The 115,343-nt window shown below is 49.6% G+C and carries 104 protein-coding genes and 1 riboswitch (1 of these 105 cut by a window edge); of the genes, 66 read left to right on the top strand and 38 right to left on the bottom strand.

Translation table 11 applies throughout. The annotated features are described in order from the left end of the window. On the top strand, window positions 1-1,233 hold the 3' portion of the coding sequence (locus PIL01S_RS09940; protein ID WP_164764205.1) for a glycosyltransferase. It extends 708 nt beyond the left edge of the window; only the last 1,233 of its 1,941 coding nucleotides appear in the window; the start codon falls outside the window, past its left edge; it ends in the stop codon at window positions 1,231-1,233. 26 nt (window positions 1,234-1,259) lie between these two features. Then, a complete protein-coding gene (locus PIL01S_RS29725; RefSeq protein ID WP_176587458.1) occupies window positions 1,260-3,317 on the top strand; it encodes a glycosyltransferase in 2,058 nt (685 codons plus the stop codon). A gap of 78 nt (window positions 3,318-3,395) precedes the next feature. Here the strand turns inward: PIL01S_RS29725 and PIL01S_RS09930 are convergent, their stop codons facing one another. From PIL01S_RS09930 to PIL01S_RS09915, 4 genes are read right to left on the bottom strand one after another with little or no spacing between them, the layout of a single operon-like run. After that, on the bottom strand, window positions 3,396-4,067 hold the full coding sequence (locus tag PIL01S_RS09930) for a class I SAM-dependent methyltransferase (protein WP_127537402.1): 672 nt from the start codon (window positions 4,065-4,067) through the stop codon (window positions 3,396-3,398). Continuing rightward, entirely contained in the window at window positions 4,064-5,404 is a 1,341-nt protein-coding gene (locus tag PIL01S_RS09925) for a glycosyltransferase family 4 protein (protein ID WP_127537401.1), read from the bottom strand. Before PIL01S_RS09925 ends, PIL01S_RS09930 begins: the two co-directional genes overlap by 4 nt. Before the next feature lies 1 nt (window position 5,405). Continuing rightward, window positions 5,406-6,296: a glycosyltransferase gene (locus PIL01S_RS09920; protein WP_246058156.1), complete on the bottom strand. Its 891-nt coding sequence runs from the start codon at window positions 6,294-6,296 to the stop codon at window positions 5,406-5,408. Further along, window positions 6,296-7,588 (bottom strand): hypothetical protein, encoded by a 1,293-nt coding sequence (locus PIL01S_RS09915; protein WP_127537400.1) that lies wholly within the window; start codon window positions 7,586-7,588, stop codon window positions 6,296-6,298. The genes PIL01S_RS09920 and PIL01S_RS09915 overlap by 1 nt, the downstream gene beginning before the upstream one ends. Window positions 7,589-7,973: 385 nt before the next feature. On the opposite strand from PIL01S_RS09915, the gene PIL01S_RS09910 reads away from it, so the two are divergent. From PIL01S_RS09910 to cydC, 4 genes are read left to right on the top strand one after another with little or no spacing between them, the layout of a single operon-like run. Then, window positions 7,974-9,389 (top strand): cytochrome ubiquinol oxidase subunit I, encoded by a 1,416-nt coding sequence (locus PIL01S_RS09910; protein ID WP_127537399.1) that lies wholly within the window; start codon window positions 7,974-7,976, stop codon window positions 9,387-9,389. Next, a complete protein-coding gene (cydB, locus tag PIL01S_RS09905) occupies window positions 9,334-10,389 on the top strand; it encodes a cytochrome d ubiquinol oxidase subunit II (RefSeq protein WP_246058155.1) in 1,056 nt (351 codons plus the stop codon). The genes PIL01S_RS09910 and cydB overlap by 56 nt, the downstream gene beginning before the upstream one ends. Before the next feature lies 1 nt (window position 10,390). Continuing rightward, on the top strand, window positions 10,391-12,259 hold the full coding sequence (cydD, locus tag PIL01S_RS09900; RefSeq protein WP_127537398.1) for a thiol reductant ABC exporter subunit CydD: 1,869 nt from the start codon (window positions 10,391-10,393) through the stop codon (window positions 12,257-12,259). A gap of 1 nt (window position 12,260) precedes the next feature. After that, window positions 12,261-14,162, top strand: coding sequence for a thiol reductant ABC exporter subunit CydC (gene cydC / locus PIL01S_RS09895; protein ID WP_127537397.1), 1,902 nt, complete (start codon window positions 12,261-12,263; stop codon window positions 14,160-14,162). Window positions 14,163-14,329: 167 nt separating this feature from the next. Here the strand turns inward: cydC and PIL01S_RS09890 are convergent, their stop codons facing one another. The 3 genes from PIL01S_RS09890 to PIL01S_RS09880 all read right to left on the bottom strand — a co-directional run bounded on the left by PIL01S_RS09890 (window position 14,330) and on the right by PIL01S_RS09880 (window position 16,577). Next, the gene (locus tag PIL01S_RS09890) at window positions 14,330-15,289 is read right to left on the bottom strand and encodes an MraY family glycosyltransferase (RefSeq protein ID WP_095360332.1); all 960 of its coding nucleotides are present in this window, start codon (window positions 15,287-15,289) and stop codon (window positions 14,330-14,332) included. 128 nt (window positions 15,290-15,417) lie between these two features. Next, entirely contained in the window at window positions 15,418-16,224 is an 807-nt protein-coding gene (locus PIL01S_RS09885) for a hypothetical protein (RefSeq protein WP_127537638.1), read from the bottom strand. A gap of 8 nt (window positions 16,225-16,232) precedes the next feature. Then, window positions 16,233-16,577, bottom strand: a complete 345-nt coding sequence (locus PIL01S_RS09880; protein ID WP_371859943.1) for an ArsR/SmtB family transcription factor — start codon at window positions 16,575-16,577, stop codon at window positions 16,233-16,235. Window positions 16,578-16,700: 123 nt separating this feature from the next. Here PIL01S_RS09880 and PIL01S_RS09875 point away from each other — a divergent pair, with 123 nt between their 5' ends. Continuing rightward, window positions 16,701-17,072 carry a nuclear transport factor 2 family protein gene (locus tag PIL01S_RS09875; protein ID WP_127537396.1) on the top strand — a complete coding sequence of 124 codons (372 nt, stop codon included), beginning with the start codon at window positions 16,701-16,703 and terminating at the stop codon, window positions 17,070-17,072. A 157-nt stretch (window positions 17,073-17,229) separates the two neighbouring features. Next, the gene (locus PIL01S_RS09870; RefSeq protein WP_127537395.1) at window positions 17,230-17,514 is read left to right on the top strand and encodes a hypothetical protein; all 285 of its coding nucleotides are present in this window, start codon (window positions 17,230-17,232) and stop codon (window positions 17,512-17,514) included. A gap of 84 nt (window positions 17,515-17,598) precedes the next feature. Here PIL01S_RS09870 and gntK read toward each other — a convergent pair whose 3' ends face one another. The 4 genes from gntK to PIL01S_RS09850 form a co-directional block, all read right to left on the bottom strand. Next, window positions 17,599-19,152 carry a gluconokinase gene (gene gntK, locus PIL01S_RS09865; RefSeq protein ID WP_127537394.1) on the bottom strand — a complete coding sequence of 518 codons (1,554 nt, stop codon included), beginning with the start codon at window positions 19,150-19,152 and terminating at the stop codon, window positions 17,599-17,601. A gap of 87 nt (window positions 19,153-19,239) precedes the next feature. Further along, window positions 19,240-20,067 carry a carbohydrate ABC transporter permease gene (locus PIL01S_RS09860; protein ID WP_095290931.1) on the bottom strand — a complete coding sequence of 276 codons (828 nt, stop codon included), beginning with the start codon at window positions 20,065-20,067 and terminating at the stop codon, window positions 19,240-19,242. A gap of 21 nt (window positions 20,068-20,088) precedes the next feature. Continuing rightward, on the bottom strand, window positions 20,089-21,039 hold the full coding sequence (locus PIL01S_RS09855) for a carbohydrate ABC transporter permease (protein ID WP_227779678.1): 951 nt from the start codon (window positions 21,037-21,039) through the stop codon (window positions 20,089-20,091). A gap of 45 nt (window positions 21,040-21,084) precedes the next feature. Next, window positions 21,085-22,359 (bottom strand): ABC transporter substrate-binding protein, encoded by a 1,275-nt coding sequence (locus tag PIL01S_RS09850; RefSeq protein WP_127537393.1) that lies wholly within the window; start codon window positions 22,357-22,359, stop codon window positions 21,085-21,087. A gap of 324 nt (window positions 22,360-22,683) precedes the next feature. Between PIL01S_RS09850 and PIL01S_RS09840 the strand changes: the two genes are divergently transcribed. The 5 genes from PIL01S_RS09840 to PIL01S_RS09820 all read left to right on the top strand — a co-directional run bounded on the left by PIL01S_RS09840 (window position 22,684) and on the right by PIL01S_RS09820 (window position 28,971). Beyond that, window positions 22,684-23,451 (top strand): GTP cyclohydrolase II, encoded by a 768-nt coding sequence (locus PIL01S_RS09840; protein WP_127537636.1) that lies wholly within the window; start codon window positions 22,684-22,686, stop codon window positions 23,449-23,451. Window positions 23,452-23,687: 236 nt separating this feature from the next. After that, on the top strand, window positions 23,688-24,266 hold the full coding sequence (locus PIL01S_RS09835) for a glycerol-3-phosphate responsive antiterminator (protein ID WP_127537392.1): 579 nt from the start codon (window positions 23,688-23,690) through the stop codon (window positions 24,264-24,266). Between the two features lie 83 nt (window positions 24,267-24,349). After that, complete coding sequence (gene glpK / locus PIL01S_RS09830) at window positions 24,350-25,837, top strand: glycerol kinase GlpK (protein WP_127537391.1); 1,488 nt, start codon at window positions 24,350-24,352, stop codon at window positions 25,835-25,837. Window positions 25,838-26,239: 402 nt separating this feature from the next. Beyond that, window positions 26,240-27,898: a glycerol-3-phosphate dehydrogenase/oxidase gene (locus tag PIL01S_RS09825; protein ID WP_127537390.1), complete on the top strand. Its 1,659-nt coding sequence runs from the start codon at window positions 26,240-26,242 to the stop codon at window positions 27,896-27,898. A gap of 68 nt (window positions 27,899-27,966) precedes the next feature. Then, a complete protein-coding gene (locus tag PIL01S_RS09820; protein ID WP_127537389.1) occupies window positions 27,967-28,971 on the top strand; it encodes a Gfo/Idh/MocA family protein in 1,005 nt (334 codons plus the stop codon). A 116-nt stretch (window positions 28,972-29,087) separates the two neighbouring features. Here PIL01S_RS09820 and PIL01S_RS09815 read toward each other — a convergent pair whose 3' ends face one another. After that, a complete protein-coding gene (locus PIL01S_RS09815; protein ID WP_236146850.1) occupies window positions 29,088-29,360 on the bottom strand; it encodes a winged helix-turn-helix transcriptional regulator in 273 nt (90 codons plus the stop codon). Window positions 29,361-29,843: 483 nt separating this feature from the next. Here PIL01S_RS09815 and PIL01S_RS09810 point away from each other — a divergent pair, with 483 nt between their 5' ends. Then, complete coding sequence (locus tag PIL01S_RS09810) at window positions 29,844-30,215, top strand: DoxX family protein (RefSeq protein WP_164764204.1); 372 nt, start codon at window positions 29,844-29,846, stop codon at window positions 30,213-30,215. 206 nt (window positions 30,216-30,421) lie between these two features. Here PIL01S_RS09810 and PIL01S_RS09805 read toward each other — a convergent pair whose 3' ends face one another. From PIL01S_RS09805 to PIL01S_RS09795, 3 genes are all read right to left on the bottom strand, one after another. Then, on the bottom strand, window positions 30,422-30,940 hold the full coding sequence (locus PIL01S_RS09805; protein ID WP_127537386.1) for an AbrB/MazE/SpoVT family DNA-binding domain-containing protein: 519 nt from the start codon (window positions 30,938-30,940) through the stop codon (window positions 30,422-30,424). Window positions 30,941-31,045: 105 nt separating this feature from the next. After that, window positions 31,046-31,726 carry a CidB/LrgB family autolysis modulator gene (locus PIL01S_RS09800; RefSeq protein ID WP_127537385.1) on the bottom strand — a complete coding sequence of 227 codons (681 nt, stop codon included), beginning with the start codon at window positions 31,724-31,726 and terminating at the stop codon, window positions 31,046-31,048. Beyond that, on the bottom strand, window positions 31,723-32,094 hold the full coding sequence (locus PIL01S_RS09795) for a CidA/LrgA family protein (protein WP_095290946.1): 372 nt from the start codon (window positions 32,092-32,094) through the stop codon (window positions 31,723-31,725). The genes PIL01S_RS09800 and PIL01S_RS09795 overlap by 4 nt, the downstream gene beginning before the upstream one ends. A gap of 164 nt (window positions 32,095-32,258) precedes the next feature. Here PIL01S_RS09795 and cidR point away from each other — a divergent pair, with 164 nt between their 5' ends. From cidR to PIL01S_RS09775, 4 genes are read left to right on the top strand one after another with little or no spacing between them, the layout of a single operon-like run. Beyond that, window positions 32,259-33,152: a cidABC operon transcriptional activator CidR gene (cidR, locus tag PIL01S_RS09790; RefSeq protein ID WP_127537384.1), complete on the top strand. Its 894-nt coding sequence runs from the start codon at window positions 32,259-32,261 to the stop codon at window positions 33,150-33,152. Between the two features lie 57 nt (window positions 33,153-33,209). Continuing rightward, window positions 33,210-34,067, top strand: a complete 858-nt coding sequence (locus PIL01S_RS09785) for a carbon-nitrogen hydrolase family protein (RefSeq protein WP_127537383.1) — start codon at window positions 33,210-33,212, stop codon at window positions 34,065-34,067. Between the two features lie 51 nt (window positions 34,068-34,118). After that, window positions 34,119-34,796 (top strand): GNAT family N-acetyltransferase, encoded by a 678-nt coding sequence (locus PIL01S_RS09780; RefSeq protein ID WP_127537382.1) that lies wholly within the window; start codon window positions 34,119-34,121, stop codon window positions 34,794-34,796. Between the two features lie 31 nt (window positions 34,797-34,827). Further along, a complete protein-coding gene (locus PIL01S_RS09775; RefSeq protein ID WP_127537381.1) occupies window positions 34,828-35,499 on the top strand; it encodes a GNAT family protein in 672 nt (223 codons plus the stop codon). 123 nt (window positions 35,500-35,622) lie between these two features. On the opposite strand, the gene PIL01S_RS09770 is transcribed toward PIL01S_RS09775, so the two are convergent. Next, the gene (locus PIL01S_RS09770; protein ID WP_371859953.1) at window positions 35,623-37,605 is read right to left on the bottom strand and encodes an LTA synthase family protein; all 1,983 of its coding nucleotides are present in this window, start codon (window positions 37,603-37,605) and stop codon (window positions 35,623-35,625) included. Window positions 37,606-37,768: 163 nt separating this feature from the next. Beyond that, on the bottom strand, window positions 37,769-38,266 hold the full coding sequence (locus tag PIL01S_RS30025) for an antibiotic biosynthesis monooxygenase family protein (RefSeq protein WP_127537380.1): 498 nt from the start codon (window positions 38,264-38,266) through the stop codon (window positions 37,769-37,771). A 135-nt stretch (window positions 38,267-38,401) separates the two neighbouring features. Here PIL01S_RS30025 and PIL01S_RS09760 point away from each other — a divergent pair, with 135 nt between their 5' ends. Beyond that, complete coding sequence (locus PIL01S_RS09760; RefSeq protein WP_127537379.1) at window positions 38,402-40,747, top strand: helicase C-terminal domain-containing protein; 2,346 nt, start codon at window positions 38,402-38,404, stop codon at window positions 40,745-40,747. A 107-nt stretch (window positions 40,748-40,854) separates the two neighbouring features. Beyond that, window positions 40,855-42,327: an alpha-amylase gene (locus PIL01S_RS09755; protein ID WP_127537378.1), complete on the top strand. Its 1,473-nt coding sequence runs from the start codon at window positions 40,855-40,857 to the stop codon at window positions 42,325-42,327. Between the two features lie 208 nt (window positions 42,328-42,535). Here the strand turns inward: PIL01S_RS09755 and PIL01S_RS09750 are convergent, their stop codons facing one another. Further along, window positions 42,536-43,285, bottom strand: coding sequence for an MBL fold metallo-hydrolase (locus tag PIL01S_RS09750; RefSeq protein ID WP_127537377.1), 750 nt, complete (start codon window positions 43,283-43,285; stop codon window positions 42,536-42,538). 203 nt (window positions 43,286-43,488) lie between these two features. On the opposite strand from PIL01S_RS09750, the gene uxaC reads away from it, so the two are divergent. The 4 genes from uxaC to PIL01S_RS09730 all read left to right on the top strand — a co-directional run bounded on the left by uxaC (window position 43,489) and on the right by PIL01S_RS09730 (window position 49,260). Next, window positions 43,489-44,931, top strand: a complete 1,443-nt coding sequence (gene uxaC, locus PIL01S_RS09745) for a glucuronate isomerase (RefSeq protein ID WP_127537376.1) — start codon at window positions 43,489-43,491, stop codon at window positions 44,929-44,931. Between the two features lie 182 nt (window positions 44,932-45,113). Beyond that, window positions 45,114-45,656: a MarR family winged helix-turn-helix transcriptional regulator gene (locus PIL01S_RS09740; protein ID WP_127537375.1), complete on the top strand. Its 543-nt coding sequence runs from the start codon at window positions 45,114-45,116 to the stop codon at window positions 45,654-45,656. Continuing rightward, the gene (locus tag PIL01S_RS09735; RefSeq protein WP_127537374.1) at window positions 45,653-47,380 is read left to right on the top strand and encodes an ABC transporter ATP-binding protein; all 1,728 of its coding nucleotides are present in this window, start codon (window positions 45,653-45,655) and stop codon (window positions 47,378-47,380) included. Before PIL01S_RS09740 ends, PIL01S_RS09735 begins: the two co-directional genes overlap by 4 nt. Beyond that, the gene (locus tag PIL01S_RS09730) at window positions 47,377-49,260 is read left to right on the top strand and encodes an ABC transporter ATP-binding protein (protein ID WP_127537373.1); all 1,884 of its coding nucleotides are present in this window, start codon (window positions 47,377-47,379) and stop codon (window positions 49,258-49,260) included. The genes PIL01S_RS09735 and PIL01S_RS09730 overlap by 4 nt, the downstream gene beginning before the upstream one ends. 118 nt (window positions 49,261-49,378) lie before the next feature. Here PIL01S_RS09730 and PIL01S_RS09725 read toward each other — a convergent pair whose 3' ends face one another. Beyond that, on the bottom strand, window positions 49,379-49,972 hold the full coding sequence (locus PIL01S_RS09725; RefSeq protein ID WP_127537372.1) for a hypothetical protein: 594 nt from the start codon (window positions 49,970-49,972) through the stop codon (window positions 49,379-49,381). A gap of 279 nt (window positions 49,973-50,251) precedes the next feature. On the opposite strand from PIL01S_RS09725, the gene PIL01S_RS09720 reads away from it, so the two are divergent. Then, window positions 50,252-51,463, top strand: a complete 1,212-nt coding sequence (locus tag PIL01S_RS09720; RefSeq protein WP_164764203.1) for a serpin family protein — start codon at window positions 50,252-50,254, stop codon at window positions 51,461-51,463. 92 nt (window positions 51,464-51,555) lie between these two features. Beyond that, window positions 51,556-52,452: a diacylglycerol/lipid kinase family protein gene (locus PIL01S_RS09715; protein ID WP_127537370.1), complete on the top strand. Its 897-nt coding sequence runs from the start codon at window positions 51,556-51,558 to the stop codon at window positions 52,450-52,452. 29 nt (window positions 52,453-52,481) lie between these two features. Here the strand turns inward: PIL01S_RS09715 and PIL01S_RS09710 are convergent, their stop codons facing one another. Together PIL01S_RS09710 and PIL01S_RS09705 are read right to left on the bottom strand one after the other, a co-directional pair. After that, entirely contained in the window at window positions 52,482-53,084 is a 603-nt protein-coding gene (locus PIL01S_RS09710) for a GNAT family N-acetyltransferase (protein WP_127537369.1), read from the bottom strand. 118 nt (window positions 53,085-53,202) lie between these two features. Continuing rightward, window positions 53,203-53,826, bottom strand: a complete 624-nt coding sequence (locus PIL01S_RS09705; RefSeq protein ID WP_127537368.1) for a TetR/AcrR family transcriptional regulator — start codon at window positions 53,824-53,826, stop codon at window positions 53,203-53,205. A 176-nt stretch (window positions 53,827-54,002) separates the two neighbouring features. Here PIL01S_RS09705 and PIL01S_RS09700 point away from each other — a divergent pair, with 176 nt between their 5' ends. Both PIL01S_RS09700 and PIL01S_RS09695 read left to right on the top strand, forming a co-directional pair. Then, the gene (locus tag PIL01S_RS09700) at window positions 54,003-56,234 is read left to right on the top strand and encodes an MMPL family transporter (protein ID WP_127537367.1); all 2,232 of its coding nucleotides are present in this window, start codon (window positions 54,003-54,005) and stop codon (window positions 56,232-56,234) included. Window positions 56,235-56,465: 231 nt separating this feature from the next. Next, on the top strand, window positions 56,466-57,419 hold the full coding sequence (locus PIL01S_RS09695; RefSeq protein ID WP_095290977.1) for a nucleoside hydrolase: 954 nt from the start codon (window positions 56,466-56,468) through the stop codon (window positions 57,417-57,419). Window positions 57,420-57,604: 185 nt separating this feature from the next. Here the strand turns inward: PIL01S_RS09695 and PIL01S_RS09690 are convergent, their stop codons facing one another. Next, window positions 57,605-58,348: a DUF3105 domain-containing protein gene (locus PIL01S_RS09690; RefSeq protein ID WP_127537366.1), complete on the bottom strand. Its 744-nt coding sequence runs from the start codon at window positions 58,346-58,348 to the stop codon at window positions 57,605-57,607. A gap of 260 nt (window positions 58,349-58,608) precedes the next feature. Next, the gene (locus PIL01S_RS09685; RefSeq protein WP_127537365.1) at window positions 58,609-59,517 is read right to left on the bottom strand and encodes a hypothetical protein; all 909 of its coding nucleotides are present in this window, start codon (window positions 59,515-59,517) and stop codon (window positions 58,609-58,611) included. 359 nt (window positions 59,518-59,876) lie between these two features. Here PIL01S_RS09685 and PIL01S_RS09680 point away from each other — a divergent pair, with 359 nt between their 5' ends. The 10 genes from PIL01S_RS09680 (at window position 59,877) to PIL01S_RS09635 (ending at window position 70,783) form a co-directional block, all read left to right on the top strand. Further along, a complete protein-coding gene (locus PIL01S_RS09680) occupies window positions 59,877-60,221 on the top strand; it encodes a Na-translocating system protein MpsC family protein (protein WP_095290982.1) in 345 nt (114 codons plus the stop codon). 237 nt (window positions 60,222-60,458) lie between these two features. Beyond that, window positions 60,459-61,529 (top strand): ABC transporter substrate-binding protein, encoded by a 1,071-nt coding sequence (locus PIL01S_RS09675; RefSeq protein WP_095360327.1) that lies wholly within the window; start codon window positions 60,459-60,461, stop codon window positions 61,527-61,529. Window positions 61,530-61,628: 99 nt separating this feature from the next. Further along, window positions 61,629-62,567, top strand: a complete 939-nt coding sequence (locus tag PIL01S_RS09670; protein WP_127537364.1) for a nucleoside hydrolase — start codon at window positions 61,629-61,631, stop codon at window positions 62,565-62,567. Between the two features lie 279 nt (window positions 62,568-62,846). After that, complete coding sequence (locus PIL01S_RS09665; RefSeq protein ID WP_127537363.1) at window positions 62,847-63,668, top strand: ABC transporter permease; 822 nt, start codon at window positions 62,847-62,849, stop codon at window positions 63,666-63,668. Between the two features lie 6 nt (window positions 63,669-63,674). Further along, window positions 63,675-64,466, top strand: a complete 792-nt coding sequence (locus PIL01S_RS09660; RefSeq protein ID WP_127537362.1) for an ABC transporter permease — start codon at window positions 63,675-63,677, stop codon at window positions 64,464-64,466. An 18-nt stretch (window positions 64,467-64,484) separates the two neighbouring features. After that, the gene (locus PIL01S_RS09655; RefSeq protein WP_095290989.1) at window positions 64,485-65,543 is read left to right on the top strand and encodes an ABC transporter ATP-binding protein; all 1,059 of its coding nucleotides are present in this window, start codon (window positions 64,485-64,487) and stop codon (window positions 65,541-65,543) included. Window positions 65,544-65,642: 99 nt separating this feature from the next. Further along, the gene (locus tag PIL01S_RS09650; RefSeq protein WP_127537361.1) at window positions 65,643-67,382 is read left to right on the top strand and encodes an adenine deaminase C-terminal domain-containing protein; all 1,740 of its coding nucleotides are present in this window, start codon (window positions 65,643-65,645) and stop codon (window positions 67,380-67,382) included. 501 nt (window positions 67,383-67,883) lie between these two features. Then, window positions 67,884-68,624, top strand: coding sequence for an HAD family hydrolase (locus PIL01S_RS09645; RefSeq protein ID WP_127537360.1), 741 nt, complete (start codon window positions 67,884-67,886; stop codon window positions 68,622-68,624). A 346-nt stretch (window positions 68,625-68,970) separates the two neighbouring features. Continuing rightward, window positions 68,971-69,447 carry a Dps family protein gene (locus tag PIL01S_RS09640; protein ID WP_127537359.1) on the top strand — a complete coding sequence of 159 codons (477 nt, stop codon included), beginning with the start codon at window positions 68,971-68,973 and terminating at the stop codon, window positions 69,445-69,447. 127 nt (window positions 69,448-69,574) lie between these two features. Then, the gene (locus PIL01S_RS09635) at window positions 69,575-70,783 is read left to right on the top strand and encodes a nitric oxide synthase oxygenase (protein ID WP_127537634.1); all 1,209 of its coding nucleotides are present in this window, start codon (window positions 69,575-69,577) and stop codon (window positions 70,781-70,783) included. A 360-nt stretch (window positions 70,784-71,143) separates the two neighbouring features. Here PIL01S_RS09635 and PIL01S_RS09630 read toward each other — a convergent pair whose 3' ends face one another. Further along, a complete protein-coding gene (locus tag PIL01S_RS09630) occupies window positions 71,144-72,484 on the bottom strand; it encodes an MFS transporter (protein ID WP_127537358.1) in 1,341 nt (446 codons plus the stop codon). Between the two features lie 255 nt (window positions 72,485-72,739). Between PIL01S_RS09630 and PIL01S_RS09625 the strand changes: the two genes are divergently transcribed. The 4 genes from PIL01S_RS09625 to PIL01S_RS09610 are packed head-to-tail and all read left to right on the top strand — an operon-like array spanning window position 72,740 to window position 76,523. After that, window positions 72,740-73,849, top strand: a complete 1,110-nt coding sequence (locus PIL01S_RS09625) for an ABC transporter ATP-binding protein (RefSeq protein WP_127537357.1) — start codon at window positions 72,740-72,742, stop codon at window positions 73,847-73,849. Continuing rightward, window positions 73,839-74,672, top strand: coding sequence for an ABC transporter permease (locus PIL01S_RS09620; RefSeq protein ID WP_127537356.1), 834 nt, complete (start codon window positions 73,839-73,841; stop codon window positions 74,670-74,672). Before PIL01S_RS09625 ends, PIL01S_RS09620 begins: the two co-directional genes overlap by 11 nt. After that, on the top strand, window positions 74,647-75,453 hold the full coding sequence (locus tag PIL01S_RS09615; protein WP_095360086.1) for an ABC transporter permease: 807 nt from the start codon (window positions 74,647-74,649) through the stop codon (window positions 75,451-75,453). The genes PIL01S_RS09620 and PIL01S_RS09615 overlap by 26 nt, the downstream gene beginning before the upstream one ends. Beyond that, the gene (locus PIL01S_RS09610) at window positions 75,450-76,523 is read left to right on the top strand and encodes an ABC transporter substrate-binding protein (protein ID WP_127537355.1); all 1,074 of its coding nucleotides are present in this window, start codon (window positions 75,450-75,452) and stop codon (window positions 76,521-76,523) included. Before PIL01S_RS09615 ends, PIL01S_RS09610 begins: the two co-directional genes overlap by 4 nt. Before the next feature lie 361 nt (window positions 76,524-76,884). Here the strand turns inward: PIL01S_RS09610 and PIL01S_RS09605 are convergent, their stop codons facing one another. Beyond that, complete coding sequence (locus PIL01S_RS09605) at window positions 76,885-77,385, bottom strand: hypothetical protein (protein WP_127537354.1); 501 nt, start codon at window positions 77,383-77,385, stop codon at window positions 76,885-76,887. Between the two features lie 213 nt (window positions 77,386-77,598). Continuing rightward, window positions 77,599-78,618 (bottom strand): AraC family transcriptional regulator, encoded by a 1,020-nt coding sequence (locus tag PIL01S_RS09600; RefSeq protein WP_127537353.1) that lies wholly within the window; start codon window positions 78,616-78,618, stop codon window positions 77,599-77,601. 129 nt (window positions 78,619-78,747) lie between these two features. On the opposite strand from PIL01S_RS09600, the gene PIL01S_RS09595 reads away from it, so the two are divergent. Next, a complete protein-coding gene (locus PIL01S_RS09595) occupies window positions 78,748-79,338 on the top strand; it encodes an NAD(P)H-dependent oxidoreductase (RefSeq protein WP_127537352.1) in 591 nt (196 codons plus the stop codon). 151 nt (window positions 79,339-79,489) lie between these two features. Here PIL01S_RS09595 and PIL01S_RS09590 read toward each other — a convergent pair whose 3' ends face one another. The 3 genes from PIL01S_RS09590 to PIL01S_RS09580 all read right to left on the bottom strand — a co-directional run bounded on the left by PIL01S_RS09590 (window position 79,490) and on the right by PIL01S_RS09580 (window position 82,208). Further along, entirely contained in the window at window positions 79,490-80,461 is a 972-nt protein-coding gene (locus PIL01S_RS09590; protein WP_127537633.1) for a cation diffusion facilitator family transporter, read from the bottom strand. A 302-nt stretch (window positions 80,462-80,763) separates the two neighbouring features. Continuing rightward, window positions 80,764-81,534 carry a DODA-type extradiol aromatic ring-opening family dioxygenase gene (locus PIL01S_RS09585; protein ID WP_127537351.1) on the bottom strand — a complete coding sequence of 257 codons (771 nt, stop codon included), beginning with the start codon at window positions 81,532-81,534 and terminating at the stop codon, window positions 80,764-80,766. After that, window positions 81,534-82,208 carry an alpha/beta hydrolase gene (locus PIL01S_RS09580; RefSeq protein WP_127537350.1) on the bottom strand — a complete coding sequence of 225 codons (675 nt, stop codon included), beginning with the start codon at window positions 82,206-82,208 and terminating at the stop codon, window positions 81,534-81,536. The genes PIL01S_RS09585 and PIL01S_RS09580 overlap by 1 nt, the downstream gene beginning before the upstream one ends. A gap of 211 nt (window positions 82,209-82,419) precedes the next feature. On the opposite strand from PIL01S_RS09580, the gene PIL01S_RS09575 reads away from it, so the two are divergent. Both PIL01S_RS09575 and PIL01S_RS09570 read left to right on the top strand, forming a co-directional pair. After that, window positions 82,420-82,812, top strand: coding sequence for a glyoxalase superfamily protein (locus PIL01S_RS09575; protein WP_127537349.1), 393 nt, complete (start codon window positions 82,420-82,422; stop codon window positions 82,810-82,812). 10 nt (window positions 82,813-82,822) lie between these two features. Next, window positions 82,823-83,371: a helix-turn-helix domain-containing protein gene (locus PIL01S_RS09570; protein WP_127537348.1), complete on the top strand. Its 549-nt coding sequence runs from the start codon at window positions 82,823-82,825 to the stop codon at window positions 83,369-83,371. A gap of 83 nt (window positions 83,372-83,454) precedes the next feature. Here PIL01S_RS09570 and PIL01S_RS09565 read toward each other — a convergent pair whose 3' ends face one another. The 5 genes from PIL01S_RS09565 to PIL01S_RS09545 form a co-directional block, all read right to left on the bottom strand. Then, window positions 83,455-84,174, bottom strand: a complete 720-nt coding sequence (locus PIL01S_RS09565; RefSeq protein ID WP_127537347.1) for a 3-ketoacyl-ACP reductase — start codon at window positions 84,172-84,174, stop codon at window positions 83,455-83,457. 78 nt (window positions 84,175-84,252) lie between these two features. Next, window positions 84,253-85,152, bottom strand: coding sequence for a DUF4097 family beta strand repeat-containing protein (locus tag PIL01S_RS09560; protein WP_164764202.1), 900 nt, complete (start codon window positions 85,150-85,152; stop codon window positions 84,253-84,255). Beyond that, window positions 85,149-85,742, bottom strand: coding sequence for an HAAS signaling domain-containing protein (locus PIL01S_RS09555; protein WP_127537345.1), 594 nt, complete (start codon window positions 85,740-85,742; stop codon window positions 85,149-85,151). Before PIL01S_RS09555 ends, PIL01S_RS09560 begins: the two co-directional genes overlap by 4 nt. After that, window positions 85,735-86,064 (bottom strand): PadR family transcriptional regulator, encoded by a 330-nt coding sequence (locus tag PIL01S_RS09550; protein ID WP_127537344.1) that lies wholly within the window; start codon window positions 86,062-86,064, stop codon window positions 85,735-85,737. The genes PIL01S_RS09555 and PIL01S_RS09550 overlap by 8 nt, the downstream gene beginning before the upstream one ends. 259 nt (window positions 86,065-86,323) lie before the next feature. Next, the gene (locus tag PIL01S_RS09545; protein ID WP_127537343.1) at window positions 86,324-87,868 is read right to left on the bottom strand and encodes an FAD-dependent oxidoreductase; all 1,545 of its coding nucleotides are present in this window, start codon (window positions 87,866-87,868) and stop codon (window positions 86,324-86,326) included. Here PIL01S_RS09545 and PIL01S_RS29445 point away from each other — a divergent pair. Beyond that, complete coding sequence (locus PIL01S_RS29445) at window positions 87,858-88,004, top strand: hypothetical protein (RefSeq protein ID WP_164764201.1); 147 nt, start codon at window positions 87,858-87,860, stop codon at window positions 88,002-88,004. The genes PIL01S_RS09545 and PIL01S_RS29445 overlap by 11 nt on opposite strands. 250 nt (window positions 88,005-88,254) lie before the next feature. Continuing rightward, complete coding sequence (locus PIL01S_RS09540; protein WP_127537342.1) at window positions 88,255-91,074, top strand: glycoside hydrolase family 3 C-terminal domain-containing protein; 2,820 nt, start codon at window positions 88,255-88,257, stop codon at window positions 91,072-91,074. Between the two features lie 101 nt (window positions 91,075-91,175). On the opposite strand, the gene PIL01S_RS09535 is transcribed toward PIL01S_RS09540, so the two are convergent. The 3 genes from PIL01S_RS09535 to PIL01S_RS09525 all read right to left on the bottom strand — a co-directional run bounded on the left by PIL01S_RS09535 (window position 91,176) and on the right by PIL01S_RS09525 (window position 94,667). After that, a complete protein-coding gene (locus PIL01S_RS09535; RefSeq protein WP_127537341.1) occupies window positions 91,176-92,015 on the bottom strand; it encodes a methyl-accepting chemotaxis protein in 840 nt (279 codons plus the stop codon). 184 nt (window positions 92,016-92,199) lie between these two features. Continuing rightward, a complete protein-coding gene (gene nrdG / locus PIL01S_RS09530) occupies window positions 92,200-92,709 on the bottom strand; it encodes an anaerobic ribonucleoside-triphosphate reductase activating protein (protein ID WP_127537340.1) in 510 nt (169 codons plus the stop codon). Beyond that, window positions 92,706-94,667 carry an anaerobic ribonucleoside triphosphate reductase gene (locus tag PIL01S_RS09525; RefSeq protein WP_127537339.1) on the bottom strand — a complete coding sequence of 654 codons (1,962 nt, stop codon included), beginning with the start codon at window positions 94,665-94,667 and terminating at the stop codon, window positions 92,706-92,708. Before PIL01S_RS09525 ends, nrdG begins: the two co-directional genes overlap by 4 nt. Before the next feature lie 382 nt (window positions 94,668-95,049). Here PIL01S_RS09525 and PIL01S_RS09520 point away from each other — a divergent pair, with 382 nt between their 5' ends. After that, window positions 95,050-96,693: a GAF domain-containing sensor histidine kinase gene (locus PIL01S_RS09520; RefSeq protein ID WP_127537338.1), complete on the top strand. Its 1,644-nt coding sequence runs from the start codon at window positions 95,050-95,052 to the stop codon at window positions 96,691-96,693. Window positions 96,694-96,876: 183 nt separating this feature from the next. Continuing rightward, on the top strand, window positions 96,877-97,815 hold the full coding sequence (locus PIL01S_RS09515; protein ID WP_095360067.1) for an aldo/keto reductase family protein: 939 nt from the start codon (window positions 96,877-96,879) through the stop codon (window positions 97,813-97,815). 104 nt (window positions 97,816-97,919) lie between these two features. On the opposite strand, the gene PIL01S_RS09510 is transcribed toward PIL01S_RS09515, so the two are convergent. Then, window positions 97,920-99,044, bottom strand: a complete 1,125-nt coding sequence (locus PIL01S_RS09510; RefSeq protein ID WP_127537337.1) for a GGDEF domain-containing protein — start codon at window positions 99,042-99,044, stop codon at window positions 97,920-97,922. A gap of 274 nt (window positions 99,045-99,318) precedes the next feature. On the opposite strand from PIL01S_RS09510, the gene PIL01S_RS09505 reads away from it, so the two are divergent. From PIL01S_RS09505 to PIL01S_RS09425, 17 genes are all read left to right on the top strand, one after another. Then, on the top strand, window positions 99,319-99,714 hold the full coding sequence (locus PIL01S_RS09505; protein WP_127537336.1) for a Fur family transcriptional regulator: 396 nt from the start codon (window positions 99,319-99,321) through the stop codon (window positions 99,712-99,714). Next, window positions 99,690-100,496 (top strand): winged helix-turn-helix domain-containing protein, encoded by an 807-nt coding sequence (locus PIL01S_RS09500; RefSeq protein WP_095291041.1) that lies wholly within the window; start codon window positions 99,690-99,692, stop codon window positions 100,494-100,496. Before PIL01S_RS09505 ends, PIL01S_RS09500 begins: the two co-directional genes overlap by 25 nt. 235 nt (window positions 100,497-100,731) lie before the next feature. Then, the gene (locus PIL01S_RS09495) at window positions 100,732-102,195 is read left to right on the top strand and encodes a catalase (RefSeq protein WP_127537335.1); all 1,464 of its coding nucleotides are present in this window, start codon (window positions 100,732-100,734) and stop codon (window positions 102,193-102,195) included. Window positions 102,196-102,448: 253 nt separating this feature from the next. Next, window positions 102,449-102,865 carry a BlaI/MecI/CopY family transcriptional regulator gene (locus tag PIL01S_RS09490; protein WP_095291044.1) on the top strand — a complete coding sequence of 139 codons (417 nt, stop codon included), beginning with the start codon at window positions 102,449-102,451 and terminating at the stop codon, window positions 102,863-102,865. A gap of 1 nt (window position 102,866) precedes the next feature. Continuing rightward, on the top strand, window positions 102,867-103,727 hold the full coding sequence (locus PIL01S_RS09485) for a M56 family metallopeptidase (RefSeq protein ID WP_127537334.1): 861 nt from the start codon (window positions 102,867-102,869) through the stop codon (window positions 103,725-103,727). Between the two features lie 41 nt (window positions 103,728-103,768). Next, entirely contained in the window at window positions 103,769-104,179 is a 411-nt protein-coding gene (locus PIL01S_RS09480; protein WP_127537333.1) for a DoxX family protein, read from the top strand. Between the two features lie 212 nt (window positions 104,180-104,391). Continuing rightward, the gene (locus tag PIL01S_RS09475; protein WP_127537332.1) at window positions 104,392-105,093 is read left to right on the top strand and encodes a pirin family protein; all 702 of its coding nucleotides are present in this window, start codon (window positions 104,392-104,394) and stop codon (window positions 105,091-105,093) included. Between the two features lie 54 nt (window positions 105,094-105,147). Beyond that, window positions 105,148-105,483 carry a hypothetical protein gene (locus PIL01S_RS09470; protein ID WP_127537331.1) on the top strand — a complete coding sequence of 112 codons (336 nt, stop codon included), beginning with the start codon at window positions 105,148-105,150 and terminating at the stop codon, window positions 105,481-105,483. A gap of 244 nt (window positions 105,484-105,727) precedes the next feature. Continuing rightward, a complete protein-coding gene (locus PIL01S_RS09465) occupies window positions 105,728-106,681 on the top strand; it encodes an ABC transporter permease (protein WP_095291052.1) in 954 nt (317 codons plus the stop codon). A 2-nt stretch (window positions 106,682-106,683) separates the two neighbouring features. Then, window positions 106,684-107,646, top strand: coding sequence for an iron chelate uptake ABC transporter family permease subunit (locus PIL01S_RS09460; protein WP_127537330.1), 963 nt, complete (start codon window positions 106,684-106,686; stop codon window positions 107,644-107,646). After that, on the top strand, window positions 107,640-108,398 hold the full coding sequence (locus PIL01S_RS09455; protein ID WP_127537329.1) for an iron ABC transporter ATP-binding protein: 759 nt from the start codon (window positions 107,640-107,642) through the stop codon (window positions 108,396-108,398). Before PIL01S_RS09460 ends, PIL01S_RS09455 begins: the two co-directional genes overlap by 7 nt. A gap of 39 nt (window positions 108,399-108,437) precedes the next feature. After that, a complete protein-coding gene (locus PIL01S_RS09450) occupies window positions 108,438-109,424 on the top strand; it encodes a siderophore ABC transporter substrate-binding protein (RefSeq protein WP_127537328.1) in 987 nt (328 codons plus the stop codon). Between the two features lie 174 nt (window positions 109,425-109,598). After that, window positions 109,599-111,182: a spore germination protein gene (locus PIL01S_RS09445; protein ID WP_127537327.1), complete on the top strand. Its 1,584-nt coding sequence runs from the start codon at window positions 109,599-109,601 to the stop codon at window positions 111,180-111,182. A 4-nt stretch (window positions 111,183-111,186) separates the two neighbouring features. After that, a complete protein-coding gene (locus tag PIL01S_RS09440; protein ID WP_164764200.1) occupies window positions 111,187-112,386 on the top strand; it encodes a Ger(x)C family spore germination protein in 1,200 nt (399 codons plus the stop codon). After that, window positions 112,379-112,600, top strand: a complete 222-nt coding sequence (locus tag PIL01S_RS09435) for a hypothetical protein (RefSeq protein WP_110758540.1) — start codon at window positions 112,379-112,381, stop codon at window positions 112,598-112,600. Before PIL01S_RS09440 ends, PIL01S_RS09435 begins: the two co-directional genes overlap by 8 nt. Window positions 112,601-112,653: 53 nt before the next feature. Next, window positions 112,654-113,856: an endospore germination permease gene (locus tag PIL01S_RS09430; protein ID WP_127537325.1), complete on the top strand. Its 1,203-nt coding sequence runs from the start codon at window positions 112,654-112,656 to the stop codon at window positions 113,854-113,856. Window positions 113,857-113,987: 131 nt separating this feature from the next. Next, entirely contained in the window at window positions 113,988-114,812 is an 825-nt protein-coding gene (locus tag PIL01S_RS09425) for a uroporphyrinogen-III synthase (RefSeq protein ID WP_127537324.1), read from the top strand. A 195-nt stretch (window positions 114,813-115,007) separates the two neighbouring features. After that, a riboswitch (cobalamin riboswitch) is annotated at window positions 115,008-115,196 on the top strand. The last annotated feature ends 147 nt before the right edge of the window (window positions 115,197-115,343 follow it).

Genomic DNA, 115,343 nt, shown 5'->3' with positions numbered 1-115,343 from the left:
GTGACTAGCTATGCCCACTTATTATTCAAGTATGAGGTACGATGCCTTCAACACTTGAGTCGCTGGCAGGAAGCATTGGACCACATTGAGGAAGCACTTGTGTTATTCCCGGATTATACGGATCTGCTGCATAACCGGGGAGTGTGTCAGGAAGCATTGGGTCACACGGAGCAGGCGGAGCATTCATTGCGTGGAGCCATTCAGTTGGGACCGCCGCCTCCTGTGTACCATACGGAAGAAGGAATGGGCACCTATCAGACTTGGTACGCCCTCGGGCGGCTGCTGGAAGGGCGGGCAGACCTTGAGGGTGCAGTCGATGCTTACGTGGAAGCGGTACGTGCCAAATCCAGCCTACTGCCACCGCTATATCGAATATTTCGTATTATGCGGGTTTCGGGGCAGCAATCGGTTATACCCTCACTGATTACCCATCGTTTCGCCCTGAATTCCGAAGAAGCCACTCACAAGATCATTGGCATTCTGGAGCAGAGTCGTTGTTATGATGCAGCGCTGGAGATGCTGCCAGGCGCAGCTTCGACACCTTCGAAGGAGATGAGAGAACGGCTGTCATTTGCTGAGGCGCTGCTTCATATCGGGCAGGGGAGATGGAACAAGGCGAGGCTCAAGCTGGACACCGTTCGGCGTAAAAAAGGTGAATATGCGCTCCAATCAGCCAGTTGGCTGGAGCGTGTGAACTGGCTGGAAGGGCGGGAGACAGCAGTATCGGATCCGTTAACGATGTGGCTGAATCACTGTGTGCAATCGGGGCCAGAACGGTCCCCAGGACGAGAGAAGGCCGTCTTGCATACGATTGCCAGCACCAATGCCAATGGAAGGCCTGGTGGTACTGGAGCAAAGACTGAAGGAGCAGCTTACGAGGGATGGCAGGCCTTGGGTCTGCTCATGGAGGGATGCGTACACTCCGGTAAATGGGCCGAGCTGCTTGGACTCGTTCAGATCTGCCAGCAGTTTTTGGGTGCGGAGGTCCGCTCGTCGGAAGAGCTCCATCAGGGGCAAGCGCTGAACTGGAATCCGAAATATGCGCAGGAACCTTTTGCCGGGGCTTTCGATACCGCTGCAGGATCGGTCTGGTTGGCGAAGAGTCTTGTAGATGCAGCAGATCATCATTTACAGGAGTTGGCCGGAGAACCAAATGGTGAACGTCACCGCTGCTGGCCAGTGATTCAACAGCTTCGGCTGGAATTGCCGGGACCGGATGGTTTTGAGATCTGAATCATTGACAGTATGGAGGGATGAGCTTGGAGCCTGGAATCAGCCTGTGCATGATTGTGAAGGACGAGGAGGATGGTCTTAGGCGCTGCTTAGAATCTGTCAGGGGAATCGTGGATGAGATAATCATTGTCGATACCGGTTCAGCAGATGATACGCTTCGAATTGCCGCCCTCTATGGTGCCAAGATCATTCGTGCAGAATGGAACGGGGATTTTGCTGCTGCTCGCAATCAGTCTCTTACCGCTGCAACCCAGCCCTGGATTCTGGTATTGGATGCAGATGAAGTATGGGGGCAGACGGAGCAAATGAAGACAGGGCTTACGCACTTATTATCCGGGAGTCCTGATCATGTCTGGGGATACTGGATCAAGGTGACAAGTCTCTTGGGACGGTCTGGTGAAGAACGGGTGACGGATGCGGTGTGCCGCTTATTCAGAAACGATCGCCGGATCACATTCAAGGGTAAAATTCACGAAGAAGTCGCATCATCCATTCTGGCTTTTGTTCCCGAAGGCTTGGTGCATTCGGAGCTGGAAGTCCTGCATTATGGCTATCTGGAAGAGGCGATCGTTCGCAAAAATAAAACAGAGCGGAATATGCGTCTGATTCGTTCCGCTCTGAATGATGGGGCAGATGAGCAGCCGGAGCTGCTGTATGCGCTGGCAGCGGAATGGTTTCAGCAAGGGAAGTACAATGAGGCACTGCGGCTGCTGGAACCGCTGCTTGCCCGGCTTGGGCCATCCTGCGGTTATCATTCGGACCTGGTACTCAAAACAGCATATGCCTTAAGGGAAAGTGGGCGACCGGAACGGGCGCTGGATGTCGTACAGGCGTGGACTACCGTATATGCTGACTTCGCGGATGTGCTGGAGCTTGGCGCGGTACTGGAGTTGGACCTCGGCAGAGAGGAAGCAGCGCTGGATTGGTTGAAGAAGGCACGATCCGCAGCGAAAACAACGGGGCAGTACACTTCCGTTTCAGGTGCCGGAACGTATCGAAGTCTAACGCTGGAAGGCATCGCACTTGAACGTCTGGGCCGCTGGGAAGAGGCTGAGGCAGCCTATATTGCTGCACTGGCAGCGCAGCCCGGAAACATGGCTGCGTGGCAGCGCCTGCTGCTGCTGGCCGCAGCCACCGGGCGGCCGAACGCCATTGCGGATGCGGCATCGCGTGCACCGCTGCCGTCTGCTGTATGGCAGGCGCTTGTTCCGGCCGCGCTGGATGCGCACCGGCCGCAATGGCTGCTGCGCCATGCGGCACCACTGGCGGCTGTGCTGCGGCAGCAGCCGCTCGCCGCCGGGCTGGCGCTGGCCCAGCTGGGCGAAGATGCGGCAGCGCGGGTATCGCTGCAGCCCTGGGCAGCGCATGCGCAGCTCGGGCCCGAGGCGTCGCTGGCGCTGTGGGCGCTCGGCTGCAAGCGCAGCGCTGGGCGCGCACTTGCACGCGCAGGCGCCCACCAGCCGCTGCACAGCCGCACAGCATGCGCGCTGCCTGCAGCGGCACTTGCCGCCGGTGCGCTGCTGAGCGGCTCCGCCCCGGGCAATTCAGCGCCAGGCACAGCTCCGTGCAGCGCAGCGCCTGTGCCACGCGCTGAAGCAGCTGCGCCGCCGCCGGGCGTGCACGCCGCAGCGGAGGCGCTCGCGCGCGTGGGCGCATGGGCTGCATGGCTGCGCCTGCTGCGGGCCCTGCCGCAAGGTGCCGCCCCGTCGCTGCTCGCGGCGCTTCCGCCTGCGGCACGCTGTGGGCTGCTGCGTGCGCCCGCAAGCGTCCGTGAAGGGCTGCTGGAGCTATTCGGCTTGCCGCCGGCAATGCAGCAGCCCTTCACGGACGAAATGCCCGCCACGGCTCGTGCCACAGAGGCACTGCTGGCAGGCACGCTCGCGCTGCTCGCCGGGCGGCAGACTGCAGCGCAGGAATGGGCCATGAGGGCCCGGCATATCGCGCTTCAGCCTTCCGCCTCTGGCCGCCCGGCGACGACTCTAGGTTCGCCGGGGCTGCACACGCTGCTGCGCCTGACATCTCCCGGCGCAGCGGCAACCGAAGGCTTTGCATCTCGCTGTAACATGCTATTCGTCCATCTCTGACATACGGGGCTTTCACCCACATAACAGCTAACCCCATTACTGGTGTTTGCCAGCTTCATCCTTGCTAACGGAGATCGACTATCCTTTCCGAATCACTGCCCGGAAGCAGCGAATTGGCGTCCCATACATGTCGGACCAGATGGCATCATCGGGCTCTTCCACGATGAGCTTCCCATCAATGGTGAGACCGGTAACGGCCATGATGGTCTCGAGTAAATCGGGCCGCATCTCCGGCACATCAAAGGTTGCAATTAATTGTCCATCCGGCTTCATGACCCGGGCGAATTCGCGAAAGGCACGCAGCATGGTGCCTGTATCCAGATGCTCCAGAACCGAAATGCAGAATATACGGTCAAACATGCCAGAGGCATAAGGCAGCTGCGCCAGGTTCGCCTGAGCGCGATGCAGCCTGGTCAAGTAGTGCTCCGGTAAATGACGTGCAGCCTCTTCGCCGAAGTCGGCAGCAATATCCTGCCGGATTGCTTCCTCCGACAAGATGCGTTCATCCCAATCACAGGCGTGAGCTTCCCGGCAGTGTTCGGCCAGCCAAAACTTGAACGGATGGGAAATGCCGCAGGCTGCATCCAGTACCACGTCGTCTTGTTGGGCGAACTGGCGGGCCCATTCATATTCGTAAGGTCTGCTCCACCATGCCGGATGCAGTGGAAATACCAGCGTATCTGTTTTGGGATCGTTTTGCCGAACATATCTGGTTACTAATGCTTCATTCTGATTAGGTGTGTCCATCATCCCCGTATCCCCTCTCTCAATCCTGCATCTGCCAAGAACGTCTCCAATACCGAACTCCACTTGCGCCGCCATCCGGACAGATCGTAGGCGACAGCTGTCTCCCTGGCGTATATGCCGAGGCGCTCCCGCTCCGCCCTGTCCTCCAGCAGGCGTACCAGAGCAGCGGTGAGTGCGTCATCGCCCGGGGGCACAAGCAGCCCGTTGAACCCGTCCTGTATGAGATCGTTTAACCCGCCCACGTTGGAGGCAACGACCGGGATGCCGCAGCTCATGGCTTCCAGGCAGGCATAAGAGGTCCCCTCCGAGAACACTGTGGGAATCACGGCAATATCAGCCTGATGGTAGGCCTCGCGGATATCCCTGAAGTCGTACGTACGCTGCAAGATGCGATCCTGATGCGGATGAGTGCGGTGCCAATAACGAAATGCCCTGCCCACCGTGCTACCTTCGACCAGTTCTCCGGCAAATTCAATCTCCAGATCCGGGTAGGCACCCAGCAGCCGATCTGCCGCAAGCATCATGGGTATGATGCCTCGTTCCATACTGATCCGGCGCGGATACAGAATTCTCAGAGGACGTGCAATCTGTGATGGCAGAGCAATACTGTGGATGCTGACAGCAGAATCAGCGATCTCGTTTGCCTGATCGGAATTGTCAGCGTTATCAAGCAGAACAGCTTCTTTTGCATTCCATCCCGAGATGGAGACCCCGGCTTCTTCTTCCTGGCTGGCGAGGTCCTCCTTCCATGCAGACAGCCATTCCGCTTCCTGTTCCTGTCCGAACCTCGGTCTGGGGGGAGCGGGAGTGAAATAGGAGGTATCCACAGCATTGGGAATAAGGACGACCTTTCGGGGATCATCAAACGTGCATGCTGCCCGGCAAAAGGTCTGAAAATGGGAGTCCACCGATACGATACGTACCAGTCCATCCAGTGCCAATTGGATGTGCTCAGCCACCTGCTGCTTGGTCTCCAGCGGCAATCCGGGACGATCCCAGTTAATGCCGTGGCAGATGCCCAGACTGCCGGGCTTGTAGCTGATGGGCTGCCAGAGACAGCTGGCATAGATGACAGGGCCGCGGGCTGCCGCCGCCATCCTCTCGAAGGCTTCAGGCACATCATCCATATCGTAGGCGTATCCGAATACATCTATCTGCTCCGTACGTGTCTGAAATGCTTCATAATATGACAACTGATGCACCTCGGGATTATGCCCCAATTCGCGGATCACACTGCACAGATCCAGAATATAACGTTCAAGCCCCCCTCCGAATACCCGTCCGAACTCCCGGTTGTATCCATCCGTGAAGCTGTGTGTCAAAATGCTGACCACACCCATCTCAATGCTCCTCCTTCCAGGGAACCAGCCGAGGTTCCGGGTCCAGGATGGATTCGTAATGTTCCAGACTGCCCCACTCGCCGCTGGGATCAATGCGTTTGTAACGCAGATACTTGCGAACCCGGTCTTCGAGGCTGCCCGCCCACCCAAGATGCTGTACTTTTAATTCCGTGCGAATGCCAGGCAATACCGAACAGGACAAGGGGAGACGGGGAACGTGATGGTTCTGCTGTGGGTAAAAGTAAGGATACTCGGGCATATAGCGGACAAGTGATGCCGTATGCCGTCTGTGCAGGCCCCAAAGTTCGTCATCCCGGTAGTGGGTCCGTCCACCCCACATATCGTAGAATCGGAATGCCACCCAGTCTGCATGGTCCTGGTTGATCAGATCACGTATTGCTTCCTTGGCCTCCGTACTGTACAGTTCATCCGCATCAACGGACAGCAGCCAGTCCGGTGAAGTACTTACAGCTGCTTGCCATAACGTATTGCGGAGCCGCCATTCCTCAGCAAATAGAGGCTTCTCCAGTTTCTCAAGCCGAATAACTTTTGGATAGGACCTGCATATATCTGGTGTTCCATCGGTACTCGCATCATCCACGATAACGATCTCATCCACGAATTCACTCAGATCACGGAGGACTTCCTCGAGGTATCGTCCGCGTTCATTACGGACCTGCAGCATGGCGGTCAGTTTGTTCCCCTGACTTTTGCGGACACGGCGGATAGAAGAAGGTGTGGGTCGTGAACCCTCGCTTTCCACTTCATTGCTCTTCGAGTCCATCTGCTGGTCCGCCAATGCTTCGGAAGAGGAGGGGTGAACTTCAATACGAATATCAGGCTGCATGCCCAGCCCCTGATTATGCTGCGTGCGCTTCTTCGGGTCCAGCATCACGGCACCTCCCCAAGCAGCTGCTGTACAGCGTGGTCCAGCAGTTCCATCTCCACAATCCGGGCAAGAGCTTCCTCATTCTCCATCGCGGCTTCGAGAAACTGTCGTACTGCCCCGTGACGATCTCCCCGCAAGGCCATGGCAGTCCCTGATAACTCCTGATAATCCCTGCGGCTGGAACGATCCTGAATATCTGCCGCATGGACCAGAGCCAGAGCATCCTCCACACATTCGGTCTCCTGATATATCCGGAACTTCCAATGCCGGGCGGTTTCTCCTCCAAGCGCGTCCAATATCCCCAGCGCAGCTCCGTAATCATCGTTTAACCGCAGCAGCTCTGCCTGCACAAGCTGATTCTCTCCTGCCTCGAGCCAGCGGCACAGCTGTTCATAGTGATGCCGTTCCTGTTCGCTGCCTGCACTGATTCCGTAGACTTGCAGCGCAGATTCAACTTCTCCAGCTTTGGCATGAATGGCGGATAGAAACCGATAGTGTGATTGCACACAATCACTTCGTCCGTTCATGATCGCATGTGTAAAGGCCTCCTTCAGGGACGCTGCTGCACGGGAGTCGTCCAGCAAATATTCATAGGCTGCCAGCAAAAAGGAGATCGTCTCATGCGGCCCTGTTTTGGAACGGAGCTGGCGGTAATAGTCTGCACGGATGCTGCACTGGAGCGGAGTGATGGTGTCCGGTGCTTTGGTAACGGTTTGTCTGAGGGCATGAAGAAAAAGCAGCTCATAATCTCTTAGCGGAATTTCGAGATCATCCTTGTGTATGGAGCCAGCCGGAGCCTTGTCTTCACCGCCCAGCCAGACCGCTCGGACGCCCTGAAAGGCCAGCTTCATGTACCGTGTTTCCGAAGACGTGCCGATCAGATCGGCAGTACCAACCAGTCTGGATATACAACCCTCCCACAGCGGAGAGTTTGCTTCATCGCCTGCCGGTTCGGGAAGCAGCACAATGCTGATCTTCGGATGCAGCGATTGAACTGCTGTAAGCCAGTAGGGGTGTGCAATGACGGCTGCGGTGTGATTTTGCTGGAGCAGAATCTCAGCTTCTGGCAGGGTGATTACTGAAATGGCCGGGGGCATCTCTTCCGATCGTTCCTGACTGCTTACATATAAGACTTCTCCCTCGGCCGAGAGCAGGGCAGCGATGTCCGGATAAGGAAACGTGGACCATCCCCCTTTGCGGGGAAAAAGAATGTACCGATTGGTAGGACATTTCCTTCCATCCTCATTTGACGCTGTCTTCCCATTGATCTCCGGTATCCATTCGGGCTTATCCATAGGTCATCACCTCACTTTGACTGCATTCTAACGTTCCGCCTCCGCTTCCGGAGGTGTTCCATCTCTCCACATCATATGTACAGCCCTTAAGGCACTTCGCATGATATGTCTGACTCTAGCATATGGGCATGTTGTGCCAAACATGAGCAACTTCCCTGAATAGACGAAGCAGATAAGCCGCATATTAGACTGAATTTTATCCAATGTGTGACCATCGTCACATTTTTTTCGCAATTCTAACGTAGATTGTGATAATTGTCACATGTACAAAATAGGCAATCTGGCACAATACGTTCATCACGTATTTGGCGGACAGACAGCGAAGGTGCAGCTTCCATGCCAAATGCAAATCACTGCGATGTAAACAGAAAGAAGGGGTAACGGTATGGATCCGATTATGTTATCGCGTATCCAATATGCACTCACAACGATCTTCCATTTCTTTTTTGTACCGCTGTCCATCGGTCTTGTACTGCTGGTAGCCATTATGGAGACGTTGTACGTAGTCAAGGGCAAGGAGATCTACAAAACGATGGCCAAGTTCTGGGGCAAGCTGTTCCTGATTAACTTTGCCGTCGGGGTCGTGACAGGTATTCTGCAAGAGTTCCAGTTCGGCATGAACTGGTCCGAGTATTCACGCTTTGTCGGGGATGTGTTCGGGGCGCCACTGGCGGTTGAAGCCTTACTGGCGTTTTTTATGGAGTCTACATTTATCGGGCTCTGGATTTTCGGGTGGGACCGGTTATCCAAAAAGGTGCATCTGGCCTGTATCTGGCTCGTATTTGTCGGCACATTCCTGTCCGCATTGTGGATTCTGGCAGCCAATTCATTCATGCAGCATCCGGTCGGTTTCGAGATTAAGAACGGCCGTGCCGAGATGAATGATTTCCTCGCGCTGCTTACCAATGGTCAGCTGCTGGTTGAATTCCCGCATACGATCTTTGGCGCATTAATGACAGGGGCCTTCGTGGTAACCGGCATCAGTGCGTACAAATTGATGAAAAAGCAGGATGTGGAGATTTTCCGAAAATCGTTCAATATTGCCATCATCATTGGTCTTGTTTCCTCATTCGGTGTGGCGTTCTCCGGGCACTTCCAGGCGCAATATCTGGTGGAGACGCAGCCGATGAAAATGGCAGCCAGTGAAGGAACTTGGACAACAACGGAAGATCCTGCGCCGTGGACGGTCATCGCGGCAATAGATCCTGACAAACAGGAGAACTCCGGTGAGATCAAGATTCCCGGATTGCTCAGTTATCTGTCCTACAGCAAATTCTCCGGCAGTGTTCAAGGTATGAAGGAACTCAATGCCGAGTATCAGCAGACATATGGGCCAGGGAACTACATCCCGCCAGTACGGACAACGTTCTGGAGCTTCCGTATCATGATTGCTGCAGGCGGTTTAATGATTGTACTCGCCCTGTACGGTACATTTCTGGCGCTGCGCAAGAAGCTGGAGGTAGCTGGAACATGGTTCATGCGCCTGATGGTTTTTGCCATCTCCCTGCCTTTCATCGCCAATACGTCGGGCTGGATTATGACGGAGGTGGGACGGCAGCCTTGGACGGTATTCGGATATATGACGACCGAAGCCAGTGTATCGCCTAACGTGAGCGCAGGCCAGATTCTGTTCTCTACCATTGCGTTTACGGCGGCTTACACGGTTCTGGGCATTGTCATGGTCTATCTGTTCGTTCGTGAGATCAAGGCAGGTCCGCACGCAGTAGATAAGCCGGAGGAACACGATGAATCGGCCGATCCGTTCGGCATGGATGGGGGGTATTCCGTTGTCACTAAGTGAGCTTTGGTTTCTGTTGATCGCTGTATTGTTTGTCGGTTTTTTCTTTTTGGAAGGCTTCGATTTTGGTGTGGGAATGTCCACAGGCCTGATTGCCAAATCAGATCGTGAACGTCGTACCCTGATCAACTCCATCGGTCCGTTCTGGGATGGAAACGAGGTCTGGCTGATCACGGCAGGTGGCGCAATGTTCGCTGCTTTTCCACATTGGTATGCCACCTTGTTCAGCGGTTTTTACCTGCCGCTAGTAGTTGTATTACTCGCATTGATCGGCCGTGGAGTCGCTTTTGAATTCCGGAGCAAGATGAAGCAGCAGCGCTGGCGCAAAACATGGGATATCATCATTGTCGTCTCAAGTAGCCTCCTGCCATTTCTGTTCGGAGTTGTCTTTGCAACGCTCATGAAGGGTCTGCCCATTGATGGGGAGATGCAGATGCGTGCGGGATTCCTGGACATCGTCAACCCGTATACCGTTGTTGGCGGTCTAAGTGTAACCTTGTTGTGTCTCGTTCATGGGCTGCTGTTCGCTTCCTTGCGGACCGTTGGCGATCTCAGGGAACGGGCGTTGAATATGGCAAATAAATTAATGCTGCCGCTGGCCGCCATTCTTGCGGTGTATGCGGTGATGACCTACTTCATGACAGATGTGTTCGCCGTTCGCGGCTGGGCGCTCTGGATCATGGTGGTCCTTGGTGCCGTTTCATTGGGGTTCGCTGCTTACTTCGTGCGGCATAAGCGTGAGGGCTGGGCATTTGGTATGACCGGAGCCGTTATTGCCATCGCTTTTGCCTCTGTATTCATTGGCCTGTTTCCAAGAGTTATGGTCAGTTCCTTCGGCTCAGCGTTCGATCTGACGGTCTATAATGCGGCCTCTGGTGCATATTCACTGAAAGTGATGACGATTGTAGCCTGCACGCTGCTGCCTTTTGTCCTCGGATATCAGATCTGGAGTTATTACATTTTCCGCAAACGTCTGAACGAGCAGCATCACCTGGAGTACTGATATGGGACGGGGACTGCTGAAGCTGCCGGGGATCCGGCCTGTACTGGCGCTGGCTTCAGCGCTGGTATTGCTGCAGGCGATAACGATCATTATGCAGGCCAAATGGCTTGCCGAAGCCATAACGGCACTGTTCGAAGGGTCATCCATCGCAGAGCAGTACCCTGTGCTGCTGCTGTTCCTGGCTGCATTTGCTGCCCGGTATGCCATTTCCTTCTGGCTGCAGCTGGTGGCGATGCGATATGCAGAGAAAACGGGAACAGACCTGCGCAGGCAAATGGTAGAGCAGTGGTTCAGGCTTGGCCCGCGTTTTGCCAAAACAGAAGGAACAGGGCATCTGGTCACGTTGGCACGCGAAGGAACAGCCCAGTACAAGACGTATCTGGAGCTATTTATCCCCCGCATGCTGGGCATGGGATTTACCCCAATCATTATTCTCTTGTATGTGCTCAAGCTGGATATCATGTCCGGTGTTATTTTGACGGTGACCCTTCCCATACTAATTGTGTTTATGATTCTGGTCGGTCTGGCTGCACAGCGTAAGATTGATGGGCAATTCAAGTCATACAAGGCACTGGCCAATCACTTTGTGGATACGCTTCGCGGACTCGAAACGCTGAAAACGCTGGGCCAGAGCGGCAAGCATACAGACACGATTATTCGAGTCAGCCAGCGCTACCGAAAAGCAACGATGTCTACACTGCGCATGGCCTTTTTGTCTTCCTTCGCGCTGGACTTCTTCACTATGCTCTCGGTTGCCTCGGTCGCGGTTGGCCTTGGCTTGCGGCTAACGGAAGGACAAATGCTGCTCGGACCGGCACTGACGGTACTTATTCTGGCACCGGAGTATTTCCTGCCTGTGCGTATGGTGGGTGCAGATTATCATGCCACATTGGACGGCAAGGAAGCTGGAGAAGCAATTGTGCAGATGATTGAGCGGGGGAAGGCAGCCGAGCAGAGACAGCGGGAAGCGTATGCCACTACTGTTCTTCAGACACAGGCAGGGACGGACGGAGTGAGACCCGTACAGCAGTCTTCTTCAGAACGTAAACATGCCTCGACCATACGTGTTGTGTTGGATGATGATCGCACTGCCGGACAAGTGTCTTCAGCTGCATCGAAGGTGCTCTGGAACAAGGGCAGCCGACTGGCGCTTACCGATATCCAAGTACGTCATGAAGAGGACGGAGCCTACTCGCTGGAGGATGTCACCTTTCAGATTTCCGGTATGATCAAGGTTGGCATCATCGGTGCAAGCGGTGCAGGGAAATCAACATTGATTGACGTGCTGGCTGGTTTTCAACTGCCCACATCAGGAAGAGTGTTGGTGAACGGTCAGCCCGTGTCCCCGGAGATGATGGAATCCTGGAGAAAACAAACGGCTGCCATTCCGCAGCATCCCTATATATTCAGTGGGACCCTTGCTGATAACGTCCGCTTTTATATGCCGGAAGCATCGGATGCGGAGGTTGCAGAGGCTGCTAATGCAGCAGGCTTGAACCAGCTGGTCTCTTCCTTGCCAAACGGACTGTATGAGCGAATTGGAGCCGGGGGTAGACAGCTCAGCGGTGGGCAGGAGCAGCGGGTAGCCTTGGCCAGAGCCTTGCTAAGTGCACGGCCGGTACTGCTGCTGGACGAGCCAACCGCACATCTGGATGTAGAGACCGAGTATGAGCTGAAACAGACGATGCTGCCGTGTTTTGAAGACAAACTCGTATTTTTGGCTACGCATCGCCTGCACTGGATGCCGCATATGGATCGCATCATCGTGATGGACAGCGGGACGGTTGCAGAGACAGGAACACATGAAGAGTTGCTTGCAAGACAGGGCGTCTATTACCAGATGATTCGGGCCCAGATGGAGGCGGTATAACATGGAAGCTGAACATGAGCAGGTAGAAACGGTCCGAAACGGGAGTGTGAAAAGCAGCTGGATTTCTCCTTACGTGGTACAGTACCGCTGGAGATTTGCCGGAGTTATTGCACTGGGGACATGTGCTGCATGTTGTGCCGTGCTGCTGCTCTTTACCTCAGGGTTCCTGATCTCCAAGTCTGCGCTCCGCCCTGAAAACATTCTGATGGTATATGTACCGATTGTGGGTGTTCGTGCATTCGGGATTTTCCGTGCGGTGTTTCGATATGCCGAGCGTCTGGCCGGTCATGATGCCGTACTGCGTGTGCTTGCTGATCAACGGGTGAAGCTGTATCGAATATTGGAGCCCCAAGCCCTGTTCCTGCGTTCACGGATGCAAACGGGGGATGTGCTTGGTGCACTTGCCGAGGATGTGGAGCGGCTGCAGGATATTTATCTGCGTACGGTTTTCCCGGCCATCACGGCACTGATCCTGTACGGTGCAGCAGTTATCTCTTTTGGAACCGTGGATCTGGGTTTTGCATTGTGGATGGGTCTTTACTTGTTATTCCTTATTGGGTTGCTGCCAGTCATCACGCTAAAGATTACATGGAAACAGAAAGTACGGTTGAAAAAGGAGAACAGCCACTTATATACGCGGCTTACCGACGGTGTACTTGGCCTAGGAGACTGGCTGGCCAGTGGACGGGCGGCGGAGTTCGTTCGTCTTCAGGAGGAGGGGGAGGAACGGGCAGATTCCGTTCGGCGCAGCCTGCGAAGATGGGCGCGCTGGCGTGATCTGATTGCACAATGTGTCATTGGACTGATGGTGGTGTCCGCGACATTGTGGGCAGGAAGCGAGGTAGCAGCAGGACAGCTGCCAGCCGTTATGATCGGGGCATTTGTATTGGTGCTGTTTCCACTTACGGAAGCCTTACTGCCTGTGTCCGATGCGGTGGAGCGTATCCCCGAGTACCGCGAATCGCTGGATCGATTGCAGCATCTGGAGGGTAAGGGACATGCTCCAGGTGCCACGTCAGGCAGAGATGAAACGGTGCAGGCGGCTGAAGCCCCTTCTGAATCAGCGGAGATGACGAATCGTTCACGGGATCAACGCATACGTCTGCGTATCCCTCCGAAGCTGAGAGCGGATATTCGAATGGATCATGTAAGTTACCGCTATGCTTCGGAAGATTCCCCTGCGGTACAGGGTGTTTCTCTTCATCTGCCCCAGGGCAAACGGCTAGCAATTCTCGGGCGCAGTGGCGGAGGCAAATCCACACTGCTCAAACTGATTCAGGGTGCTCTGCTCCCTTCAGCCGGGGAAGTTCTGATCAACGATCAGCCTGTGCAGACGCTGGGAGAGAATGTATCTGATGTCATTGCAGTGCTAAATCAGAATCCACATCTATTCGATACAACGGTCGCGAACAATCTGAGAATTGGCCGTCCACATGCAACGGATGAGGAGATCAGACGCGTGGCCAGCCAAGTCGGTTTGTCCGGCCTTATCGAATCTCTGCCGCAGGGGTACAATACCCCGATGCTGGAGACGGGCATGCGCTTTTCGGGCGGCGAACGGCAGCGGATTGCTCTGGCCCGGGTGCTGCTGCAGGAGACACCAGTCGTCATCTTCGATGAACCTACAGTGGGACTTGATCCTGTGACGGAACGCGCACTGATGCGCACCATTCTGGACAGCATGCAGGGTAAAACGATGATCTGGGTGACCCATCATCTCATTGGTGCTGAACAGATGGATGAGGTCATTTTTATGGAAAATGGACAGATTGCCATGCAGGGTTCTCACGAACAGCTGCTGGCTCGGGAAGAGCGTTATCGTCGTCTCGTCGAGCTCGACCGACCAGGATGGGCAGACTGGCAGAAGCCGGGGGTTCCCTTGCCGCCGGCAGCTTCTAGGTAAGTGTGATTGGTTTCAAGGATTGAGGGCTGAGATCACGTTGACCGGAAAAAAAAGAGAAGACTTACTCCAAGTTATAAAGCTGATGGAAGGGTCATATCAGCCAAAAGACGAGCCCGTGTATACACGGGCTCGTCTTTTTTACCTCTATGGAGCAAGATTGTCCGTCCCTACATTTCGACCAACATGAGAATGATGGAAGAGAGGCAGAGGCAGGTACTGATGAGATACAAGACGCCAACCACCTGCTTATGGTTCAGTCCCGCACGCAGGAGGCGGTAGTGAGCCTGGCTTGCATCGGCCTGATAGATGGCTTTGCCTTGAATGAAACGTTTGATAACGACAAAGATATTGTCGAAAATCGGTACACCAAGGGCCAGAATAGGGATGAATAGGGACAGCATGGTCGCTTGCTTGAATGCCCCGTCAAGGGCAATGACGGCCAGAATGAAACCGAGAAATGTCGCTCCGGCATCACCCATAAATACCTTGGCCGGAGGTTTGTTGTATTTCAGATACCCAAGCGTTACACCGACAAGCACGATGGACATGAGTGCCGAATCGCTCTGGCCTTTGGCCAGGGCAACGACAAACAGCGTGACTGCCGAGATCGCTGACAATCCGCCAGCAAGCCCGTCCATGCCATCCGAGAAGTTAATGACGGTGGTTACGCCGAAGATCCACAGGATCGTCAGAATGAACTGCAGCCAGAACGGAAGCATGACGTATTCCGAGGTCAGCGGGTTCACAAACCCGGTGAATGCAATACCTGATGCAAATACGAGCACGGCTGCGGAGATCTGAATGATCATTTTGGGCAGGGCGGGAAAGTCTTTGCCTTTTGTTTTGTACCAGTCATCAATGGTGCCGATCGTTAATAGAAGCATACCGCCTGCAACCAGTGCGGCTGTCTCCATGGACAACTGCTTCGTAAAAGCAATGTATGTCAGGAAGAATCCGGTGAATATCGCGTAACTCGCCGTCAGTGGAATGGGCTGCCTGTGCAGCTTGCGTTCTACGTCCTCCCGTGGCTTGTCCACAAAATCAAGGCGGTGGGCCAGTCGGCTAAGCGGAGGAATGAGCAGAAGCACGACAACAAAAGACAGCAAAAAGGCCATTATGTATACCATAAAATTGCTTGATTCACTCCCATCTACCATTTTTCCCCTATTATACGAGCTAGAGCGGAAATCTGTCGATGTCATTATTGTAACCTGCATGATCGCACATGTTGGCAGAAAGCCAAAGTTCAGAACATTTAACGCAAATAAGATCCAAAGAAGTGGTTTGCTGTTTCTGCGTTATAGCCGTCATCTCCTTGCCAGGTAGCTGCAAAGACAAAGTCGCCGGAACCACCCTTGCCTCTTCTCGGCGTATCGCCAGGAACCAGCAGTCCAGCAGCAGCCCAAATCTCAATCAGGGCATCCCGTTCCTGTTTGCTCGAAGGGAGCAGACCTTTCCACAGCTTTTCAAGCGAGCGGGCACTACCCTTGGGATCACCAGTCTGGCAGACTGCGAGAAGCTGTTCAAGGATGGCCTTGTCTTCCGGGGTTACCTCGTAGTTTGAATCGTTATCAAGAAGCAGCAGTTCCAGATCCATCAGACAGTAGAGCAGCCATCCATGACGGACCCCGCCCCATTTGATCCGCTCAAAATTCAGGACGTTCAGATCGACGTTCACATACTGCTTGTCCGACTGTATCCGCAGGTAATTGCAATCCCCGCATGCACTGGTGTTGGCACGAAGCGCAGGCCGTTCCGCATAGGTATGCAGAGGTAAACGTGAGGTGAGTGCCCAGCTTGAGAGCGCACTGCGCAAATATACTTTTTTGGTGGACAGGCTATGCAGAAAAGCCGACACGACTCTATCCTTCAAGCTGATGTCCTGATGCATTTCATGCAGACGCCGAACAATCTCGTCGTGGGTGGTGGTCTGCGGATCGAACATCACATGCTTGCTCTTGGCATATTCAAAATCATCTCCGGAGAACGGTGCACGTTCTGTCTTCCAGCCGCCACCTCCCCAGAATGTGCTCAGCAGTATTTTTGCCGCTTTTTTATCCAACAATGCAATTAACCTCCTGTCGTATTCAATATTAATTCTACAAGACCGGGAAAACGACTGTTTAGATCATCCTTCCGCAAAGAGTAAAAATGCTGTTTGCCTTCAATACGTGGCTGGATCAGGCCTGCTTCACGAAGGATTTTGATGTGATGGGACAATGTTGATTTGGAAATATGGTCTACTTCGAAGGCGGAACAGTTTTTCTCGCCGGAGCTGGCCAGGCAGTGAGCAATCTTCATGCGCACCGGATCACCAAGTGCATTGCAGACCGTGGTAAACTCCATTTCCGAAGCCATGGGTATCGTAGGTGTTTTCATATCTATGACGGTAGCATATTGAAACGTCTCTTTCAATGTTTGATTTTTTTCGAACTGAGGGTTGTAAGGAGACTGGATCGTGTGATACATTGCTATTCAATAGTTCGAAATTATTCGAACTATAATTCACATCGATTGATGACCATCAGGAGGAACATCATGACTACCTTGTTAAACAACTATTTTCGTTTATTTGACGCTTCCCGTACGGATGCACGTGCGATGGAGGATTTACTGTCCCTGTTTACACCAGATGCTGAGATTGTGTTAAACGGAACCAGCAGAAGAGGATTTGAAGGTTTTATGAAAGCATTTTATGAATACAACATGGACATCAAGCATATGTGGGACGGGTGGGTCCTGCAGCCGGATGGCAGCTACCAGACAAACTGGGCTGTGTGTGGACAAGCTGCTGATGGCACGGTATATGCAAAAACAGGGATTGATATCGCCCGCCTGAATGATGAGGGACAGATTGTGTATCTGGAAAATGTGCAGGACGACAAGGATGCATTCAGTAAATATAAATGAGTAGATTCCCACATAGGATTGTATACCCGTAATGTCTGTACTCCCAGTGGAGAACCCTTTTTCTAATCGAATTCCTCCCCTTCATATATTTGTTTGAAATTACCTATAATTGTTTGGAACAGGTTATAGAACGATTGAACAAAAGGAGGTAATTCAGATGAGGAAAAAGGAAAAAATGCTGTCTGTTTGTCTATCATTTCTGTTCTCCGGATTAGGGCTTATATACAATCGTCGCTGGATATCAGGAATTTTGTTCGGTTGTATTCACATTATTTTGTGGTTCTTTCTACTTCGTTATTTCGTTATCTACATTGCATATCATGTGACCATTGCGGATGGTGTGATGGGTAATGCACCTATGGTATTTGGAATTTTAATTACTGCCATACTCCTTAATACAATAGGAAGTACTGTACTTAGCGCCCAAAGCGCGGGAGAATAGATGTTTACATCAATATAGAAGACCTACTGATATGTCAGTAGGTCTTCTTGTCGTTACATGAGTTAAGCTGATGATGTTCTGCAACTACTTCGTATGCATCGTTTTATTTTGAAAAGCAGCGATATCCGCATACTCTTCTTCAAACTTGCGGGAGATCCGAATGAAGATCGGCAGCAATTCCCGGTAGATGCGGACATGATCCGGGTCAGGCTGATGGCGATGTGTGGATCCAATCATGCCGGATACCGCACTCAGGGAATCAATTCGGCCAAGCGCATAGAGTCCCAGCACGGCTGCACCAAGGCAGGAGCTCTCAATGCTTTCGGGAATAATCACATCCTGGTCGAAAATATCGGCCATCATCTGCCGCCATAATTCGGAGCGGGCGAAGCCGCCCGTTGCCTGGATTTTGGTAGGACGGCCGATCTTCTCTTCAATAGCGAGCATGACGGTATACAGATTGAACAATACACCTTCCAGGGCGGCACGGATCATGTGCTCCTTCTTATGATGAAGCGTCAGACCGAAGAACGAGCCGCGGGCATTCGGATTCCAGAGCGGAGCCCGCTCACCTGTCATATACGGATGGAAGAGCAGACCTTCCGACCCTGGCGGTACATTTTCCGCGACACGAGTGAGCACCTCATAAGGATCGATACCCAGCCGCTTCGCTGTTTCTACCTCAGATGCTGCAAACTCGTCCCGAATCCAGCGGAAAATGACCCCGCCATTATTCACGGGCCCACCGATCACCCACGCATCCTCGGTGAGCGCGTAACAGAAGAAACGTCCTTTTGGATCGGTAACCGGTTTGTCCACGACCGTACGAATGGCTCCGCTGGTGCCGATGGTTACTGCCACCACGCCAGGATCAATTGCGTTTACGCCAAGATTGGAGAGCACACCGTCACTTGCCCCGATGACAAATGGCGTCGTGTCTGCAATGCCCATTTCCTTGGCATACTCCGGGTTCAGACCTTGCTTGAGCACATGAGTGGTTGGCACAAGCCGGGATAAATGGTCTGGTGTAATTCCTGCCACATGCAGGGCTTCCTCATCCCAGTCCAGCTTCTCCAGATTCATCATTCCGGTGGCAGACGCCATGGAGTGGTCAATCACGTATTCATGGAATAGCTTGAAGAACACGTACTCCTTCATGGAGATGAATTTATGGGTCTGCTTAAACAGTTCTGGCTGTTCCCGGGTCAGCCACATGATTTTGGTCAGTGGTGACATGGGATGAATGGGCGTTCCTGTTCTCAGATAAATTTCGTGACCGTTCATTTCGGTTTTGAGTGCTTCCGTCCATTCCGCGCTGCGATTATCTGCCCACGTCATGGCGCGCATCAGCGGTTTGCCGTGCTCGTCAACGGGCAGGATGCTGTGCATCGCCGAGCTGAATGATACAAACAGAATCTCATCCGGTTTGACACCTGCCTTGGCTGTCGCCTGCTTAACGGATTCTACAACAGCTTGGAAAATATCGTCCGCATCCTGCTCTGCAATCGCAGGGGTAGGGGTATACAGCGGATAATCGGCACCACCCTGAGCCACGATGGAGCCGTTTTGTTCAAACAATACGGCCTTGGTGGATGTGGTGCCGATATCTACGCCGATCATATAGGGTGAAGAAGCCATTTTGTCATCCCTCTTTCTCTGGAGCATCTGGTATTAATCTATAGATAAGAATATCAGACTTGAGGGATGGATCAAAATGCAGGAATATTAATCCTTCACGGCTCCGGCGGCAATGTCCGAAATGAACTGACGGCTGATGAACAGGAACATGATAATGAGCGGAATAACAGCCAGCAGAGTACCGGCGATAACCATCGCGTAATCCGTATTGTACAGTCCATTTAACTGGGAGAGGGCAATCTGCAGGGTATATTTCCGTTCATCGGTCAGGACAATGAGCGGCCACAGGTAGTCGTTCCATACTCCGATAAAGGTAAATGCGCCGAGAAACGCAAACGCAGGTCGCAGGATGGGCAGCGCCACATTCCAATAGAGACGGAAGAAATTACAGCCGTCGATCCGGCCCGCATCGAGCAGGTCATTCGGGATGGACTCCGTGGCATACTGCCGAATCCAGAAGATGCCGAAGGCATTCACCATGCCCGGGATAATCAGGGCCTTGAAGGAACCGACCCAACCGAACGTCGCCATGAGGACGAAGGAAGGAACGAGCGACAGCTGGGAAGGCACCATCATGGTGGCCAGCAGCAGGACAAAGAGCCACTTTTTGCCCGGAAACTCAAACTTCGCAAACGCAAAACCCGCTAATGAGTCGAAGAACAGCACGAGCACGGTCACCATGCCGGATACAAACAGTGTATTGACAAATGCACCCCAGAAGTCGATCTGCTGCAGCACCCGGCTGATATTATTCCACAGTTCTCCCCCGAACCAGAGCTGGGGCGGAAATGCGTAGATGTCGGACGTTGTCCGGGTGGACATTACAATCAGCCAATAGAACGGGAACATGGAAATGAGCATGCCCCCGATAAGACCGGTATACAATACGAGCGATTTGAGGTATTTGGACGTCATGAGCGCTCCCCCCTTGTCACATCAGGATGACTTGCCTTGAACAAGCTTCCAGTTCACGATGGAGAACAGGGCGATAATGAGGAACATGCCCCAACCCACCGCTGCACCATATCCGAAGTAATTGTTGATGAACGATTCACGGTAAAGGTACAGAACAATGGTCATCCCGGCTGCGCCTGCACCGCCGTCGTTGCCCACGAGGATCTGAGGTTCGGTGAACAGCTGCATGCCGCCAATCGTGGATGTAATCACCGTGAACAGAATTACAGGGCGCAGCATCGGAATCGTAATCCGGAAAAAGGATTGTATCCCGGATGCACCGTCAATTTTGGCTGCTTCATACAAGGTCTGCGGTATACTCTGAAGTCCGGCCAGATAAATGACCGCATTGTACCCTGTCCAGCGCCAGACGACCATGGAGGAGATCGCCACTTTAATACCCCAAGGCGCATTAAGCCATTCCACGACCGGAAGCCCGACCGACTGCAGGAGATAGTTGAGAAAGCCATAGTTGTTGGCAAACAGTGCACCAAAGATGATCGCCACGGCCACGATGGATGTGACGTTTGGCAGGAAGTAACCGACTCGAAACAGTGTACGGAACTTCACGAACGGCGCATGCAGCAGAAAGGCAACAATCAGGGCGAAGAACAACATGGGAATGGTCGAGTATATCCAGATCATGAATGTATTGCCTACAGCCTGCCAGAACTCGGCATCCGTCAGCATGTATTTAAAATTGTTCAACCCATTGTAGGTCATTACGCCAATGCCATCCCACTTATGGAAGGCCAGGTACAATGAAAAGCCGATGGGAAACAGGCCGAACACGGCAAAGAGAATATAAAATGGTGAGATCGCAGCATATAGGGCACGATGTTCCCAAATTTGGGACAGGAGAGATTTCTTCCGATCCAGGTCCGGACGCACGGCTCCGGGTTCGGGAGTGAGATGGGGTTCGGTTACAGCCATATGAATTCCTCCTTATGCAGATATCGAACACACACGTTCTTCAGGTTAACGCTGGAGTTCCCGCTCAACGCGGTGTACGGTATCGGTCCAGACCTGCTGGGGATCGGCATTTTGCTTCGCGACATCATTCAGGCGCCGGGTAATAATGTTGTGTACCGATGGGTAACGTTCACCAAAAAAAGCGTCTGGAACATGCTGTGCCGATTCGGCAAATACAGGCCCCGTCGCCTGTCCGCCGAAGAAGGGCTCCTCTTCTTTCATTGCGGGAGAGTCGAACACACCCGGAGCAGAAGGGAAGAGGTTCAACGTCTGATATTGCTCCAGCTGATTTTCCGGACTCTGCAGCCAGCGCACCAGCTCGAAGGCTTCCTGAGGGTGCTCACTGGACTTCAGAATGGACAGGAACGAACCGCCGTTATTGCCATCTCCGCCAGGAGCACGAGCCACCCGCCACTTACCCGATGTATCTGGAGCGGCTTCCTGCAGCACCTGCTTCATCCAGACCGCACCCACGAAGGATGCAATTTCCCCATTATTCATCGCTGCATTCCAGCCTGGAGTCCAGCCGTCTGCATTCGCCAGCAATCCCTTTTGCTTAAAATCAATGGCGGTATCCCAGCTTGTGCGTACCAGAGGAGAATCCATGCCGATAAATGAACCATCCGGGCGGAAGTAGCGCTCAGCTCCTTGGGACAACACTTGGTTGTAAACGCTTCCAATGTTATCGGTCAGAAATACCTTTCCCCCAAGTTTCTCCTTGATCTGTTCGCCTGCTGCGGCGTATGCTTCCCAGCTATTCAGCTGACGGCTTACATCCTCGGGTTCAGAGGGCAGTCCAGCCTCCTTGAATAGGTCTGCCCGGTAAAAGAGAGCTGTCGGTCCCGTATCCATCGGGAAACCGATCATCTGTCCGCTGGGCGTGACGCCCTGCTTCCATTTCCATTCAAGATACTGGTCTTCGACGTCCCCAGCGCCGAGATCATACAGGTTATAAAAACGGTCTTCACTGGGGAAGAGCTCCATGATCCAGTCGTTTAGGGCCACAATATCGGGCTCGCCTGATTTGGCGGCCAGCGTTGTCTTGAGCTTCGCCTTGAAGTCACCGCCGATCTTCTGGGCAGTCAGTTCAATATTGGGGAACTGTTCCCTGGCCTTGGCAATCAGCTTATCATCAATGGAACGGTTCCAGTACCATAGTGTAAGCGCTACCTTTTTGTTGTTCGCAGAATCGTCTTGTCCTGGCCAGATGGAGCATCCGCTTATAAGCAGGACGCAGACCATCATGATGGCTGTCCAGCAGGTTCTTTTCCGGCGGATCATGTGCACAACCCCCTCATCGTTAAGTTCGAGGCATGAAGTACTTTGGACTACAACATCATTCTATGAGCAGTTTATAAACTCATACCCAATATTCCGAAAATGAAACACAAATTTGTGTCGGTTTCGTATCCTGATTTTATTAGTTACTTTAAAAACAAAAGTTACTTGACACAATATAATTTTTATTTTAAACTTGCTTACATAAAGTAACTAATGATGATGACAATAATATAGATACGTACTATAAACGTCCAGTGATCTTTTTTCGGTCTGGATACGAATCAATCTGTATATCAAATGGCTTAACAGGAGGAACGAAACATGATGATCAATTCACATATTATTCAACTACTTGCCCCCAAAATCCAGACTTTTCCGAGTGGAAAAGAATTTATATATCTGGTTGGACCGATTAAGCTCCCGGTCAATCTGGATGGAGAGACGCGTACATTTCAGTGGTACAGCTGGCTGAAATCGGATAAGGTCATGGAGAGCGGCGAGCTGATTGAATCGCTGGCTAATGCGGAACTGGCAGAACGTCAGCAGTCGAGTGTGCTCGTGTACGGCGATTTTGCCGAAGCGCAGGAAGCACTGATCCGGATGCACAGCATCTGTCATACAGGTGATATTTTTGGCAGCAAGCGCTGTGATTGTGGCTTCCAGCTGGAGCAATCCATGAAAATGATCGCAGCCCATGGAGCGGGAGCCTTGTTCTACCTGGCGAACCATGAAGGTCGCGGGATTGGGCTGTTCAGCAAAGCAATGGCGTACATTCTGCAAGAGGAAGGTCTGGATACCGTAGATGCGAACCTGCAGCTTGGCTTTACGGACGATGCTCGTAACTATGACGATGCCATTGCTGTATTGCGTGCACTGCGTTCTGCACCGGTTACGTTGATCACCAACAATCCGCGGAAACTGGCTGCATTGCAGGAAGCGGGACTGAATGTGGGCGGACGTGTTCCACTGTGGGGCGATCGTTCGGCGTTCAATGAGAAATACCTGCAAACGAAAGTAAGTCGTTCGGGTCACCTGGGTGAGAACGATGGTTGGGCCGGGGCCGATGTGCTGCTTCCGCATGCACAGGCTTAAATCTCACTTTATGTGTTAAATCAGCGTTGATTCCAGTGAAGGTATCTTGCTGTACAATCGACAAAAAGTTTGGCTGTTGTTGTTCACTTCCTTAGGGGTGTATGACAACGGCCTTTTGGTGTTTACGACAGAACGATGAACACTATGGGGATGCTTCCTCGTGCCGGGCCCTGCTTGCCGATCTACTATACGGATTATACAATATAGGCAATCTGAATGATGCAGGAGGAACGATGGTGCCATTTGAGGGACAGAGCATGTTACCCGCTGCCAAGAGCATGAAGCAGTTCGAAGCGATTATTGATGGCCCTTACACCTATGGGGTTTTGCTGGATACCCACATTGCCCAGCTGGAGAGCTTGCTGGATGAGGCAAGGCGGCGAAGCAAAAAAATCCTGCTGCATGCTGATCTAGTCCAAGGGCTGAAGAACGATGAGTACGCGGCAGAATATTTGTGTCAGCATATACGTCCTGCGGGATTGATCTCTACACGGGCAACAGTGATTCAAAAGGCGAAACAAAAGGGGATCACCGCGATTCAGCGGGTGTTTTTGCTGGATACAAATGCGTTGGAGAAAAGTTATCAACTGCTGACGAAGACACAGCCGGATTATATTGAAGTGCTTCCTGGCGTTATTCCGCATATTATTACCGAGGTAGCGGAACGGACGGGGATTCCCATTATTGCCGGAGGACTGATCCGGTCTGCCCAAGAGGTTGAGCTCGCGCTGCATGCCGGTGCAACAGCAGTGACAACGTCCAATTTTGACCTGATCCGACATTTTGGGGAATCGCTTACAGAACCGAAACAATAGCATTAATTTAATCATTATTGCATCTGTCAATCAGGCACCTGTGATATCGAATGATGCAATATGCTTACAGGAGGTTGTCGATATTGGAAAAGTATATTATGGCTCTTGATCAGGGGACCACGAGTTCACGGGCTATTCTGTTTAACCACAATGGGGAGATTGTACATATTGCTCAGCAGGAGTTTCCGCAGTATTTCCCCAAACCGGGCTGGGTCGAGCAGAATGCGAATGAAATCTGGAGCTCCATTCTTGCAGTTATGGCTTCATGCTTGGCAGAGAGTGGAATTAAGCCTGCCCAGATTGCCGGAATCGGGATTACGAACCAGCGCGAGACAGTTGTGGTGTGGGATAAGGAAACAGGTCGCCCCATCTATAATGCCGTAGTATGGCAGTCTAGACAAACTGCTGATATCTGTGATGAGCTGAAGACGAAGGGACTGGCTAACCTTTTTCGTGAGAAAACGGGACTGCTTATTGATCCCTATTTTTCCGGTACGAAAGTCAAGTGGATTCTGGACCATGTGCCAGGAGCACGTGAACGCGCGGAGCAGGGAGAACTGCTATTTGGCACGATCGACAGCTGGCTGATCTGGAAGCTCAGCGGAGGTACCCATGTAACGGACGTATCCAATGCTTCCCGTACATTGATGTACAACATCTATGATCTGCAATGGGATGACGAACTGCTCCGTATTCTCGATATTCCAAAAGCGATGCTGCCGGAAGTGCGGGGCTCCTCTGAAGTGTATGCGCACACGATGGATTATCATTTCTTCGGCCACCGGGTTCCCATTGCTGGCGCAGCGGGGGATCAGCAGGCAGCTTTATTTGGTCAGGGATGTTATCACAAGGGCAGTATGAAAAACACATATGGTACCGGGTGCTTCATGCTCATGAATACCGGGAAAGATCCGGTAAAGTCGGACCATGGATTGATCACAACGATTGCCTGGGGTGTTAATGGCAAGGTAGAGTATGCACTTGAAGGCAGCATTTTTGTGGCGGGTTCTGCCATTCAGTGGCTGCGTGACGGATTACGGATGCTGCGTTCCTCCAAGGATAGTGAGGATTATGCTGCACGGGTATCCTCCACAGATGGTGTGTATATGGTACCGGCCTTCGTCGGGCTAGGTAGTCCGTATTGGGACAGCGAGGTCAAGGGCGCCGTATTCGGTCTGACACGCGGCACCACGAAGGAACATTTTATTCGAGCGACGCTTGAAGCGCTGGCGTATCAAACCAAGGATGTCCTGGCGGCTATGGAGTCCGATTCGGGGATTGCTGTCGATTCGTTACGCGTCGATGGCGGTGCAGCGGCCAATGACTTTCTGATGCAATTCCAGAGCGACATTCTGGGCATTCCGGTTGAGCGCCCAACGGTGAACGAGACAACCGCTCTGGGGGCTGCTTATTTGGCAGGTCTTGCTGTAGGATACTGGGAAAGTGCGGATGAACTGAAGAATCATGAGAACACGGAGCGCGTTTTCAATCCGCTGATGGAAGAGGATACCAGAAGTGATCTATACGCCGGTTGGCAGCGAGCAGTGAAGGCTGCGATGGCCTTCAAATAAGGAAGAATATGAAGATATAGCTATTTGTACTTTTTCATTAAACAAATTCAATAGATGATAATTACTGGTGGAAAATGATGCATAACTTACAGGAGATATTTTCCTGGGGAACGAAATCCATATATCCATGATTAGGAAAATAAAGAGGTTAGTGGATCAGTTTGAAATTACGTCCTTGGGCAGAACAACTTTTTGAAATTTTTTTGAATAATGTGTCATTTCAGGCCTTCACGCCGCTCAAAATGTGTGATAGGATTAAGGCACAAGTTAAAAAATGATGTCTGGAGATCGGGAGAGACCACGTACCGCTCAGCAATTGCTGCAGCGAATGACGTGGTCTTTTTTTGTTCTTTTTTGAAGATGGATTAGCAAAAATAAAGGCAATGAATGGGAGGAACACCGATGACTTCACCTTTCTCGGCAGCAATGCGCGGCGAGTATCTTCAATCCATGGCGAATGCACATTTTGACATATTGGTTATAGGCGGAGGGATCACTGGGGCAGGCATTGCCCTTGATGCTGTGTCCCGCGGACTGAAGACCGCGCTGGTTGAAATGCAGGATTTTGCAGCGGGCACGTCCAGCCGTTCAACCAAACTGGTCCACGGAGGTTTACGATATCTGAAGCAGTTTGAAGTGAAAATGGTAGCTGAGGTAGGACGCGAACGGGCAATTGTCTATGAAAATGGACCTCATGTGACGACACCGGAGCCGATGCTCCTACCCATCTATACGGGAGGTACATTTGGGCGCTTCAGCACATCCATTGGTTTGATGGTGTATGACCGGCTCGCGGGTGTGAAGCGCAGCGAACGCCGTACGATGCTGAACGCTGGAGCTGTCTCGGACAGCGAACCTTTGCTGCGCCGAGAGGGACTGCTGGGTGGCGGGTTATATGTGGAATACCGGACGGATGATGCACGGCTTACCATTGAAGTAATGAAAGAAGCGGTAAAGCGTGGAGCCCAAGCTGTGAATTATGTAAAAGCAGACGGGTTTGTGAAGGAAAACGGAAAGATCATTGGTATTCAGGCCACAGACCAGATCACAGGCCAGCGTGTTCAATTAAGGGCAAGCAAGGTCATCAATGCTTCGGGTCCATGGGTGGATGAGCTCCGCAAGGTAGATGGTTCACGTCAGGGCAAGACGCTGCAAATGACCAAAGGCATTCATTTGGTGTTCGACGGATCAAGGTTTCCTCTTCGGCAAGCTGTATATTTTGATACCCCCGATGGGCGAATGGTTTTCGCAGTTCCACGCGATGGCAAAACATATGTGGGTACCACTGATACTGTTTTCCGAGATGACCCGGCACATCCTCTGATCTCTGAAGCAGATCGAGATTATGTAATTGATGCGGTAAATGGCATGTTTCCAGATATCCAGATTCGTGCCGAAGATGTGGAATCGGGCTGGGCTGGCATACGTCCATTAATCCATGAGGAAGGCAAGAGTCCTTCCGAAATCTCACGCAAGGATGAAGTATGGGTCTCCCCTTCCGGACTGATCACCATTGCGGGGGGCAAGCTGACCGGGTATCGCAAAATGGCTGAAATGGTCGTTGATCTGGCAGCCCGGGAGCTCAAACAGGAAACAGGGAAATCGATTGGGCCATGCATAACGAAAAAGATGCCGATTTCCGGAGGGGACGTTGGTGGCTCAGCAGGATACTCCGTCTATATAGAGCGCAAGATTAAGGATGGGGTAGCACTCGGACTCAATCGGCAAGCTGCAGAGCGGCTGGCTCGTACCTATGGATCCAATGTGGATGCCCTATATGACCGGTTGCCTGATCCACGGGCCAAGGCCGAACTGCATGGCATGTCCCTGGAACTGCTGCTCATGCTGAATTATGCAATTGAGGAAGAAATGGCCGTAACCCCGGCAGACTTCCTGGTGCGACGAACAGGCGATTTATTTTTCCGAATTGACGAGGTGCGTCAGTATAAGTCGGCAGTTATCCAGTACATGAATGATCGGCTGTACTGGACGGATGAGCAGAGAACAGGGTATGAACAAGAGCTGGACCGGCTGATATTGGGGGCATCTGGCAAAATATAATGCAGGATTTTGTATGATGGGGTCGAATGGAACATGTAAGCGCGTAACAAAGAGAGGGGATTACATCCATGACGTTACAGATCGGCATCATTGGAACAGGCTGGTTCAGCAAAGTACATGCAGATATTTTGGCACGAATGGAAGGCGTCCGTGTGGCAAGTGTGCTCGGGACCACCTTGGAGAAAGCTGAGGCGATGGCTTCCGTGTATGACGCAGCTGGCTACAGCGAGCTTGAACACATGCTGGATGGGGAGAAGCTGGATGCAGTTTACATCTGCGTTCCGCCAATGTCACATGGTACGATTGAATCGGAACTGATTCGTCGCGGCATCCCTTTCCTTGTAGAGAAACCATTAAGCACAGGGATGGATATTCCGCGCAACATTTTAGATCAGGTAAGGGATACAGGTTTGCTTACTTCGGTAGGTTATCACTTTCGCTATCAGGAAGCCGCCCAGGTGCTTCGGGAGGCAATGAAGGATCAGACGATCGGCATGGCACTTGGACGCTGGATGGGTGGTATGCCAGGCGTTGCCTGGTGGCGCCGTCAGGAAGGATCCGGAGGACAGTTTATCGAGCAGACAACACATATTGTGGATCTGCTCCGATACTGTGCAGGAGAAGTTACTGAGGTATATGCTGCAGCAGCCCAGCGTGTGATGCATGAGAAGCACGATCATGTTACCGTGGCAGATGTAGCGAATGTTACGCTTAAGCTGGAGAGCGGTGCCATTGCGAGCATTGCCAATACATGCCTGCTGCCGGATGGAGAAGGCGGTGCCGGACTTCAGTTCTACACGGAAGCCGGAGTATGGGACTGGACACCGGACCGTCTGTTGCTGCCGAGTGCTGCTGCTCACGCAATGGCAGGTCAGGAGATTCCGCCAGGACATAACCCGTATGAACGGGAGAACGAGGCGTTCATTCATGCTCTTCGGACGGGTGACCGTACGCGGATTCTGTCTGATTACGCGGATGCCTGCCGTACACAGGAGATTACAACAGCAGCGCTGGCATCTGCCGATTCCGGTCTGCCGGTGCAGCTGAAGCCTATTAAGAACCTTTCACATTAAAAATTATTTAATAGTTAAATAGCAGTTCAAGAAAAAAGCCTGAATGGGAAGCTGATCTGGAGAAGATCAGCACCTATTCAGGCTTTTGGTGTTTTAGATTAGAGGGATCTGCATTGCTATCGTTTCAGCCAGTCGGAGGACCAGCCATAAATTTGGTTGATCACCGGCTCAATAGCCTTGCCTTTGGGAGTCAGCTCGTATTCAACCCGTGGCGGAATTTCAGGATACATATGGCGGGTTACGATGCCTTCCATCTCCATTTCCTTCAAACGCTCGGATAACAGACGGCCGCTAATGGCCATTTCTGCTTCCAGCTCTGTGAAGCGCTTGGGTCCGGAGAGCAGCTGATACATGATCAGCAGAACCCACTTCTTACCAATAATGTCCATGGCCTGTGTGATCAAACAGGGACTTGGTGATTTTGCTTTTCTCAGCTTCAACGTGTTCACCTCACTTCGCATAACAATGTTGGAATAGTCTAATTATCTTGTATATAAAAAAAAGTGCCTGGCTTACCGCCACTCTGACGAAAAATAAGAAGCATTCATTCATAAAGGTTACGGCAAAAATCCATGCAACAACCCTTTTGTATGTATTATACACTATTTATCAAAAAATTACTTGAATAAATAATCTTATTATTATATACTCACTTCATAAAAGTAAGCCAGTATCCAATAATACCTAATAGATAGTTATGGAGCACTTTATTCGTTCACATGTTGGCTTGAAAACCGAGTCGTCGCAAGACGGCTTTGACATAGATTTAGCATCTTGCAGATTTGAAGTGAATGTGGCATGTGCAGCAGGCAAGATGCTCCAGCTTTTCTTTTAATCAACCCTTTAGATCAGTTACAGGAGGAACATACATAATGAGAGTTATTGGATATATTTTTCTGGTCGTGCTTGCAGGTGTATTTGTGATGACAGGACTGAACAAAGTGATGGGTGCAGAGATGATGGTGCAGACCTTCGAGAGCTTCTCGTATCCGAAATGGACGATGTACTTGCTGGGCGCGGTAGAACTGCTAAGTGCAGTGGGTTTATTGATCCCGCGTACCCGCATGGTAGCAGCAGGTGTGCTGACATTTATTCTGATTGGTGCACTTGGAAGTCATCTGATCTACGGACAATACGGGGCTACTGCTCTTCCAGCGATCCTGCTCGTTGCCAATATTGTTGTTCTGGCGATCGGTATGCGCAAGCTGGAGGAAGAAGAGATCCTGGAAGTCATTCAGGCGTAACCTTATTAGAGCAACGTTAGATTGAATAACCAGAGAGTCAAAGAGGGCGGCTGTGATAACAGTTGCCCTCTTTTACGATGCCTTTATTTAATTCATTTTTCTTTAGGATAAAAAAAAGAAGAACCCACACATATACAGGGTTCTCTTGCAGTAGGACTTCCTCATCGGGAAGATCTCCTGATTATAAATAATAAAATGAAATCGTATTATAGCAATTTCTTTAATTGGGAGACGCGTCCTTGGCTGATGCCAAGCTTTTCCGCAATCTGCTGCTGAGCCAAACCAGGATTCTGTTCAACAATTTCTTTCATCTGTTGCAGCATGCGTGCCGTCTTGGGCCGCAGGTCAGGGTATTCAGTGCTGGCAGGTACAGTTCCTTCATCCCAAGTGGGGGAAGAGACTTTAGCGGAATCGGAAGCAGGACGCTCCACGGCTGCAGGAGCCTGTTTGTTCTGAGGAACGAACCATTCGGGAGAGTCATCCGGGTGTTTTAATTGAACAGCACACGTCCGGCAGATGAATTGCTCTTTGAAATACATTTCCGTATCCATATCACCGCAAAACACACACAACGTTGATTTGTACTTTCTCAAAATCAACTCTTTCCCTTCAATGAAAAACTCAAGCGGATCGCCGATATGGATTTCCATCGTATCCCGCATTTCCTTGGGAAGGACAATTCGTCCAAGGCGGTCCAGAGATCTCTTCATTCCGGTTCTTTTCATCGCATCTCCCCCGCAATATTCGCTTATAAAACATGTCCTTATTGTAAGGAAGAAAGGGCTTTAATACAACAATAATATTTCAAATAATAGGGACAATTCTATCTATTATGGGAAAATAAGTTTAGAAAGAATGGGAGCTACCGCCAGAGTGAACAATGCAGCGAGTACCATGGAGATACTGGAGATGGTTCCTGTCAGGGAACTGAGCTCAAAAGCTTTGGAAGTCCCTGTGCCGTGGGCACCCGTTCCGAGCAGGGTTCCGCGGGCAATTTCTCCATCAATGCGGAGCATTTTAACGATAGAAGGACCCATAATCGCACCAAGCAAACCGGTCATGATGACAAAAACAGCAGTAACAGCGGGGATACCCCCAATGGTAGCCGAGACATTCATGGCAATCGGAGTTGTAATGGAACGCGGAATCAGGCTGTGAATCAGCCCGGAGTCCAGCTGAAGCCATTTGGCCAGCAGGGCTGACGAGAGTACGGCCACCACTGATCCGGTCATGACACTGAAGACAATCTCGGATATATGCTTTTTGAGCACATGGAAAAAGGTATACAACGGTACAGCAAAAGCTACCGTAGCCGGTTGCAGCAGAAGACTAAGCCATTTGCCACCGCTGCTGTAATCTGCATAATCCGTCCCTGTCGCAAGCAGCACGCCAACGACAAGCAGGGGCGTGATCAGCAGTGGAGACAGATAAACCTTGGGCAATTGGCGATACATGCGTTTGGTGACCCAATAAATACCGACAGTTAACAACAAGCAGAGAAATCCAATCATCCGGTGTGACGCTCCTTTCGTTTGGCGATTCGTGTGGCAACCAGGCCGGTGCAGACCATAACCAGAAATGTACTCAGCAGGACGATGAACAGAATCTGCAGTCCGTCATGTTCAAGCATGGGCATGTAGTTCATGATGCCAACGGCTGAAGGAATGAAGAACAGCAGCAGTTCTCCGAGCAGCCATGCGGCTCCGACTTCGATCCAGCGCAGCTTCACAACCCGTGTCTGAAGCAAAATAAACAGCACAACCATGCCGAGTATCGAACCTGGCACAGGCAAATGGAGAGCACGGGCCAACTGGTCCATGAGCAGTGAAAAGACCATGAGGAGAGCAACCTGCAATATACCAAGTCCCCATTTTTTCACTTCAATTCCTCCTTATATCATCAACGTGATTGATTTGATTTTTTGTGAAAATGAATGGAAACACACTTTCTTGTTACAAATTTTACATCGCATTCTTTCATGAGTAAAATGCATATTAAGAATGTTTTCTATTCCATTTATCTATGAGAGGCTGGAATCAGACGATGGATATCCGCCATCTGCAATATTTTCTGGAAGTCGCCAGGCAGCAGAGCTTTACCAAGGCAGCAGAGGTGTTATATATCACACAGCCAACCATCAGCAAAACCGTGAAAAGTCTGGAGGATGAGCTGGGGGTTACCCTGCTGGATCGGTACGGCAAGAGAGTTGAATTGACCGATGCAGGGCATGTTTTCTTCCGGCAGGCACTGGAAATTGAAAAATCGTTTCGCAGCTTGTCGTCCGAGCTCGACGATCTGATGAACCTGAAGAAAGGACATCTGCGTATCGGACTGCCGCCCATGGTGGGCTCGAGCTTTTTCCCCATGATCATCGGTGAATTTCATAAGGCCTATCCGCAAGTGAGCATTCAACTGTTTGAGGATGGTGCGAAAAAGGTAGAGGCCGATGTCATCAGTGGTGCACTGGATATTGGTGTGGCTGTGCTGCCGACGGTGGATGAGCTGCTCGATCATTTTGTGTTCGTGGAAGAAAAGCTGAATCTGCTCGTTCATCCTTCGCATCCACTGGCGGGCAAAGAATCGGTTGCCCTACGTGAACTGGAGCATGATGCCTTTGTGCTGTTCAGGGAGGATTTTGCCCTGCATGATCGGATCATTGCGGCCTGTCAGCATGTAGGATTCCAGCCGAGGGTTGTCTATGAGAGCTCCCAGTGGGATTTGCTCAGTGCAATGGTTGCGGCCAATCTGGGGGTGGCATTACTTCCCGAAACCATCTGCCGTGAAGTGGATCATATGCGTGTACGTATTATGCCGGTTGTGGAACCCGTGATCCCTTGGCAGCTCGGCATGATCTGGCGTAAGGACCGATATCTGTCTTTTGCCACAAGGGAATGGATCGGTTTCACCAAGGCGATGTTGAGCGAAGAAAGGAAATAGAAATTACTTCATATCGTTGATACAATGAGAGCAGAATAATGATGGAGGTGGAGAAACATGAAATTGCGGGTATCCGCTGTACAGTACCAATTGCAAACCATCAGCTCCTTTGAGCAGTTTGCTGCTCAAGCCGAGCATTACATACGGACAGCCGACGAATTCGGAACTGAATTTGTGCTGTTCCCTGAATTTTTTACAACTCAGCTCATGTCCATAGGTGACGGTAAGGGCAACGCGCTGACCATTGAGGATCTGCCCGATTTCACGGAGCAGTATGAACAGCTGTTCACATCCCTGGCGGCGAAGTACAACATGCATCTGATCGGGGGAACTCATGTCATCCGTCGTGAAGGGAAATTGTATAATACCGCCCACATGTTCTATCCGGATGGCCGTATTGCACGCCAGGCCAAGATCCATATTACACCGACCGAAGTACAGGAATGGAACATGGCACCGGGTGATGGCCTTGAAGTTTTCGACACGGATAAAGGCAGAATTGCGATGCTGACCTGTTACGATATTGAGTTCCCGGAAATTGTGCGTATGGCAAAAGCCAAAGGAGCTGACGTCATCTTCTGTCCTTCCTGCACGGATGATCGGCATGGATTCTACCGGGTGCGCTATACGAGTCATGCCCGCGCGGTAGAGAACCAGATTTATGTTGTACTGACCGGAACAGTGGGCAATCTGCCGACAGTGGACTTCATGCGTGCCAACTACGGACAGGCTGCCATCATTACGCCGAATGATGTCCCATTCCCGCCGCGCGGCATTCTGGCCGAAGGTGAGATTAACGATGATATGATCGTAACAGCAGATCTGGATCTGGATTTGCTCTATGAAGTACGAGAGCGCGGATCGGTAACGACCTGGCGTGACCGCCGCACCGATCTATATACAGACTGGGAGTAGTCGGAGGCTTGAACTACCCGTATTGTCTGTTGGAAGGAGGAGATGATCAGCATGTATCAAAAAGAGATGTTGATTACCGGTCCGGATCGACATGGTAAGCCCGTAAAAGCTATCGTTCGTACGTATCAGGAGGCTGACTTCGATGAACTGATTCGCATCCAGGCCGAGAGCTTTCCTCCGCCTTATCCGGAAGAGCTGCTCTGGAACCATGAGCAGCTTGCCAGTCACGTAGCCAACTACCCGGATGGGGCCATCTGCATTGAGGTAGATGGTGAGCTAGCGGGATCGATGACCTCGCTGCGCATGCAATGGGACCCTTCACATCCGGCAAGCCACACGTGGGTTGAAGTGACCGATGATGGGTATATTCGCAATCATCAGCCGGATGGCAACACGCTCTACATCGTTGATCTCTGCGTACGTCCGAAATTTCGCAAGTGGGGACTGGCACAGCTCATGATGCAGGCCATGTATCATCTGGTCATTGCACAAGGGCTCGACCGGCTGCTCGGTGCTGGGAGAATGCCCGGATACCATCTGGTGGCAGATGAAATGACGGCTGAATCGTATCTGGAGCAGGTGATATCTGGTGAGAAACGCGATCCGGTGATCTCGTTCCTGCTGCGCTGCGGACGTATGCCAGTGGGCGTGGCGACGGATTATCTGGATGATGAGGAGTCCTGCAACTATGCAGCCCTTATGGAATGGCGTAATCCGTTCAAGACATAATGCACATTTATTATTGGAGGTAGATGAATCCATGGAATTTAAACGAATTACTTCAATAAATGATCCTTTGTTTGCCCAAATGCACAAGCTGATGCAGGAGATTTTCCCGCCTGAGGAAGTGCTGGACTTCCCGCTGTGGCAGGAACCGCTGGAAGACCCCGACATTCGCGTATTTGTGGCTGTGCATGAAGGGACCGTCGTGGGAGCGACAGAATATCGCTACTATGAGGACTGGAATGTGGCCATGACAGATTTTACGATTATCGGCCGCGAAGGGTTGGGCATCGGCAGTTTCCTTGCCAACCATCGCAAGCGTGACCTGCAGCAGCTTGCCGCAGCAAACGGCAAGGAACTGTTCGGCATGTTCGCCGAGATCTATAATCCGTATCTTAGCCAGGATCATGAATTTGGCGGCATCAAGCCCATGGATCCGTATGTACGGCGCGAGGTGCTGTCCCATCTCGGATATCAACGACTGGACTTCTCATATGTTCATCCTTCCTGGCAAGGGGACGGAGAAGCAGTGGGGGGACTTGACCTTTGCTTCATGCCGGGCAATGAGGAGCAGGGAGAGCTGCCAGCCAGCCTAGTGGCCGATTTCCTGAATCGCTATTATGCTGTCCTGCCGAATAAACCGCAGGAATGGCTTGCCATGGTAGATCAGCTGAAAGCTCGCACTTCGGTGCCGCTGCTGCCTTTGTAATTACGAGATTGAATATACAGCATGACACAGCCACGATTGGCTGGAAATGCATAAAGCCCATGAAGCAGGATTCCAATCCTGTTTCATGGGCTTTTTTAATAGATTGAATGAATGCTTCGGGGGCTACTTCTCTGTATTCCGGTCAGGCAGCTGTATTAAATAACTATTGGACAAATGCATAAGATCCAAAGCACGCTCATACTCGTCCTTGGTAATGTAACCTGAGGAAGACGATGAGCCGTCATCCGTTGAGGCCGTTGCCGGAACAACGCTCCCTTCCGATGACTCAGGTTTCGGTTCCGAACGGTTCTCCACCTTCTTGATGTCCTGCCTTCCGGCATCCGCAAGCGAGTAATGGGTTCCGTCACCATAACCGGTTTCCGGAATGAATAATGAGGCATCATTAAGCACTGAACCGGTAGGCAGATAATAGCGTTCCGGCAGCAGATTGCCTGACTCCCGCAGCAGATCCTGCCCGAAGTGCAGTTGATCCTGGAGAGATGCCCCTGTGAGTCCGGCTATCGTTGGCAGAATGTCCACCTGTCCGCCGATCTGACCCAGCTGCTCTGCAGGCGTAACACCGGGAGCAGTAATGATGAGTGGAATGTTAATCATGTCGGCAGATGTATACTCCCTGCCGTAGATTTCCTTCATTAACTCTTTGTCGTCCTTGTCCAGCGAATAGATGGGCAGGCCGAGGTGGTCTCCGTATACCACCAGCAGGCTGTTTTCCCATAGTCCGCGTTGTTTTAAACCATCGATGAATTGTCCCACCGCCTGATCCGCATAATGCTGGGATACCAGATAATCGCCAGGCAGGGTGTCCGTGTACCGCTCCGGCAGCGTCAGGCTAACCTTTCTCTCTGGCAAATGGTACGGGTGATGCGCAGACATGGAGATGATCTGTGCATAGAATGGCGAGCCTTCTGCCTGCATTTCTTCCAATTTATCGAGCGTTTTGGAATACAGCACCTCATCCGATGCCGAGAAGGCAATAGAATCTTCGGTGCCAAAATAATCTATATCGTAATAGTGATCAAAACCAAGCGCTTTATACAGCTGATCGCGATTCCAGAAACGGACATCGTTTGAATGGAATGTAGCGGTCTGATACCCGTTTGACGACAATAGTTTGGGGAGACTTGGCAGGGCTTTATCGGCATAGACCGTAGATGCAGCTCCGTTTGGCGGTGTATAGAATGATGTATTGACAACAAACTCGGCATCCGATGTATTCCCTTGACCTACCTGCTGATAGAAGTTCGGGAAATACAGGCTTTCCTGTGCAAGCTGGTTGAGATGTGGTGTGACTTCCTGGCCATCCACCTTCAGACCAATGAGGAAATTCTGGAACGATTCCAGCTGGAGGACAATCACATTCCGGCCCTTGGCTGCTCCCGAATCCACAATGGCATCGAGCTCTGTCGTTTGTTTGATCTGATCGATGCGATCCTGATCAATCTCATCAAGCGGAACGGGCTTGTCAGGCCGATCCGCCAGAATGGTATAAGCCTCGTATCCGAGGATCCCCATTTGTTCCGCTTGCGTAATTTCGCTCATGCTTGCCCGGTTAGGGTATATATTCAGCATGCAGATTACTAGGGAAATCATCAGAATAACGGAGGCAACTCTGCGTCTGCTTCTGCGGTCCAGAGGTATCTTTCCCGGACGTTCGGTAACGCCGAGCTTGATCCGGCGCCGGATCAATATGCCGCCAATAATCAGAATATCCGCAAAAATAAACAAGTAATATGGGTCGAGCAGGGAGAACATGCTGCTCTTCACCGACGTCACCTGATTCACCTGTGCGAGCGCATGATAATTGACGATGACCCCATAATATTTGTAATACATAATGGCAGCGAAAAAAATGCCTGACAGCACCAGGTTCAGTGCAAGATAGGCCCACATCCGTCTTTTGGCGGCGAACCACTCAATCAGACAAAAGCAGATCCAGATCAACGGCAGCTCCGTAAGCAATGGCTTCCAGACGGGGATATCATCGAAAATGACCATCCAGGCCAGGGAGCTTTTGATAATCATGATCACGGTAAACAATATAAACGGTCCGCTTAGAAACCGGGTGAGTGAACTGCGTGACAACATAACCGCCTTCCCTTCCGAAGTTTCATTTAACAAGTATTATGATACCTCATGGTATGTCGTGTCAAAAGTATGAAATAGAAAAAGCCCCTCCCATTCGGGAAGAGGCCTTTGTGATCTGCTGCTAAGAAAAACTCGATGGGCGCTTGAGTCTATCAGGTTCCCATTATTCTATTGTATATGTCGTGACATAAGAGGCTCTTGGAAACATGGCTGGTTTCTGTGCGGTCAGCCCTTCACTTGTACTGCGATTGCGGTGGGCATGATTATAGGCCTGAGACTGCTGCCAGCTTTTGAAGTGATCCTCTGACTCCCACAGGGTAAGTACAACATACGTATCATCTTTCAGGGGACGAAGCACCCGGATACCGACAAAACCTGGCTCGTCCTCCACTTTGCGTGCACGGTTTTTGAACCGATCCTCGAAGTCACCGCGGCCGTCTTCCGTCACCGGGATATTATTCAAAACCGCAAAGCTGCCGCCTGTCCAGGAGCCTGCGGCATCAAATGCCTCATATGCGGCTACGCTATCATCCGACTCAATATGAAGCAGACGTTCAGACGTTTCGATGGCAAGACGAACCTGCTCTTCGCTCCGCAGGGTCAGATGCGGATATGCAGCGAGCACGTCCGGAATCGGGGAAGGAACCAAATAAATATACATGGAAGCTGCCTCCTTAAATGTACGTTCCTCTTCAACATAGCATATGGGGAGGGACGAGTCCAATCTGCAGAATGGCTGGTTTGGCCAGGTCTTTTCATGATAAAGTAGAAGGACTAAAACAGAACGGGTGATCGTATGACAAATACCATTCGAATATCAGTCAGGCCTTTGGTTGAATATGTATATCGTAGCGGCAGTATTCGTCCCGGATTCCGTTCCAATGCATCCATGCAGGAAGGAACCCGAATTCATCAGCGGGTGCAGAAGGATTATACGGAGGATGATCTGAAAGAAGTTGTGCTTGAAGCTGAAATCCGGCATGGAGACCTGGTTTATGTCGTTGAAGGAAGATGTGATGGTCTGATTCGTCTGGAGGGTCAGCTCACTGTGGATGAGATCAAATCAACAGCCGGCAACCTGGATGATCTGGGCGACGGACTTCCGGTCCACTGGGCGCAGGCTATCATGTATGCATATATGTATGCCGTTCAGCATGATGAGCCAAGAATGCAAGTGCAGCTTACCTATGTGCAGACCGTGAATAGTCAGGAGAGAAGATATCGGCGCATGCTCGAACGTGAGGAGCTTGAGCAATTTGCTGCTGAGGTCATTGCTGGATATGCTCCTTATGCCGAGATGATTGCTGCATATGAAGAGAAGCGCGATGTCACTGTTAAAGAACTACCGTTTCCCTTTCGCAAATATCGGGAAGGGCAGCGCAAGCTGGCAGGCGCAGTATATCAGACCATCCGTGAAGGCAAGGGACTGATGGCCAAGGCACCAACCGGAATTGGGAAAACAATGTCCGTCTTATTTCCCGCAGTGAAGGCGATTGGTGAAGGCGAAGCCAGTCGATTGTTCTACCTTACGGCAAGAACGACGACTCGTGTTGCGGCAGAAGAGGCTTTTGCCAGAATGCAAGCTGAGGGGCTGAACATGCATGTGATCAGCCTGACTGCCAAGGATAAGATTTGCTTCAAGGAAGAAGAAGCTTGTGATACCGGACAGTGCGGCATGTGCGAAGGGTATTATGATCGCATTAATGGGGCAGTGCTGGATATGCTGGAGCATGAAACATTGATGACACGCCCAGTCATTGAACAGTACGCGCGCAAGCACCGGGTGTGTCCGTTCGAATTTTCGCTGGATGCGGCATACGCTGCCGATGCAGTCATCTGTGACTATAACTACATTTTCGACCCGCGTATTTCCCTCAAACGCATGCTGGAGGAGCAGAAACGCAAGACGGTGCTGCTGGTCGATGAGGCGCATAATCTGGTTGATCGCGGACGAATGATGTTCTCCGCTGAGCTGGAGAAGGCTGTTTTTCTGGATGTCAAAAGGGAGTTTAAGACGCTGGGCAGCAGTGTCGCTGCCGCGAAGGCCATTACAGACCATGCGGGAGCCATCGATAAGTATCTGATTACCCTGCGTAAAAACGGAGGAGAAGAGGGCAAGCTGCTGCAGCAGGAAGCGCCGGAGGAACTGATTGAATTGCTGGAGCCCTTTGTCATGGTTGCGGAGCAGAATCTTGTGGAAGGCGGTTCGGGAAATGCCGAGACGGATCAACTGCTGCTGGATGCCTACTTCACAGCCCAGAACTTCCTGCGTATCGCCAAGCTGTATGATGAACGATTCGTCACGTATGCCGAATGTGTGCGAAGCGAAGTGAGAGTGAAGCTGTTCTGTCTTGATCCATCCGTCCTGCTCCGTCAGACAGCGAAGGGGTTCCGTTCCATCATTCATTTCTCGGCAACCTTGTCACCACTGGGTTATTACCGGGACATGCTTGGTGCAGAGGAAGAGGACTACACGTTGCGTATCCCTTCACCCTTTCAGCGGGAACAATTGGATGTAAGGCTGCTTCCCTTGTCCATTCGCTACAAGGACCGGCAGCGTTCCAGGCAGCCGATTGCGAGCATGCTGCATCAGCTCGTATCCGAGTGGCCGCGGAGCAACCTGCTTGTCTTTTTCCCTTCGTATCCGTATATGCGTGAAGTCTATGAGACCTACATGCAGCTTCCTGGTGAGGCCGATACGGTCATGCAGGAACAAGGCATGAATGAGCTGGAAAGGGAGGCATTTCTGAATGCATTCCAGCCGCATCCGGAACGAACCAGGCTCGTATTCGCCGTGATGGGCGGCGTATTTTCAGAAGGGGTGGATCTGCCGGGAGATCGTCTCAATGGGGTCGTTGTGGTGGGTGCAGGGCTTCCCCAGATTGGACTGGAGAACAACGTGCTTCGTGACTATTTCGACCGCTCAGGACGTAACGGCTTCAATTATGCTTATGTTTTTCCAGGGATGAACAAGGTGCTGCAGGCAGGCGGCAGGCTGATTCGGACGGAAGAGGATACGGGCGTACTCGTATTGGTGGATGATCGGTTCACCCAGGAGCCGTATCGTTCCCTTCTGCCCGAGGAATGGCTGGACTACAAGCGCATCTCCCCTTCAACCGGAAACTTCTCTGCGGGTGATTGAAGCATAGGTCAAAAAGGGTATTACTTGGATAGCAAACGAACGAACAAGGGCGAATACATATCCGTTCCAACGTCCGCTTCGAAAGCAATCAAGGAGGTCGGTTTTTAATGAAAAGAAATCATACGATGATGCAGTTTTTTGAATGGCATTTGGCTGCAGACGGTAAGCATTGGAAACGACTGGCCCAAATGGCTCCGGAGCTGAAAGCCAAAGGCATTGATTCGGTATGGGTGCCCCCTGTGACCAAAGCCATTACCCCGGAGGATACCGGATATGGTGTTTATGATCTGTACGATCTCGGGGAGTTCGACCAGAAGGGCAGTGTGCGGACAAAGTACGGTACCAAACAGGAATTGGTGGATGCCATTGCAGAGTGTCAAAAAAACGGTGTTGCCGTCTATGTCGACCTGGTGATGAACCACAAGGCAGGTGCCGACGAGAAGGAAGTGTTCAAAGTCATTGAAGTGGACCCGAATGACCGGACGAAGGAAATATCCAAACCGTTCGAGATTGAAGGCTGGACCAAATTTACGTTTCCGGGCCGTGGCGACCAATACTCTTCTTTCAAGTGGACATCCGAGCATTTTAATGGTACAGACTTTGATGCTAAGACAGAACGCAGCGGCATATTCCGCATTGCAGGAGAGAACAAGAACTGGAGTGAAAATGTCGATGACGAGTTCGGCAACTATGATTATCTGATGTTCGCCAATATCGACTACAATCACCCGGAGGTCCGCAAGGAGATGCTTCAATGGGGAAAATGGCTGATCGATACGCTGCAATGCAGTGGTTTCCGCCTGGATGCGATCAAGCATATCAACCATGAATTCATCAAGGAATTTGCAGCAGAGATGATCCGCAAGCGCGGGCAAGACTTCTACATTGTAGGGGAGTTCTGGAATTCCAATCTTGATGCCTGCCGTCAATTCCTGGATACGGTGGATTATCAGATCGACCTGTTCGATGTGTCCCTTCACTACAAGCTGCATGAGGCATCACTGGCAGGCAGAGACTTCGACCTGTCCAAAATTTTCGATGATACGCTCGTTCAGACACATCCAACGCATGCCGTAACGTTTGTCGATAATCATGATTCCCAGCCGCATGAAGCACTGGAATCATGGATTGGCGACTGGTTTAAACCCAGCGCGTATGCATTGACCCTGCTGCGCCGTGATGGGTATCCGGTCGTCTTTTACGGGGATTATTATGGTATTGGCGGTCCCGAACCGGTGGAGGGTAAAAAGGAGATTCTGGATATCCTGCTGTCTGCCCGTTATAACAAGGCTTATGGCGAGCAGGAGGATTATTTCGATCATCCCAATACCATTGGATGGGTACGCCGCGGCGTGGAAGAAATCGAGGGCTCCGGTTGCGCGGTGGTGGTCTCCAACGGGGATGATGGCGAGAAACGAATGTTTGTCGGCGAACATCGCGCCGGTGAAGTATGGACGGATCTGACAAACAGCTGCGAGGATAGCATCACCATTGAGAAGGACGGCTGGGCTACGTTCCATGTGTGTGGCGGAGGTTTATCCGTATGGGCTTTGCCTGATGAAGAGAGTGCGACAGCGTAAGCTTGAATATAAATATAGACAACTAAACCACCTGAAATGGCGATGGAATGCCTGCAGGTGGTTTTTTTTCTGGGTTCAGATTTTATTATTGTGCTAACGAAGGCAACCTCTATTCGGCTCCATTTGGGAACATGAATGAAGGCCACCTCATCTTCTGGTAAAACGATGCTTCAGCTCCTGAAACTACTCGGAGCATTCCATACTTAGCTTACTTCTCATCCAGCTCAAACGATTCCAGTGTGCCGACCATGCGCAGGTCATGCTCGCGGTTGAACCGTTCCCGGTTACTCGCATCTGCATATTCGTCATGATAATGCATTAAAACGGTCTTTTGCCTTACTTCCGCAGGCAGCTGTTCCAGTTCCTTCAGCGAGGTATGGGATTTGATCACTAGATCATGCATGTGGCATTCATGGAAAATCAGCTGCACATCTGCGGCAGCTCGTTCTACCCGTTCCTGATCCAGCGTGCTATCTGCACTGTAGTAGAAGTAGGGCTTCGCAACAATACCATTGCTGACCATGCCCGGAACGTGCTGTGTACGGAATGTCTCAAATGTCACACCGCCCAGTTCGAATGTGCCTCCATCCGGCAGTGGAACGATATCATAATAATCGCTCATTGTACGCTCGCCATCGGTGGTGTAGCGCATGCCTGGAGATAAGATGCTCCATAGCGGCTCAACCAGTTGTTCGTGGATAAACAGGCGCGGTTTGCGGTCACCTACAATTTGCGAATAGTATCCGAGCATCTGTACACCGTTAATGTGGTCTTCATGCAAATGTGTGATAAATACATTATGGATATCAGTCATGGGGAACCCAACCTCTTTGAGCGCTTTTGCATTCGATTCCGGAAAATCAATGACCAGATGTGTGCCTCCAAATTCGGCGAGCATGCTGTTGTGATACTGCTCTACGCTGAACATGTCCCCTGTGCCCAGAAATGTAATTTTCAACGATTTCATCTCCTTGTATGATCTTCAGATCAGCATATAGTTCATTAAAACCAGTATATCCTGTTCGGGGGTATATGCCTAAACCAACCTTTTTTGAATACGCTATCATTTTTTATTGAACTTTGGGAGGAAACAGTGTAGCGTAAAGATGGGAAGTGTACCCATATGAACGTAAACTCACCCAAAGGGAGCGTGCGAAGCGAATGAAGTCTTTTTTGGATGAACAATTTTTGCTGCACAATGAGACAGCCGTCAAGTTATATGAGGATTACACCAAGGACATGCCGATAATTGACTATCACTGCCATCTCAGTCCACAGGAGATCTACGAGAACAAGACGTTTGGCAATATTACGGAAGCCTGGTTGTACGGGGATCACTACAAGTGGCGGTTAATGCGGGCAAACGGTATCGAAGAGCATTACATCACTGGCGGTGAGGGCGTGACCGATTACGATCGTTTCCTGGCTTATGCCAAAACGGTACCCATGATGATCGGCAACCCGTTATATGCCTGGTCCCACCTGGAGCTGCAGCGGTACTTCGGGGTATATGAAGTATTGAATGAGAGCAGTGCTCCAGGAATCTGGGAAAAAGTAAATGCCAAGCTGAACAGTGAAGGGTTTGGCGCACGTGACCTGATCACGAAATCCAATGTCACAGTTGTGTGCACAACCGATGATCCTTGTGATTCTCTGGAATACCATCTGAAGATTCAGGAAATCGAAGGCTTTGATACAGCGGTGCTGCCTTCTTTCCGTCCGGATAAAGGGCTTGAACTGAACCGGGATACCTTCATCGAATGGGTGGGCAAGCTGTCTCAGGCTTCGGGTACAGCAATCTCTGATTATGATTCATTCCTCTCTGCACTGGAATCCCGGGTGGAGTTTTTCCATTCCGTAGGTGGCAGAGTTTCCGACCATGCACTGGACTATGTGCCATATGGCAAGGCAACACGGGAAGAAGCGGCAGCCATTTTTGCCAAAGCACTCGCAGGTCATCACGTGAGCCGTGAGGAAGAGGATAAATACAAGACCGTTACACTGACATTCCTGGGCAAGCTATATGCGGAGCGGGGCTGGGTAATGCAGTTCCATATGAATGCAGCCCGTAACAATAACAGCAGGATGTTCGCTCAGCTTGGACCGGATACCGGATATGACGCGGTGAATGATACGCCGCTTTCTTCTGCGATGATCGGTCTGCTGGACGCACTGGAGCAGGAGAAGGCACTGCCCAAAACCATTCTATATTCCTTGAATCCACGGGATAATGAAGTGCTGGCTGCGATTGTCGGCAGCTTCCAGGGCGGCGGTATCCCGGGCAAAATTCAGCTTGGCGCAGCATGGTGGTTCAACGATACCAAGGACGGCATGCTCGCCCAGATGAGAGCACTGGCCAACGTCGGTTTGCTGAGCCGCTTTGTGGGAATGCTGACGGACTCTCGCAGCTTCCTCTCCTATACACGACACGAATATTTCCGCCGTCTGGTCTGCAATCTGATCGGGGAATGGGTGGAACAAGGGGAGGCGCCACATGATATGGAATTGCTCGGACAGATGGTTCAAGGCATTGCCTACAACAATGCCAAGGAGTACTTCCCATTTTCGGCTTCCCTCAAAAAAGTATCTGCTTCGCAGTCCTGATTAACATTGAACTTTTCAAAACCGTGGCGATCTGCCGCGGTTTTTTTGTGGTGTCATTTACCTATTTGACTTCCACTGCTGACGAAAATATAATTAGGATACCTAATTAATTGATATACTATTTAATAGTAATCCTATGTTAATTGAGAATTCATTGAGAATGTAAAAAGGAGGAACCCTATATGACAGGTCTGGATCCAGTGGCCCAGAAGCTGCTGTATTCCATCATGCAGTTTAATAAAGGCAAATGGAGACAGCATAAGCCCCACGGGCGCAACCATAATGAAATTATGGTATTGGCCTGTTTGCTCCACGGTTCACATCCGGGAGAACGTCTGGATTGGAGAGATAATCCCCCCGATTTTCACAGCGAATTGAATGAAGATCATCCAGGACTGAAAGTATCGGAGATCAGTGCATTGCTGCGAGTAAAATCACCGACGATTACCCCAGTCATCCGTGGACTTGAGGATGAGGGACTGGTCAAGCGAACCATGGACCCTGATGATCGCCGTGCCGTGCGTATTACGATTACGGAAGCAGGCCGTGATATTATTCGGGCTGCTCATGACGAGCGCATGCAGATATTCAACAGATTGGTTGAGCATCTGGGAGAGGAAGACAGTACCCAGTTAGCCGAGCTGCTGACGAAAGTATATAGCTTTTTTGACTCGCTCGCTTCTCAGCAAAAGGAGCATTCAACCGAAGGAGATGATACGCCATGATGAAACTGTTTCGCATGCTCAAGCCTTATCAAATCCCCATTATCTTCATTTTGGGTCTGGTACTGCTGCAATCACTCGCCGAGCTGTACCTGCCAACCTTGATGGCCGATATCGTCAATGATGGTATCGTCAAGGGTGATGTTCCGTACATCTGGCAAATTGGCGGTTGGATGCTGGTTATTGCCATTGGGGGCACAGCGTGTTCCGTATTGGCCAGTTACCTGTCCTCCCGTACAGCAGGCGGATTCGCCAAGCAGCTGCGCAGCCGGGTTTTCCGCCACGTGGAGAATTTCTCGCTGCAGGAATTTGATAAGCTGGGCACCGCATCACTAATCACCCGTACGACGAATGACATTACACAGGTTCAGAACGTATTAACGATGATGCTGCGCATGATGATCATGGCTCCGATGATGTGTATCGGTGGTATTTTCATGGCGGTATCCCAGGACGCCAAGTTGTCCACGATCTTCCTGGTCGTGCTGCCTGTGCTGGCGGGTGCCATTGCATTGATTGGGGTCAAGGGCCTGCCGCTATTCAAACAAATCCAAAAAAAGCTGGACCGACTGAACTTGGTTCTGCGTGAGCAATTGACAGGTATTCGTGTTGTTCGTTCTTTCAACCGCGGAGAACATGAACGCGTTCGTTTTAACGGAGCAAATACGGATCTGAGAGATGCTTCGATCAAAGTTAACGTTCTGATGGCGACATTGATGCCTGTTATGATGCTTGTCATGAACTTCTCCATGATCGCCATTCTATACTTCGGAGGACAGCGCATAGACAGTGGAAACATGGACATTGGTTCCCTGATTGCGTTTATCCAGTATGCGATGCAGATCATGTTCTCGCTGATTATGGTTTCCATTATTTTTGTCATGATTCCAAGAGCTTCTGCATCCGCAGAACGGATCAACGAAGTGCTGGATATGCAGCCTGACCTTAGTGATCCAGAGCAGCCTCGTGGCATGAAATCCCTGCAGGGCACCATTGAATTCGACAATGTTACCTTCCGTTATCCGGGAGCAGAGAATGCGGCACTGTCGGGTATTTCGTTTACAGCCCGTCCCGGGGAAACCACAGCCATTATTGGTGGTACGGGATCAGGAAAATCCACGCTGCTCAGCCTTATTCCCCGTTTCTATGATGTCACGGAAGGCAGCGTGCGGGTTAACGGTACGGATGTACGAGAGATTAGTCAGGAAGATTTACGTGCGAAAATTGGCTTTGTGCCACAAAAGGCAGTTCTCTTCACGGGAACGATTGCGGAGAATATCCGACACGGGAAAGAAGATGCCACGATGGAGGAAATCGTTCATGCTGCCCGGACTGCTCAGGCCGAGAACTTCATCTCCGAGATGAAGGACGGGTATGACAGCCTTATTGCTCAAGGTGGTAACAACGTTTCTGGTGGACAGAAACAGCGTTTGTCCATTGCACGCGCACTTGTTCGCCGCCCGGAAGTGTATATTTTCGACGACAGCTTCTCCGCTCTGGACTTCAAAACAGATGCCAAACTTCGTGCAGCGCTGAAATCCGAAACGACTGAAGCGGCGGTGCTGATTGTTGCACAGCGAGTAAGTACAGTAATGGATGCAGATCGCATTCTGGTTATGGATGAAGGACGCATTGTTGGTTCCGGTACCCATAAGGAACTGCTCGCGAATAATGAAGTGTACCGCGAGATTGTATCATCCCAGCTGACAGAGGAGGAGATCGCATGAGTGAACGTACCGAACATAAAAGCAGAGCACCACGTTCCGGCGGGCCAGGTCACCCTGGTGGCGGTATGGGCATGCGTCCTCCGGGTGAGAAGCCGAAGGACTTTAAAGGTACGCTGCGGCGGCTGATCAAGTATCTCCAGCCACACCGTTATCGTCTGCTCGGTGTATTGGTAGCTGCAATCCTCAGTACCGTGTTCAGCATTATCAGTCCGAAGGTTATGGCTGAAGGAACCGATATACTGAGCCAAGGCGCCATTGCCATTCTGCAGGGCATACAGGGCGCGGGTATTGATTTTCCTGCATTAATGAAAGTGTTGTACCTGCTCTTGGGATTGTACCTGTTCAGTGCAGCATTTATGTATATTCAGCAATACCTGATGGCTGGTGTTGCCCAGCGAGTGGTTTATGACATGCGTGAGCAGATCAGCGCCAAAGTGGGCCGGCTGCCACTGAAATACTTTGACTCCCGTACCCACGGGGAGACGCTCAGCCGGGCGACCAATGATGTGGATAACATCAGTAATACGCTTCAGCAGAGTTTGGCACAGTTTATTACTTCTGTCGTAACCATTGTCGGCGTAATTATCATGATGCTGACGATTAGTCCATGGATGACACTGATCACCATTTTGACGCTGCCACTCAGTGTAATCGTTGTGATGTTGGTGGCATCCCGTTCACAAAAGCATTTTGCGGGACAGCAGAAATCACTGGGTGAGCTGAACGGACATGTCGAGGAAATGTACACCGGACACAAGGTCGTAAAAGCATTTGGACGCGAAGAACAATCGGTACAGCAATTCGAGAAAGTCAATGAAGAGCTGTATGAATCGGGCTGGAAGGCTCAATTTATCTCAGGGATCATTATGCCGCTTATGAGTTTTGTTGGTAACCTGGGTTACGTTCTGATCTGTGTGGTCGGCGGGATCTTTGTTACACGCGGCGCCATCTCGATCGGGGATATTCTGGCGTTTACGCAGTACTCTCGTCAGTTCACACAACCGATTAACCAGATTGCAAATATCTCCAATATCATTCAGTCCACCATCGCTTCGGCAGAGCGGGTGTTCGAGCTGCTGGATGAAGAGGAAGAGGTACCAGAGTCCAACCAGCCAGTACAATTACAGCAGCCCCTAGGAGCGGTTGCGTTTCAAGGTGTTAATTTTGGATATAAACCGGATGAACTGCTTATCAAAAATATGAATATTGATGTAAAACCGGGTCAGACCGTAGCCATTGTAGGGCCAACGGGAGCCGGTAAGACGACACTGATCAATCTGTTGATGCGTTTCTACGAAATCCAGGATGGAAAAATCACGATTGACGGTGTCGATATCCGGGACATGGAACGCGGCAAGCTGCGTAGTCTGTTCGGAATGGTGCTTCAGGATACATGGCTGTTTAACGGAACCATTCGCGACAACATCGCGTATGGTCGTGAGGGTGCAACCGAAGCAGAAGTGGTTAAGGCGGCAGATGCAGCCCATGCCGATCACTTTATCCGTACGCTGCCGGATGGCTATGATACCGTGCTGAACGAAGAAGCCTCTAATATCTCTCAGGGACAGAAACAGCTGTTGACGATTGCAAGAGCCATCTTGGCGAATCCGTCCATTCTTATTCTGGATGAAGCAACGAGCAGCGTGGATACCCGGACCGAGGTGTTTATTCAGAAAGCAATGAATGATCTGATGAAGGATCGTACCAGCTTTGTCATTGCTCACCGCTTGTCGACGATTCGTGGCGCGGATCTCATCCTTGTCATGGATCACGGTAATGTCATCGAACAGGGCAATCATGAGGAATTGATGGCACAGCAAGGATTCTATGCGGATCTGTACAACAGCCAGTTTGCAGAGCAGCAGCCGCAGGCGATCTAAATGAAACGATGCATATAAAGATATAAAATAAGCCGGGGCTCCTATCAGGGGAGTCCCGGCTTATTTGTTGTGCAGTATCCGTTGTACAGTATCCTTTTGCCGCAAATTTGAAAATAAATTACTTGTCTTTGGATTCCACCACAGCTGTACGATCTGCGTCATCACGGGAATCGACCTTCTCTTCGGGCTTTGCGTCCGTGTTCGCTTCTTGAAGAGCTGACGGGGCGGGTTCGCCCGGAATCTGCTCACGCTGTTCAAGCATGCGTTTCACGACCTCATAACAGTCATCGACATGTTTGTTACCCACATAACGCATGGCTGTGAAGCTGAGAGCCGCGGCTAGACCTTGGCCTGCAAGTGGAACGAACTTGGCCACGGATTTGGTGGCTACGCGTATTCCGACCCGTTTCAGTACCTGAACGACAAGCTCCTTCGTTACCATGCGTCCGATGACTTTGCTTCCGATGGACATGACGAATCCGTAAATCATGGATTTGGTTTCAGGGTCCATGCCGTCGAGCTGTTTTTGCGATAATCCGAATTTATTGTTAATGGCAGGCAATAGCTGCATCAGCATCCCCACATCAGCCAGTACGTCTGTACCAGGTAAAGGGACAAGTGTAGTACCAGCAGAAGCGGTTGCTCTCTTGCGGACCATCGTGCGGCATTCCTTACGGACTTGCTCCAATTGTTCCAACGTTGCCGGAATCATAGGAAATCCCTCCATTCGTATATGGTATAGATATAACCGATTTAGCTCCTTTTGAATGGCGTTTCCCCAGTGAAGTGGAATATAGGGTGAGGAGTAACCTTTTCTCTCTATCGTGCGTTTAGTAAAAAAAGGAAAATACTCATTTGCCATGTACGATTTCTAGTTATTACGGATGTGAGGGGGATTACGATGCATACCCGGTTATATGTACACCTGTTATTATGTTGTGTATGTTGGCTGTTCATTACAAGCTGTTCAGAACAGGAGGGGAAGGACCAGATGGAATCCAGTACCAATCAGGAATTATCTGCTGATGAACGGAATGCACTTCTGAAGCAAATCGAGCCGAAACAAATTGCGGCGATGAACAGATTGGGATTGCAGCTGATCAGAGAGCTTGGAGCGCAGGAGGCACCCAGTGAGAAGAATCTGCTGATCTCTCCTTACAGTATCGCAGCAGCTATGGGTATGGCATACCTTGGCAGTGAGGGAGAAACAAGGCGGGAAATGGCAGAAGCGCTGGGTTGGTCGGAATGGGATGATAGGCAGTTAAACACGACGGATGCCGCGCTGCATCAATTGTTAATGCATCCAGGCTCTGGAATAGAGATGGGGATTGCCAATGCGGTGTGGATTAAGAATGGAGTCACGGTAGAAGATGCGTATAAAGCTAACCTGCAGCAAACATTTGAAGCCGAAATCGAGTCATTACATACACAACCCGAACTGGCCAAAGATGAAATTAATCATTGGGTGGAAGAGCATACTCGTGGCATGATCCCTCAATTGTTGCAGGAATCACCTGCAGGGGAAACGCTCATGATACTGGTGAATGCCATAGCATTTGACGGTAACTGGACGGATGAATTTGAACCTGAGCATACAAAAGATGGCGATTTCCGGCTTGCAAACGGAAGCAAGGTGTCTGTACCGATGATGCATCAGTCCAAGCAATTCCATTACACGGAAAATGAGGAATGGCAGGCCATTCGGCTTCCCTATGGGAATGAACAAATGTATATGCTGATTGTATTGCCACGGGACGGTCATACGTTGGAAGAAACCCAGCAGCAGCTGGAGGATCATCCCCAAAAGCTGAATGAACAATCTGACTTCAGATTGGTAGACTTGTCTCTGCCCCGTTTTCGAGCCGAGTATGGAGTTCATTTAAAAGAAGCCATGCAGCAGCTTGGGATAGAGAAGGCCTTTGACCCGTATACTGCTGATTTTACAAAAATGATCCCGCGTGGACCGGACTGGCAGGCCTATATTGACCAAATTATCCACCGAGCTGTGATGGAAGTGAGTGAGCAAGGAACCGTAGCGGCTGCCTCTACACTCTTGGAGATGAGAGCCGGGAGTGCTCCACCCACGGATCGTGTCAAGATGGAGGTTAATCGTCCATTTATGGTTGCTGTGGTGGATAATTCAACTGGAGCATGGGTTTTCGCTGGAGCCATCCAGCAACCTGAACAGGTCGCTTCCCACTGACATCTTAGTAAGTAAAAGTATTGGCTCTTTCGTTACTGCTTCAACCTTGACGGCTAAAGGGTAAACAAGCATTAGAATGGAGGAAGAGAGCGATGGCATTTAACAAAGCACTGTTAATTCATCACAATCATGCCGGAAAAGCGAATCGTGCGGATGCTGTAGGTACTGCAGCCGGAGTACTTGCGCCTGCTGTTCGTGAGCTTGTTATTGTACGCACCGACGAACCCGGAGAGGGGGAAGCCTTATGCCGGGATCGCGGGGAACAGTTCGATGTCGTTTTTATTTTGGGTGGGGACGGTACGGTACATGAATGCGTGAATGGACTGGCGAGTCTACAGAACCCGCCGCTGATTGGGATTTTGCCTGGGGGGACCTGTAATGATTTTGCACGTTCTCTCGGATTGTCACCGGATGTGGAGGTTGCCGCACGTCAGCTGCTTGAGGGTCATGCTGTTTCGATTGATATTGGGCAGGCCAATGATCGGGTATTTACGAACTTTTTTGGCATTGGATTAATCAGTGATACATCGCAGAATATTAACTCCAACCTGAAGGGTACGCTGGGTAAGCTGAGCTACTTCATCAGCACATTGCAGACCATTAGTAACACCGAGCCTTTTCATTACCGGATGGAGGCAGACGGCAAAACAATGGAAGGGGAAGCCGTCATGATCTACGCGGCGAACGGACGGTTTCTTGGAACGAATTCACTTCCATTTGCCCCAGATGCACTGCAGGATGGCGAACTGGATATCCTCATTATCCATGAGACGGGCATTCCGCTGCTGCGAGAGATCCTGTCGCACAAACCGGAGGGAGAGTGGCAGCCTCAGAATGAAAGTATCAGTTACTTCAAGGCGTCAACCCTGCTGCTGGAGACGGATGCTCCGATGCCCGTTGATACGGATGGCGAATTGTACATGAAGACACCCGCCGAGCTGTCGGTGCTGGCGGGTCATCTGACTTTTTTGACCGGAGATGTGTACTAAGCACTTCTCTGGTTCTTTTTTTATATCAATTACCCTTGCCGCGCAGGGCCTGTCATCTGACCTGCGGCATGCCGTTCACGGAATTCATGCTCCAACATACTCATGAGAATGGCATCATGATATTGGTGGTTGTAGTACAGTGCATCTCTGCGGATACCTTCCTGCTGGAAGCCAAGCCTCTCATAGGTACGAACGGCTCGCTCATTGAAGGCATATACCTCAAGCTCGATTCGGTGCAGGTTGCAAATGCCAAAGCCGTAATCAAGCATCAACAGCAATGCTTCGCTGCCGTAGCCCTTGCCTTGGTGCTCCGCACGATCGATTCCTATTCGCAGGTGTGCACTGCGGTTCTTGGCGTGCATGTCCATGAGGACAACCTCGCCGATGAGCTGATCATTTTCCTGTAAGGCGATGAGCAGCATGAGCCGGGAGTCGTCCTGACCTGCGTTCTCGACAAAGCGTTCCACTTGTGTACGGGTAAAGCTGTTCTGTGTTCCTGTAAGTTTTCGCATCTCAGGGTCAAACAGACCTGGAAAGTAGTCATCGACATCCGTCGTCTCAAACGGACGAAGATAGATGCGTTCTGTCTCCAGCAGACGGGGAACACGTGGGGATGATGTTGGTTGGGACATTCGTGATACCTCCTAAAAAGTCAAACATCTGGGGCATGACAAGTGGTCTGTCACTATCAATGCTAATGTACTAATCGTCACTGGATACGGACATGAGTATATCTCGTTAAATTATACTTCACTTTCGCTGAACGGCCCCATCCAGAAATAAGGAAACCAGCTCATGAGCCAAGTCTTCAATGCTTCCATGCATGCTGCGCACATCCTCCCGGTTCGCGAGCATGAGCAGGGAGGTGAATGCTTGGGCGAGCAGCATAGGGTTCGCAGAGCGGAAATAACCGCTGTCCATCTCCCGTTTGAAATGTGTGGCGAGAACATCGAAGATCTGAGTCTCGGCTTCACGGATCTGCGCAAGCTGGTCGGCACTCAGATAGGACTCGGCTTCACGCATCATGGTTTCCGTGTCCACATGGGACTGCTGCATTTTGGCTGCAGCAACACTCTCCAGCCGCTGCTGCAAGGAGCCGGGCTCTTCCAAACGAAGTGCAGTCTGCTGCCTGCCCATATCCATCATACGCGTTATGGCGACAGTGAAGAGCTCCGGTTTGCTGGAAAAGTGATAATAGATGGACGCCTTAGTCACATGGCATAGTGAGGCAATCTGCTGAAGAGAGACCGGTTCATAACCATATTCCATAAATAACTGCGAAGCAGTCATTAATATCTTGGACTGGACTGATGTCTGATCGGTACCTGCTTTGGGTCTTCCTGGTGACCGGGAAGGTTTGGTCTTTTTAGTCATGCGGCATACCTCTTTACATAAAAAATTATCTTGGCATAAAGTGTTCAAAAAATTAGTATTGCAAAATTAACCTTACGGTATATATAATTAATTCGATTATACTATGACCCGTGGTTCATTTCTACAATTTATATACAAGACGGTTTCATAGAAACAGAACAGGAGATGAAGAAACGATGCAAGAAGGATCGGGCTATGGCCGCTGGGTTGCGGGCAAACGAACCAAATGGATTACACTGTTAGTATGGATTATTATTGCGGTTGTACTCGGTGTGGTATGGCCAGCCGTAGGCGAGCGCGAAACGAATAACGCACAAGACCTGAGTGATTCCAAACCGTCCGTACAGGCAGCAGCGATTGCCCAGCGGGAGTTTCCAGGTGGGGAAGGCCTCCCTGCATTAATTGTATGGCATCAAGCTGGCGGGTTGACGGATCAGCAGATCGAACAGATTCAGGCGCTAACCGAGCGGCTGGATCAGGATCCGGTAGAGCAGCAGCAAGCGGTTGTGCCGTTGTACCAATTGCCACCGCAGGCCATTCAAGGCCAGCTGTCGGAAGACGGAAGTACGCTGGTTATGCCGCTTTTCTTCAATGAAGGCGCAGACTCTGAACAGCTAAAGGAAGGCATCGAGGCAGTTGAACAGAAAACGGAGGACATTTTTGGTTCCAATCCGTTCGACGTAGCCATTGATGATGCCAATGCATTAAGCGCACGGGTCACTGGACCGGTTGGTATATCCATCGATGCGAGCGGGCTTTTCTCATCGGCCGACGTATCCCTGTTGATCGCAACAGTGATTCTCGTTTTGGTACTGCTGCTGTTGATCTATCGTTCTCCGGTACTGGCGATCATCCCCATTATTGCGGTTGGTTTCGCGTACATGGTCACAAGTCCGATTCTTGGATTCATGGCAGATCAGGGCTGGATTACGGTTGATGCACAGTCCATTTCCATCATGACCGTATTATTGTTCGGAGCAGGTACGGATTACTGCCTGTTCATGATCTCCAGATTCCGTCAGATTCTCTATCATGAACCGGACAAAAAGAAGGCGTTGTTCCAGGCCATCACCGGATCATCCGGTGCGATCGCCATGAGTGGATTCACAGTCGTTGCAGCCCTGCTCGTGCTGCTGCTGGCTGAGTACGGTGCATATCACCGTTTTGCTGTTCCATTCAGTTTGTCCATTTTCATCATGTTTATTGCCAGCTTGACGCTGGTTCCGGCACTACTTGCCATCTTCGGGCGGGGATCATTCTACCCGTTCGTACCGCGTACGCACGAGATGGAAGTGGAGCGTGCCAAGAAAAAAGGCAAACCGGCTCCTGCTCCGCGCAAAATCAAGGAAAGCTGGATTGGTCGCACAGTTATCACCAAACCATGGACTGTACTGGCCATTACGCTGGTACTGCTCGGTGGACTGGCTGCCTTCTCCAGCCAGATCAAATTTACGTATGACCTTCTGTCTTCCTTCCCGGAAGACGTACCTTCACGTGAAGGATTTACAGTCATTGGGGAACAGTTTTCCGAAGGCGAATTGGCCCCAGCCAAGGTCATTATAGATTCAGAGGGCAAGGAAACCGATCTGAAGCAGCGTCTCGAAGCATTGGATTATGTAAGCAAGGTGGGTGAAGCTCAGCAGGGTGCGGAGAATGCCAACATCACCGCCTATGATGTCGAGTTTAAATTGAATCCGTACTCCATGGAGGCCATGCAGCATATTCCGGATTTGCGGGCGACGGCTGAGCAGGCATTAACTGACGCAGGAATTACCAGTGTGGACAGTCACGTCTGGATTGATGGCCAAACTGCAGAGCAGTACGACATCGAAGTGACCGGAGAGCGGGATGCGAGTATCATTATCCCTGTTGTCATCGGCATGATTACATTGCTGCTTTTGTTATACTTGCGTTCAGTAGTAGCGACGGCATATCTGATCGCCACAGTGGTGCTCTCCTATTTCTCGGCCCTTGGTCTCGGATGGCTTATCATCCATTATGGCTTGGGTGCAGATGCCATTCAGGGTGCGATTCCGCTGTATTCATTCGTATTCCTGGTAGCACTCGGTGAGGACTATAACATCTTCATGATCTCAAGTATCTGGCAGAAACGCAAAACGATGCCTTTACGCCAAGCGATCAAGGAAGGTGTAGGCGAGACAGGTTCTGTTATTACTTCTGCAGGTCTGATTCTCGCAGGTACGTTTGCTGTACTCGCAACACTGCCTATTCAGGTATTGGTGCAGTTCGGAATTATTACGGCAGCGGGTGTGCTGCTCGATACATTCCTTGTCCGTCCATTCATGGTACCGGCCATTACAACCTTGTTGGGCAAATGGGCATTCTGGCCAGGCAAATACAAGCCTGTCGCCGAGGAAGCAAGAGAGAAGCAAACGTCCTCCATGTAATTTGAAGTCCGAATTCAGACAGGATGGATCCATGCACCCTCGATGAGCACGCATGGACTTTAGAAGATGCGGGCAGTGCGAACAACAGCACTGTCCGCATCTTTATGCCAACTCTGAGGGGATGGTTTACGTATAAGAGGGTTTTGGGACATAATAGAGGGAACGTTGGTCCAGGGGCTGACGGATGAAAGTACATCAATGGGACAACCAGGGGAAGGATGAAAGTAAGTAATGACGAACCAACTTAATGTGTATTTTAACCATGACGGCGGCGTGGATGACCTCGTATCGCTGTTCATGCTTCTGCAGATGGATAATGTAAAAGTTACAGGTGTATCGGTCATTCCGGCAGACGGATATTTGGAGCCAGCGACCGATGCCAGCCGTAAAATTATTGATCGCTTCGGTACGTATTCCGTCGAAGTATCGAAATCTAACTCCAGAGGAAAAAATCCGTTTCCAGCAGCGTGGAGATTGCACTCCTTTTATGTAGATGCACTGCCTATACTGAACGAATCTGGCAAAATGGAAGCGCCTTTGTCAGCTGTTCCGGCTCACCAGCACCTGATTGAGAAGGTTCGTAACACAGAAGGCAAAACACTTCTTTTGTTCACGGGCCCACTGACAGACCTCGCACGTGCACTTGACGAAGCACCAGATATTGAAGAGAAAATCGACAAGCTGGTCTGGATGGGCGGTACGTTTGAAAAAGGAAACGTGGAAGAGCCTGAGCATGACGGCACAGCGGAATGGAACGTATTCTGGGATCCGGAAGCGGCTTACCGTGTATGGGAAAGTGGCATCCAGATCGACCTGGTTGCACTGGAGAGCACGAACAAAGTACCTCTTACACCTGCTGTGCGTAATCGCTGGGCAGCCGAGCGCCGCTTCGAAGGTGTGGACTTCCTCGGAAACTGTTACGCAGGCTGCCCGCCACTGGTGTACAGTGAAACGAATTCCACATATTATCTGTGGGACGTGCTGACAACAGCTTCCGTTGGTCGCGAAGATATCGTGAAGAAGAAAACCGTGAATTGCATCGTAATTCCAGATGGTCCTAGCCAAGGCCGTACGGTAGAGCAAGCCGACGGACGTCCAGTGCAGCTGGTATACGATACGGATCCGGATGCATTCTTTACTTATATGACCGATCTGGGTAAAAAGGCTGCTCCGCAGCGCTACTAATCCAGACAACCACAAAGTTTTCTTCTACTACTAGAAGATCATAAATAAGCCGCAGGCAGAGCGCCCAGGATTTCTCCCGGGGTTCTGCCGTGCGGCTTTTTGTTATTTTGAGTCACACAAACATAGCTGCGCGTCAAAGCGTTCTCCGTGAATCCAGGATTCGACGGATAATGGAGCATCAACGATTACATCGTTCCGCCACCTTGGCGAATGGAAGGAGGAATTTTCTCTGGTCCCTGGTTAATATACCGGTTAATAAATGTACCGACTTTGGCATCGTCGAAGGTGTCCAGCTTCATCGTTTTGGTCCAGGCCGTCACGACGACTTCACTGCCCTCTGGAATATCCTTGTTTGGTACAGCCAGTATGCCGGCCCCTGCCTCACGGAACTTGGTCAGATATTTCAGATGCTCCTTCAGGTCGTCGCTGGCATCCTCACGATAGTAGATGATGATATCGCCATGCTCCAGATTGTGAACAAGATAAGGATATCCCGGGAAATCGGTGTAAAAGCCAAACTTGATGTCATGTGGGTTATGAGGCCCTGAAGTGGGAATGGTCATGTCGTAATCAATAGGGTCTTCCGTATGTTCTGCACCATAGTAACGATCTTCCGTTACTTCAATGTTGGCGTTAGCGTTAAGATCAGCCACGTCATATTTGTCGAATGCACCTTGCGTGAAGAACAGAATAAGGATAATGACAGAGACGCCGAGCAATGTGTGTGCAGCCAGCCGGATGGACCGGCTTTTCTTTTTGATGGTGGCTCGTTCATCCTTCTTCATATGACTTAGTACTTTCCCCTGTGTACGCGACGCTAGGATATAAGCTGCGATGGAGAGCAGCAGCAGGACTGCTCCTACAATGAGCCAGACATAGGATGTTCCTGCCTCGTGGTTCATTTGCATATGATTCATATCGTGATTCATCGATAGATCCTCTTCTTTCTTTTCTAAAATGGAAATAGCCTTTAATAACACTACATCATGTAGTGTTTAACTGCGCCGAGAATCCTTCTTCAAGGAAACAGTGAAGTTCCCGGTACGTAAATTCAAACATAAGGTTTGCACTACACATTATAGTGTATCGAACATGCCAGTGCAATCCTGGATCGGGAAACGAAAAAAGACTCTTCTGATTTGAACCAGAGGAGTCTCTTCGTAGATGGAATTTTGAAATGAAAATCGGACTACAGACGACCGAATGGTGACAGCATCATGCCCAGAATTCCAAGAATGGAGCCTGCGAGCAAACGGTACAAAATGTAGAGCAAAACAACGTTGGCAATAAGGACAGTATACATGCTGTCGATGGCTGACTTCGTACGATTGAGCGGATGTTGGAACAGCACCGCATTCATGCCTGCAAAAACAATGACATACGAAACAACCAGCAGGAAGATCGCGATCGGATATGAAATAAAGATAAACAAGTTCGCGAGCACAAGTGCTGCAACAGACGGAACAAGTAGGGTACCATACTGTGCTACCAGCGTTTTCGGACGAAACGTGATTTTCTCGATTTTCAGTACAGCGTAGATCAGTACTACAGCCACAAGCAGGATGATCGCGGTAAACAGCAGCGGGCGGATGAATCCAGCTACGAATAAACCACTCATATCTAACCGGCCGAAGGTAAGTAAAAAGTATGTAGAGGACAGGATTGCAATGAGAGTCATCGTAATTAATCCATTCAGCGCATGTTGATCACCGACGGTTTTCATCGTTTGGTAAGGACGGGCTAGGACGCTAAGAAAATAGGATATGTACTGTTTGCTGACTTCTTTGGCTTGCTGCACCTTCTCATTTTGCATGACATTGTTCCACTGATTGGCGTCACCTGCAGACGAGTGGTTATTCGGGCCGGAATTGTCATACGTCTGGTCATGAGGTGTTGGAGCAGAAGGTGTACGGGATGGAACGGATTGAGAAGGTGCTGCTTGCGTACTGGACCAACGTGTATATTCCGATTCGGCAGCAGCAGCTGATTCGTGGTCACGGGGAGTGGTAGAAGAAGATGGGGACTGAGTCAGATCTGTACCACACCTCTCGCAGTAATGTGCATTTCCATTTTCATGATTACATACCGGGCATTTCATAACAGGGGCCTCCAATTTCATATATGAAGTAATATAGACATTTTGTCTCATTTTAACGTTTGGTGCCGAAGTTTGTCTATGTTTACAGCGTAATTAATAACCGTAATTTCCCAAATGAAACAAACGGTGTATCAAAAATGATTTTCCAAGCAACAATATTATAGGAAGTCATCAGGTAGAGAGTTTTCGTTTACAGTGGAATTGGCATATGAATTTCGGTGTTTTTTTGGTCATCGTTCGCTTTTATGTGTTATTTGCATGTTAAGTATATCTTTTGGGTTGCCTCCTACCTCATATTTATGTATAATCAAACGTGTTAACACGTCGAATGTACGGTAGTAAATGATGAAGGTGAATTCATGGAACTGCTGGACAGTAATGAAAGCAAGAAAAAGATGTGCCAGTATTACAACGAAATTTCGAAGGAACTATTCGGCTTCGGTACCACTCTCCTGAGAGTGACCGTGGATCAGAATATTGTGACCTTCTTTGCCAAGCACCGACGTTCGCCACGCTCTGACGCCCTGGAAGGGGAGGCCCCCGGCTTGAAGCTGGAAGTGGACTTCCGCATGTCTGTCTTATATAAGAAGAAATTCCGGGAGAAGCTCGAGCAGCACATGGGTTTGCCAATTGAAGCTGTACTAAGGGATTACGATGCGTCCACACAGTGGGCCATTACGAATATCATTCTGGAACAGGCATAACGTGGATCGACTGGTTCGATTCGGGTCATGCGCGCGTTTCGATTATATCGTCCCCAACAATTTCATATAATGGCGTCTAGTCTTCGGATTGATTCTGAAGCAGAAACCAATGATGTACCGGCAGCGGGTGTCGCTTTCCTTTGTTTACGAAGAAAAGTGTTCTTGTTCTTACAAGAATGCTTTTCTTTTTGTTTTTTTTATACACATCACACATTTCAGGAGGAATTCAGGATCATGATGAAAAAGTGGGTTAGCGGTTTGGCAGCAGTGGCAATGACATCGGTATTACTTGCAGGTTGCGGCAGCAGCACAGATGATGCGACAGGTGGATCAGGCAGCGAGGGAACAGCAGCGAACAAACTGGTGATTTCCACGTGGGGCTTCTCCGAAGATTTCTTCAATGAAGAAGTATTTGGTCCATTCGAAAAAGAACATAATGTGGACATCGTGCTTGAAGTCGGCAACAACGCTGAGCGTCTGAACAAAATCCGTCAAGGTACATCGAATGTCGATGTCATTTACCTCTCCGACTACTATGCACAACAAGGTATCGATGAAGGTCTGTTTGAGAAAATCGATCGTTCCAAAATTCCGAATGTTAATGATATTTACGATATTGCCAAAGCACCACTTGGCGAAGACTATGGCCCGGCTTACACCGTTGGACAGCTCGGGATTGCCTACAATCCTGACCTCGTCTCCAAAGAAGTGACTTCATGGAGTGATCTGTGGGATCCGGCATTTGAGAATAACCTGACGATCCCGAATATTACAGCAACAGCAGGCCCAATGGTCGTGGATGCAGCTTCCCGCGTAGCAGGAAACGATACATTTAATGAAGATGCGGCATTTACGAAACTGAAAGAATTGAGCGGCAATGTTGTTAAATTCTACAGCCAAACGTCCGAGTTCGTGAACATGTTCTCGCAAGAAGAGATTGCAGGCGGACCGATCATGGAAATGTATTTCAAGGACCTGAAAGCAGCTGTGCCCAATGCGAAGTTTGTTGCACCTAGCGAAGGCGCATATGCAGTCATGAATACAATCAACGTGGTGAAAGGCAGCAAAAACAAAGAACTCGCCGAAGAGTTCATTAACTGGCAGCTGAGCCAGGATGTACAAGCGAAGTCTGCCAAAGCCAAAGTGGATTCACCGGTAAACACCAAGGTTGAATTGACTGCAGAAGAAGCAGAAGGCGTGACGTATGGCGCTGACGTGGTTGAGAAGCTGAACAAGCTGGATATGGAATTCGTGAACCAACAAGCCAAAGCTTGGACGGATCGTTGGAACCGTGAAATTGCACAATAAGAAACATTGGATAGAGCTAGATAAGAACGACAGATAGCGACTTATCAGAATGAATAACCTTTGCAGCAAGCACGATGAATGGTAAGGAGTGGAGAACGTATGAGTGAGGCGTTACAACGTATCATCCTGGATGTAGATACGGGTATTGATGATGCGCTGGCCATTTTGCTGGCCGTCAAGAGCCGGAAGCTGGACATTCTCGGCATTACCACAGTCTGCGGGAACGTATCGCTCCAGCAGGCAACGGATAATACATGCAAGATTCTTGAACTGGCAGATGCGACTGATATTCCGGTGATGGCTGGAGCGGCTAGTCCGCTCACCCGACAATCACATTATGAACATCGGGTACATGGACAGGATGGGTTGGGCGGAGCACTGCCTGATCCGGCCGTGTCCAAGCAAGCGGAAGAGGGTTTTGCGCCGGACTATATTATAGAGCAAGCCAAGCTGTATCCCGGTGAACTCACGCTGATTATGACTGCGCCATTAACCAACCTGGCACTTGCCCTGCTGAAGTGTCCAGAACTGCCTTCTTTATTGAAGGAAGTGATCTTCATGGGTGGCGTTGTTCGCGGACATGGCAATATTACACCGACGGCAGAGTACAATACGTACGCTGATCCGGAAGCTGCACGTATTGTTCTGCATGCAGGCATTGAGAAGCTTACGCAGGTTGGCCTGGATGTTACGCGTCAAACGCTGCTGAATGAAGCTACAATCGAACGTCTCACAGATCCTGTGCTGCGCGCGTACGTGGCTCAGAGCACAGAGATTTACATCAACCGTTACGAACAGATGAACGGCATCCGGGCTTGCGCTCTGCATGACCCGCTGGCAGTGGGCGTTGCCCTTGCACCCGAACTGGTAGGACGCAAATCGTATTACGTGGATGTCGAAACGGCCAGCCGTTTGTGCGATGGCCAGATGGTGTGCGACTTCCAAAACCGTTTGGGCCAGCCGCCTAACACCTTAGTCTGTGAAACGGTGGACGCGGAAGCGTTCCTTGAACTTTTTATTAACGCATTAAATGCGTAGCTATGATCTTTACGAAATTTGGGTTCAGTCTAAAAATCAGTCCCTACGTATTTCGCTGCTAGTGGAGGGGACGAAATCGATTCTGTAGAAGCGAAGCGTTCGCCTTTATCCTTGGATTTTTCCTTCATAAGAAGGAGATCAAGAAAATCCAAGGATAACAGCGATCGGAAGAACGATTCGGACCGGAACGGTTGGTGCGATCAACGTAAAGCACTATTTTTGAAATGTGCCTAAATGGGACGTAGGAATAAAACCATTTTATAAGTCAGGAGTACCGCGATGAAGAAATCAGTAATCTACTGGCTATTGCTGCCGGGGTTCGTGTTTTTGGCGGCATTTATGATCATTCCGATTGTCCTGACGATCGGATCAACGTTTTTCCAGGAAAACTCCTTCACATTTGAAGGATACATGCATTTTTTCAGAGACCCTTACTTTTTGAAAATATTGCTTACGACGCTGCAGGTCAGCGTGGTCACCACCCTTGTCTGTGTGGTGCTCGGATTCCCGACAGCTTATTATATTTCGCAAAAAGCGCCGCGCCGCAAAGGTATCCTGCTGGCACTGGCCATTTTCCCATTGCTGACAAGCCCGGTTGTACGCTCGTTTAGCTGGATGATCATTCTTGGACGCAAAGGTCTGATCAATAATGCACTGGTTGGCCTGGGCATCGTGGATAAACCGCTGGATATCCTGTACACGCCGGCAGCCATGATGATTGGTCTGACTCACCTGTTCCTGCCACTCATGATCATCTCTCTAGTCGGTGTGCTTGAGAACATCGACAATGACCTGATCAAAGCGGCACAAAGTCTGGGAGCTTCCCGTATCACGGCATTCCGCCGTGTCGTATTCCCGCTGGCTGTGCCAGGACTTGTGATCGGAGCCGTGCTTGTATTCGTCGGAAGCCTTACGGCGTATACGACACCGGCGCTTCTTGGAGGCAAGCAGCGTGTTATCGCCACGTTCCTGTATCAAAACGCCATGACCCTTAACGACTGGTATCTGGCCTCGGTCGTTGCCGCAATTATGATTGTCATCACGTTTGTCGTGGTCGGTGTCATGAACAAAATGGCCAAAACTTTAAATCCGAAGGGGTAGACACATATGCGGGAGAAACATATCGGGCTGGGCCTGTTCAGTCTGCTGGTCTTTATCTTTCTGCTGGGCCCGCTTCTGATCATATCGGTCACTTCGTTTGAACCGGGAACGGTACTCAAATTTCCGCCGGAAGGCTTCTCCTTCCGTTGGTACGAAAATATTTTCAACACAGGCGGTTTCCTCCGCACGTTCCAGACGTCCATCATCATTTCCCTGCTGGGGAACCTGCTGGCGCTGCTTCTCGGAGTACCGGCTGCCTATGCACTCAGTCGTTACGATTTCAAAGGCAAGTCATTGCTGAACGCTCTGTTCCTGTCCCCGGTACTCATTCCGGGAATCGTGCTTGGTTTTACATTGATGAAATATCTGATCGTGATCTACCATCTGCCGATGTATTTGGGTCTGCTGATCGGTCATACGATTATCATGCTTCCATTTATCATTCGTGTCATTGCTTCCAGTCTTTCGAGCTTTGACTTTGCCGTGGAAGAAGCTGCACTGAGTCTTGGTGCGGGGCGGGTAAGAACGTTCTTCCAGATCGTGCTGCCTAACATTCGTTCGGGGATTCTGGCGGCCGTGCTGATTGCCTTCCTGGAGTCGTTCAACAACGTGGATATCTCCGTGTTCATGACCGGGCCAGGGGTAAGTACACTGCCGATTCAGATGCTGACGTATGTTGAAAACTATTTTGACCCAACAATTGCAGCCATTTCCGTGCTGCTAATGGTACTGACCGGACTTTTAATGTTCGTGATCGAACGGATCATGGGCGGATTTTCATACTTTACTAAACGTTAATTGGAGGCGCAGAACGCTATGGCATTGCTGACATTGGATCGCGTATCGGTGGCTTACGATAACCAGACGATCCTGAAGGATTTTCAATTGGAGCTGGAAAAAGGTAAGCTGCTCTCCCTGCTCGGACCGAGCGGTTGCGGCAAAACAACTACGCTGCGCCTCATCGCCGGATTCCTGGAAGCAACACAGGGCAAGTTTATGTTCGGCGGCAAGGACTATACGAAGGTTCCGGTAAACAAGCGGAACTTCGGATTTGTATTTCAGAGTTATGCGCTATTCCCGCATCTGTCTGTCTATGACAATGTGGCCTTCGGCCTGCGGATGCGCAAGGTGAAAGACAAGGATATCTCTGCACGCGTTATGCGTATTCTGGAAGTGGTGAACCTGAACGGCTTCGAGAAGCGTTTTCCGCAGGAACTGTCCGGTGGACAGCGTCAGCGGGTGGCGATTGCCCGCGCACTCGTAATCGAACCGGATTTGCTGCTGTTTGACGAACCGCTCAGTAACCTGGATGCCAACCTGCGACTGAACATGCGGGTGGAGATTCGCCGGATTCAACAGGAGCTTGGTATTACAACGCTGTATGTCTCCCATGACCAGGAAGAATGTTTCTCGATCTCGGATCAGGTAGCCATCATGAACAAGGGCGTTGTCGAGCAGCTCGATCGCCCGGAGACCATTTTCAAATATCCGGCAACGGAATTTGTAGCCCAATTTATTGGATTCCACAACTTTATTGAGTTTGCTGAACGCAGTGATGCAGGAGATCAGATCTCGCTAAAAGCGGGAGGTCGTTTGTTTACAGCGACAGCCCATCCTGGAACGGCACGTCCCGGCGCTCGAAAAGGCGCAATCCGCCCGGACGATCTGATCGTCAGTGGGGATACGTCAGCGGATCTGGCCAATGCTTTGCCAGGTATAGTGAAGGTGAGTACGTATCTCGGACGCAGCTATCAATATGTGATTGAGACCGAACTCGGTGATTTTACGGCAAACCAGGAGATGGAGACACCGTACCTCAGCGGGCAGCGTGTTAGCCTGATTTTCCCGCAGGACAAGCTTGTCCTCGTTGAATAGCAGCAATATTCGTGAATAGCAGCAGGAAGCAGAAGCAGCAAAGGCAGCATGCTGCATGATTGGATATGCAGCATGCTCAAAAGAAGGAGATTATGCCCCATGCGTGCAGATCAACTGATTGTGAATGTAAATGTGTATAACAGTTATTATAAACGCTTTGAATTGAATAACGTCGCTGTACTTGACGGCAGATTCATGTATGTCGGACCCGGTGGTCCTGAGCTGATTCAGGCAGATGAAGTGATCGATGCGCGGGGAAGATACATGATTCCTGGCCTGATCGATATTCACCTGCACATTGAGAGTACCATGGTGACGCCGGCTACCTTTTCCCATGGCCTGATCCGCTGCGGAGTAACGTCCATTGTAGCGGAACCGCATGAGATGGCCAACGTGTTCGGACTTGAAGGTGTGCAGGAGATGATGGCTGCGAGTCGTGAGACCATGGTCAACATGTTTTATGCCATCCCGAGCTCCGTTCCGGCAACGCCAATGGAAACAACGGGCGGATCTATTGAGATCAAAGATATGGATGTACTTCTAGCAACCGGAGAGATCATCTGTCTGGGCGAAATCATGAACTACGTGGATGTCATCCGTGACCCGGAATGCAAGACCAACCAGATTCTTCAGCATATTCGCCAAAATTATCCGGATCTCGTGATCGAAGGTCATACACCGAAATTGCTAGGGCTGGATCTGCACCGACTGATCTATGCAGGTGTGGACTCGGATCATACTCATCAGAGCATAGAAGGACTGCAGGCGCGGATTTCAGCAGGCATGTTCATTGAGATCCAGGAGAAATCGATGACCCCTGAGGTTATGGATTACCTGATTCAGCATGATGTGGCCCAGCATTTCTGTTTCGTAACGGATGACGTTATGCCGGACTCCCTCGTGGAACGAGGTCATCTGGATCATATTGTGCGTAAGGCCATTCAGATGGGCATGCGTCCGGAAGATGCCATTTACGCAGCAACGTCTACGCCGGCATCCCGAATGAAAATGACGGATCGGGGCAGCATCGCCCCAGGCAAGGTGGCGGATTATGTTCTGATATCCAATCTGGATACATTGGCGATTGATCAAGTGTACAAAAATGGCCGGAAAGCTTATGACGACTACGAACCGTATAAGCAGGAACGGATGACGGGGCAGTTCCCGCCCCATTTCTATAACAGTGTACAATTGGACATGCTGACAGCAGAGGATTTCACGATTTCATTGAGCGATCCCAAAGTAATAGGTACTGCTGATCATGCAGATAAGGCTTCATTCAACTGCCGCGTGATGATGGTGAAAGACGGATCGACCTTCGTGGAAGAACATATTGCAGAGGTTCAGGCAGCGAGTGGCGAACTTCAGTGGGAAGATAGTGGATACGGACAGATTGCTACCTTTGAACGATATGGGGTGAACGGCAATCGGGCACATGGTTTGATCGGTGGAGATACGATTAAACGGGGAGCTATCGCGACGACATATTCACATGATAACCACAACCTTCTGGTCGTTGGTCGCAATCGTGAAGATATGATTCTAGCGGCTAACACGGTCATTTCGAGCCAGGGTGGATTCTGTGTGGTAGAGGATGGCAAAGTGCTGTCTCATCTGGAACTGCCTGTAGGCGGCATTTTGACAGAAGAACCGCTCGCGGTTGTGTCTCATCAAGTGAAGGAATTGCGGGCAGCGATGCTCTCTCTTGGTTATGTTCACTATAACCCGATCATGTCGATCAGCACCCATTCCCTTGCAGTGAGCCCTGCGCTGAAAATTACAGATCACGGTTTGATTGATGTAAATGCAGGCAAGGTTGTACCGTTGGTTGTAGAGTGAATGGATAGTTCTTTCAATTGAAGAACATGAATAGGTAGGTATACTGTAGAAAGAGTGCAGTATATCTACCTTTTTCGCAGTTGGTTTAAGGCGAGATAAACATCAATCTTTCTTTTCACGTTCAATGTTCATTTTTACTGCTTCTTCATTTTTATGAGCATGACTGCGTGGTACACTGACCTTATTGCACACCCTGTCATCGGGATTACGATTAACAGATAGCTGGAAGAGGGTTTGGCATCGTAAGTATAATAGGCGTAAACTAGTACAAATGCAGCAACCACGAAAAGAATGAGATTTAAGACTAAGCTATAGATATTTTGTTGTTTCTTTTCTTTCGGGTATGTGGAGAATGTCATGCAGTTTGGCTGCCTCCTTGCAAATTCGTTAAAAAGTTATTGTATCATTTATTAAAGTTGGTTCCCATAATATTCAAATCGCTTATTAATTTTATAAGTGAAATATAACTCACTTCATTGAAGATAGAGAAGGAGGTCCATTATGTTATCCAAAGACCAACCTCAAAAAGCCATATTTTTTGATGTGGATGATACATTGTATGACCACTTGCAGCCCCTTAGAGGAGCATTGCAGGAGGTTCTTGGTCTAGCCAATGATGTTCCTTATGCCGAGGTTTATCACCGATTCCGCTACTACAGCGACTGGTTGTCCGATCAGGAGGGTCTCTCTGCCGTTCCGGAAGCAGAAGCCGTAGAACGGATGCGCAGACGCAGATTTGAACTTACGATGAAGGAGTTTGGGGTACCCTTGATTGAAGGGCAGGCTGAAGCACTGCAAGCGCAGTATCTGAGCAGACAGTTTCAGATTCAGCCCTTTGATGGTGCTTATGATCTGATGAGGAGCCTTATGGCAGACGGACACTTTGTAGGACTCATCACAAATGGTGAGGGAAGACATCAGAGACGCAAGCTCGAAGCACTGAATGTGTTTGACATCGTCCCGGAGGAGCGAATCTTCATCTCAGGAACCCTCGGGTATGCCAAGCCGGATCGGCAATTGTTTGAACATGTGAATAAACAGACAGGCACGGATACTCGCTCCAGTTATTATGTCGGGGACTCATGGCGTAATGATGTAGTAGGTGCGGTAAACGCCGGATGGAATGTCATCTGGTTCAACCATCGGAATGCTCTGCCAGAATCAAACCATCAGCCCCATCATGTGGCACGTGATTATAATGAAATAACTCGCATTCTTACATCCGAGTTTGTTCTACAATAAAGAGTCATAGTGTTTTAGCAGCCCTGTTTGCCATACTAAGGTAGGTAACAGGGCTATTTGGATTGTGGAAAATGTGAGGATAATCGCTGCACATCAAGTGAATCCGAGGTATAAATGTGGTGTGTAATCTGACAAGCAGCAAGATCTCGCTTCTATTAGAAGATGAAGTGGAACTTCATGGAATCTTCATTTGGAAGAGCAGGCAAAAGCCTTCACAAAGTAGGTAGGCGGTGTTATAATTAAAACAAGATTTAGATTAAGTCTAAATTAAAGAGAGCAACAAATATCAGAAGTCATTCATTGAATTAAAATCACATTATATTGTATTTGAGAGGGGAACCTATCCATGAGCACAATTCAAACAACTAACACTTTTACAAACCACACCGCAGCATTACAAGACGTCCTGAACCGCCAGATTGCAGGCTGGTCTGTATTGTATACGAAACTGCATCATTTCCACTGGTATGTTCAAGGACCCCATTTCTTCACACTGCACGCCAAATTCGAAGAATTGTATAACCTGGCTACTGCGAACATGGATGAAGTCGCTGAACGCTTGCTTGCTATTGGTGGACGTCCGGTAGCTACGATGTCCGAACAGCTTCGTTTGTCTCCAGTTGATGAGGCACAGGGCAAGTTGTCTGCTGAGCGTATGGTAGAGTCGGTGGTTGCTGATCTTCGCACCATGGTAGAAGTGATTGAGCAAGGCATCCATGCAGCTGGAGAAGCAGAGGATAACGCTACGGAAGATATGCTGATTGGATTCACAGCGGCATTGGACAAAGAAATCTGGATGTTAAACGCATTTCTGGGCAAATAAGCTAAGATAACCCGCATCCTGACAACGATATGTAGAGTCCGTGAACAAAGTCCCCGTTCGCTTACAAATCCGGTGTGCTTGCCGTATAATAGTGGCATTCGAGATGTACAGATTGGTGGAATGAATGATGCGGACAGACCTTGATCCATTGCAGGGAGAAGCTGAACGGTTTATATATACATGTTATGAAGAGCTGGGCCATTCGCGAGAAGACGCGGAGGCCCGGCTTATTGCTGTTCATCAGGAGATTGAAGATACGGGCACGTATGTGCATACGACCGAAGAACTGGAGCACGGCTGCAAAATGGCATGGCGGAACAGCAACCGCTGTATCGGACGATTGTTCTGGGACAAGCTGCGGATCGTGGATGCGCGTCATGCAGACACAGCCGGAACTGCTGCGGAGGCCGTGATGAATCACATCCGACTGGCATCCAATGGCGGTAAGATTATCCCGATGATCACGATTCTTCCGCCGAATGGGCCAAGCGGAGCTCCTGTACGGATCTGGAATCACCAGCTTATCCGCTATGCTGGGTACGAGACGGAACAAGGTATCATTGGAGATCCTGCATCCCTGGAACTGACCAAGGCAGCCATGTCACTTGGCTGGCAAGGGGCAGGGGGAGATTATGATGTATTACCGCTCATTATTCAGGCGCAAGGGCAAGCTCCCGAGTGGTATGCTGTACCCCATGAGGACATTATCGAAGTGAACATTGAACACCCCGAGCGAGCTGAAATTGCCGAACTCGGCATGCGTTGGTACGGTGTACCGATGATTGCGGATATGCGGCTTGAGATTGGAGGCATCTCTTATCCGGCTGCGCCGTTTAACGGCTGGTATATGGAGACTGAGATTGGTGCACGTAATCTGGCGGACACCTTCCGCTACAATAAACTGCCTGCAGTGGCGGTAGCACTCGGACTGAACACTTCCAGCGAAACGACGCTATGGAAGGATCGCGCACTCGTTGAATTGAATGTAGCCGTACTGCATTCCTTCAAGAAAGCAGGCGTCAGCATGGTGGATCACCATACGGCAGCGTCGCAATTTGCTTTGTTTGAGCAGCGGGAGGCAAAGGCAGGGCGTGAGCTGACTGGAGACTGGGTTTGGCTGATTCCGCCTGTTTCTCCGGCAACGACGCACATTTTCCACAGCTCCTATCGCAATGAAATCGTGAAGCCGAACTTTTTCCGTCAGGAATCAGCGTATACACTAGATGGAGCACCATCTGGAGCTGAACCAGAGAATGCTGAACAGCAGCATACGGATGTCAATTACCATCGGCCGCAGGCTGGAGATTCATCCCTGAGATGCCCGTTTGCACACTAGATGTGCGAGCGGGTTGTTTTTTTGTCTTTTTTCATCAGCTCAAGGTCTACAAAGTAGGAAAAAGATGAGGAACTTATTTCTCTATATGGGTATGTAAAACTCTCCTATAATGAGTCATGAATTCACATAGGAGGGGATAATCGATGGTTACATTGAAACGCTGCGGGGTATGATTGGCAATGCTCCTGTAATTTTGGTGAGACCGAGTATTCTCATTTTGAATAAGGTTGGTGAAATTCTGTTAGTTCGGCATAGTGATGATACCTGGGGAGTGCCCGGTGGATTCATGGAATATCGTCTCTTTAATAGGAAGAAAATAAAAGGATAAAGACCGCCCACTCATGTGAGCGGTTTTGTACGTTATCCCTGTTTCGCTCTGTACCTGCTCCGCATCACTGCCTGAACGGCAATAGCAGCAGCGATCAGCACCAGATTGAATACAAACACGGCGTAGAGCGAAACGTACTCTACAAGCAGCGCAGCAATCAGAGGAGAAATGATGGACCCGATTTCGGCCGCAGAGACGATTTTGCCAATGACCTCGCTTCTGCCTGCATCAGGGATATGGTCCCCGATATGAGCAAAAAAGGAATCCATGTAACAGGCACCGCCAACCCCGCCAATCAGCATGCCAATGTAAACCCACGTATAAGAAGAGGTGCTTAGAAAAACAACCACTTCAATGCCAATCATCAGCATGCCGAGCATGCAGAGCAGCAGTCGATCACCCATCCTGTCGGATAGATAACCGGCTACGGGTGCAGCAGCGAGCGTGGAGATGCCAGCCACGGTAAAAGCCAGGCTGGTCGCAAATGGGTCCCAATGCATCATATGGGCTGCATAGAGAGCGAAATACGTCAGAAATACCGCATAGGCACTCATTTCGAGGAAATGTACCGTACCGTAACCGATTAACTGCTGTCGCGGGGTTAACCTTGCCCGAGAGCCTGCATGGGTATGATCGGGAGCACTGGATGTTGGAGAAGCAGCAACCGTTTCGTGCACAGCAATATCGTTGATGGTGGTATCCTTAGAAGCCGAAGGGAGGAGTTTATTCTCATGGGCATGAAATATCGGAGTGTCTGAGTCTGTCTCTGAGTCGAGATCTGACATCTGCTTGCGCTCGTCGGTTGTAAACATCTGTTTAGCTTCTGGCGTACTCTTGATCCCCATAGCAGTACCCATGGCTATCAGGCAGCATAGCGTAACGAGCAGAAATGGAACCGATAACGGCCAGTGCAGGGCAAGCCAGCCGCTAATCACCGGCCCAAGCACCATGCCTCCACCTTCACTGCTGCTGATATATCCATTGTACAGACCGCGGTTATCCACATTGCCCCCATCCCCGATGATGGATCGGACAATGACGGTGAGTCCGGTGGAAGCGAGTCCCTGCAGCAGCCGCAGCAAACCAAACAGAAGTGCAGCAGAAGAGACGGCGAAGCCGCCCATACAGACTGCGAGAATGAACAGCATGACGATTAAGGCCCGTTGACCTCCCAATTTGCGGTAGAGTGCCGCAGCCGGAACCCCTCCAATGACTTTTCCGACATAAAAGAGTGCAAAAATAACCCCCATCATCCAGCCGGACAGGCCGAATTCCTCAATAAATAAAGGAAACAGGGGGAGGATCATGAAACCGCCCATCTGACTAAGAAAACAAATGATCATCAGCAAAGGCAGATTACGGCGAATGTCCACGTTCAGACTCCTTTCCTACGAACTCAGGTAAGCCCAAGAACCCTCCAATCGCTTTATAGAATGCGTAGATATCGACATATAAACGTAATGTATGCAGGATTTGTGAAAATAAGAAGAAAAGACATCCTGCGTTTACATCAAAACCATTGCGGATATAGCTGAATCATATATAATAGATGGGATTTGTATTAACGATGTGTTTATAGAAAGTGTACAGGGAAGTTGTACCTCAAGTTTAAGGGGGCGAGATGAAACATGTCAGATCAACAACCAATTATCCGGTTCGACCGGGTGACCCAGCAATACGATCAGGATGAAGCCGTATTGAAGGAAGTCAGCTTTGAGATTGAGCGGGGTAAATTTTATACGCTGCTTGGCCCATCGGGCTGCGGCAAAACAACGATATTAAGGCTGATCGCCGGCTTTGCGGAGCCGACTCAGGGCAGCATTTATTTTAACGGAGCATTGATCAACCGTGTCCCTGCCCATCAGCGCCAGGTTAATACCGTATTTCAGGATTATGCGTTATTTCCACATTTGAATGTATTTGAGAACGTGGCTTTCGGTTTGCGGATCAAAAAGATGAAAACGGCTGAAATACGCAGCAAAGTGTTGGAAGCCCTCAAATTCGTCAACCTGTCCGGGTATGAAAACCGCGAGATTGGCGAAATGTCCGGTGGACAACGTCAGCGGGTCGCTATTGCACGTGCGATTGTCAATGAACCTGAGATCCTGCTGCTGGACGAGCCATTGTCTGCACTCGATCTGAAGCTCCGGACCGAAATGCAGTACGAGCTGCGTGAGCTGCAGCAGCGTCTGGGCATTACGTTTATTTTCGTTACGCATGACCAGGAGGAAGCGCTGGCCATGTCGGATGAGATTTTCGTTCTAAACGGCGGCGTGATTCAGCAGAGCGGTACGCCGAATGACATCTATGATGAACCGATTAACCGTTTTGTGGCGGACTTTATCGGTGAATCGAACATCGTATCTGGCAAGATGAAGCAGGACTTCGTGGTGGAATTCGCTGGTGCACAGTATGAATGTGTCGACCAGGGATTGCAGCCGAACGAGCCTGTTGAGATCGTGATTCGTCCGGAGGATCTGGAGATTACGACCGAGGATCAGGGCAAGCTGAAGGTCAATGTTGACTCCCAGTTGTTCCGCGGGGTGCATTACGAGATTTCCAGTTATGACGATGCAGGGAACGAATGGCTGGTGCATTCCACGAAGAAAGCTGTCGTGGGCGAACGTATCGGGCTGTATTTTGATCCGGAAGCCATTCACGTCATGCGCTTCAACGAGACCGAAGAGGAATTCGACAAACGACTTGAAGCCTACCAAGAGGCCGTCCATGCAGAGTAAGGCGAGTACACGCAATGCGTATCTGATTCCATATGTATTATGGATGGTGCTGTTCGTTGTCGCTCCGGTACTGCTGGTTGTCTATTATTCGTTCTTTGATGTAGAGGGCAATTTCACGTTTGGCAACTATGCTCGGTTTTTCACGCCCGTATATATGCAGATGACACTGAGTTCATTCTGGTATGCCCTGCTGATTACGGTGTTTGCCCTGTTGGTTTCGTATCCGACGGCCTACTTGTTGACCCGGACGAAGCACAAGCAGCTGTGGCTGCTGCTTATTATTTTGCCTAGCTGGATTAATCTGTTGTTAAAAGCCTATGCCTTCATCGGCCTGTTCGGAACATATGGCCTCACCAACTCCTTGCTTGAAGTGATTGGCATCGGTTCACAGCAGATTCTGTTCACCGATTTCAGCTTTATTTTTGTATCGGTGTACATCTTCATCCCGTTCATGATTCTCCCGATCTTCAACGCGCTGGAAGAGATGAACCCTTCGCTGATTTACGCGGCGCGGGATCTCGGGGCTTCATCCTGGCTGACGTTTCGCCGGGTTATCTTCCCGCTGACGCTCACTGGAGTCAAATCGGGATGTCAGGCTGTATTTATCCCTGCGTTGTCGCTGTTCATGATCACCCGCCTTATTGCGGGTAACCGGGTTATTACGCTGGGAACAGCCATTGAACAGCATTTCCTCGTCACCCAGGACTGGGGGATGGGGTCGACGATTGCCGTCTTTTTGATTATTGCGATGGCGATCATTATGTTTCTGACCGGATCAGGGAAGAAGGAGGTGCGTAATGGGAAGAAACGGAAAGCTATCTAACGTTTATCTAGCTGTCGTCTTTGCGATCCTGTACGCACCAATTGCGTACCTGATCTTCTATTCCTTCAACAGCGGCGGTCACATGCGTAATTTCGAAGGATTCACACTGGAATGGTACAGGGAGGTATTTGCCGATACCCGGCTGCTGATCATTGTACTGAATACCTTTATTATTGCGCTGCTGTCTTCGGCTATCTCGACGATCCTTGGCGTGGCAGGTGCGCTCGCGATCTATCATGTGCGGCGTAAACGGACCAAGAATACGCTGCTATCTCTCAATAACGTATTGATTGTAAGCCCGGATGTCATCATCGGTGCATCCTTCCTGATTTTGTTCACCATGATCGGGATCAAGCTGGGCTTCACATCGGTCCTGCTGTCCCATATCGCGTTCAGCGTGCCGATTGTTGTCATCATGGTGCTGCCAAAACTGCAGGAAATGAGCCCAACGCTGATGGATGCGGCGCGCGATCTGGGCGCAGGCTCATGGCAGATCCTCACACGTGTAGTACTGCCATACGTTAAACCGGGGATTTTTGCCGGGTTCTTCATGGCGCTGACGTACTCCCTGGATGACTTCGCGGTAACATTCTTTGTAACGGGGAACGGGTACTCGACGCTATCCGTAGAGATCTATTCCCGGGCGAGACAGGGTGTGTCGTTGTCCATTAACGCACTGTCAACACTGCTTTTCCTGCTGACGGTGCTGCTGGTTATTGGCTATTACTTCATTAACCGCCGCGCTGCACGGACACCTGCCGGAAGGGGGCTGCGTCCATGAAGCAACTGGTACGGACATTTGCGATTGTCTTTGTGGCAGCCTTTGCCCTGATGATCCTGGCCTCCTATCTCAACAAGAGTCAGGGATACTCGGGCGGCAATACGCTGACCATCTACAACTGGGGCGATTATATTGACCCGGATCTGCTGACGGAGTTTGAAGAGGAGACAGGCATCAAGGTCATCTACCAGACGTTTGACTCCAATGAAGCGATGCTCACCAAGATTGAGCAGGGCGGAACAACCTTTGACGTAGCGATTCCTTCTGAATATGCGATTAGTAAAATGAAAGAAGAGAACCTGCTCGTTCCACTTGATCACAGCAAATTAACCAACCTGGACAATATAGATCCTGATTTCCTAAACTTGTCCTTTGACGAAGGCAATCAGTATTCCATTCCGTACTTCTGGGGAACGGTGGGCATTGTCTACAATTCTGAGCTGGTTGACGGATTGACGTTTGAGAGCTGGGATGACCTGTGGGACCCACGTCTGAAAAATCAGATCCTGCTGCTGGATGGTGCCCGTGAAGTCATGGGGATGGGACTGAACAGTCTGCATTATTCCCTGAATGACACCAATGAAGACCATCTGCAGGAGGCGCTGGCGAAACTGTCTACCCTGACGCCTAACGTCAGAGCCATCGTTGGTGATGAGATCAAAATGCTGCTGGCCAATGAGGAAGCGGCGGTGGGACTCGTCTGGTCCGGAGACGCTTCGGAGATTATGGATGAGAACGACAAGCTCGATTACGTGGTGCCTGAGGAGGGATCGAACCTCTGGTTCGATAATATGGTCATTCCGAAGACGGCAAGCAATATTGAAGGAGCACACCAGTTTATCAACTTTATGCTGGACCCGGATCATGCTGCACGTAATGCCGAATATGTCGGATACTCCACACCGAACGCCGAGGCACTCAAGCTGCTTCCAGAGGATATCTCCAGTGATGAGCGGTTCTATCCGGATGATTCACTGACAAGCAAGCTGGAAGTGTACGATAATCTGGGTAAAAAAATGCTTTCGCATTATAACGACCTGTTCCTTGAGTTTAAAATGCACAGCAAATAACAGCTGATCGGCCATAACAGACGCCGCACGAGCTGCATACTAGGCTGTATCACACCTGCATATATGCTTTTAAATCAAAATCCCCTGAATCCATTTAAAGGATCAGGGGATTTTTTTCTGACTACCTGCACTCCAAGCAAACAGCTCAGGTTGTTGCCATAACGGGTTTACACATAACGGAGAGGACAGACAAACTGGAGAAGCGAAGCGTGCGCCTAAAAGCTTTCTGAAAGAAAGCTACTTCGGAAGCATAAGCTATTCCCGGATTTCTCCCTGTCAAGGGGGAATCAAGGAAATCCGGGAATAACAGCGATCGGAAGTTGTCTGTCCTCGGAGTGGTTTAGTGTAAACGATATTTGGCCTACATGTTTCTTTTGCGACCCACAATTAACCAAGCCCCGCCCATAATCAGCACAATGGCCACGAACGGCTGAATAAAGGACATACTGCTCAGCATCGAACCGATGGACATAACCGTGAAGAAGAGCAGCGAGATCACCGTCAGGATGTTGATGGGAATGAGCAGCCACTTGTTTCGTCCGCCAAACCAGTACAATTCAAACAAACCAACAGCAACGGCAAGGATAAAGCCAGGCCACATGGTGCTCCAGTTACCAAAGAGCATGGCGATCTGGCTGACTACGCCGGCAGTCAGCAAAATACCGCCCGGTACAAGCAAGCCCACCCCTCTGCCAATCATGGAGAAGTACAGCCAGTGGAAGAACAGGCCGAGCGGAATTACGAACAGGGTAGGCCAGAAGTTGGCAAAGATCGTACCCGGACCGAGTGAACCTCCCTGGTTCAGGATCAGGTACACGCCCAGCAAAATGAGTACAGGCGCCAGGATCGTACGTTTAGCCATGATATCTCTCCTTTTCATCGTTTCATTAGAGTCATTCCGAACAGACATGAAGTCTTTTTTCTCGATACACACAGCATACCATGAATTGGAATTATCCATCCTCGGTCTTTGGCGTTAAAAAGAACCTAGACTTAAGTCTAGGTAGGGACCCCATGATCTTGGTATCAACTAGCTGTTACCTCGTTATTCCCTGAGCAAAAGGCCCATGGAGATTCAGGCCCGTCCAGCCCGGTATTGCCCGGGCGTCTGTCCGGTCCACTTTTTGAAAGCATTCTGAAATGCACTTTGCTCGGAAAAATGAAGGGCATAGGCAATTTCACCGACAGAATACTGTCCTTCCCGCAAAAAATTCAGGGCAAGCTCCTTCCGTACCTGAACGGAGATCTCATGGTACGTCGTACCTTCTTCACGCAATCTGCTTTGAAGTGTGCGAATGCTCACGCCGAGATGTTCTGCGGTGTGTTGTAATGTGGGAAAGGAGGCAGGAAGGCTGTCGATCAGCCAGCGGCTGACCTTGCCAGAGAACGTATGAGAAGGCTGCAGCAGATCCTTGCTTTTCTCGGCCATCGTTTCAAACAGCTGCAGCATCTTGGTATCCGAATAGAGAACAGGCTGACTGAGAATGTCTTTGGGCAGACGCAGCAGATTATGGTCATCACCGAATTGGGGAGCTACGCCGAACATGTCAATGTATGGGCTGAGATTTCCCGTATTATCCGGAGCCTCATGGCTAAAATGAACCTCTTTTACCACCACCGAGCGATTTGCCAGTTTGCGGATAAGATACAAGACGGATACGGACATGTCTTCCACACAATGACGGGACATCTGCTGCGGCGATTGCAAAAACAGACGGAGAACCACATCCTGACCATCTATCTCCCAATCCAGATTAAATCCGCTGTACAGAATGATGTTATACCGCTGATATGCAGCGAGGGCGTCACCGATCGTTTGGGAATGCATCATAACGTATCCGAGAATTCCCAGGTCCGCGAAGTCGAGAAGTAAGCCTTGATGTAAGCCGAAGTACAGATCATTTGAGTATGAAGAAGCCTTTTGTAACATTTGTTCCAGTTCTTCGACCGATATTCGGGCTTCAGCATGCTGCAATACAGCCGGGTCAAAACCGGCGAACTTGAAAAATTCTTCGACCTCATATCCCTGATGAACAAGGTTTTTCATGATGGGATACAGCAAAGAAATGGATACTCCGATATTGTGGTTGTTCATGTACCTCCATTTGCGCGAATGAGCAACATTTTCGGCGCCCTCGATCATTTGTTTCGATGTAAAGTCAACTTATGATAGGGATACGCCAGCTTCTTCGGCTTTCATTTATTATACAGGAGGAACCCAAGTATGAAATCCAATATTCTGGTGATTAATGGCCATCCTGATCCAGAGAGTTATTGTAGAGCATTATCCGATGCTTATATCCAAGGCGCCCGGAAATCCGGCAGTGACGTGAATTTGCTTGATTTGAGCCAAATGGAGTTTAATCCAAACCTCAAATACGGTTATCGTAAACGGACGGAACTTGAGGATGATCTGGTCAAAGCCCAGGAATTGATCCGTAGAGCCGATCATCTGGTGTTTGTGTATCCGTTGTGGTGGGGAGCGATGCCGGCTGTTCTGAAAGGATTTTTCGACCGGGTATTCCTGCCGGGGTTTGCCATGAGGTATCGAGAAGGCTCGCCCCTGTGGGACAAATTATTAAAAGGGAAGTCCGCGCAGCTCATCGTAACGATGGATACACCCCGCTGGTATTATCGTTTGATGTACAGGCAAGCCGGCCATCGGATCATGAGTTCAAATATTTTAAAATTTTCCGGTGTATCCCCGGTCCGCGTTACGGAGATTAGTCCGATCAAGGGATCTACCGAAGCATTCCGGCTAAAATGGCTGAGGAAAATTGAGGAAATGGGGGCCAAACAGGGAAAGAGATCATGAAGAGTCAATCCCAGCGATAGGCACTAATTCTAATAGTTCAATTGAAGTCCCGAATCCAAAGGCAATGGTTGAAGATTGTTCGTTGAACACGCAGCAAGCCCACTCCTCCTGGAGTGGGCTTGGTCGGTTTTGTTATACATTGAAATGCAGGTTATTTTACAACATCTGAATGTTTCTTGCCCCAGCTTTTTACCCCATCATCTTCGATAATGGAAATGGCTGCATCGGCAATATCCGGATTGGTCATCAATTTCTCCTGAACACGGAACTTGATATCATCGGCATCGGCCAGAGACAGTCCTTTGGTCAGCTCAATCAATCCCTCAACATGGTAATAACGACCTTCCTGGATAATGCGCATCATCTGGATATCGGCCACATGGGAGTCTGCCAGGATGGTCTGGGACACTTTGTCCTCAATATCCTGTGGTGCAGCTACCCCAATGAGTCCAATCATATTGTCGTATCCGACCCGGAAAGCTACGGCAATCATCAGACAGCCGATCAGGGTAGTCACAATACCATCCAGCAATGCGAAGTTGGTCAACGCAATGACAACGACAGAGATCAGGGCGAGCGTTGCCCCGAGTACAGCTACCACGTCTTCGTAGAACACCAGTCGTGTTGGTGGTGCAGCACGTCCGACGTTTTTGATCGCTGCAGGAACTAGGGCGAAACCGGACGCCTTGGGTGCACGTGCTTCCACAAGAATTTCTTTCATGGCTTTGATCAGGATGGCGCCGTCAATCACAATGTTCAAGACGAGCACACCGATGTTGATCCAGAGGCCGCCTGAATGACCAGCAGGATGCTGCAGCAGGTGAATTCCTTCATGGATGGTTTCGTAGGCCATAATCGTAACTACGATAACGGCAATCATGCAGAAAATGTTGATGACCCGTCCGAATCCGGTCGGGAAGCGGCGTGTCGGTTTTTTCTCGGACAGCACACTACCGACGAAGACGAATCCCTGATTGATGGCATCAGCGAGCGAGTGCATGGCTGAGGCAAACATGGCCCCGCTGCCGCTGAATAAAAAGGCTCCTCCTTTGCACAAGGCAAGTACGGCATTACCTGCCATAGCTACGGCCGAGGACGTATTTCCTTTTTTGACGAGAGACATAAAGCTCTCTGACTTTGCTTGATCAGCCACGTTGATTGTTCCTCCCAGAAGATTTGATAGGTGTAAAATTCAAGCTTCTTAGTTACATCTTGTGCATTACCACTAAATGTTATTATAACCCGCTTTACATATCCCAGCATTATGCAAAAAAGGCCATATTATTATATGGACAAAATTCAGAATATTGAATACGAGTAATTCATCCATATTTGATTCCTAAGAAAGCCATGCAAAAAAGGCACTCCTCAAGAGTGCCGATCGATGTATTCCTTGCAATCCATATGAATATTTAATGCTCAGATTTAATCAAACTTCCAACAGGACAAGCTTAGATTGCCGTATTGATATGCTTTGAATAACAGGGATGCCTTCTTGGTCTGATCGCCAGCTCCCATGGCCAGCAGTAGGGGAACAAAATGCTCTGGTGTAGGGACTGCAGCACGAGCGGATGGTGCCACCTTGTCATAAGCGAAGAGGGCTTCCGTATCCCACTGGACAAGCTTGTCCTCCAGCCATTGGTCAAACTCCATGGCCCAGGAGTCCACGCCGTTACTTTCCCAGTTCAGCTGGCGCAAATTGTGGACTGTGCCACCGCTGCCAATCACAAGGATATCCTGTTCGCGAAGTGAAGCAAGTGCTTGACCGATCTGATACTGCTGCTCATTCGTCAAGTAGCGATTCACGGAAAGTGCAATGACCGGGATATCCGCATCCGGGTAGAGCAAGCGAAGAACAACCCAGGCACCGTGATCCAGCCCGCGCAAGGAATCAGCCTCAGCGGGAATGCCAGCTTCCTCAAGCAGACGAAGAACATCTGCCGTTGTCTCAGCGTGACCTTGAGCCGGATATTTGATCTGATACAGTTCCGGCTGGAAACCGCCAAAGTCATAGATTGTCTCATATTGAGCCGTAGAGGATACAAGTTGAGTTGCAGACTCCCAATGGGCGGAGAACAAGACGATGGCTCGCGGTTTGGGCAGATCCTGTCCGAGTTTTTGCAGGAATTCGGTATAAACATTCTCCTCCAGTGCAAGTGAAGGTGCACCATGTGCGATAAAGAAGGAGGGCATCATTATGCATTCAGTCCTTTCGTATTGACGGCAGCCAGTTCAGCATCGCTGCGAAGCCATAATTGGAATTGATCGTAAAGCTCTGCGGTGACGTGATGTCCGCCATGATAAGGAACGTAAGTTACACTTCTAGCATGTTTACGGAAATAATTCGCATTGTCTTCACCCAGTTGCAGGGGAAACATGTGGTCCTGGTCTCCATGGGAGATAAATACGGCTAACGATGTTCCAGGCTCTATAGGATATTCGTCTTTTACAAATTGCGGAATGTATCCGCTCATGGCTACGATTCCTTTGATAGCATCGCCCATGATCAAGGAGAGCGTCATCGCCATAATGGCACCCTGACTGAAGCCCGCAATATAACGTCGCGCCGGATCAATGGCATATTCAGAGGACAAATCTCCGATCAGCTGCTGCAACCCCTGAACCGAAGCGTCAAACAGCTCACGAACAGGATTACCAATGCTTTTAATTTGAAAATAGGCATAACCGCTGCCCTGAACAAGGGGTCCCCGAACAGCTACGATAATAAAATCGGATTGCAGGGGTTCCATTAGACGAAGCATATCCTGCTCATCCGAACCCATGCCATGGAGGGCAAAAATAACGGGATATTGCTGATCTGTATTGTAATTCGAAGGCAATCGAACTTCATAAGTAAATGATGTATTCATTGGAATCACCGCCTGAAGAAAGTTATATTATAATAGTTCACTAATATGAAATAAATATTCTTATTTATGAACAAAATTTATCATGGATCCATTGTAGGGTCAATATTTTTTTTGTATTATGAAAATATGTTACGTATTAGAATATCTAAATAAATACTGAAATAACGTTGCTGATTGTGATGTTCATATTAAGCCCGAGGATGTGATCAGGATGCTGCAAGGGATCGTGCCTATTTTGAGAATATTTGATGAGGATAAGGCCAAAGAGTTTTACGTCGACTACCTGGAGTTTGTCGTAGATTGGGAGCATCGATTTGAAGAGGGGATGCCCTTATATATGCAGATATCGCTTGATTCCATTGTTCTTCACCTGTCCGAGCATCACGGCGATTGTACTCCGGGAGCTGCGCTGCGAATTGAAACGGATGATCTGGATGTGATGTGCAGCCGACTTAATCAGAAAAAATATAAACATTCCAGGCCGGGGATCACGGGTACACCTTGGGGAATGCGGGAAATGACCGTGACCGATCCATTTTGCAACCGGATCATATATTATGAGTCTCCCAGCGGACAGACTGAGGATTTGGCAAGAGAAGGGTAGGAGAAGCATTATGGATATTGGCTTGGCCATTCGGACGATTCGAAAACAGAAACAGATTACGATTATGCAAATGTGTGAGGGAACGGGATTATCGAAAGGGTTCATCAGCAATGTGGAAAATAACAAAACATCACCCTCCATTGCTACACTCGAAAGTATAGCGGATTATCTGGAGGTGCCCCTGCCATACCTGCTGCTCGCACCTGAACAGCGAATGAACGTCGTACGCAAGGACGAACGTCAGGAAACGACTGCGGGGAGCGGGTCAATCAAGGTACAGCATCTAACGGCAAAAGGGGCCATGCGCATGTCGATTGTGGAACTGCCGCCTGGTGTTTCCACAGGGGTTAACAAGCATGCCGGGGAAGAGAGTCACCTTGTCCTACAGGGCAGGATTCGGGCAGCACAGTGTGAGGACGTTGAGATATTGGAAGTTGGGGATTCGTTTAGCTGGAATGCCATCGTTCCCCATGAGGTAACGAATATTGGAGATGAGACAGCAGTCGTATTAATTGCGGTGTCCAAAGAACTGGATCTGGACCGTTTGTGGAACCAGTAAGGTAGGGGCATGCTTGCGTATGGCAATATGGAACAGACCGCCGGGACTTTCCCAGCGGTCTGTTTGCATTCCTCTTGGTTGTTTTACTGCGGATTGGTTGTCCAGATTCCAGCAGCTTTAACAAATACGCGGTCTGACAGCTTAAGCGTTGCCAGAGCAAGCTCGGCTACATCTTCCGCTTGCATCATGCGATCCTCGTCTCCGATTTTCAGACCTGCATTCGTAGCAAGCTCTGTATTTACCGTACTTGGTGTCAATGCCGTTACACGAATGTTGGATTTGCGTACTTCCTGCATCAGGGATTCTGTCATCCCGAGCAGGGCGAACTTGGATGCACAGTATGCCGAACCTGTAGCAAATCCGCGTTCGCCTGCAGTGGAAGCAATATTAATGATGCTGCCGCTGCTTTCTTTAATCATGCTCGGCAGCACGGCACGCGTGACGTAATATGTACCCATAACGTTGACATGCAGGATGCGCTCCCATTCTTCCGGCTCCATGTCGAGCAAGGTGCCGAAGCTGGCAATACCTGCATTATTGATGAGAATGTCAACCGCACCAAGTTCCATTTCTAGTGCTGCTACCGCTGCTTCGGCCTGTGTACGATCAGAAATGTCAGCTACAGCACTTGTGACTTTAATGCCATATGCCTCGCTTAACGTTTGCTGAAGGGCCTCCAGATCGGAAGCCGTACGTGCAATCAAGCCGAGATGCACACCTTCCTTGGCAAGTGCTTCGGCAATGGCGCGGCCAATACCTTTACCGGCTCCTGTAATGACAGCCGTTTTATTTTTAAGTTCCATGTGGGTAATTCCTCCTTATAAGTTGGAATGGCAGTTGATTATACTATATTACCCACAGTTCTGATATTTGCTTCATCACTACTTGGTGATACGGATGCTGCCAGAGGTGGTACGGGCCTTGATGACTTCCTTACTATTCATCGGAGATTCTGGTACATTTACATCTCCGGAAGTGGCACGTGCGTCATAGACTCCTTCAAAATCTGTTGCAGCCTGAATATAGATATCACCCGATTGTCCCGATACATCCATTGGGGCAGTATGGGACTGTTCAATATGAATACTGCCAGAAGTGAAACGGACATTGGCAGCTCCGTTTAGCTGTGTGATTTTAACATCTCCTGATGATATTTCACTGTTTACATTACCTTCTACCTGATCTGCAGTGAAGCTTCCGGAGGTTTGAGTTACAGTCATGTCGCCATCAATAGTTGAAGCCTTGATGTCCCCAGAAGTGAGATCCAGATCAATACGCGGAGCCGCTATATTTTCCAGACGAATGGATCCCGAGGTATTGTTGAGCTCAAGTAGCTTGGCATGTAAACCGGCCAACTTCCAGTCGCTTGAGGATGAATCAAGTTTAACCTCATTTAATTGGTGACCTTCAGGCAGGGCTACGGTGATTTTGGAATCCCGATCATTCCAATACAGGGTAAGAAACTGTAATTTCTGACGTTCTGTCTGAACTAGCTTGAACGTGCCCCCTGATAATGTGGCCTGTTCGAAACTTTGGATGACAACCGGGTCCCATTTACCGTCTACCTCAATATAACCATTGGAATCCGGGCTGACCACGAATTCGATATCTGCGCTAAAATTGGCATCCATAAATACATTTTGCAACTCATCATTTTTGAAATCCCACCGCTTGGAGTAAGCTTCCCGATCATCTCCGAACTGAACTCCATATATGGACGTTCCGAGCAAACCTATTCCGATACAGATGACAGCCAAAGCCAACCACTTTTTTGTACTCATGCGGAAACGTCTCCTTTCATCGTCTTCTTGTTCCATCTAATGTATTGTAGCGTGACTGCTTTGAAGCCCTTGAATACCCGTTTCGCTGCGATAGCGAATAGGATACCTACACCAAATGCCCCGATCGCCACGAACAGCTCAGCTTTATCAAACTGACTAAGAAAGAGGAAATCTACAGCGGCAGCGACAGGGGCCAAGGCCAGCAAGGACATACTGGCGATAACGAGCCACAGCGACCAGAGGGTTAATCCCAGAGGAATGCCCAGAATCAAATTCAGAAAAATCAGGCCAACAGCCGTAAAAAAATTGCGAGCTGCCCGATTGCTGTTTCTTGGCGGCCGCATTTCACCATAAGTCGGGGCGTAGAAGGGATCTGAACCCGGCAAGTTCACGTCATAGCGGTCACCGAGTGCTTCCCGTGCAATCTCTTCCGGACGGCCTAACTCGAGGGCAATCTCCTCTTCGGTTCTTCCTTCCTGAAGCCCGAGCTCGAAGTGCTGATCATAGTCTGCGAGCAGCTCCGCGCGTTCCTGAGGCTCCATTGGCCGCAGATGGATTTCCATGGCCTGCATAAATTGTTGTCTATTCATTATGGGTTCCTTCCTCAATCAGATTTGCGACGTTGCGCACAAATTCATTCCATTCCGTAGTCAGTGCCTGCATGTAGTCACGACCTGTGTCCGACAGCTTGTAATATTTACGGGGCGGTCCCTCGCTTGATTCCTGCAAATAGGTGGTGCAGTACCCGTCTTGAACAAGTCTGCGGAGTAATGGGTACAGTGCACCCTCGGCAACTTCAATATGTTTGGAAACCGCCTGAGCCAGTTCGTAGCCATACCGATCCTGGCGGTTAATCAGCACCAGGACGCATAGCTCCAGTACTCCCTTTTTGAACTGGATGTTCACGTTCACACAGGTTCCTCCTTCATCCTTCATCAATCACTAGTGTATATTGTTCAGTAGTCGTGAGATCATAATAGCATTCAGTACTGTATATTGCAAGGTAGTGATTTTAAAATAGTTCCGGATCACGAATCGGCCTTGAATGAAGGCCAAGTGATGAGTGCTGCCTTATCGATTTCTCATAAGAACAGCATACGCAAAACCCGGGTATGATGCCTCCGTCTGAAGACGGAGGACCACCCGGGTCTGTAAACTGAATCTTTTCTGTTTATTCTGCAGCTTCAAGCACTTTGAGATCTTTGACGGCTGGTCCTTCAATCACTTTTCCTGCAAAGTCGAAGCGGGAACCGTGGCAAGGGCAATCCCACGAGCGTTCTCCTTCATTCCATTCCACTTCGCAACCCAGATGCGTGCAGGTTGTATCGACCAAAAACAATTTGCCGCTGGTGTCCTTGTAAGCACCGGCCCGTTTGCCGTTATGACGAACAACGGCACCTTCGTCATTGCCGATCTCGCTGACGTCCTTGTGAACGATGCCTACTTTTCCGGAGATCAACTCTTTCGCTACATTCGCGTTTTCGATGATAAAGTTTTTCATACCGGGATCTGTCTTGAATCTGGCTGGATCGAAGACAGCGGCATGGGGATTGTCACGACCGGTGATACGATCTGCCAGGATATGTCCGGCCATCGTACCAGTGGTCATGCCCCACTTGGCGAATCCGGTAGCGACATAGACTCGTTCATGCCTTCCGGTAATTGGTCCAATATAAGGCACCTTATCAATGGATATCAGATCCTGTGCGGACCAGCGGAATGGAATGCTGCGGATGCCGTACGTTTCCTCTGCGAAGCTCTCGAGGCGCTCATAATGACCATAGGTGCAGATTCCTTGTCCGGTTTTATGGTTTTCCCCACCGAAGAGGATGAGTTCCTTCCCTTCATGGAGCACCTTGCGAAGAGAACGGGCTGGCTCATCATCCGAGATATACATGCCGCCGGCATACGGCTTTTGAGGTTCTACTGCAACCGCATAAGAACGCTCGGCGTGCAACCTTGTGAAATAAAAACCGGGGTCATACACCGGAAAGTGGGAGGCAACAACAACATGTTCTGCTGTCACGGATGGACCATTACCATAAGTCCGTACATGAAGTGAAGCATCTTCTTCCACGTCGGTGACTGTCGTATGCTCATATATCTGAACGCCTTGCTTAACGGCAGAATCAAGCAAATGGTGTAAATAGGCGAGAGGGTCAAAGCGAGCTTGACCGGGCATCTTAATGCCTGCTCTCGATGGAACTTGAATCGGAAGCGGATCGACCCACTGACCTGGAATGTTCAGCTTGCCGTAAGCGGTGAGCTCAATCTCCAGCTTTTTCAGATTATCTTCGGATTGAATGTACACATAGGCATCTTCTTCTGCCCACTGGCAATCGATCTGTTTCTCTTTTACGAGATTGCGCATCCAGTTGGCAGCCTCAGCATTGCCTTCATAATACATGCGTGCCTGTTCTTGTCCGAAGTGGTGAAGCAGTTCATCGAAAATGACCCCATGCTGCGCAGAAACCTTGGCTGTTGTATGTCCGGTTGTACCATCCAGTACTTTCCCGGCTTCCAGCACCACAACACGCATCCCGGTTTGGGCAAGCAGATAGGCTGTTGTGATGCCTGCAATCCCTGCACCAATAATGGCTACATCTGCACTGATATCTTCAGTAAGCTTCGGGTAGGCATCAAATTCATGAGTGGCCCTCCAGATGGATTCCGGTATGGGGGGCAGGCCCGTAGGGGGCTGTTGATTGTTGCTCATTCAATTGTCCTCCTTGATCTTTCTTCAGGTCAAAAATGAAATGGTTCGTATCCCACGTAAGCGCGAAGGGGATGTACTCCTATCCATGATTGCCACACTGCGTCAGAATAAAACGAGGTGGCAGAGACTTTACTAATCATTGTTCACATTTTCCTGAAGAGGCCCCCTATTTTTTTTGCCAGACATGCATTATGATAAGATTATCGAAACCGTTTTAGTAAATGTGAAAAGGCAACGTGTACAGATGTATAAATGCTGATTTAACAATGTTTTTACCTATATAAAACGAGTCGAAGATTTATCGGAGTGCACAGTGTTCATTACATTTTATGTATTCGCTATCATTAGCCAATAAACGATCTGAAGTGCAAAGGAGATTTCAACCCATGACTAATCAAACCAAATATCCATTTCAGGATACAACGCTCGAACTGGACGCAAGGGTTAAAGACCTAGTATCCCGTCTGACAGAAGATGAAAAGATCGAATCCATGCTGCAATACCAGCCAGCGGTAGAACGCCTGGGTATTGCTGCTTATAAACACGGAACAGAAGCCGCTCATGGCCTGGCATGGCTTGGCGAAGCTACATCCTTCCCGCAGCCTGTTGGACTGGCTTGCACATGGGATGCGGAACTTATGAAAGAAATCGGTTCTGTCATTGGGGACGAGGCGCGTGTGTTCTACAAACGCAATCCGGCTGTGAATGGTCTCACCCTGTGGGCACCTACAGTTGATATGGAACGTGACCCGCGTTGGGGCCGCAATGAAGAGGCTTATGGCGAAGATCCCGAACTGACTGCCGAACTTACCACAGCACTGGTTAAGGGGATTCAGGGAGATCATCCGAAATATTACAAGGCTGTTGCAACGCTCAAGCACTTCCTTGCCAACAATAATGAAGTGGATCGCGGAAGCGGCTCATCGAGCATTGATCCACGCAATATGCGTGAATATTATCTGAAGGCATTCGAGAAGCCGTTCAAGGAAGGCGGAGCGCAGTCGATGATGACCGCGTATAACTCCATTAACGGTACGCCGGCGCTGCTTCATCCTTTTGTGAACGAAATTGTCAAAGGCGAGTGGGGTATGGATGGTTTCATCGTCAGCGATGCAGGCGATGTGATGGGGATCAAGAACGATCATAAGTACTATGATTCTCATACACCGGGGACGGTGGAGTCCGTAAAAGCGGGAATCGACAGCATTACCGATGATGCGGATCTGTCCAAGCAAGCACTGCGCGAAGGCCTTGAACAAGGAACGCTAACAATGGAAGATATCGACCAGGCATTGTTCAATACATTCCGTGTACGTTTCCGTCTGGGTGAGTTCGATCCGGCTGAAGGCAACCCGTATGCATCCATTGGCGAAGAAGCGATGATGACAGAGAAGGCAAAAGCACTTTCGCTCAGAGCGGCAAGAGAACAAGTTGTATTGCTCAAAAACGATAAAGGTACGCTTCCGTTGGATAAAACAAAATCAGGCAAAGTGGCTGTTATTGGTCAGCTGGGCGGCACCGTTTACCGTGACTGGTATGCTGGCACCATGCCTTACAGCGTATCTCCGCTTGAGGCGATCAGCGGCAAGGTAGGCAGCGATAAGGTTGCGTTCAAGGATGGAAACGACCGGATTACATTGACTTCGGTAGCGAATGGAAAAGCAATCGGACTGGCTGAAGGTGAGAAGTCACCACTCATTGCATCGGGAGAAGCAGAGACGTTCACGCTGACGGATTGGGGCTTCGGCAGTCTGACTCTGCAGGCAGAAAGCAATGGCAAATATCTGACCACGGATGAAGAAACGGTAACGGCTTCAGCAGATGAAGTGTACGGCTGGTTCGTGAAGGAAGTATTCCACTTGCTTCCGCAGGAAGATGGTAGTGTTGGTCTGACAACATGGAATGGCAAAACGGTTACCTCGCCAAATGGCGGAAACGACGCATTTGCCGTGTCAGAAGAGCTGAAGTCTTTTGGTGCGACCGAGACGTTTAAGAAGGACATCGTTGTGAACGGGTTGGATGAAGCTGTAGCAGCAGCGAAAGAAGCAGAAACGGCCATTGTATTTGTCGGGAACAATCCGCTTGTGAACGGGAAGGAAGAGATTGACCGTCCAAGCCTGGATCTGGCTGAATCCCAACAACGTCTGGTTGAGGCTGTCTATGCGGCCAATCCGAACACCATTGTGGTTATTGTGGGCAGTTACCCGTTCACATCCAATTGGGTTCAAGAGAACATCCCGGCTGTATTGTACACTTCCCATGCAGGACAGGAACTGGGTACGGCTGTCGCCGACGTGCTCTACGGAGATTACGCACCAGCAGGCCGTCTGAACATGACATGGGTGCAATCCGCAGATCAGTTAACGGATATCAAGGACTATGACATCATCCAATCCGGACGTACGTATCAGTATTTTGAAGGCAATGTACTGTATCCATTCGGACATGGATTAACGTACGCTGCGTTCAAATACAGCAACCTGGAGTTGAATCCTGACCAAGCGGGAATAGAAGGAACGGTCAAAGTAACCGTCGACGTAACCAACACCGGAACCATTGCCAGTGATGAAGTGGTACAGTTGTATGTACGCGCCGGCAAATCCCGGGTGAAACGTCCACTCAAAACGTTAAAAGGATTCCGTCGTCTCCATGTTGAAGCTGGCGCAACCGTAAAAGTGAGTTTCAACTTGCCAGTACAGGAACTGGCCATCTGGGATGTCACCCGTGATCGTTATGTGGTTGAAGCAGGAACGTATTCGATCATGGTCGGCAAATCGTCATCCGATATTCAGCTTGTTGCTGATCTGACGGTCGATGGTGAAACGATCCCTGCCCGTAATTTGAGCGTGGTGACCCGTGCTGAGAATTATGATGCTTACTTTGGTGTGGATCTGGATGAGAGCAAAGAAGGTGGAACTTCTGTCCGCGTGACGGGTGAACAAGGATGGATTGCTTTCAAAGACGCCGATCTGGGTGATCATGCAGCAGTCATTGAAGCACGTGTATCGTCAGAACAGTCTGGTGCAGCACTTGAAGTTCGTCTGGACGCAGCAGATGGAACACTGGCAGGACGTGTCGATATTGCACAAAGTGGTGCACAGCAATGGTCTACGGTGAAAGCCGATCTTCAAGGTGCAGCAGGTCAACGAGACATCTATCTTGTATTGTCTGCAGGTGTACGCATAAGTCATTTTGAGATTCGCTAAATAAACGGATAGAATGAGCTTACCGCATATTGAATAATTGAATAGAAGAAAGCCTCCGAATCAGATTCGGGGGCTTTTCGACTTGAGCATCGATATGTAAATTATTTGCCGTCAAACGTAATCAGTTTGTTCACGAATTGTTTCAGTTGCTGGCTGGTTTCATTCAGCTGTTCAATGGTACTCATGAAATTGTTGACGAGTTCCGCCTGTTCCTGCGAGCTGGCGGTAATCTCTCCAAGCTCATTTTCCATCATTTGAATGGATTGCCGGACAGAGAGGAGGGATTCTTCAATTTGGGTGGTGGCTTGCTTGGTATCTACCGACAGTTTGCGGATTTCCTTTGCAACGACGCCGAATCCTGCTCCTGCATCACCTACACGGGCAGCCTCAATGGCTGCATTTAACCCGAGCAGGTTGGTTTGTTCGGAAATTTCCCGAATGAAGCTCGCAACCTGAGTTACGTTTCCTGATTTCTGTACAGCTTGTTTGGAGTTATTCCGAATTTCCTCGGTTGTGGCGCTCAGCTCCTCGGAATGTGCAGCCACATGCTGCACGCTATCAATAAGCTGATTGGTCAGATGCTCCGTCGCTTCCATGAGCTGCTGTAACTGAGCCTGATCATCCATGCTGTAGAGCAGATTGAATATGGCAATGACCTCACCCTGTTCGTTTTTGATCGGCAGATACGATACATCAAATGGAACACCGAATAATTCTTTGGGGTAATGATCGAATTGTTTCTCCGTAGTGCCTTTCAGATCGGCAAAATTACGATTGGGCTCAAGCAAAGGATCTCCCGCTTTGAATTCCAATTGCTTTAAGGACTCTCCTGCAGAAAAGTACAGGAACTTCTCTCGATCAATGATGGAAAGGGTTACATCCTGGCGTATGGTATCACGGAAAAACGGCATGCATGTAATGAGTGCTTGAATAATATCCATAATTGGGTAAATGCCTCCTAAAATGTTTAATATAGAAAAGTACCAAAGTTTATTTTAGTAACCACCTATATAGTATATCGACATGCAATAAAGAAGTGAGTAGTGAAAACCAAAAAAATCTCACCGAAAATACACGCAATTCATCCTCCGCGTATTTTCAATGAGAATATTGATTGGGATCATGCTATAACGGTTCAAGGCTCACTATAACAATTTGTTGGTCTCTTAACGTTGCCTGCACATCCACCAAGCGCTGATTACGGCTTCCCCGAAAAGGTAAGGACACATCCCGTTCGGAAGCCACGTAGGGGCCATCTACAATGACATCACACAGCCGAGCCAGTTCAGCCCTTATCGGATCTGCAACAAGCTCTTCATAGGTAAATCCCGTATAGGCCCACACTGTCCGGTCAGGGCATGCATCGCGGAAACGGAGAACCCAAGGGAGGCATTCCTCTGCTGAGAAAAAGGGATCACCTCCGCATAATGTAACCCCATCCAGCAGGGGATGGGTAGTTACCTCCTGCAAAATCTGCTGCTGCCGCTCTGCGGTGAACTGTTCCCCTGCCCGGAAGCTCCATGAATCCGGACTGAAGCATCCTGGGCAGGCATGGCGGCACCCGCTGATGAAGATGACGGCTCGCAGACCAGGTCCTTCATTTATGGACTCGGGAATATATCCGTACAGATTCACTTGTGTTTCACCCGATCCCGCACTTCGGCCTGTTTCGCGGAATTGAAGCGTACCTTGTAGTCGCCGGTAAGATAACCGGTAACCCGGCGCAATCGCTGAAAGTGCACGTGGTCCTCATGTGCCTCACACCCAGGACATACATCACCGATGACACCTTCATATCCGCATGCCGGACAGCGGTCAATCGGGTGATTAATGGAGAAATAACCAATGTCCTGAGCGAGTGCATATTGAACAATACGCTGGAAGGCACTGGTATTGGCCCGTACATTTCCATCCAATTCAACATAGGATATGGCTCCGGCATTGCATAGCGTATGGAAGGGAGCCTCTAGTTCAATTTTACGGTAAGCTGGCAGGGTGTAATAGACCGGAATGTGAAATGAATTGGTGTAATATTCCCGATCATTGACCCCAGCAATGAGGCCATAGCGCTCGCGGTCAATCTTGGTGAACTTGCCGGATAACCCTTCGGCAGGCGTGGCGAACAGCGTAACATTCAGGTTATGCCGTTCACTCATGTGATCACAGAATTCACGCATGGTGCGGATAACGTTCAACGCCTCACGGTGGATATGAGGGTCCTGTCCATGGTGCCGGCCATACAGAGCGGTCATGCATTCGGCAAGCCCGATAAAACCAATGGACAAGGTGCCATGCTTCAACAGTTCGGCTACCGGTTCATCTGGTGCGAGCTGCTCACCGCCTTCCCACACGCCTTCCCGCATCATGAAGTCAGATGCCTTGGCAGGCTGTGCTGTTTGGATACGATAGCGGTGCAGCAGTCCGGAAGCAGCGCGTTCCATCACCTCTTCGAGAGCTTTATAGAACCCCGTACGGTCGGCGACGGCCCGTGCACCCTGACAGATGCCATAGCGAATGCCGAGTTTGACCAGATTGATGGTATTGAACGAAAGGTTGCCTTTACCGCTCTGCCGATTTCGTCCGAAGCGGTCTGCCAGCGTACGTGTACGGCATCCCATGGTGGCGATGATGGTATCCGGATCCTCAGGATGATAATAAGGCAGGTTGAATGATGCATCCACGTTGACAAAGTTCGGATACATGCGCCGGGAAGAGCAAGTCACGGCTAGACGGAACAAGTCGTAGTTGGGTTCCCCTTGAGCCTGGTTAATCCCCTGCTTGCACTGGAAGATATGCTGTGGAAACACGGGGGTTTCCCCGCAACCAAGGCCGCGGATGGTTGCTTCCAGTAGGGAACGGGATACAAGCCTGCCTTCGGCTGAGGTGCATAGTCCATAGTTCAGCGAGGTAAAAGGAATCTGTCCTCCTGCCCGGCTGCTCATGGTATTCAGATTGTGAATCAGGGATTCGGCAGCCTGTCCGGTCTCCAGTTCTGTTTCCTCACAGGCAAAAGCAAAAGCACGCGGGCATGCTTCTCGTGCCACTGGACTATCCAGGTGCAGATGCTCGTCGTCAATCTGTGTGTGCTCTCCAAGCAAACGCTGTCCTTTGCGATAATGTTTGCGGAAGGAGCGCTGTACATAAGGAGCCAGATCCCAGTCGATTTTGTTGGCCGATACCCCGCCGTACTGACTGTTTTGCTGTGATTGAAATATGATGGCGACGAGCGCCATTGCCGACATGATGGTCTGGGGTGTACGCACGGAGCCGTTACCCGTATTGAAGCCGGATGCTAACAGTCGGTCAAAAGGAATAAAGATGCAGTTGGTTGTTCCAAGTGCATACTGATCCAGATCATGCACATATAGGTCTCCATTCTCCACAGATGCAGCAAGCTCTTCCGGCAGCACATGACGAAGAGCATGCCACTTGGCCGTCTCCGAGCCGAGCCTGCTCATCTTGCCGCTGAACGAATCGCCATTGAGGTTAGCGTTCTCCCTCAGTGTGTCCGCGTCTTCTGCGCCAATAATTCGTCTTCCCAGGTCGGATAATAGATCGGATGCCGGTGGAGTGGCATACTCAAGCAGGTTCATGTGAGATTCCTCCCAAATATTGATTTATAATATCGGTCATTTCATTTAAACACTATATGTAGACTTGCATTATCCATTTATAAACTATATGTGGATTTTTGGGTGTGATCATTCTCACATAGTAACCTTCTATCAGCACGAGTTGCAGAGGGGGGAATGGATAAAGGTTTTCAAAGTGAACCGGGAAGAGTATAATTCCTATTTACGCTGTACTCGGGATAAGCTTGGATTTCATACACTATGAGTCTCTTGAGCTTCTATGGTGGTAAACATATATGTACATGTTGTGACAGTTAACTTGAGAAATTTGACCCTCATATACAGGACAGATTCATTTTGAGATAGAGATGTAGAAGTACAGCTAAGATTTGAGGGGTGGATCATGGGAACGGCAGGGATTACAAGAGGCTTCTATGAAAATGTACAGGAAGCAGCGTCCCACATCGTGGACGTGTTAAGCGGTGTATTGAAGGTCAATACGATCTTTGTTGCCACCAATGACGGGTTGACCAATGTCATTTTGGAAGCTTTCAACCGAAACGAGGAACTGGTTGTCAGTGGCAGTGAACTTCCATTTGATTCTTCCTACTGCAGTCTGGTACTGCGTAATACGAAAGAAAACCTGACTATAACGGATACTGCAGCACATCCGCTGACTTGCTCAATGGATGTAACCAAGGCGCTCGGTAACCGTTTTTTTGTGGGCATACCCATTATGCGGCGCTCGGGTGAAACTTTTGGGACGATATGTTTAATGGACAAGCCGGGCTATGTCATTAGTGAGACAGATATGAAGACGTTGAACGCCATGGCTGTATTTCTTGGATATGTCGTTGACTTGGAAAATAATTTACTTGTGCAGAAACAGAAACTTAACGATACGGAGCAGCTGAAGCAGCAGCTGCAGATGGAGAAGGAACGTGCAGAATCGGAAGCGATGACGAAGGCACAGATGATTGCGCTGATGAGTCATGAGATTCGCAACCCGCTCAATGGCATTCTTGGTTTAACCGATCTGATGCGCACACCGAATATGCCTGAAGAGCATGTGGAATATGTGGACATGATCGAGACCAGTGGCAACATCCTCCTGTCTTTGCTGAATAATATAATGAACTTTAATATTAATGAAACAGGTAGAACGGTAGTTCATGATGATCCCTTTGATCTGGTTTCTACTATTGAGAGCACCGTGTATCTGCATGCCGGGCTGGCGATGGAGAAAGGAATCGAGCTGGGTCTGAACCTTGAAATGAACATCTCTCAGGTCTTCGTGGGAGATGAGGTCAAGATCGGTCAGCTGCTCGCAAATGTGCTGAAATATGCCATTGATTCCACGCGTACAGGTTCTGTGCTCGTTACGGCAGTCGTAGATGGTCAGAATGTGGATGAGGCGGGTACGTTGCTGCTTCATATCAAATATACAGGTCGGATGCTGACATCGGACAAAAAACTGCAGGCGTTTAATACACTGGACGGAAATGTCAGCATTCAAAAGCTTGTGGGTACCAACCTCAGTTTGGCCGTCAGCCAAAATCTCGCCATTCTCATGCATGGCTGTATTGAGGTGAGCAGCCTGGGTGAAGAAGAGACGGAATTTCAGATCAGGCTGCCCCTGATGAAGCACTGGGAACTTCCGCAGCTTACAGGCATTCAAGAGCGATTGAAAGGTAAAACGGTACTGCTGGTCAAAGCTCCTGATATTCTGCAGGGGGTATCTTCCCTCATGAGCAGGTGGCAGATGGATGTGAACATGACATCAGACACGAGCCAGGCAAAACAATGGATGGAAAATGGATTTGAGCCTGAAATTGCGGTTATTGACATGGGGTTAGAGCCAGACAAGGCCATGAAGTTTATTCATGAATTAAAGGGAATGGCAAAACAACTGCCCATTATCATCCTGATCCCCTACGGAATGCATATGGATCCTCAGGAGGCGGGGAACGTTGATGCTGTCTTAACCAGGCCGGTTAGACAGTTGGACTTGCTGAACGCACTGAGCGCGACATTGCACCGGGCATAATAAAATATAAGCAGCGTACCTAATCAGGTACGCTTTTTTATTGTATACGGAAAGAGCGCACCTCAAATCCGATCTGTTTATTTATCCGTTTTCTTTTGTTAAATCCCTTTTCATCCACGCTGGTTACGTTACAATAGAAAAGTAAGAACCATACTAATTAATCTAGAGGAGGATGTGCATTCAATGGAATACCGCAGATTGGGTGGAAGCGGACTGAAAGTAAGCGAGATCAGCTTGGGCAGCTGGCTGACGTACGGAGGATATGTGGAGCGTGAAAATGCGGTGAAGTCGATTGAAACCGCATTCGATGAAGGTATCAACTTTTTTGATACAGCAAACGTATACGAGCGCGGCGCGGCGGAAGAGCTGCTTGGGCAGACTTTGAAGGCATATTCCCGTGATTCCTATGTTCTTGCAACCAAAGTGTTCGGCAAAATGGGCGACGGTCCGAATGACCAAGGCTTATCCCGCAAACATATTAAGGAGCAATGTGATGCCAGTTTGAAACGCTTAGGCGTGGAATATGTGGACATCTACTATTGCCATCGTTATCATACGGAAACACCGATCGAAGAAACGCTGCGGGCACTGGATGACCTGGTTCGTCAAGGAAAAGTGCTGTACGTAGGCGTAAGCCAATGGACTGCTGCTCAGATGGAGGCTGCGTTGGGTACCGCTGACCGTCTGCTGCTCGATCATATCGTGGTCAATCAGCCGGTCTATAACATGTTCGACCGTTATATTGAGAAGGAGATTATTCCACTTGGTGAGCGCAAGGGAATCGGACAAGTTGTCTATTCTCCACTTGCACAAGGCTTGTTAACCGGCAAGTACACCTCGGCTTCAGATCTTCCGGAGAACTCCCGTGCGGCGAAGCTCGGCTGGGATGAAGGCAAGATCAATGCAGACAAAATCGGAAAAGTGCGTCAGCTGATTGAAGTAGCGGACAAGCTGGATCTGAAGGTTGGGCAGCTGGCACTTGCATGGATTTTGCGTCAAAACAATGTGTCCAGTGCACTTGTAGGGGCAAGCCGTCCGGAGCAGGTGAAGGAGAATGCTGCTGCTTCAGGTGTGAAACTGGATTCAGCCATTATTGAAGAGATCGAGCAGATCCTGTCTTAGTGGGTAGCAGCCTTTCAAGGCGTAGTTATGCAAACTAAATCGTAAAAAAGGATGCCCCGCAGCCGGAAAGGCTTAACTGCGGGACATCCTTTTTGGGTTTTAAGCTAGAGCAAACGATTGCCAATAAGCACCTTGGATCGCTTCGGAATGGCGCAGACCCGATTCCTCCCGGTATTTTTGGCTTCATATAATGCACGGTCTGCCTGCTCGAAGAAGTCAGCGTCATCCTGCTCGTCGCAATGATCCGGAAAGACGGCTACCCCGATCGAAATGGTCAGGCGAATGGTTGTGCCGTCCGGCAGAGCGAAGAGATACTTTTCAACAGACTGTCGGATGGATTCAGCGATGGCCAGGGCTTGATGATTACCGCAGTCCAGCAGCAGGATTGCAAATTCCTCGCCACCGTTACGTGAGACCATGTCAGCTGATCGCGAATGTTCGATAAGTAATTGCCCCAGCTGTTTCAGAACAGCATCTCCAGCGCTGTGACCGTACGTATCATTCACTTTTTTGAAGCGGTCGATGTCAATGACGAGCAGGGAAAGCTTCTGTCTGTTTTCCCGGGCACGCTCCAGCTGCAGTTCCAGGGATTTCTCAAACTGACGGCGATTGCTGAGATTGGTGAGGTGGTCTGTGGATGCTCTGCGTTCCAGAAGGAATAACATCTCATTCGATTTATTAATAAATTCGGCGATAAAATAAATAAAGATCCCACCGACAAAAGAAATCGTCATTTGTAACGGATATACTTTCATTAATGAATTCATGCTGCTGGAGTTTAAAAACAGAATTACGAATATTAGTGTAATCCCCAGCAGGTTCATCGTTATGATTTTGGTTAATCTCGACCAGGAAGCATAGGCAAAATATACACCGGATAAACCGATTAATGTCATGACGAAACCGGCATCAATCGCTGGAGACGACAGACCAAAGATGGCAATGCGCAGGATGGAAATGACAAGTCCAGAGATGACTGATGCCAGACCTCCCAGATACACTGCGGCTGTAACTATCGCAAGATGGCGCAGGTCCACAATGGTATCTTCATTAAGAGGGAAGGAATAGTTCATCAGCACAGTACCATAGATACCAAACAGGAAGCCGCCGATCATCTGCACACGTAATGAGGGGAACGGGACACGAATGTTATAGTATTTGGCAATAATTCCGGATATGTACATGAATGTGATCATGACACAGATATTAATAAAGAACGTGCTTAACAATGAACAGCCCTCCTTTAACGCACATTACTATATTTTATCTGAAAAAGAGCACAGTAGCGAACCATATTATAGCAAATATGCAAGCGGATTGCTGGAAACGGTTTATTATTAATATAAGTTTTCTGGTAATGAACTCGTATTGACTTCATTATACATTAAGATTTATACTTAATCTAAATCAAAATTTGTTTCAATGTTTCTGGGAATCATAGCGATCGATGGATTGCTGTGTCATTGTATATATTCTGGAATGGATTAATAAAGGAGAATTGCCGTGAAAACTCTAAATCTGACGATACAAAGACAGGCCGTATATGATGTAGTACGCCACTCGGAAGACCATCCGACTGCTGCAGACGTGATGAACCGTCTGGTCGAACAAGGCTATAATCTCGCCTATGGCACCGTATATAATTCGCTGCGTTATTTAACAGACAAGGAATTGATCCGGGAGCTTAAGCTGGGTGAGACCGCCAGCCGATATGACGCCCGCATGGATGACCACCAGCATATTATGTGTGAAGTCTGTGGCAAAGTGGATGAGGTTATGACAGAGGTCCCTTCGGCATGGATGCAGCAGGTGGCCGAGGAAACCGGATATGCAATTGATCATGCTCATGTGGTCTTTGGAGGTGTCTGCGGGGAATGCAAAAACAAACGGATCAAGTAAAAATCAGGATGTCTGATCGTCGTTTACCGCTGCGGGTTAAGCCGGCTCTTGCTGATCCGGCCCCCTTTGTGGAAGCTTGTCCTGTTACGCGGCGTGTCATTCTGATCAGTCCGATGCCAGGCCAGGTTCATGAACTGGTCAAAGCGTTGACGGACAGCTGCTTCGATGTATTGGTGTTTCATCGCTGGGAACCGGATCTTCATGAACGGCTGGTATTTGATCTGTTGATCTATGATCTGTCTGTGGCTGGAACGATTGATGCGTTCGCTGGCATCAGCAGCCGTTTGAACCGGGAGGCAGAGCATATGGCACCTTGCCTATATCTGGTGGGCGAGAATATGATAGGGAGCGCAAGCGGACCCATGCTTCAGGAAGAGCTGCTGGTGTGGCCAGCCCGTCCGCAGGAAGCACTGTACCGGGTACAGCGCATGATTGGCAATAGTCCGGTTACGCCCAAGCGCGGCTTCTTGCCCGAGGAAGGACAACGGATCAGCTTCAAAGACTTGTGGCTGGACCGGGAGCGGATGAGTGTTCAGCGGGACAATGAGCGGATTCACTTAACGAAGACCGAATACGATCTGCTGCTGAAGCTGATTGATGCCAAAGGAGCTGTCATTTCCCGGGAGGAGATGCTCAGCGATATTTGGGAGACTGATTTTACGGGTGGAAGCAATGTAGTCGATGTTCATATCAAAAGCTTGCGCAAAAAGCTTGGAGATAACGCAGCTTCCCCGCAATATATTGTTACAGTAAGAGGAGTGGGCTACCGCCTGGCGGATTAGTCCGCTTTTTTTTATTTCCAGTTATCTAGGACATAAGCAGATATTCATCCTTCATTCATGAAACGATCAGGATACTCATGATAACCTCATGCGAAGCTCATGCAGACTTTCTATGGGACATGTTAGAATCATTTTAACAGTTAGATCAAGTCTAAATGTATATTTAAAGCAATGACGAATATGAATAAAATAATAGATACAGCAGGCATGAAGCCAACATGAGGAGGATTCTGATATGACAGAACGTATGACAACCAACCAGGGAGCACCCGTGGGTGACAACCAAAACTCCCGCACAGCAGGCAGAAGAGGACCAACTTTGCTTGAAGATTATCATTTGATCGAGAAGATTGCCCATTTTGACCGTGAACGTATTCCGGAACGGGTAGTGCATGCCAGAGGTGCTGGTGCACATGGTGTATTCACACTGGAGAAGAGCATGAAGGAGTTTACCAAAGCGGATTTCCTGCAGGAGCCGGGAACGGAAACGCCAGTACTGGTCCGGTTCTCCACGGTTATTCACGGAACGGGTTCACCAGAGACTGCGCGTGATCCACGCGGGTTTGCAGTCAAATTGTACACACGGGAAGGCAACTATGACATTGTGGGTAACCATCTGCCTGTATTTTTCATCCGTGATGCGATGAAATTCCCGGATATGGTGCATTCCCTGAAGCCTGCGCCAGATACAAATATTCAAGACCCTGCACGGTACTGGGATTTCATGACCCTTTCACCTGAGTCCACACATATGATGACGTGGTTGTTCTCTGATCTGGGTACGCCTGCGAGTTACCGTGAGATGGATGGATTTGGCGTGCACGCGTTCAAATGGATTAATGCTCAAGGTGAGATCCACTACGTGAAGTATAAGTGGGAGTCTGCGCAGGGGGTGCGCGGTTTCTCTCGCCAGGAAGCATCCGAAGTGCAAGGCCAGGACTTCAACCATGCTACCCGGGATCTGTATGACCATATCAAAAACGGCCAGTATCCGCAGTGGAAGCTGCAGGTACAGCTTCTGAAGCCTGAGCAGATGGATGATTTCTCATTTGATCCGCTTGATCCGACCAAAACCTGGCCGGAAGATATCATTCCGTTTCAAACGGTAGGAACCATGACACTGAATCGCAATCCGCAAAACTTCTTCGCCGAAGTAGAACAGGCCGCTTTCTCGCCAAGTGCATTGGTGCCTGGGATTGAGCCATCTGAGGATAAACTGCTGCAAGGTCGCCTGTTCTCCTATCCGGATACCCAGCGTCACCGGCTTGGGCCAAACTATCTACAGATTCCGGTGAACTGCCCATATGCACCGGTTCGCAACCATCAGCGCGATGGACTCATGAATGTGAATCAGGATCCCTCCCCTGTGAACTATGAGCCGAACAGCTCCTCCAGCAGCCCACAGGAAGATCCGGCATACCGGGATAGTCAGGTGCCGCTGCACGGTCATGTTACACGGGAGAAAATTGAGAAAACCGATGATTACACGCAGGCAGGCGAATTGTTCCGTTCCTTTACGGCCGAAGAACAGAATAATCTGCTTGATAATCTGATTAATGACCTGAAAGGTGTTCCTGCACAGACGCAGATGCGTGCATTATGTCACTTCTTCCAGGCTGACGGACAGTTTGGTGGACGTCTGGCTCGTGGACTTGGTGTAGATATCTCGGCATATATGCCATCGGCAGACCGCAAATAAGAGACATTATTAATATATTTTCATAGCGTGTAGGAAATAAAATTAATATGATGAGGCTGGGCATGACTGCAGGATATGCAGGACTGTCCAGTCTTTTTGCTGTCTTTGCGGCCGAGCTGGCTTCTCATTTACTCTCCCAGTGATATTCTGAAATGGAAAACAAATTTACAAATCATTTACAATAAAAAGCTGACATAGAGGTTGACTTCTCGTTTGATGGCACTACAATGGGTAGTGTGAGGGGTGTCTGAACATGAAAATACACAATTTTAAAGTGGGTGAGCGTGGGCTGAATCGTTTTTTTGGCCCGCTGGAAGCGAAGATTATGGATATCTTATGGGCGCGTCCAGGCAGCAGCATCCGCGAGGTGCAAACAGCACTTGAACAAGATAAAGATGTTAATTTCAATACCGTCATGACGGTTATGAACCGGCTCGTGGACAAGGGGCTGCTTCGCAAAACACAGAAGGGCCGGACGTCACTGTATCACCCTGTACAGAGCAAGGAGGAGTTTATGAACGACCAATCGAAGGAGCTATCGCATGAACTGGTAGACGAGTTCGGTGCACTTGCAGTGAGCCACATGCTGGATGCACTGGATGAAGCCGATGCGGGGTTGATTGAACGTCTGGAGCAGAAGATCAAACAATGGAAAAAGGATAGCGACTGATATGTGGAAGGCCCGCTCGAAACTGTTGTTTACTGTCGGGTTTGGCATTCCGCTACTTGTGTTCATTCAAATGTTTATGTACGCCATGTACAAACTGTTTGGCTGGGATATTCCCTTTAATCTGCTCTGGCTGTGCAATCACTGGATGAGCCGGATGGGCTGGTTGTCGGTAGGCCACTTTTTGATGCTGCTTGTCGTGCTAACTTTTGGAGGAACAGGCTGGCTGTTCATGCATCGAATGATGAAGACGCGAGCAGCCGTACGCAAGCTCCATGCGATCGAGAACCAATCGATGTCCAGAGCTCTTGAGGTCAAATATCGTCATCTTAAACAACCGGGGTTTATCATTGTGGACAAGCAGTCACCGATTGCTTTTACGATTGGTTTATGGAGGCCGTACATTGTTCTCTCGACGGGGCTGCTCGGTATGCTCGATGCTGAAGAAGAAGCAGCTGTTGTCTATCATGAAGTCCATCATCTATGGCACCGGGATCCGTTGAAGACAACGCTGCTGTCGGTGTTTGCCATGATGATGCCGTATATTCCTGTTTTGAAGCATACTTCAAAGCAATATCATATCGTCCGCGAAATCTTAGCCGATAATGAAGCGATTGAACGTACGGGAAATGCAGCGGGAATTGGCAGTGCCTTGCTCAAACTGATCCGCGCTTGTCCTGAACCATGGCGGGTACGGGAGATGGCTGTGCAATCCTCGTTTGCCGATACGTCGGTGAATGTGCGCATCTCCCGTTTGCTCGATCCGGAACAAGATGTTGAGTTGGCTCTCCCGTGGTTCGCCATATTAATGTCGGCGACAGTGTTTCTGTTGATGTCTGTTTTGTTTGTTTGGTCGATCGGATAATTTGAATGCGATACACTTTAATGTCAAGGAGGAAGATGTAGATGAATAGTAGGAGCGTAGAGATTGGCTTGTTCTTCTTAAGAATCATGATCGGTCTCATCTTTGTATTGCATGGGTGGAGCAAGTTTGAAGGTGGAATCAGTGGTGCGGTAGGTTTTTTTGAGAGCATGGGCATCCCTGGATTCCTCGCATCCGTTGTAGCCATTATTGAGCTGGCCGGTGGGGCCGCGATGATTCTGGGACTGGGAACACGTGTGTTTGCTGCATTGTTTATTATCTTGATGGCAGGGGTTCTGTTTACGGCCAAAGTAGATCAGCCATTTATTGGTGGTACTGAATTTGATTACCTGACGCTGGCAGGTTCCCTGACCTTGCTATTCACAGGCAGCCGCTTCCTGGCGGTGGATCAGTATATAGCCAGACAAGGTAAGGTTCGGAATGCAAGCTCATAAGACTCACCGTTTGTAAGCATGTATTTCATTAAAAGCAGGCTAGGCCTGCAGCGAAGCCTTTTCCTACTGGATTGGTTTGCGGGTAATTCTACTTGTGAACTGCTCTGGCAGGAGAAGGTTTTTTTGGTTTGGACGCCAAGCCTAAACTTTTGGTACAATGAGAATAAGTATGCTACTAAGAAAAAATAAGAACATCAAGGAGGATGTGCTTTATGATTAATGTCATTCCATCCGAAGCCCGTGCCAGCTTCGACCGGGGCTGGCTGCGCGGCAGTCACAGCTTTTCCTTTGGAGAATATCAGGACGCGGAGAACACAGCATTTGGGCCGATGCGGGTAGCAAATGACGATGTGATAGCACCTGGACGTGGTTTTGGTGCACATCCGCATAGTGACATGGAGATTGTGTCCATTGTGCTGAATGGCAAGCTTCGCCATGAAGACAATCTTGGCAATGTAGCTGTAACCTCGTTTGGGGGGATTCAGCGGATGTCCGCGGGCAGCGGCATGATTCACACAGAGCACAATGCGTCCGATACGGAAGAGGTACGTTTGCTCCAGCTTTGGTTCATGCCTACGACGAAGGGACTGCAGCCTTCATATGAGACGACATCATTTGATCCTGCTGCACTAACGGGAGCGCTCCTGCCTGTAGTATCTCCTGAAGGCGGACCGCGGGTTGCATCCATTCATCAGGATATGACCATATATCTAAGCCGTTTGACTAAAGGTGAGGCAATAACATATAAGCAGGATGAGGGACGCCGCCAGTATATCTTTGCGATTGAGGGTAAGCTCGGACTGAATGGTAAGCACGATTTGACGGCAGGCGATACAGCGAGGGTAGAACAGACTCAGGTCACGGAATTGCAGGCAAGTGAGGATGCGTTCTTCATGCTCATTGATTTGCCTTAACTTGAGAGGAACGCAGCATTAATAGACACGAGCACTAAGGGAGGATATACGTCTATGGCACAGCAGGAATGGTTTATGGTTAAACATGGGGTAACCGGGCGAGGTCTGGCGAATAGCAAAACAGATTCCCTGTCCTATCGGTTCCAAAAAGAGGGCGAAGGCTTCGAATTTACCGTTACAGGTTTGGATGATCAAACCGTGGAACAGATCATGGATCTCAGGCAGGAGCTGAACGTCTTTCGATTCGTACAGCGCAAGGATCAGCCCCTCCTGAAGCACTGGTACTATGTCCAAGGAGATCGGGTTGCATACGATAAGGATCGTGGTACCCTTACAATTTTTGCGAATTCCGAGATTCGATATGTGCCTGAAGATTACTTTGCTGATTAATGATCATACTTAGATGGGTCTTCCATACCGGAAGGCCTATTTCTTTTTGTCTATTTCATATGGCATGTGATGTCTTTCAGGTTGTTTTAGGAAATCCCAGAAATTGCGAAGTCAAACAAGGTTGACATCTGGAAATTAATATAGATATAATTCATATCAATTGATAATGAATATCAATATCATAAGCTGAAGAATAGAGTCATTACGTTGTCTTAAGGCTATCGGTGAGGGGTTTAGTAGAGAGATGAAGTTAGGTTATATGTTGATCGCACTGGCTGTTCTGTCTATCGTTTACATATTTATCGGCAATTCGGACATTTCGCCCCTGGATATATTCCACTTGACCCCAGTGCAGCTGCAGGTACTGCAAGTCAGCCGGTTTCCCCGTCTGATCAGCATTCTGGTCGCGGGCATCAGTATGAGCGTTATTGGTCTGATTATGCAGCAGCTGACACGCAACCGGTTTGTTTCGCCTACAACAGCAGGTACTATGGATTCCGCAAGGCTTGGAATTCTGGTGACCCTGATGTGGTTCCCTGGAGCGTCCTCTCTGCAAAAAATGCTGGTCGCCTTCGCCTTTGCCCTGGCAGGTACGCTGATCTTTATGCGAATTCTCGAGAAGGTCAAATTCAAGGACACGATCTACATCGCTCTTCTGGGCTTGATGTTCGGTAACATCGTTAGTTCGGTGACGACCTTTTTTGCTTACAAAAACGATTTGATCCAAAACATTTCCTCTTGGCTGCAGGGTGACTTCTCCACCATCATGAAGGGCCGATATGAATTGATCTATATCAGTATTCCGCTGCTGATTATCGTCTATCTCTTCGCCAACCGCTTCACACTGGCGGGGATGGGAGAAGACTTCGCAACCAACCTGGGCCTGGCGTATCGGAGAGTGGTGAACCTCGGATTGATTCTGGTAGCCATGGTCTCGGCTGTGGTCATTATCACCGTAGGAACCATCCCGTTTTTGGGTCTGGTCGTGCCCAACATTGTCACCCTGTATAAGGGAGATAACTTGCGTGACACGCTGCCCCATACGGCCGTGCTTGGAGCGATATTCGTTCTGGTCTGTGACATTCTGGGTCAATTGATTATTTATCCGTATCAGCTGTCCATCAGTTTGACAGTGGGAGTCGTAGGCAGTGTGCTGTTTCTGTATTTACTGCTTCGAAGAAAGGCAAATGGGTCATGAGAATGAAATATTCAGCGAATACTCTAAAGTTTGGCATCCTGATCGCAGCGGCGCTCATTCTGATTGGTGTGTTTCTGGTCATTCAGTCGGGGGGCAACTGGGACTACATCCTGCCGCGCCGGGGGAAAAAGATTCTGGCCATCGTGCTCACTGGAGCATGTATAGCATACTCAACGGCCATCTTCCAAACGATAACCAACAATCGCATCCTAACACCTGGCATCATGGGACTCGACTCCCTGTATATGTTGTTTCAGACGTTTGCGGTGTTTGTATTTGGAAGCAGTCATATCAGCTTTGTAAATAAAAATCTTAATTTTGCAGTGTCTGTCCTGCTGATGACCCTCTTTGCCCTGCTGCTGCATCAATTCATGTTCAGGCGGGAACGAGGGCGCAATATTTATCTGCTGCTGCTTGTGGGTCTGATTCTGGGAACGCTCTTTCAGAGTCTGTCCTCCTTCATGGAGGTCCTGATTGATCCCAATGAATTTCTCATCCTGCAAGGCAAAATGTTTGCCAGTTTTAACAATGTAAATACGGATCTGTTGATCATTTCGATGGCTTCCATCCTTCTGATCCTGCTGTATGCGCGGAAATTCACCAAGTATCTTGATGTTCTGGCATTTGGGAAGGACCATGCGGTGAACCTCGGTGTGGATTACCACTATATCGTGAAACGGCTGCTGCTCGTTGTCATGGTGCTGGTGTCCATCTCTACTGCACTTGTAGGTCCGATCATGTTCCTGGGATTGCTGGTGGTCAATCTGGCTCATCAGGTGTTCCGGACACACCGGCATACCGTGCTGATCTGGGGCTCGGTTATCATCGCCGTCGTTGCCTTGGTAGGCGGGCAGCTAATCGTGGAACGGGTATTCACCTTCTCCACAACCGTAAGTGTCATTATCAACTTTGTAGGCGGTGTGTATTTCATCTATTTGCTGCTAAAGGAGAGTAAGTCGTGGTAGAAGTCAGAAATGTATCCAAACAATACGGCGGCGTCCGGGTAGTGGATGACGTATCACTGAATATTGCCAAAGGGAAGATCACGTCCTTTATCGGACCGAACGGTGCCGGCAAAAGTACACTGTTATCCATGATCACCAGGCTCATTGGCAAAGACACCGGTCAGGTCCTGATTGAAGGCAGGGAAATTGAAGGCTGGAAGAGCAAGGATTTATCCAAGAAAATATCTGTGCTCAAACAATCCAATCATATCAATATCAGGCTGACAGTGGAGGATCTGGTGGCGTTCGGGCGTTTCCCTTACTCACAAGGACGGCTTACGCCGGAAGACCGCCAGTGGGTACAGGAAGCCATTGATTATATGGATCTTGGTCCGTACCGCAAACGGTATTTGGACGAGCTCAGTGGTGGACAGCGGCAGCGGGCGTACATCGCCATGGTTATTGCGCAGAACACCGAATATATCCTGCTGGATGAACCGCTGAACAACCTGGACATGAAACATTCGGTGCAGATTATGAAAGTGCTGCGCAAAATGGTGGACGAGCTTGGCAAAACGATAGTCATTGTCATTCATGACATCAATTTTGCATCCTGCTACTCCGATTATATTGTTGCACTCAAGGAGGGCCGGGTCGTTCAGGAAGGTAAAACGGAGGACATCATTGATACGGAAGTATTACAGCAGGTATATGACATGCATATTCCGGTGCAGGTGATCGATGGACGTAAGATTTGTGTGTACTTTTCGTAATAAAGTAAAACCAATATAGAGAGTGAGAGGTGTCTATTTATGAAAAAGGGTTGGTTGTTTACGCTGCTCGTTGTATTGTCTGTGGTGCTGGCAGCATGCGGAGGTAATAAAACAGCGGAGAATGCGGGTGCAAGCACAGGTACAGGTTCAGAGGCCAATGCGGGGGCAGCACAGTCCAATGAGGAGATTGTTATCAAACATCAACTTGGCGAAACCAAAGTGAAGAAAAATCCGCAAAACGTGGTTGTGTTTGATTATGGCGTACTGGACACCCTGGATCAGTTGGGCATAGAAGTTGCCGGTGTTCCTCAAGAAGGCGTTCCTCCATATTTGGAAAAGTATAAAGACGCCAAGTACACCAACGTGGGTAGTTTGAAAGAAGCCGATTTCGAGAAAGTAAATGCGATGAGTCCTGACCTGATTATTATCTCGGGACGTTTGTCTGATTCATATGAAGAGTTGAGCAAGATTGCACCGACCATTTATATGGCGGTAGACACCGAGGATTACATGAATTCCCTGACGGAAAACGTGAAGACACTTGGTGAGATTTTCGGCAAGGAAGCTGAAGCGGAGCAAGCGTTGACTACCATCGAAGCCTCTGCTCAAGCATTGAAAGACAAAGTAACGGCTGCAGGCAAAAACGCACTGATCGTGCTGACAAACGAAGGCAAACTGAGCGCATATGGTGCAGGCTCTCGATTTGGAGTCATTCATGACGTGTTTGGTTTTAAACCAGCAGACGCCAATATTGAAGTGTCCACGCATGGACAGAGCGTTTCCTTTGAATATGTGATGGAGACAAATCCGGATTACCTGTTTGTGGTAGACCGCAGTGCAGTGGTTGCAGGCAGTGGGGAAGCAGCTCCAGCTAAACAGGTCATCGAGAATGATCTGGTTAAGAATACAACAGCCTACAAAGAAGGACACATTGTGTACCTTGACCCGAACTACTGGTACTTGTCCGGTGGCGGCCTGGAATCCATTCAGGAAATGATCAAGGAAGTGGACGCAAGCGTCGAATAACTGAAGTATATAACAGCAACATAATGGAATTGGGAAGAAGGATCTCTGCGAACGCAGGGATCTTTTTTTGTTTTCCTGAAGACGGAAGGATGCATGGATTTTTGTAAATCGTCCACATAATTCCCGTTCATTTGGCACAAGCTACCTTGTATAAAAAAGAGCGGAGGGACGGACATGGCCGACAGGACAACAGGAAAAGAAGCTGCCTCAAACGCAGCCGAAAAAAAACATATCCCCTTGGGACTGCCGTCTCCGCCCATACTGAAGCAGCCCATCGGATTAACACATGAGAGCCATATGCTTGCCCTGGAAGACATTTTCTCGGACAGTTCGGACGTGGTCTTCCGTGATGTCATGATTTCGGCTGAGGTTCAGGGACTCCTCGTATACATCGAAGGGATTGTGAACTCGGCTGATATCCAGGATCATATGCTCCGTCCATTAATCCGTGGGCTGGTCGAGCAGCGTACCGATGAGCCTGATGTCCCCCTCGATGATACCCGAATTGCGCTTACTCAGGTAAAAAAGGTAGATTCTTGGGCTGCAGCAGCCGATGGTGTTCTGGAATCCTCTGCCCTGCTGCTGATTAATGGAAGCCGGGAAGCCTGGCTTTTTAATGTCAAGGGCGGCATCCGTCGGGGAGTAGAGGAACCTCAAACGGAATCAGTTATTCGGGGTCCCCGTGAAGGGTTTACGGAGACTTTGCGTGTGAACACGGCGCTCATTCGATTCAAGTTGAAAACTTCTTCGCTCAAGATGCTGAGCATGACCATCGGGACAGAGACCAAAACCAATGTCGTGCTAACCTATCTGGATGACATTGCGGATCCCAAGTTGATCAAGGATGTCAAAAAACGCCTGAACAAGATCAAAATTGATGGCGTTCTGGAAACGGGGTATATCGAGGAATTGATCGAAGACCATCCCTATTCCCCATTTCCACAGATGCATTATACCGAACGCCCGGATACGACGGTTGGTAATTTGCTGGAAGGCAGGTTTGCTATTCTGGTGGATGGCAGTCCGTTTGCCCTCATTGGACCGGTCACCATGTGGCAGATGCTGCAGGCCAGTGAGGATTATTATGAGCGGTTTTTTATCACGAATCTGGTTCGCTGGATCCGGTTTTTGTTTGTCGCCATTGCATTATTTCTTCCGGCGTTGTATATCGCCATTACAACCTTTCATCAGGATATGCTTCCGACAACGCTGATCCTGAGCATTGCCGGAGCCAGGGAAGCTATTCCGTTTCCAGCACTGGTGGAAGCTCTTATTATGGAACTTTCATTTGAAGCCCTGCGCGAGGCCGGGGTCAGGTTACCGAAGACGGTGGGTCAGGCTGTCAGTATTCTGGGCGCACTCGTTATAGGACAGGCAGCGGTCCAGGCCGGCATTGTATCGGCACCAATGGTTATCATCGTATCCATGACAGGTATCGCATCATTTACCATCCCGCGCTTTAACTTTGCTATCACGGTTCGTTTGCTGCGGTTTCCGATCATGCTTCTCGCCGGAGCACTTGGATTGTACGGCATAGTGATTGGGCTGGTATTAATCTCGGTCCATTTGACGCAGATGACTTCCTTTGGCGTACCGTATCTCTCGGGACTGAGTCCTTACAGCAGGACAGATACCAAAGATATTGTGATTCGTACCCCATGGTGGAAAATGATTAATCGTCCTTCCACAGTCCATCGGGATCAGAAACGCATGAATGCCAAGATCAACGGTTCCCCAGAAGCTGAGGAGGGGTGGTAAGCTCATGCATCTCTTGCATAAGTATCGCACAGTGGTGCTATTGTTCCTGTGTACCCTTTTGTTATCAGGCTGCTGGGATCGGGAAGAGATTAATGATATTGCCTTTGTCATTGGCATAGCCGTGGACAAGGAGAAACAGGATTACAGGACAAGTCTGCAGATTGCGCTTCCGGGTCAATCCGGTGCTTCGGGAAGTGAAGGAGGCGGGGGAGGGACAAGCGGGGACAAATCCTGGTTCATGCTGTCCACAACAGCAAAAACGTTTCGCGGGACCTCGCTTGAAGGGCAGAAGGCCCTATCCCGGAGGCTCTATTATGCACATCGTCGTACGCTTCTGATCGGAGAGGATCTGGCCAGGGAAGGCATTGCTCCGATGCTGGACCTATTAACCAGATATCCCCTGAACCGCCTGTCAGCCATGCCAGTCGTGACCAAGGGGGAAGCATTTAAGGTTCTTGATACAGACGCACCGATTGAAAAATTCCCTTCGGAGATGGTACGGGAGCTATGCTTCCTGAATATGCGGCATCCGCGTTCACTCAAATTGTTTATAGACTCCATCCTCTCGGACGGAATCGACCCCTTTCTCCCGATTGCTTCCGTTGCTGAAAATGTACCGAAGGATTGGAAGGATGTCAAAACCAATATCAAGCTGGATGGACTGGCCATCTTCAAAAAGGACAAACTGGTGGGAATGATTGAAAAGGCACCTGCAGATGCACTGATTTTGGCCATGGGTGAAGCCAATACGCCAGAGGTAATGATTAAGGCTCCAGAGGGAGAGGGGACGTTGTTCCTGAAGCTGAACGAAAACAATTCTTCGTTCAAGCCGCATATTCACAATGACAAAGTGAGTGTCACGATTCAACTATACGCCAAGGGAGTTTTGGTGGATAACGAATCGAATTATGGCGACCTGCGGGAACGTGAGATTTTGACGCTTACCGAAGCTATTCACAAAAAAGTGAAGGAAGATATCGAGGAGGGCGTAAGGCTGATCCAGCGAAAGTATAATGCCGATATTCTGGGGCTGGGTCGTTCCATACATCAGCAGATGCCGAAAGAATGGGATAGGATCAAGGACCGTTGGTATGACATTTATCCGAATATGGAAGTCGTGGTAGAGCCCCATATCATCATTGAGAATGTAGGGATCACCAATAAACCGATTGGATTGACCGAGGAGGAGATCGTCCATGATTAAGCCGCTCGTGTTTACTTATCTGGCGATGGTCATCATCGTCATTATCATGGACTTTAAGCACCTGAGGCAGGCGGCGGCGATTAACCGTTGGTTATCTTATGTGGTGATAGCAGGCAGTACCGGAATTTGGTTCTATGTTACCCATTTAAGCAAAACGTTCTTTATTACGGTTTGGCTGACCCATTGGATCCAGCGGAATTTACCGCTGCCATAGATGTTTGTCACATATCGAAATTCCGGTTGAGCAGGCAGAAAGGAGGTAATTTGATGAATCAGGCAGTGACTAGCCGGCAGCTTACGCTGCTAATCTTGCTGCTGAGTGTAACAGGTACGCTGATTCAGCCCCATGCACAGGCCATTTTCTATGCCGAACAGCATGCCTATCTATCCTATATCCCTGTGTTTCTCGTCACATTTGCATCCATGTGGATGTTAAATCGTGTCCAAAGCCGGTTTCCCGATCAGGACCTCTTTGAGTCTCTGGTCAAAAGATTTCCTTTCTTGGGACGGGTGACGGGCTTGATGTATATCATGTTTTTTCTTTTGATATTTGCTCGAGACATCCGGTTGATCGGTGACTATGTAAGTATAACCTTGCTTGAGACGACGCCCATTTCCATTATTGTGTTGTCTCTCTTGGTCATGGCTGTGTTTATTGTCAGAGGAGGACTGGGTTCCTTAATTGGGATGTCTGAGCTGTACATTACCTTATTTCTGCTCAACTCGGTCATTGTCCCATTCATGTTGATTCAACAAGTTAACCTGGATAATCTGATGCCGTACTTTGATATTGATGTAGAAGGTGTAGGCAAGGGAAGCTGGTACATCTTTTCCTTCTTTGGAGAGATGATTGCACTGCCTTTTGTCGTTAAGGGAAGCGACTTTCGTTTCAAACCGGTAACTTGGGGAATAACGATAGCCGCCTTGCTGATGATGCTAATTATGATCGAGACCATCACCTCCATTGGTGTGCCAATTGCATCGAGGCTGGTATACCCGTCATACGAACTTGCCAGACAGCTGCAGGTAAGTGACTTTCTGGACCGGTTTGACCTGGCCCTAGCTGCGGCTACCCTGCCTACCATGATTACGAAGATTGCATTTGACCTGTATTTTATCTGCTGGGGGCTGAAGCGGATGGTTCCCAAGGTATCCGGGAAGCTCATGACGGGTCCGGTGGCGCTCGTAGGATTCGTATGTGCATTTTGGTTTTTTAAGAATGCGATTCAGCTGTTCCGCTTCACGCGGGAATGGACATGGATTGCCATTCTGTTCGAAGTGCTCTTTCCGATCCTACTTTTTTTGTTTCTTCGACCACGTAAAAAGGAAAGGGACTCCTCACGCCAAGGAGTGAACCATCGCGATACAACCAACAAACAGCATGAACAGGAGAAGAAAAGACGCGATTCAGGCCAGGAGGATGAAACAGGAAAGGATGAAATGCAGGGGGGCGAGCTTCAGCCTTCCTGATGCCAATCATAAAAAATCGTTATAGAAGAACACGCCAAATGACGTGAAACAAGGTTTCCCTCCATGAAACTACCCTGTATACTGTAGTCAAACGAATGACGTTCGGACGAACGAACTGGGGGGAAACATGAATGGCTCAACATTTGGCAGGTATACGTGTAGCACTGACGGGACCGCGTAAATCCAAGGAAATGGCGTTGTTAGTTGAGAAAGTGGGTGGTATTCCACTCGTGCGGCCAGCACAGGGAACGGTATTCCTGGATGATCGGAACATACGCAATGGTCTCGTCTCCTTGATCTCTGATCCACCCGACTGGGCGGTATTAACTACAGGCATGGGACTGGATGCCATATTTGAAATGGCAGAGGATATGGACATAGCTGGTCAACTGCTGGATGTCTTGTCGGAAGCTTCCATTGCAGCAAGAGGATACAAAACGGTGAACTCACTTCGCAAGCGCAAGCTTGCACCGCTGGTTCGGGATGATGACGGCAGTACGGACGGGCTGATTCGAGAATTCGCGCCACATAATCTTGCCGGCAAAAAAGTCATGCTCCAGCTTCATGGAGAAACTGCACCGAAGCTGGTCAACTGGCTGGAAGAACAGGGTGCCGAAGTAAGACAGGTTCTGCCTTATCGCCATGTACCGCCGGAAGAGGCCGAACTGGAACTGCTTTTGAATGAAATCGTGCAGCATGAGGTCGATGCCGTAGCATTCACCAGCGGCCCCCAAGTACGGTTTCTGGCAGCATACGCAGCTTCTCAAGGCAAGCTGGAACAGATGCAGCAGGCTTTCCGGGACGGTGTGATTCCTGCATCTGTAGGTAAAGTGACTGCAAACGCCATGCGTGAAGAAGGAATTGAAGCACTGGTTGTTCCGGAGGAAGAAAAGATGGGAGCACTCATCGTTGAGCTGGGACGATATATTGCTGCAGCACACGCAGATCAATCCTGATAAGCAGATCAGGATGCAGGTCTGTTAAAGGATCCGTTAAGATCGTTATGAGGGTTTCGCATATGGATATATCATTCAAGTTCTGATCTGTTCTGGATCAGAACTTTTTTCTGTTTTGTCTGAAAATAGAAACGTGGACAAACATCATAAGCATGGACATTTTTTCCTGAGCGGTGTTATGATGAAAGCAATATCATTCATGAAAACAAGCAAGGTGCTCTTGCGTCGAGCAAGAGGTAACAGGGAATCGGGTGCAAATCCCGAGCGGTCCCGCCACTGTAATGGGGAAGCCCTTTTCATCCAAGTCACTCGTACATCCGGGGAAGACAGAAAAGGAAGCTGATGATCCAGAGCCAGGAGACCTACCTTGCATGTGTCACCGAACCCTTCGCGGAAAGGAGTGGTGTACGAAGAATCAGGAAACGGGCGAACAACCGGTTCGCCTGGGCAGGCCCTTTGCGGCCATGCAGCCACAGGTCTATCCTCAATAGGGCCGTGGACTGTCTTCTTGAGTGTACGTACATGCGTATC

This window comes from Paenibacillus illinoisensis NBRC 15959 (genome assembly GCF_004000925.1).
Taxonomy (GTDB): domain Bacteria; phylum Bacillota; class Bacilli; order Paenibacillales; family Paenibacillaceae; genus Paenibacillus; species Paenibacillus illinoisensis.
This window is presented reverse-complemented; position numbering and strand designations above follow the sequence as displayed.

Bases quoted from the DNA above. Each gene is read 5' to 3' on its own strand.
- PIL01S_RS09930 (WP_127537402.1), bottom strand. From the start codon at position 4,067: ATGATGGACACACCTAATCAGAATGAAGCATTAGTAACCAGATATGTT.
- PIL01S_RS09925 (WP_127537401.1), bottom strand. From the start codon at position 5,404: ATGGGTGTGGTCAGCATTTTGACACACAGCTTCACGGATGGATACAAC.
- PIL01S_RS09920 (WP_246058156.1), bottom strand. From the start codon at position 6,296: ATGCTGGACCCGAAGAAGCGCACGCAGCATAATCAGGGGCTGGGCATG.
- PIL01S_RS09915 (WP_127537400.1), bottom strand. From the start codon at position 7,588: ATGGATAAGCCCGAATGGATACCGGAGATCAATGGGAAGACAGCGTCA.
- PIL01S_RS09910 (WP_127537399.1), top strand. From the start codon at position 7,974: ATGGATCCGATTATGTTATCGCGTATCCAATATGCACTCACAACGATC.
- cydB (WP_246058155.1), top strand. From the start codon at position 9,334: ATGAATCGGCCGATCCGTTCGGCATGGATGGGGGGTATTCCGTTGTCA.
- cydD (WP_127537398.1), top strand. From the start codon at position 10,391: ATGGGACGGGGACTGCTGAAGCTGCCGGGGATCCGGCCTGTACTGGCG.
- cydC (WP_127537397.1), top strand. From the start codon at position 12,261: ATGGAAGCTGAACATGAGCAGGTAGAAACGGTCCGAAACGGGAGTGTG.
- PIL01S_RS09890 (WP_095360332.1), bottom strand. From the start codon at position 15,289: ATGGTATACATAATGGCCTTTTTGCTGTCTTTTGTTGTCGTGCTTCTG.
- PIL01S_RS09875 (WP_127537396.1), top strand. From the start codon at position 16,701: ATGACTACCTTGTTAAACAACTATTTTCGTTTATTTGACGCTTCCCGT.
- PIL01S_RS09870 (WP_127537395.1), top strand. From the start codon at position 17,230: ATGAGGAAAAAGGAAAAAATGCTGTCTGTTTGTCTATCATTTCTGTTC.
- gntK (WP_127537394.1), bottom strand. From the start codon at position 19,152: ATGGCTTCTTCACCCTATATGATCGGCGTAGATATCGGCACCACATCC.
- PIL01S_RS09860 (WP_095290931.1), bottom strand. From the start codon at position 20,067: ATGACGTCCAAATACCTCAAATCGCTCGTATTGTATACCGGTCTTATC.
- PIL01S_RS09855 (WP_227779678.1), bottom strand. From the start codon at position 21,039: ATGGCTGTAACCGAACCCCATCTCACTCCCGAACCCGGAGCCGTGCGT.
- PIL01S_RS09850 (WP_127537393.1), bottom strand. From the start codon at position 22,359: ATGATCCGCCGGAAAAGAACCTGCTGGACAGCCATCATGATGGTCTGC.
- PIL01S_RS09840 (WP_127537636.1), top strand. From the start codon at position 22,684: ATGATCAATTCACATATTATTCAACTACTTGCCCCCAAAATCCAGACT.
- PIL01S_RS09825 (WP_127537390.1), top strand. From the start codon at position 26,240: ATGACTTCACCTTTCTCGGCAGCAATGCGCGGCGAGTATCTTCAATCC.
- PIL01S_RS09820 (WP_127537389.1), top strand. From the start codon at position 27,967: ATGACGTTACAGATCGGCATCATTGGAACAGGCTGGTTCAGCAAAGTA.
- PIL01S_RS09815 (WP_236146850.1), bottom strand. From the start codon at position 29,360: ATGGACATTATTGGTAAGAAGTGGGTTCTGCTGATCATGTATCAGCTG.
- PIL01S_RS09810 (WP_164764204.1), top strand. From the start codon at position 29,844: ATGAGAGTTATTGGATATATTTTTCTGGTCGTGCTTGCAGGTGTATTT.
- PIL01S_RS09805 (WP_127537386.1), bottom strand. From the start codon at position 30,940: ATGAAAAGAACCGGAATGAAGAGATCTCTGGACCGCCTTGGACGAATT.
- PIL01S_RS09800 (WP_127537385.1), bottom strand. From the start codon at position 31,726: ATGATTGGATTTCTCTGCTTGTTGTTAACTGTCGGTATTTATTGGGTC.
- cidR (WP_127537384.1), top strand. From the start codon at position 32,259: ATGGATATCCGCCATCTGCAATATTTTCTGGAAGTCGCCAGGCAGCAG.
- PIL01S_RS09785 (WP_127537383.1), top strand. From the start codon at position 33,210: ATGAAATTGCGGGTATCCGCTGTACAGTACCAATTGCAAACCATCAGC.
- PIL01S_RS09780 (WP_127537382.1), top strand. From the start codon at position 34,119: ATGTATCAAAAAGAGATGTTGATTACCGGTCCGGATCGACATGGTAAG.
- PIL01S_RS09775 (WP_127537381.1), top strand. From the start codon at position 34,828: ATGGAATTTAAACGAATTACTTCAATAAATGATCCTTTGTTTGCCCAA.
- PIL01S_RS09770 (WP_371859953.1), bottom strand. From the start codon at position 37,605: ATGTTGTCACGCAGTTCACTCACCCGGTTTCTAAGCGGACCGTTTATA.
- PIL01S_RS30025 (WP_127537380.1), bottom strand. From the start codon at position 38,266: ATGTATATTTATTTGGTTCCTTCCCCGATTCCGGACGTGCTCGCTGCA.
- PIL01S_RS09760 (WP_127537379.1), top strand. From the start codon at position 38,402: ATGACAAATACCATTCGAATATCAGTCAGGCCTTTGGTTGAATATGTA.
- PIL01S_RS09755 (WP_127537378.1), top strand. From the start codon at position 40,855: ATGAAAAGAAATCATACGATGATGCAGTTTTTTGAATGGCATTTGGCT.
- uxaC (WP_127537376.1), top strand. From the start codon at position 43,489: ATGAAGTCTTTTTTGGATGAACAATTTTTGCTGCACAATGAGACAGCC.
- PIL01S_RS09740 (WP_127537375.1), top strand. From the start codon at position 45,114: ATGACAGGTCTGGATCCAGTGGCCCAGAAGCTGCTGTATTCCATCATG.
- PIL01S_RS09735 (WP_127537374.1), top strand. From the start codon at position 45,653: ATGATGAAACTGTTTCGCATGCTCAAGCCTTATCAAATCCCCATTATC.
- PIL01S_RS09730 (WP_127537373.1), top strand. From the start codon at position 47,377: ATGAGTGAACGTACCGAACATAAAAGCAGAGCACCACGTTCCGGCGGG.
- PIL01S_RS09725 (WP_127537372.1), bottom strand. From the start codon at position 49,972: ATGATTCCGGCAACGTTGGAACAATTGGAGCAAGTCCGTAAGGAATGC.
- PIL01S_RS09720 (WP_164764203.1), top strand. From the start codon at position 50,252: ATGGAATCCAGTACCAATCAGGAATTATCTGCTGATGAACGGAATGCA.
- PIL01S_RS09715 (WP_127537370.1), top strand. From the start codon at position 51,556: ATGGCATTTAACAAAGCACTGTTAATTCATCACAATCATGCCGGAAAA.
- PIL01S_RS09710 (WP_127537369.1), bottom strand. From the start codon at position 53,084: ATGTCCCAACCAACATCATCCCCACGTGTTCCCCGTCTGCTGGAGACA.
- PIL01S_RS09705 (WP_127537368.1), bottom strand. From the start codon at position 53,826: ATGACTAAAAAGACCAAACCTTCCCGGTCACCAGGAAGACCCAAAGCA.
- PIL01S_RS09700 (WP_127537367.1), top strand. From the start codon at position 54,003: ATGCAAGAAGGATCGGGCTATGGCCGCTGGGTTGCGGGCAAACGAACC.
- PIL01S_RS09695 (WP_095290977.1), top strand. From the start codon at position 56,466: ATGACGAACCAACTTAATGTGTATTTTAACCATGACGGCGGCGTGGAT.
- PIL01S_RS09690 (WP_127537366.1), bottom strand. From the start codon at position 58,348: ATGAATCACGATATGAATCATATGCAAATGAACCACGAGGCAGGAACA.
- PIL01S_RS09685 (WP_127537365.1), bottom strand. From the start codon at position 59,517: ATGAAATGCCCGGTATGTAATCATGAAAATGGAAATGCACATTACTGC.
- PIL01S_RS09680 (WP_095290982.1), top strand. From the start codon at position 59,877: ATGGAACTGCTGGACAGTAATGAAAGCAAGAAAAAGATGTGCCAGTAT.
- PIL01S_RS09675 (WP_095360327.1), top strand. From the start codon at position 60,459: ATGAAAAAGTGGGTTAGCGGTTTGGCAGCAGTGGCAATGACATCGGTA.
- PIL01S_RS09670 (WP_127537364.1), top strand. From the start codon at position 61,629: ATGAGTGAGGCGTTACAACGTATCATCCTGGATGTAGATACGGGTATT.
- PIL01S_RS09665 (WP_127537363.1), top strand. From the start codon at position 62,847: ATGAAGAAATCAGTAATCTACTGGCTATTGCTGCCGGGGTTCGTGTTT.
- PIL01S_RS09660 (WP_127537362.1), top strand. From the start codon at position 63,675: ATGCGGGAGAAACATATCGGGCTGGGCCTGTTCAGTCTGCTGGTCTTT.
- PIL01S_RS09655 (WP_095290989.1), top strand. From the start codon at position 64,485: ATGGCATTGCTGACATTGGATCGCGTATCGGTGGCTTACGATAACCAG.
- PIL01S_RS09650 (WP_127537361.1), top strand. From the start codon at position 65,643: ATGCGTGCAGATCAACTGATTGTGAATGTAAATGTGTATAACAGTTAT.
- PIL01S_RS09645 (WP_127537360.1), top strand. From the start codon at position 67,884: ATGTTATCCAAAGACCAACCTCAAAAAGCCATATTTTTTGATGTGGAT.
- PIL01S_RS09640 (WP_127537359.1), top strand. From the start codon at position 68,971: ATGAGCACAATTCAAACAACTAACACTTTTACAAACCACACCGCAGCA.
- PIL01S_RS09635 (WP_127537634.1), top strand. From the start codon at position 69,575: ATGCGGACAGACCTTGATCCATTGCAGGGAGAAGCTGAACGGTTTATA.
- PIL01S_RS09625 (WP_127537357.1), top strand. From the start codon at position 72,740: ATGTCAGATCAACAACCAATTATCCGGTTCGACCGGGTGACCCAGCAA.
- PIL01S_RS09620 (WP_127537356.1), top strand. From the start codon at position 73,839: ATGCAGAGTAAGGCGAGTACACGCAATGCGTATCTGATTCCATATGTA.
- PIL01S_RS09615 (WP_095360086.1), top strand. From the start codon at position 74,647: ATGGGAAGAAACGGAAAGCTATCTAACGTTTATCTAGCTGTCGTCTTT.
- PIL01S_RS09610 (WP_127537355.1), top strand. From the start codon at position 75,450: ATGAAGCAACTGGTACGGACATTTGCGATTGTCTTTGTGGCAGCCTTT.
- PIL01S_RS09605 (WP_127537354.1), bottom strand. From the start codon at position 77,385: ATGGCTAAACGTACGATCCTGGCGCCTGTACTCATTTTGCTGGGCGTG.
- PIL01S_RS09600 (WP_127537353.1), bottom strand. From the start codon at position 78,618: ATGAACAACCACAATATCGGAGTATCCATTTCTTTGCTGTATCCCATC.
- PIL01S_RS09595 (WP_127537352.1), top strand. From the start codon at position 78,748: ATGAAATCCAATATTCTGGTGATTAATGGCCATCCTGATCCAGAGAGT.
- PIL01S_RS09590 (WP_127537633.1), bottom strand. From the start codon at position 80,461: ATGTCTCTCGTCAAAAAAGGAAATACGTCCTCGGCCGTAGCTATGGCA.
- PIL01S_RS09585 (WP_127537351.1), bottom strand. From the start codon at position 81,534: ATGATGCCCTCCTTCTTTATCGCACATGGTGCACCTTCACTTGCACTG.
- PIL01S_RS09580 (WP_127537350.1), bottom strand. From the start codon at position 82,208: ATGAATACATCATTTACTTATGAAGTTCGATTGCCTTCGAATTACAAT.
- PIL01S_RS09575 (WP_127537349.1), top strand. From the start codon at position 82,420: ATGCTGCAAGGGATCGTGCCTATTTTGAGAATATTTGATGAGGATAAG.
- PIL01S_RS09570 (WP_127537348.1), top strand. From the start codon at position 82,823: ATGGATATTGGCTTGGCCATTCGGACGATTCGAAAACAGAAACAGATT.
- PIL01S_RS09565 (WP_127537347.1), bottom strand. From the start codon at position 84,174: ATGGAACTTAAAAATAAAACGGCTGTCATTACAGGAGCCGGTAAAGGT.
- PIL01S_RS09560 (WP_164764202.1), bottom strand. From the start codon at position 85,152: ATGAGTACAAAAAAGTGGTTGGCTTTGGCTGTCATCTGTATCGGAATA.
- PIL01S_RS09555 (WP_127537345.1), bottom strand. From the start codon at position 85,742: ATGAATAGACAACAATTTATGCAGGCCATGGAAATCCATCTGCGGCCA.
- PIL01S_RS09545 (WP_127537343.1), bottom strand. From the start codon at position 87,868: ATGAGCAACAATCAACAGCCCCCTACGGGCCTGCCCCCCATACCGGAA.
- PIL01S_RS09540 (WP_127537342.1), top strand. From the start codon at position 88,255: ATGACTAATCAAACCAAATATCCATTTCAGGATACAACGCTCGAACTG.
- PIL01S_RS09535 (WP_127537341.1), bottom strand. From the start codon at position 92,015: ATGGATATTATTCAAGCACTCATTACATGCATGCCGTTTTTCCGTGAT.
- PIL01S_RS09525 (WP_127537339.1), bottom strand. From the start codon at position 94,667: ATGAACCTGCTTGAGTATGCCACTCCACCGGCATCCGATCTATTATCC.
- PIL01S_RS09520 (WP_127537338.1), top strand. From the start codon at position 95,050: ATGGGAACGGCAGGGATTACAAGAGGCTTCTATGAAAATGTACAGGAA.
- PIL01S_RS09515 (WP_095360067.1), top strand. From the start codon at position 96,877: ATGGAATACCGCAGATTGGGTGGAAGCGGACTGAAAGTAAGCGAGATC.
- PIL01S_RS09500 (WP_095291041.1), top strand. From the start codon at position 99,690: ATGCAAAAACAAACGGATCAAGTAAAAATCAGGATGTCTGATCGTCGT.
- PIL01S_RS09495 (WP_127537335.1), top strand. From the start codon at position 100,732: ATGACAGAACGTATGACAACCAACCAGGGAGCACCCGTGGGTGACAAC.
- PIL01S_RS09490 (WP_095291044.1), top strand. From the start codon at position 102,449: ATGAAAATACACAATTTTAAAGTGGGTGAGCGTGGGCTGAATCGTTTT.
- PIL01S_RS09485 (WP_127537334.1), top strand. From the start codon at position 102,867: ATGTGGAAGGCCCGCTCGAAACTGTTGTTTACTGTCGGGTTTGGCATT.
- PIL01S_RS09480 (WP_127537333.1), top strand. From the start codon at position 103,769: ATGAATAGTAGGAGCGTAGAGATTGGCTTGTTCTTCTTAAGAATCATG.
- PIL01S_RS09475 (WP_127537332.1), top strand. From the start codon at position 104,392: ATGATTAATGTCATTCCATCCGAAGCCCGTGCCAGCTTCGACCGGGGC.
- PIL01S_RS09470 (WP_127537331.1), top strand. From the start codon at position 105,148: ATGGCACAGCAGGAATGGTTTATGGTTAAACATGGGGTAACCGGGCGA.
- PIL01S_RS09465 (WP_095291052.1), top strand. From the start codon at position 105,728: ATGAAGTTAGGTTATATGTTGATCGCACTGGCTGTTCTGTCTATCGTT.
- PIL01S_RS09460 (WP_127537330.1), top strand. From the start codon at position 106,684: ATGAAATATTCAGCGAATACTCTAAAGTTTGGCATCCTGATCGCAGCG.
- PIL01S_RS09450 (WP_127537328.1), top strand. From the start codon at position 108,438: ATGAAAAAGGGTTGGTTGTTTACGCTGCTCGTTGTATTGTCTGTGGTG.
- PIL01S_RS09445 (WP_127537327.1), top strand. From the start codon at position 109,599: ATGGCCGACAGGACAACAGGAAAAGAAGCTGCCTCAAACGCAGCCGAA.
- PIL01S_RS09440 (WP_164764200.1), top strand. From the start codon at position 111,187: ATGCATCTCTTGCATAAGTATCGCACAGTGGTGCTATTGTTCCTGTGT.
- PIL01S_RS09435 (WP_110758540.1), top strand. From the start codon at position 112,379: ATGATTAAGCCGCTCGTGTTTACTTATCTGGCGATGGTCATCATCGTC.
- PIL01S_RS09430 (WP_127537325.1), top strand. From the start codon at position 112,654: ATGAATCAGGCAGTGACTAGCCGGCAGCTTACGCTGCTAATCTTGCTG.
- PIL01S_RS09425 (WP_127537324.1), top strand. From the start codon at position 113,988: ATGGCTCAACATTTGGCAGGTATACGTGTAGCACTGACGGGACCGCGT.